104 protein-coding genes and 6 tRNA genes are annotated in these 114,502 nt (G+C 53.1%); 65 read left to right on the top strand and 45 right to left on the bottom strand.

Features of this window, described 5'->3' with window-relative positions:
- The first annotated feature begins 254 nt into the window (after positions 1-254).
- The 5 genes from ACVBEJ_RS00855 to ACVBEJ_RS00835 all read left to right on the top strand — a co-directional run bounded on the left by ACVBEJ_RS00855 (position 255) and on the right by ACVBEJ_RS00835 (position 5,615).
- A complete protein-coding gene (locus ACVBEJ_RS00855) occupies positions 255-1,718 on the top strand; it encodes an MATE family efflux transporter (protein ID WP_447127695.1) in 1,464 nt (487 codons plus the stop codon).
- 162 nt (positions 1,719-1,880) lie between these two features.
- Positions 1,881-2,429 (top strand): DUF2058 domain-containing protein, encoded by a 549-nt coding sequence (locus ACVBEJ_RS00850; protein WP_447127694.1) that lies wholly within the window; start codon positions 1,881-1,883, stop codon positions 2,427-2,429.
- 127 nt (positions 2,430-2,556) lie between these two features.
- Positions 2,557-3,096 (top strand): SprT family zinc-dependent metalloprotease, encoded by a 540-nt coding sequence (locus ACVBEJ_RS00845; protein WP_447127693.1) that lies wholly within the window; start codon positions 2,557-2,559, stop codon positions 3,094-3,096.
- A gap of 366 nt (positions 3,097-3,462) precedes the next feature.
- Positions 3,463-4,650 carry an NAD(P)/FAD-dependent oxidoreductase gene (locus ACVBEJ_RS00840; RefSeq protein WP_447127692.1) on the top strand — a complete coding sequence of 396 codons (1,188 nt, stop codon included), beginning with the start codon at positions 3,463-3,465 and terminating at the stop codon, positions 4,648-4,650.
- Positions 4,647-5,615 (top strand): DMT family transporter, encoded by a 969-nt coding sequence (locus ACVBEJ_RS00835; protein ID WP_447127691.1) that lies wholly within the window; start codon positions 4,647-4,649, stop codon positions 5,613-5,615. Before ACVBEJ_RS00840 ends, ACVBEJ_RS00835 begins: the two co-directional genes overlap by 4 nt.
- A gap of 3 nt (positions 5,616-5,618) precedes the next feature.
- Here ACVBEJ_RS00835 and ACVBEJ_RS00830 read toward each other — a convergent pair whose 3' ends face one another.
- Positions 5,619-6,827: a DUF1501 domain-containing protein gene (locus ACVBEJ_RS00830; RefSeq protein ID WP_447127690.1), complete on the bottom strand. Its 1,209-nt coding sequence runs from the start codon at positions 6,825-6,827 to the stop codon at positions 5,619-5,621.
- Between the two features lie 193 nt (positions 6,828-7,020).
- On the bottom strand, positions 7,021-8,373 hold the full coding sequence (locus ACVBEJ_RS00825) for a DUF1800 domain-containing protein (protein WP_447127689.1): 1,353 nt from the start codon (positions 8,371-8,373) through the stop codon (positions 7,021-7,023).
- 203 nt (positions 8,374-8,576) lie between these two features.
- On the opposite strand from ACVBEJ_RS00825, the gene ACVBEJ_RS00820 reads away from it, so the two are divergent.
- The 3 genes from ACVBEJ_RS00820 to ACVBEJ_RS00810 all read left to right on the top strand — a co-directional run bounded on the left by ACVBEJ_RS00820 (position 8,577) and on the right by ACVBEJ_RS00810 (position 11,639).
- On the top strand, positions 8,577-8,783 hold the full coding sequence (locus ACVBEJ_RS00820; protein ID WP_447127688.1) for a bacterioferritin-associated ferredoxin: 207 nt from the start codon (positions 8,577-8,579) through the stop codon (positions 8,781-8,783).
- Between the two features lie 243 nt (positions 8,784-9,026).
- The gene (bfr, locus tag ACVBEJ_RS00815; RefSeq protein ID WP_447127687.1) at positions 9,027-9,491 is read left to right on the top strand and encodes a bacterioferritin; all 465 of its coding nucleotides are present in this window, start codon (positions 9,027-9,029) and stop codon (positions 9,489-9,491) included.
- A gap of 189 nt (positions 9,492-9,680) precedes the next feature.
- Positions 9,681-11,639 carry an OPT family oligopeptide transporter gene (locus ACVBEJ_RS00810; RefSeq protein WP_447127895.1) on the top strand — a complete coding sequence of 653 codons (1,959 nt, stop codon included), beginning with the start codon at positions 9,681-9,683 and terminating at the stop codon, positions 11,637-11,639.
- Between the two features lie 53 nt (positions 11,640-11,692).
- Here the strand turns inward: ACVBEJ_RS00810 and ACVBEJ_RS00805 are convergent, their stop codons facing one another.
- Positions 11,693-13,132 carry an MFS transporter gene (locus tag ACVBEJ_RS00805; RefSeq protein WP_447127686.1) on the bottom strand — a complete coding sequence of 480 codons (1,440 nt, stop codon included), beginning with the start codon at positions 13,130-13,132 and terminating at the stop codon, positions 11,693-11,695.
- 453 nt (positions 13,133-13,585) lie between these two features.
- On the opposite strand from ACVBEJ_RS00805, the gene ACVBEJ_RS00800 reads away from it, so the two are divergent.
- On the top strand, positions 13,586-15,166 hold the full coding sequence (locus ACVBEJ_RS00800; protein WP_447127685.1) for a peptide MFS transporter: 1,581 nt from the start codon (positions 13,586-13,588) through the stop codon (positions 15,164-15,166).
- Between the two features lie 56 nt (positions 15,167-15,222).
- On the opposite strand, the gene mnmC is transcribed toward ACVBEJ_RS00800, so the two are convergent.
- The 5 genes from mnmC to ACVBEJ_RS00775 form a co-directional block, all read right to left on the bottom strand.
- Positions 15,223-17,268: a bifunctional tRNA (5-methylaminomethyl-2-thiouridine)(34)-methyltransferase MnmD/FAD-dependent 5-carboxymethylaminomethyl-2-thiouridine(34) oxidoreductase MnmC gene (gene mnmC / locus ACVBEJ_RS00795; RefSeq protein WP_447127684.1), complete on the bottom strand. Its 2,046-nt coding sequence runs from the start codon at positions 17,266-17,268 to the stop codon at positions 15,223-15,225.
- The gene (gene fldB, locus ACVBEJ_RS00790; RefSeq protein WP_447127683.1) at positions 17,268-17,786 is read right to left on the bottom strand and encodes a flavodoxin FldB; all 519 of its coding nucleotides are present in this window, start codon (positions 17,784-17,786) and stop codon (positions 17,268-17,270) included. The genes mnmC and fldB overlap by 1 nt, the downstream gene beginning before the upstream one ends.
- The gene (locus ACVBEJ_RS00785; protein WP_447127682.1) at positions 17,783-18,226 is read right to left on the bottom strand and encodes a flavodoxin domain-containing protein; all 444 of its coding nucleotides are present in this window, start codon (positions 18,224-18,226) and stop codon (positions 17,783-17,785) included. The genes fldB and ACVBEJ_RS00785 overlap by 4 nt, the downstream gene beginning before the upstream one ends.
- Positions 18,227-18,618: 392 nt before the next feature.
- Complete coding sequence (gene trmL, locus ACVBEJ_RS00780; protein ID WP_447127681.1) at positions 18,619-19,083, bottom strand: tRNA (uridine(34)/cytosine(34)/5-carboxymethylaminomethyluridine(34)-2'-O)-methyltransferase TrmL; 465 nt, start codon at positions 19,081-19,083, stop codon at positions 18,619-18,621.
- Entirely contained in the window at positions 19,084-19,617 is a 534-nt protein-coding gene (locus tag ACVBEJ_RS00775) for a glycine cleavage system protein R (RefSeq protein ID WP_447127680.1), read from the bottom strand.
- Between the two features lie 92 nt (positions 19,618-19,709).
- Between ACVBEJ_RS00775 and ACVBEJ_RS00770 the strand changes: the two genes are divergently transcribed.
- From ACVBEJ_RS00770 to rlmM, 3 genes are read left to right on the top strand one after another with little or no spacing between them, the layout of a single operon-like run.
- Positions 19,710-19,952 carry a YheU family protein gene (locus ACVBEJ_RS00770; RefSeq protein ID WP_447127679.1) on the top strand — a complete coding sequence of 81 codons (243 nt, stop codon included), beginning with the start codon at positions 19,710-19,712 and terminating at the stop codon, positions 19,950-19,952.
- Positions 19,945-20,604: an alpha/beta fold hydrolase gene (locus tag ACVBEJ_RS00765; RefSeq protein WP_447127678.1), complete on the top strand. Its 660-nt coding sequence runs from the start codon at positions 19,945-19,947 to the stop codon at positions 20,602-20,604. The genes ACVBEJ_RS00770 and ACVBEJ_RS00765 overlap by 8 nt, the downstream gene beginning before the upstream one ends.
- A 3-nt stretch (positions 20,605-20,607) precedes the next feature.
- On the top strand, positions 20,608-21,681 hold the full coding sequence (rlmM, locus tag ACVBEJ_RS00760) for a 23S rRNA (cytidine(2498)-2'-O)-methyltransferase RlmM (protein WP_447127677.1): 1,074 nt from the start codon (positions 20,608-20,610) through the stop codon (positions 21,679-21,681).
- Here rlmM and ACVBEJ_RS00755 read toward each other — a convergent pair.
- Positions 21,675-21,956 carry an antibiotic biosynthesis monooxygenase family protein gene (locus tag ACVBEJ_RS00755; RefSeq protein WP_447127676.1) on the bottom strand — a complete coding sequence of 94 codons (282 nt, stop codon included), beginning with the start codon at positions 21,954-21,956 and terminating at the stop codon, positions 21,675-21,677. The two genes, rlmM and ACVBEJ_RS00755, sit on opposite strands and share 7 nt — an antisense overlap.
- A 114-nt stretch (positions 21,957-22,070) precedes the next feature.
- Between ACVBEJ_RS00755 and tusA the strand changes: the two genes are divergently transcribed.
- Positions 22,071-22,304 carry a sulfurtransferase TusA gene (tusA, locus tag ACVBEJ_RS00750; RefSeq protein ID WP_447127675.1) on the top strand — a complete coding sequence of 78 codons (234 nt, stop codon included), beginning with the start codon at positions 22,071-22,073 and terminating at the stop codon, positions 22,302-22,304.
- A 163-nt stretch (positions 22,305-22,467) separates the two neighbouring features.
- On the opposite strand, the gene ACVBEJ_RS00745 is transcribed toward tusA, so the two are convergent.
- Complete coding sequence (locus ACVBEJ_RS00745; RefSeq protein WP_447127674.1) at positions 22,468-23,172, bottom strand: hypothetical protein; 705 nt, start codon at positions 23,170-23,172, stop codon at positions 22,468-22,470.
- 151 nt (positions 23,173-23,323) lie between these two features.
- Between ACVBEJ_RS00745 and ACVBEJ_RS00740 the strand changes: the two genes are divergently transcribed.
- From ACVBEJ_RS00740 to ACVBEJ_RS00730, 3 genes are all read left to right on the top strand, one after another.
- Entirely contained in the window at positions 23,324-23,851 is a 528-nt protein-coding gene (locus ACVBEJ_RS00740; protein WP_447127673.1) for an elongation factor P hydroxylase, read from the top strand.
- On the top strand, positions 23,848-24,747 hold the full coding sequence (locus ACVBEJ_RS00735) for a 5'-3' exonuclease (RefSeq protein ID WP_447127672.1): 900 nt from the start codon (positions 23,848-23,850) through the stop codon (positions 24,745-24,747). Before ACVBEJ_RS00740 ends, ACVBEJ_RS00735 begins: the two co-directional genes overlap by 4 nt.
- A 77-nt stretch (positions 24,748-24,824) precedes the next feature.
- Positions 24,825-25,931 (top strand): 4-phosphoerythronate dehydrogenase, encoded by a 1,107-nt coding sequence (locus ACVBEJ_RS00730; protein ID WP_447127671.1) that lies wholly within the window; start codon positions 24,825-24,827, stop codon positions 25,929-25,931.
- A 189-nt stretch (positions 25,932-26,120) separates the two neighbouring features.
- Here ACVBEJ_RS00730 and ACVBEJ_RS00725 read toward each other — a convergent pair whose 3' ends face one another.
- The 3 genes from ACVBEJ_RS00725 to ACVBEJ_RS00715 form a co-directional block, all read right to left on the bottom strand.
- Positions 26,121-26,279, bottom strand: a complete 159-nt coding sequence (locus tag ACVBEJ_RS00725) for a PA1571 family protein (RefSeq protein WP_447127670.1) — start codon at positions 26,277-26,279, stop codon at positions 26,121-26,123.
- Between the two features lie 64 nt (positions 26,280-26,343).
- Complete coding sequence (locus ACVBEJ_RS00720; protein WP_447127669.1) at positions 26,344-27,573, bottom strand: pyridoxal phosphate-dependent aminotransferase; 1,230 nt, start codon at positions 27,571-27,573, stop codon at positions 26,344-26,346.
- A gap of 40 nt (positions 27,574-27,613) precedes the next feature.
- Positions 27,614-27,775 carry a PA1571 family protein gene (locus ACVBEJ_RS00715; protein WP_447127668.1) on the bottom strand — a complete coding sequence of 54 codons (162 nt, stop codon included), beginning with the start codon at positions 27,773-27,775 and terminating at the stop codon, positions 27,614-27,616.
- 138 nt (positions 27,776-27,913) lie between these two features.
- Here ACVBEJ_RS00715 and ACVBEJ_RS00710 point away from each other — a divergent pair, with 138 nt between their 5' ends.
- The 8 genes from ACVBEJ_RS00710 to queF all read left to right on the top strand — a co-directional run bounded on the left by ACVBEJ_RS00710 (position 27,914) and on the right by queF (position 31,856).
- Complete coding sequence (locus ACVBEJ_RS00710; RefSeq protein ID WP_447127667.1) at positions 27,914-28,714, top strand: DUF1499 domain-containing protein; 801 nt, start codon at positions 27,914-27,916, stop codon at positions 28,712-28,714.
- A 64-nt stretch (positions 28,715-28,778) separates the two neighbouring features.
- Positions 28,779-28,854: transfer RNA gene (locus ACVBEJ_RS00705), tRNA-Glu, on the top strand.
- A 1-nt stretch (position 28,855) separates the two neighbouring features.
- Positions 28,856-28,931, top strand: a tRNA-Gly gene (locus ACVBEJ_RS00700).
- A 73-nt stretch (positions 28,932-29,004) separates the two neighbouring features.
- Positions 29,005-29,080 (top strand) — tRNA-Glu (locus ACVBEJ_RS00695).
- Position 29,081: 1 nt separating this feature from the next.
- Positions 29,082-29,157 (top strand) — tRNA-Gly (locus tag ACVBEJ_RS00690).
- 155 nt (positions 29,158-29,312) lie between these two features.
- Complete coding sequence (locus tag ACVBEJ_RS00685; protein ID WP_447127666.1) at positions 29,313-30,257, top strand: ABC transporter ATP-binding protein; 945 nt, start codon at positions 29,313-29,315, stop codon at positions 30,255-30,257.
- Positions 30,254-31,027, top strand: coding sequence for an ABC transporter permease (locus ACVBEJ_RS00680; RefSeq protein WP_447127665.1), 774 nt, complete (start codon positions 30,254-30,256; stop codon positions 31,025-31,027). Before ACVBEJ_RS00685 ends, ACVBEJ_RS00680 begins: the two co-directional genes overlap by 4 nt.
- Position 31,028: 1 nt before the next feature.
- Positions 31,029-31,856, top strand: coding sequence for an NADPH-dependent 7-cyano-7-deazaguanine reductase QueF (gene queF, locus ACVBEJ_RS00675; protein ID WP_447127664.1), 828 nt, complete (start codon positions 31,029-31,031; stop codon positions 31,854-31,856).
- A 69-nt stretch (positions 31,857-31,925) separates the two neighbouring features.
- Here the strand turns inward: queF and ACVBEJ_RS00670 are convergent, their stop codons facing one another.
- Positions 31,926-33,296 carry an adenylate/guanylate cyclase domain-containing protein gene (locus tag ACVBEJ_RS00670; RefSeq protein WP_447127663.1) on the bottom strand — a complete coding sequence of 457 codons (1,371 nt, stop codon included), beginning with the start codon at positions 33,294-33,296 and terminating at the stop codon, positions 31,926-31,928.
- A 257-nt stretch (positions 33,297-33,553) separates the two neighbouring features.
- Here ACVBEJ_RS00670 and ACVBEJ_RS00665 point away from each other — a divergent pair, with 257 nt between their 5' ends.
- Entirely contained in the window at positions 33,554-34,057 is a 504-nt protein-coding gene (locus tag ACVBEJ_RS00665; protein ID WP_447127662.1) for a cytochrome P460 family protein, read from the top strand.
- A gap of 409 nt (positions 34,058-34,466) precedes the next feature.
- Here the strand turns inward: ACVBEJ_RS00665 and ACVBEJ_RS00660 are convergent, their stop codons facing one another.
- The 4 genes from ACVBEJ_RS00660 to ACVBEJ_RS00645 form a co-directional block, all read right to left on the bottom strand.
- On the bottom strand, positions 34,467-35,324 hold the full coding sequence (locus ACVBEJ_RS00660; protein ID WP_447127661.1) for a phytanoyl-CoA dioxygenase family protein: 858 nt from the start codon (positions 35,322-35,324) through the stop codon (positions 34,467-34,469).
- A gap of 291 nt (positions 35,325-35,615) precedes the next feature.
- Positions 35,616-37,397 (bottom strand): arylsulfatase, encoded by a 1,782-nt coding sequence (locus tag ACVBEJ_RS00655; protein WP_447127660.1) that lies wholly within the window; start codon positions 37,395-37,397, stop codon positions 35,616-35,618.
- 3 nt (positions 37,398-37,400) lie between these two features.
- Entirely contained in the window at positions 37,401-38,666 is a 1,266-nt protein-coding gene (locus tag ACVBEJ_RS00650; RefSeq protein WP_447127659.1) for an NRAMP family divalent metal transporter, read from the bottom strand.
- A gap of 3 nt (positions 38,667-38,669) precedes the next feature.
- Positions 38,670-40,481 (bottom strand): FAD-dependent oxidoreductase, encoded by a 1,812-nt coding sequence (locus ACVBEJ_RS00645; protein ID WP_447127894.1) that lies wholly within the window; start codon positions 40,479-40,481, stop codon positions 38,670-38,672.
- Positions 40,482-40,662: 181 nt separating this feature from the next.
- Between ACVBEJ_RS00645 and ACVBEJ_RS00640 the strand changes: the two genes are divergently transcribed.
- From ACVBEJ_RS00640 to ACVBEJ_RS00625, 4 genes are all read left to right on the top strand, one after another.
- A complete protein-coding gene (locus tag ACVBEJ_RS00640; protein ID WP_447127658.1) occupies positions 40,663-41,889 on the top strand; it encodes an alpha-hydroxy acid oxidase in 1,227 nt (408 codons plus the stop codon).
- 43 nt (positions 41,890-41,932) lie between these two features.
- Positions 41,933-43,588, top strand: a complete 1,656-nt coding sequence (locus ACVBEJ_RS00635) for an arylsulfatase (protein ID WP_447127657.1) — start codon at positions 41,933-41,935, stop codon at positions 43,586-43,588.
- Positions 43,588-45,489, top strand: a complete 1,902-nt coding sequence (locus ACVBEJ_RS00630; RefSeq protein WP_447127656.1) for an NAD(P)-binding protein — start codon at positions 43,588-43,590, stop codon at positions 45,487-45,489. Before ACVBEJ_RS00635 ends, ACVBEJ_RS00630 begins: the two co-directional genes overlap by 1 nt.
- 357 nt (positions 45,490-45,846) lie before the next feature.
- A complete protein-coding gene (locus ACVBEJ_RS00625) occupies positions 45,847-48,177 on the top strand; it encodes a TonB-dependent receptor (RefSeq protein WP_447127655.1) in 2,331 nt (776 codons plus the stop codon).
- A gap of 488 nt (positions 48,178-48,665) precedes the next feature.
- Here the strand turns inward: ACVBEJ_RS00625 and ACVBEJ_RS00620 are convergent, their stop codons facing one another.
- From ACVBEJ_RS00620 to ACVBEJ_RS00600, 5 genes are read right to left on the bottom strand one after another with little or no spacing between them, the layout of a single operon-like run.
- A complete protein-coding gene (locus ACVBEJ_RS00620; RefSeq protein WP_447127654.1) occupies positions 48,666-50,162 on the bottom strand; it encodes an aldehyde dehydrogenase family protein in 1,497 nt (498 codons plus the stop codon).
- A gap of 15 nt (positions 50,163-50,177) precedes the next feature.
- Positions 50,178-50,885, bottom strand: a complete 708-nt coding sequence (locus ACVBEJ_RS00615) for an HAD-IA family hydrolase (protein ID WP_447127653.1) — start codon at positions 50,883-50,885, stop codon at positions 50,178-50,180.
- Entirely contained in the window at positions 50,875-51,750 is an 876-nt protein-coding gene (locus ACVBEJ_RS00610; protein ID WP_447127652.1) for a hypothetical protein, read from the bottom strand. The genes ACVBEJ_RS00615 and ACVBEJ_RS00610 overlap by 11 nt, the downstream gene beginning before the upstream one ends.
- 9 nt (positions 51,751-51,759) lie before the next feature.
- Positions 51,760-53,364 (bottom strand): thiamine pyrophosphate-dependent enzyme, encoded by a 1,605-nt coding sequence (locus ACVBEJ_RS00605; RefSeq protein ID WP_447127651.1) that lies wholly within the window; start codon positions 53,362-53,364, stop codon positions 51,760-51,762.
- Between the two features lie 36 nt (positions 53,365-53,400).
- On the bottom strand, positions 53,401-54,480 hold the full coding sequence (locus tag ACVBEJ_RS00600) for a pyridoxal phosphate-dependent aminotransferase (RefSeq protein ID WP_447127650.1): 1,080 nt from the start codon (positions 54,478-54,480) through the stop codon (positions 53,401-53,403).
- 350 nt (positions 54,481-54,830) lie between these two features.
- Here ACVBEJ_RS00600 and ACVBEJ_RS00595 point away from each other — a divergent pair, with 350 nt between their 5' ends.
- On the top strand, positions 54,831-55,352 hold the full coding sequence (locus ACVBEJ_RS00595) for a helix-turn-helix transcriptional regulator (protein ID WP_447127649.1): 522 nt from the start codon (positions 54,831-54,833) through the stop codon (positions 55,350-55,352).
- A gap of 281 nt (positions 55,353-55,633) precedes the next feature.
- Here ACVBEJ_RS00595 and ACVBEJ_RS00590 read toward each other — a convergent pair whose 3' ends face one another.
- Complete coding sequence (locus ACVBEJ_RS00590) at positions 55,634-56,920, bottom strand: amidohydrolase family protein (RefSeq protein ID WP_447127648.1); 1,287 nt, start codon at positions 56,918-56,920, stop codon at positions 55,634-55,636.
- A gap of 368 nt (positions 56,921-57,288) precedes the next feature.
- Here ACVBEJ_RS00590 and ACVBEJ_RS00585 point away from each other — a divergent pair, with 368 nt between their 5' ends.
- The 7 genes from ACVBEJ_RS00585 (at position 57,289) to ACVBEJ_RS00555 (ending at position 65,537) form a co-directional block, all read left to right on the top strand.
- A complete protein-coding gene (locus ACVBEJ_RS00585; RefSeq protein ID WP_447127647.1) occupies positions 57,289-58,989 on the top strand; it encodes an arylsulfatase in 1,701 nt (566 codons plus the stop codon).
- Positions 58,986-60,233, top strand: a complete 1,248-nt coding sequence (locus ACVBEJ_RS00580) for an aromatic amino acid transport family protein (protein WP_447127646.1) — start codon at positions 58,986-58,988, stop codon at positions 60,231-60,233. Before ACVBEJ_RS00585 ends, ACVBEJ_RS00580 begins: the two co-directional genes overlap by 4 nt.
- A gap of 16 nt (positions 60,234-60,249) precedes the next feature.
- Positions 60,250-61,284, top strand: coding sequence for an AraC family transcriptional regulator ligand-binding domain-containing protein (locus tag ACVBEJ_RS00575; RefSeq protein WP_447127645.1), 1,035 nt, complete (start codon positions 60,250-60,252; stop codon positions 61,282-61,284).
- 75 nt (positions 61,285-61,359) lie between these two features.
- Complete coding sequence (locus ACVBEJ_RS00570) at positions 61,360-62,580, top strand: aromatic amino acid transaminase (RefSeq protein WP_447127644.1); 1,221 nt, start codon at positions 61,360-61,362, stop codon at positions 62,578-62,580.
- 10 nt (positions 62,581-62,590) lie between these two features.
- Positions 62,591-64,231, top strand: coding sequence for a thiamine pyrophosphate-dependent enzyme (locus tag ACVBEJ_RS00565; RefSeq protein ID WP_447127643.1), 1,641 nt, complete (start codon positions 62,591-62,593; stop codon positions 64,229-64,231).
- 338 nt (positions 64,232-64,569) lie between these two features.
- A complete protein-coding gene (locus ACVBEJ_RS00560) occupies positions 64,570-65,364 on the top strand; it encodes an MFS transporter (protein ID WP_447127642.1) in 795 nt (264 codons plus the stop codon).
- A gap of 2 nt (positions 65,365-65,366) precedes the next feature.
- On the top strand, positions 65,367-65,537 hold the full coding sequence (locus ACVBEJ_RS00555; protein ID WP_447127641.1) for a hypothetical protein: 171 nt from the start codon (positions 65,367-65,369) through the stop codon (positions 65,535-65,537).
- A 36-nt stretch (positions 65,538-65,573) separates the two neighbouring features.
- Here the strand turns inward: ACVBEJ_RS00555 and ACVBEJ_RS00550 are convergent, their stop codons facing one another.
- Genes ACVBEJ_RS00550 through ACVBEJ_RS00530 form a run of 5 tightly spaced genes read right to left on the bottom strand, consistent with a single transcriptional unit; the run spans position 65,574 to position 70,619 of the window.
- Positions 65,574-66,773, bottom strand: coding sequence for a multidrug effflux MFS transporter (locus tag ACVBEJ_RS00550; protein ID WP_447127640.1), 1,200 nt, complete (start codon positions 66,771-66,773; stop codon positions 65,574-65,576).
- 29 nt (positions 66,774-66,802) lie between these two features.
- Complete coding sequence (locus ACVBEJ_RS00545) at positions 66,803-67,567, bottom strand: IclR family transcriptional regulator domain-containing protein (RefSeq protein ID WP_447127639.1); 765 nt, start codon at positions 67,565-67,567, stop codon at positions 66,803-66,805.
- A gap of 26 nt (positions 67,568-67,593) precedes the next feature.
- Entirely contained in the window at positions 67,594-69,249 is a 1,656-nt protein-coding gene (actP, locus tag ACVBEJ_RS00540; RefSeq protein ID WP_447127638.1) for a cation/acetate symporter ActP, read from the bottom strand.
- Positions 69,246-69,584 carry a DUF485 domain-containing protein gene (locus tag ACVBEJ_RS00535; RefSeq protein ID WP_447127637.1) on the bottom strand — a complete coding sequence of 113 codons (339 nt, stop codon included), beginning with the start codon at positions 69,582-69,584 and terminating at the stop codon, positions 69,246-69,248. Before ACVBEJ_RS00535 ends, actP begins: the two co-directional genes overlap by 4 nt.
- A gap of 30 nt (positions 69,585-69,614) precedes the next feature.
- Positions 69,615-70,619, bottom strand: coding sequence for a fumarylacetoacetate hydrolase family protein (locus tag ACVBEJ_RS00530; protein ID WP_447127636.1), 1,005 nt, complete (start codon positions 70,617-70,619; stop codon positions 69,615-69,617).
- A gap of 230 nt (positions 70,620-70,849) precedes the next feature.
- Here ACVBEJ_RS00530 and ACVBEJ_RS00525 point away from each other — a divergent pair, with 230 nt between their 5' ends.
- From ACVBEJ_RS00525 to ACVBEJ_RS00475, 11 genes are all read left to right on the top strand, one after another.
- Positions 70,850-71,629, top strand: coding sequence for a glutathione S-transferase family protein (locus ACVBEJ_RS00525; RefSeq protein WP_447127635.1), 780 nt, complete (start codon positions 70,850-70,852; stop codon positions 71,627-71,629).
- A 35-nt stretch (positions 71,630-71,664) separates the two neighbouring features.
- On the top strand, positions 71,665-72,531 hold the full coding sequence (locus ACVBEJ_RS00520) for a methylenetetrahydrofolate reductase (protein WP_447127634.1): 867 nt from the start codon (positions 71,665-71,667) through the stop codon (positions 72,529-72,531).
- 14 nt (positions 72,532-72,545) lie between these two features.
- A complete protein-coding gene (locus ACVBEJ_RS00515) occupies positions 72,546-72,923 on the top strand; it encodes a hypothetical protein (RefSeq protein ID WP_447127633.1) in 378 nt (125 codons plus the stop codon).
- Positions 72,923-73,765, top strand: a complete 843-nt coding sequence (locus ACVBEJ_RS00510) for a DODA-type extradiol aromatic ring-opening family dioxygenase (RefSeq protein WP_447127632.1) — start codon at positions 72,923-72,925, stop codon at positions 73,763-73,765. The genes ACVBEJ_RS00515 and ACVBEJ_RS00510 overlap by 1 nt, the downstream gene beginning before the upstream one ends.
- The gene (locus ACVBEJ_RS00505; RefSeq protein WP_447127631.1) at positions 73,758-74,462 is read left to right on the top strand and encodes an alpha/beta fold hydrolase; all 705 of its coding nucleotides are present in this window, start codon (positions 73,758-73,760) and stop codon (positions 74,460-74,462) included. Before ACVBEJ_RS00510 ends, ACVBEJ_RS00505 begins: the two co-directional genes overlap by 8 nt.
- A gap of 97 nt (positions 74,463-74,559) precedes the next feature.
- Entirely contained in the window at positions 74,560-75,900 is a 1,341-nt protein-coding gene (locus ACVBEJ_RS00500) for a hypothetical protein (RefSeq protein WP_447127630.1), read from the top strand.
- A gap of 79 nt (positions 75,901-75,979) precedes the next feature.
- Positions 75,980-76,843, top strand: a complete 864-nt coding sequence (purU, locus tag ACVBEJ_RS00495; protein WP_447127629.1) for a formyltetrahydrofolate deformylase — start codon at positions 75,980-75,982, stop codon at positions 76,841-76,843.
- Positions 76,844-76,979: 136 nt separating this feature from the next.
- Positions 76,980-77,798, top strand: a complete 819-nt coding sequence (locus tag ACVBEJ_RS00490) for a helix-turn-helix transcriptional regulator (RefSeq protein ID WP_447127628.1) — start codon at positions 76,980-76,982, stop codon at positions 77,796-77,798.
- A 166-nt stretch (positions 77,799-77,964) separates the two neighbouring features.
- On the top strand, positions 77,965-78,426 hold the full coding sequence (locus tag ACVBEJ_RS00485; protein WP_447127627.1) for a nuclear transport factor 2 family protein: 462 nt from the start codon (positions 77,965-77,967) through the stop codon (positions 78,424-78,426).
- Positions 78,427-78,443: 17 nt separating this feature from the next.
- On the top strand, positions 78,444-79,403 hold the full coding sequence (locus ACVBEJ_RS00480; protein WP_447127626.1) for a DODA-type extradiol aromatic ring-opening family dioxygenase: 960 nt from the start codon (positions 78,444-78,446) through the stop codon (positions 79,401-79,403).
- On the top strand, positions 79,393-80,217 hold the full coding sequence (locus tag ACVBEJ_RS00475; protein WP_447127625.1) for a 3-keto-5-aminohexanoate cleavage protein: 825 nt from the start codon (positions 79,393-79,395) through the stop codon (positions 80,215-80,217). Before ACVBEJ_RS00480 ends, ACVBEJ_RS00475 begins: the two co-directional genes overlap by 11 nt.
- Positions 80,218-80,417: 200 nt before the next feature.
- Here ACVBEJ_RS00475 and ACVBEJ_RS00470 read toward each other — a convergent pair.
- From ACVBEJ_RS00470 to argE, 4 genes are all read right to left on the bottom strand, one after another.
- Positions 80,418-80,505, bottom strand: a tRNA-Ser gene (locus ACVBEJ_RS00470).
- 192 nt (positions 80,506-80,697) lie between these two features.
- Positions 80,698-81,252 carry an NAD(P)H nitroreductase gene (locus ACVBEJ_RS00465; RefSeq protein ID WP_447127624.1) on the bottom strand — a complete coding sequence of 185 codons (555 nt, stop codon included), beginning with the start codon at positions 81,250-81,252 and terminating at the stop codon, positions 80,698-80,700.
- A gap of 23 nt (positions 81,253-81,275) precedes the next feature.
- A tRNA-Arg gene (locus ACVBEJ_RS00460) sits at positions 81,276-81,352 on the bottom strand.
- 132 nt (positions 81,353-81,484) lie between these two features.
- Positions 81,485-82,624: an acetylornithine deacetylase gene (gene argE / locus ACVBEJ_RS00455; RefSeq protein ID WP_447127623.1), complete on the bottom strand. Its 1,140-nt coding sequence runs from the start codon at positions 82,622-82,624 to the stop codon at positions 81,485-81,487.
- A 361-nt stretch (positions 82,625-82,985) separates the two neighbouring features.
- On the opposite strand from argE, the gene argC reads away from it, so the two are divergent.
- The 5 genes from argC (at position 82,986) to argA (ending at position 89,509) form a co-directional block, all read left to right on the top strand.
- Positions 82,986-84,011 (top strand): N-acetyl-gamma-glutamyl-phosphate reductase, encoded by a 1,026-nt coding sequence (gene argC, locus ACVBEJ_RS00450; protein ID WP_447127622.1) that lies wholly within the window; start codon positions 82,986-82,988, stop codon positions 84,009-84,011.
- Positions 84,008-84,769 carry an acetylglutamate kinase gene (gene argB, locus ACVBEJ_RS00445; protein WP_447127621.1) on the top strand — a complete coding sequence of 254 codons (762 nt, stop codon included), beginning with the start codon at positions 84,008-84,010 and terminating at the stop codon, positions 84,767-84,769. The genes argC and argB overlap by 4 nt, the downstream gene beginning before the upstream one ends.
- Before the next feature lie 129 nt (positions 84,770-84,898).
- Positions 84,899-86,113: an argininosuccinate synthase gene (locus tag ACVBEJ_RS00440; RefSeq protein ID WP_447127620.1), complete on the top strand. Its 1,215-nt coding sequence runs from the start codon at positions 84,899-84,901 to the stop codon at positions 86,111-86,113.
- Between the two features lie 124 nt (positions 86,114-86,237).
- Complete coding sequence (gene argH, locus ACVBEJ_RS00435) at positions 86,238-88,190, top strand: argininosuccinate lyase (protein ID WP_447127619.1); 1,953 nt, start codon at positions 86,238-86,240, stop codon at positions 88,188-88,190.
- 2 nt (positions 88,191-88,192) lie between these two features.
- Entirely contained in the window at positions 88,193-89,509 is a 1,317-nt protein-coding gene (gene argA, locus ACVBEJ_RS00430; protein ID WP_447127618.1) for an amino-acid N-acetyltransferase, read from the top strand.
- A gap of 86 nt (positions 89,510-89,595) precedes the next feature.
- Here argA and ACVBEJ_RS00425 read toward each other — a convergent pair whose 3' ends face one another.
- From ACVBEJ_RS00425 to mnmA, 4 genes are all read right to left on the bottom strand, one after another.
- The gene (locus tag ACVBEJ_RS00425) at positions 89,596-90,747 is read right to left on the bottom strand and encodes a JmjC domain-containing protein (protein WP_447127617.1); all 1,152 of its coding nucleotides are present in this window, start codon (positions 90,745-90,747) and stop codon (positions 89,596-89,598) included.
- Positions 90,748-90,849: 102 nt separating this feature from the next.
- Complete coding sequence (gene purB / locus ACVBEJ_RS00420) at positions 90,850-92,217, bottom strand: adenylosuccinate lyase (RefSeq protein ID WP_447127616.1); 1,368 nt, start codon at positions 92,215-92,217, stop codon at positions 90,850-90,852.
- Positions 92,218-92,409: 192 nt separating this feature from the next.
- The gene (hflD, locus tag ACVBEJ_RS00415) at positions 92,410-93,036 is read right to left on the bottom strand and encodes a high frequency lysogenization protein HflD (RefSeq protein WP_447127615.1); all 627 of its coding nucleotides are present in this window, start codon (positions 93,034-93,036) and stop codon (positions 92,410-92,412) included.
- Positions 93,037-93,060: 24 nt separating this feature from the next.
- Positions 93,061-94,164 carry a tRNA 2-thiouridine(34) synthase MnmA gene (mnmA, locus tag ACVBEJ_RS00410; protein ID WP_447127614.1) on the bottom strand — a complete coding sequence of 368 codons (1,104 nt, stop codon included), beginning with the start codon at positions 94,162-94,164 and terminating at the stop codon, positions 93,061-93,063.
- 165 nt (positions 94,165-94,329) lie between these two features.
- On the opposite strand from mnmA, the gene ACVBEJ_RS00405 reads away from it, so the two are divergent.
- Positions 94,330-94,560, top strand: a complete 231-nt coding sequence (locus ACVBEJ_RS00405; RefSeq protein WP_447127613.1) for a type II toxin-antitoxin system Phd/YefM family antitoxin — start codon at positions 94,330-94,332, stop codon at positions 94,558-94,560.
- On the top strand, positions 94,557-94,952 hold the full coding sequence (locus ACVBEJ_RS00400; RefSeq protein WP_447127612.1) for a type II toxin-antitoxin system VapC family toxin: 396 nt from the start codon (positions 94,557-94,559) through the stop codon (positions 94,950-94,952). Before ACVBEJ_RS00405 ends, ACVBEJ_RS00400 begins: the two co-directional genes overlap by 4 nt.
- Before the next feature lie 19 nt (positions 94,953-94,971).
- Here the strand turns inward: ACVBEJ_RS00400 and ACVBEJ_RS00395 are convergent, their stop codons facing one another.
- The 4 genes from ACVBEJ_RS00395 to cspD all read right to left on the bottom strand — a co-directional run bounded on the left by ACVBEJ_RS00395 (position 94,972) and on the right by cspD (position 98,685).
- A complete protein-coding gene (locus tag ACVBEJ_RS00395) occupies positions 94,972-95,430 on the bottom strand; it encodes an NUDIX hydrolase (protein WP_447127611.1) in 459 nt (152 codons plus the stop codon).
- Entirely contained in the window at positions 95,390-95,998 is a 609-nt protein-coding gene (locus tag ACVBEJ_RS00390) for a pseudouridine synthase (RefSeq protein WP_447127610.1), read from the bottom strand. The genes ACVBEJ_RS00395 and ACVBEJ_RS00390 overlap by 41 nt, the downstream gene beginning before the upstream one ends.
- A gap of 46 nt (positions 95,999-96,044) precedes the next feature.
- Positions 96,045-98,264, bottom strand: coding sequence for an NADP-dependent isocitrate dehydrogenase (locus tag ACVBEJ_RS00385; RefSeq protein ID WP_447127609.1), 2,220 nt, complete (start codon positions 98,262-98,264; stop codon positions 96,045-96,047).
- A 163-nt stretch (positions 98,265-98,427) separates the two neighbouring features.
- Positions 98,428-98,685 (bottom strand): cold shock domain-containing protein CspD, encoded by a 258-nt coding sequence (cspD, locus tag ACVBEJ_RS00380; protein WP_447127608.1) that lies wholly within the window; start codon positions 98,683-98,685, stop codon positions 98,428-98,430.
- A 264-nt stretch (positions 98,686-98,949) separates the two neighbouring features.
- On the opposite strand from cspD, the gene clpS reads away from it, so the two are divergent.
- Together clpS and clpA are read left to right on the top strand one after the other, a co-directional pair.
- Positions 98,950-99,315, top strand: a complete 366-nt coding sequence (gene clpS / locus ACVBEJ_RS00375) for an ATP-dependent Clp protease adapter ClpS (RefSeq protein ID WP_447127893.1) — start codon at positions 98,950-98,952, stop codon at positions 99,313-99,315.
- Positions 99,316-99,366: 51 nt separating this feature from the next.
- On the top strand, positions 99,367-101,655 hold the full coding sequence (clpA, locus tag ACVBEJ_RS00370) for an ATP-dependent Clp protease ATP-binding subunit ClpA (RefSeq protein WP_447127607.1): 2,289 nt from the start codon (positions 99,367-99,369) through the stop codon (positions 101,653-101,655).
- Positions 101,656-101,917: 262 nt separating this feature from the next.
- Here clpA and infA read toward each other — a convergent pair whose 3' ends face one another.
- The 4 genes from infA to trxB form a co-directional block, all read right to left on the bottom strand.
- A complete protein-coding gene (gene infA, locus ACVBEJ_RS00365; protein ID WP_447127606.1) occupies positions 101,918-102,136 on the bottom strand; it encodes a translation initiation factor IF-1 in 219 nt (72 codons plus the stop codon).
- A gap of 88 nt (positions 102,137-102,224) precedes the next feature.
- Positions 102,225-102,971: an arginyltransferase gene (locus tag ACVBEJ_RS00360; RefSeq protein ID WP_447127605.1), complete on the bottom strand. Its 747-nt coding sequence runs from the start codon at positions 102,969-102,971 to the stop codon at positions 102,225-102,227.
- A 103-nt stretch (positions 102,972-103,074) separates the two neighbouring features.
- The gene (aat, locus tag ACVBEJ_RS00355) at positions 103,075-103,758 is read right to left on the bottom strand and encodes a leucyl/phenylalanyl-tRNA--protein transferase (protein ID WP_447127604.1); all 684 of its coding nucleotides are present in this window, start codon (positions 103,756-103,758) and stop codon (positions 103,075-103,077) included.
- 99 nt (positions 103,759-103,857) lie between these two features.
- On the bottom strand, positions 103,858-104,802 hold the full coding sequence (trxB, locus tag ACVBEJ_RS00350) for a thioredoxin-disulfide reductase (protein ID WP_447127603.1): 945 nt from the start codon (positions 104,800-104,802) through the stop codon (positions 103,858-103,860).
- 322 nt (positions 104,803-105,124) lie between these two features.
- Between trxB and ACVBEJ_RS00345 the strand changes: the two genes are divergently transcribed.
- The 8 genes from ACVBEJ_RS00345 to ACVBEJ_RS00310 all read left to right on the top strand — a co-directional run bounded on the left by ACVBEJ_RS00345 (position 105,125) and on the right by ACVBEJ_RS00310 (position 114,254).
- Positions 105,125-107,419, top strand: coding sequence for a DNA translocase FtsK (locus ACVBEJ_RS00345; RefSeq protein ID WP_447127892.1), 2,295 nt, complete (start codon positions 105,125-105,127; stop codon positions 107,417-107,419).
- A 5-nt stretch (positions 107,420-107,424) separates the two neighbouring features.
- Positions 107,425-108,045 carry an outer membrane lipoprotein chaperone LolA gene (gene lolA / locus ACVBEJ_RS00340; RefSeq protein WP_447127602.1) on the top strand — a complete coding sequence of 207 codons (621 nt, stop codon included), beginning with the start codon at positions 107,425-107,427 and terminating at the stop codon, positions 108,043-108,045.
- A gap of 148 nt (positions 108,046-108,193) precedes the next feature.
- Positions 108,194-109,552, top strand: coding sequence for a replication-associated recombination protein A (locus tag ACVBEJ_RS00335; protein ID WP_447127601.1), 1,359 nt, complete (start codon positions 108,194-108,196; stop codon positions 109,550-109,552).
- A gap of 1 nt (position 109,553) precedes the next feature.
- On the top strand, positions 109,554-109,925 hold the full coding sequence (gene crcB / locus ACVBEJ_RS00330; RefSeq protein ID WP_447127600.1) for a fluoride efflux transporter CrcB: 372 nt from the start codon (positions 109,554-109,556) through the stop codon (positions 109,923-109,925).
- 29 nt (positions 109,926-109,954) lie between these two features.
- Positions 109,955-111,238 carry a serine--tRNA ligase gene (gene serS / locus ACVBEJ_RS00325; protein ID WP_447127599.1) on the top strand — a complete coding sequence of 428 codons (1,284 nt, stop codon included), beginning with the start codon at positions 109,955-109,957 and terminating at the stop codon, positions 111,236-111,238.
- 9 nt (positions 111,239-111,247) lie between these two features.
- Positions 111,248-111,982, top strand: coding sequence for a tRNA (N6-threonylcarbamoyladenosine(37)-N6)-methyltransferase TrmO (tsaA, locus tag ACVBEJ_RS00320; RefSeq protein WP_447127598.1), 735 nt, complete (start codon positions 111,248-111,250; stop codon positions 111,980-111,982).
- Positions 111,975-113,339 (top strand): glutathione-disulfide reductase, encoded by a 1,365-nt coding sequence (gene gorA, locus ACVBEJ_RS00315; protein ID WP_447127597.1) that lies wholly within the window; start codon positions 111,975-111,977, stop codon positions 113,337-113,339. Before tsaA ends, gorA begins: the two co-directional genes overlap by 8 nt.
- A gap of 33 nt (positions 113,340-113,372) precedes the next feature.
- Positions 113,373-114,254, top strand: a complete 882-nt coding sequence (locus ACVBEJ_RS00310) for a nuclease-related domain-containing protein (RefSeq protein WP_447127596.1) — start codon at positions 113,373-113,375, stop codon at positions 114,252-114,254.
- Positions 114,255-114,502: the final 248 nt, after the last annotated feature.

Below are 114,502 nucleotides of genomic sequence, written 5' to 3'. Positions count from 1 at the left end.
GCGCCAGCGACGGCACACCCCTGAAAGGCACTCTATAAGATTGCCGGTTTAATAAATGGTTGATATGAAGGTCAGGGGTTGATGGTGCTTTTCCAGACCGTATGCGACAAGGATGTCGCATCCGAGCCTACATGGATGTATTGACGGCGTGTCTGGGAAAGCACCATCAATCTCTGGCCGCCACCACAGGCAAACAAACACAGCTGTAAAGTTTAGTTAACCCACTCTGTTACCCAATAAACTGGAGTATGCTGTTGCGCTTTCGCAACACCCATGTCGCCATGTCCAAAACCGCTGTATTCACCCAAGGCTCTACTCTCCGGCACATTCTGGTAATGACCGGAGCCAGTACCGTTGGCCTGCTGACTTTGTTCCTGGTGGACCTGGTGGATATGTACTTCCTCAGCCTGCTGGGGCAGGAAGAACTGGCGGCGGCCATTGGCTTTTCGGGTACGGTGCTGTTTTTTCTCACCTCGGTGGGTATAGGCCTGCAGATCGCCATGGGTGCCTTGGTGTCCCGTGCCGAGGGCAATCACGACCGCAGTCTGGCCAATCGCTACTGCTCCAGCGTTTTGCTGTTCAGCTTTCTGTTGGCCAGCCTGGTTACTTTGCCAGCCTGGTATTGGTTGGAGGAATTGCTGGTATTTCTGGGTGCCAGCGGTCTGACCCTGCAATTGGCCATGGACTACAGCAATATCCTGCTGCCGAGCACGCCCATACTGGCCTGCGGAATGTGTTTTGCCGCGGCACTGCGGGCAGTAGGGGATGCGCGCCGGTCCATGTATACCACCATGGGGGCGGCTGTCGTCAACGCAGTGCTGGACCCCATTTTTATTTTTGCGCTGGGTATGGAAATAGAAGGGGCTGCCGTGGCTTCGGTGATTTCCCGGGTGGCATTGGTGGTGATTGGCTACTGGGCGGTTACCCGCAAACATCAGTTGGATTGCCAACCCAGCTGGAGTGCCATGAAAGGTGATTTAGGCATAATTATGCCCATCGCCGGCCCCGCCATGCTGACCAACCTGGCCACCCCCATTGGCAGCAGCTATGTGCTTAAAACCATGGCCAGTTTCGGCGACAGCGCCGTGGCCGGTGCCGCCATTCTGGGGCGCATCACTCCGGTGGCTTTTGCACTGGTGTTTGCGCTTTCCGGGGCTGTCGGCCCCATTATTGGCCAGAATGCCGGTGCCGCCAATTACCAACGGGTGCGACGCACACTGTTAAATGCCATGGCGGTGAATGTGGGTTATATCCTGCTGGTGTGGCTGGCGCTGTTTTTACTCAGCGACACCATTGTGGCCATGTTTGGCGCCCAGGGTGATGCAGCTTACCTGATTCATTTTTACAACACCTGGCTGGTGATCGGGTTTGCCTTTAACGGGGTGTTGTTTATTGCCAACGCCGCGTCCAATAATCTGCATCGCGCTGCCCAGGCGAGTGCCTTTAATTTTGCCCGCGCACTACTGGGTACCGTGCCTTTGGTGTATCTGGGTTCCCAGTGGTTTGGTGCGGTGGGGGTTATTGCCGGCGAAATGGCCGGCGGCCTGATATGGGGTTCGGTGGCATTTGCCATTGTGCTGTGGCAGGTTAATCGAATGGAGCGCGAACATCGGGGGGCAATCACTCAGGAATTGGTGGATAATAGCTGCCCGGCGCCGTTTAGCTCTCCGCGCACTCAACAGGCTATGGGGGCGGGCGTCGATACCGATACTCACTGATGGCACTTCTAAAAATGCACTATTTCCGCGATAGCGGCGTTGGCGCCGTACTCGACTCCTCATGTATGTTTTATACACTGCGGGTCTCCGTGCGTCGCCGCCTTGCTCTCACGAAAATATCACTATTTTTACAAGTGCCATAATTTTATAACAGGAACAACCGTGGCAAATTCACTTCAGGATCAGCTACTGAAAGCCGGTTTGGTAGACAATAAAAAAGCCAAACAGGTGCAACGCCAGAAAAAGAAACAAACCAAGCAGCAGCACAAAAGCGGCGTGCAGTTGGTTGACGAAACCAAATTGGCAGCGCAGCAGGCACAGCAAGAAAAAGCCGAAAAAGATCGCGAGCTGAACCGTCAACGTTTGGCCGAAGCGGAACAAAAAGCCATAGCCGCGCAAATCAAACAGCTGATTGAAAGTAATCGCCAGCCCAAAAACGGCGATATTGGTTACAGTTTTACCCACGAAGACAAAATCAAAAAACTCTACGTGGATGCCCGCCAGCAAAAACAACTGGAGCGGGGCATTCTTGCGGTGGTCATGCTGGGTGAACAGTTTGAACTGGTGGCTGCACCGGTAGCGGAAAAAATTGCCCAGCGGGATGCCGCTGTGGTGGCGCTGCTGAACAACCCCAAAGAATCGCAGCCAGAGTCGGACTCCGACGATGAATACTACGCCCAGTTTGAAATTCCCGATGACCTGATGTGGTAATTTTTTACTGCGTCATCAGTTGGTAAAGGACTTGAAAAATGTCATTGTGAGCGAAGCGCAGTGTTTAGAGTTCGCCGGACACTAATATCGCTACCCTCAGAATGACAGACTAATAACGGATACCTTGATGGGTGACCTCTCTCTACCTGTTTCTCCAATCAATGCCACACGACAGCGCCAGGTTATCACCGAAACCCGACGCTACATCCAGCTCGCCAATACCGAATTGACATGCCGGATTGAGGAAATCCCCGTGTTGTTCGACTTAAAAGGAAAGACGGCGGGAATGTACCGCATGGTGGGCCGTGGCAAACATGTAGATCGGGTGATTCGTTATAACCCCTGGCTGTTTGCCAAATATTGGCACGACAACTTCACCACCACCATTCCCCATGAAGTGGCACACTATGTGGCAGAGCAACTGTTTGGCAGGGTGCAGCCCCACGGTATCGAATGGAAGAACCTGATGGATTTGTTTGGCGCCGACGGCGCCCGAACCTGCGATTTTGATATGGCGGGCATTCCAGGTCGCAGGGTTAACACTGTGAGCTATCGCTGTCAGTGCCGGGAGCATCAGCTGTCCATGGTTCGACATAACCGGATTGCTCATAAAGGCGCGCGATACCTGTGTCGGTTTTGTAATGCTCCTTTGGTGCAGTATACGTAGGGCGGATTAGGGGGTGTTAACAATTAATGAGTCACTACTGTTGTCCCTGAAAAGGCGTCAGTCAAGGCATGAGGAGTGCGGTTTGGTCGCTCCCCTCTCTATAGTGGGGAGTAGCGACGAATAACGCAGGATGACGCCTTTTCAGGGACAACCCGAAGGGCTGGGCTCACTTACTTTTAAACGAAAGTCGCCCCAGCTGCGTTATCGGTCGCTTATGTAGAGTGACTACACGGCACTCCCTCTGCCTTGCTGGAGCAAAAAATGAACTCCAGCAGTAGCGGCTCATTAATTGTTAACACCCCCTAGCGCAGCGTAATCCGCCATTAAGTAGTGGACACCCTACGGAAACCATGCAGGCCATTTGATTTGAATAAATATGATGTCGTAATTATTGGCGCCGGCGCCGCCGGGTTGATGTGTGCGATGACTGCCGGGCAGCGTGGCCGTTCGGTGCTGGTGGTGGAGCGCGCCAACAAAGTGGGCAAAAAAATTCTGATGTCCGGCGGTGGGCGCTGCAACTTTACCAACCTGTATGTGCAGCCAGAAAATTACCTGTCCGCCAATCCGCATTTTTGCAAATCTGCACTCAGCCGCTATACCCAGTGGGATTTTATCGATTTGGTAAATAAGCACCATATCGCCCACCATGAAAAAACACTGGGTCAGTTGTTTTGTGATGGTTCGTCAAAACAAATTGTGCAACTGCTCTTGGATGAGTGCGGCCGGGCGGGTGTGACGGTGTTGACAGATTGTGACCTGCGGGCGGTGAGCACTGACGACAACGGCTTTGTGGTTCAAACCAGCCGGGGAGTATTTTCTGCCAGTTCCGTGGTTGTGGCCTCCGGTGGTTTATCCATTCCGACTCTGGGGGGCTCTGGTGTGGGTTACGACATTGCCCGCCAGTTTGGTCATCAGGTATTGCCCCTGCAGGCCGGGTTGGTGCCCTTTACCGTAACCGACAGTTTGAAGGAGTTGTGCGGCGCATTGTCCGGTGTGTCTGTCGATGCCACTGTCAGCTGCAGTGGGGAATATTTTCGCGAGAACATTCTGTTTACCCATCGGGGGCTTAGCGGCCCGGCGATTCTGCAAATATCGAGCTACTGGCAACCGGGCACTGCCCTTGTTATCAACCTGCTGCCGGATTGCGATGCCGGTGAATGGCTGCGGGATGAAAAACAAACACAACCCAAAACCCTGTTGCGCACTGTGTTGGCCAACCGTTTGCCGCGCAAACTGGTGCAGCAACTTGAGCGCTTGTGGTGGCAGGCGCAGGCGCAGTTGCCGTTGGCGGAAATAGCCGACTCGGTGTTGCAGGAACTGGGCACGCAGTTCAATAACTGGCTGCTGAAACCGGCGGGTACAGAAGGCTATCGCACCGCAGAGGTGACTCTGGGTGGTGTCAGTACCGATGGTCTGTCTTCCAAAACCATGGAAAGCCAGCATCAAACGGGGCTCTATTTTATCGGTGAAGTGGTGGATGTTACCGGGCACCTTGGCGGTTTTAATTTTCAGTGGGCCTGGGCCTCCGGCTACGTGGCGGGGCAGGTAGTGTGAATATTCAATCTCCGGCTAAGGCCGTTTGGCTATTGATATTTGTCTGCATGATCTGGGGTCTGATGTTTGTACTGGTGGACCAGACCATCGAACATTTGCCGGTACACAGTTTTCACGCCTTCCGTTTTGGCATCGCAGCCCTTTGTTTATTGCCGCTGTGGAAATTCGACTCGGAAGCTCAAGGAGTTCGTTTATCGAAATCGCTGTTATTGTCCGGGTTGGGTTTGGGCTTGATCATGTTCACCTGTTTTGCCAGCCAAACCCTGGGCATGCAGCACACCACAGTATCCAACACCGGTTTCATTACCGGGTTGTGTGTGCCCCTGGTGCCCATTGTTGGCTTGCTGTTGTATCGGGCAGAAGTAAAAGCGGCTGCCTGGCTGGGTGTGCTCTGTACTACGGTGGGTATTTATTTTCTGACCGTTGGCGACAGCCTGACATTCAATCGTGGTGACACTCTGGTACTGATTGCCGCGGTTTTCTTTGCGTTGCATATTGTGGTGACCGGTCGAGTAGCGCCGAATTTGCCATTAATTCCCCTGTGTACCATACAGATGGCGGCGGTCAGCCTGTACAGCGCAATCGCCGCAGTGGTCAGCGAGCCCATTGGGGAAAATACCCTGGCTGCTTTCCAGTATCCCATTGTCTGGATCACCATTATTACCTCCGGCGTATTGGCCACTGCGTTGGCGTTTTGGGCGCAAACCGCATCCCAGCGCTTGCTGGAACCCTACAAAGTGGGGCTGATATTTGCCACCGAGCCGCTGTTTACCCACATTGCTGCTGCTCTGATATTGGGGGAGCGCCTGGGCGCGGCAGGTTGGCTGGGAGCTGGGCTGATTGTTGGCGGCATGTTAGTGGCGGAACTGGCCGACCGCCGCTACCCACCGAAAATGGCAGCGGCAGACATGAGTGCCGCACCGGATATCCGCTGCCAGACAGACAGTAAAAATAGCCGGGTTTGAAGATCAGGAGGGTTTTATCAAACCACCCATGGCTTTGATGTTTTTGCTGTCGGGAAATATCTGATCGTGCAGCTTCCCTTCCGCCACGGCCAGGTGGTCGTGTAAAACGCCTTTGAGAATGGCGCGAGTGTCGGTCGCCGGGTAGAGGTCGCGGCCTTGATAAAGGTCATTGCTGCCAAGCCCTGGCCAGTCTCCAACAATACGCCCACCGTTCACAGCACCGCCGGCAAGAAACAGAGCTCCCCCGGTTCCGTGGTCGGTGCCGTTGGTGCCGTTTTCTTTGACGGTACGACCAAATTCACTGGTGATCACCACAACGATGTTATTCCACTGTGCAGCCAGCGTGTCTCGCAGAATGGCAATAGCATTGTCCAGTGCTGCCAGCTGGTTCGCCAGGCGCCCTCTGCCCGCGCCTTGCCCGGAGTGGGTGTCCCAGCCTCCGGCTTCCAGGGTCAGGATATTGGGGCCATCCGGAGCCGCCAGAAAACGTGCTGCCTGGCGCACCAGTTCTTTGGGAAGTACGCGGTTGCGGCGTATGCGGGCATTGGCGGCTTCACTGTCGACCATTCCTTCTGTTTCTGTGGCTTCCTGTAAACGCTTGCTGAGTTGCGTATCGTTACGGTAGAGCCACTCCAGACGTTTTAACAGGTCGTCGTTGGTGCCGGGTAGCCGGGAAGGACTCCAGTTGTTGACCCGGGCAGGGCCGCTGAGTACAAGGGGAACTGCCGGGCTGACCGCCAGTGCAGTGTTTGCCGCCGTGGAGCTGAGAGTGCGATTGAGCCAGCCCACAGGGGTGGAGGCCAAAGTGGTGCCATTTTCCAGGATTTTTTGACCATCAAAATGAGAGCGACCACGGTAGGGCGAGCCCACCGCCGGGGCGATGATCAATTCTTTGTCGCGATACAGGTCAGCGAAGGTGGGCAGCCTGTGATGCAACCCAAACAAGCCGTCGAGGGGAATCAGCGCGTCTTCGCCGGTGGTTTCCTGTGCCAAGGTTGGGCGCAAACGCTTCAGTCGCCCTTCGCCATATGGCGGTATCGCCCCCAAACCGTCCATGCCGCCACGCAGTTGCAGCCACACCAGTCTGGCAGGGTTGTCTTTACTCTGGGAAGGGGTGGCCATGGCTGGCAGTGCAGGCATAAACGGCAGTGAGGCGCCAGCCACTGATAGCAACCTCAATACCTCCCGGCGGTGCAACGCTTTGCGATTCATGGAGCCTCCAAGTAGTGCTACAGGTTAAGTTTGCCGGGTGCAGTGTTCACAGGCCTTTTCAGACCGTTGGCCGCAGGGATAGCGGCCACCGAGCGTACAAGGATGCTTACTTTGATTAAAGGAAGCACAGCGTGTCTGAAAAGGCCTGTGGGCACTGCGCCAGTATACTCGACAAAATTACATTGAAGATCTACTAGCGGCGTTGAAATTCAGGGCTGAGTAACAGCAGTGCCAAACTCTGGGACGCAGATTCTGCGCGCTTGACGGCACTGCGGGTGCGTTTACTGAGCTGCGGGCCGAGCAATCCTTCTGCCAGTGCTGAGGGATCAACAGAGCGGGATACCCGATCGCTCAGCGAATCTATCCATTCGATGCGCTTCATCAACAGACTGCCTCCGTCCCAATGACTGTTGCGCTCTGGCCATCCGGCGGGGGAGCCGGGTCGGAACAGTGGTTGCCCCAGTTGATCGATAAGCCCTACCAGCTGACGATCTTGCGGCGCAGACAGTTGCAGGCTGCGATAGGTGGAAATCACCAGTTCGTTGGGGGTTTTGAATTTGTGCGCAATCGGTTGCCAGGCCTGTTTGAGGTTCAGCAGCACCTGGTAAACCGCCATCAGGTCACCCTCGTTTTCAAGGAACGCCTGCTTGAGCTTTTCCACCGCTACCGGGTCCGGCTGTTCTGAAATAAAGTGCCTGTAGAGCTTTTCACCAATAAATTGTGCAGTGGCAGGATGGCGGGCAAGGTCTTCAAGAATGGTGACGCCCTGTTTTGCTCGGTGCTGGGCATAGGCTTTACCCAACACAGTGACTGCACCGGGTTGGTGGGCGTTGTTGAGAAAATGAAACTGGCCGGGTTTGCCGCCGGCCTGGGGGCGCACTCCGCCTACCGTCCAGCCTGTTAATGCCTTGGCCAGAGCGATGACATCGGCCTGCTGATAGCCGCCATCAACGCCCAGGGTATGCAGCTCAAGGATTTCTCTGGCCAGGTTCTCGTTAAGGCCTTTTTTGCGGCGCCGCCCCATTTGAGAGTTCGGTCCAATGGATGTCCAGTTGTCCAGATAAACCAGCATGGCCGGGTGGCTGACAACCGCAAGCAGCAGGTTTTTGAAGGAGCCCAGAATGTAGGGCCGAATGGCCTCGTTTTCATAACAGCCAGCAATGCTCAACACCTGGGGTTTGTCCACGGAAATGGCGAAGTGATTGCTCCAGAACTGTACAAGCCGTTCGAACAGCGGACGTTCGCTGACCATGGCCTGCCGGGTGCGGGCTGCGGCCTGCTGTATGTAGTGCTTGCGCAAAAGGTTGCCAAAGGGCTTGACCGCTTTGTTGGCTTTGCGATCCATGCGCCGCTGCTTGCGCATGGCGAAGTTTTCCATCAGCAGGGTGGCAGAATCCGGTATGCCTGCCAACTCTTTGGGGAGCGGATGAGGTTGAAGCTGTTGGCTGAGCCAGTCACCGTAATGAGTGCCAATTTCCTGCAAAGAGGAGGGCGGCTCACCAAATCCGAAACGGGTTGCGGCAATAAAGGTTTTGTCACTGATCATAAGGTCAACCTTGGCTTAGGCTGCCTAAATCTACCCCTTTCAGAATTTGATTTCATGTCGAGAACGGGGAATTTACATGCCTTTTACGCAATATTTACGCGTTTATGCAGGCTGCCGGAAATATTGAGAATGCAATTGACAATAATTCTTATTTGGATTTACAATCGCGACATCCAGTGAGAGAACCCATTAGAGCCACGTTCATGTACGTTTGTATTTGCCGAGCCGTTACCGACAACCAGATTCGCCAAGAGGTGAATCATGGTGCGTCCACCATGCGTGAAGTGGGTCAGCGTTTAGGTGTGGGCACCCAATGCGGCAAGTGCAGCAAACACGCCCGCAGCGTTATCCGCGAGGCCATCGCCAACCGCCCCATGGAAGACCCGGCTATTTGGGAGCCTTCAGCTTAATAAATAGCCCTCAGCTTAGTAGAGTGTCCTCAGTTTAGTTAGCCCACACCAATCCCATTCAAAAATCCGACATTTGCAAAAATGTCGGTTTTTTTCTGCCACCGCATTAATTATCTGCTATAGTTTCTTGCGCAAGTTATTGATATTTAATGATATTTTTTCTTATTTGTGGCTGATAATCAATGCCAATTGAGCCTGATATCAGTTCCGATACAACAACAGCTAAAGACTCAGGAGAACCTCATGAAAGGTGATGCAAAGGTCATCGACTATCTCAACAAGGCATTGACCAACGAGTTGACCGCCATCAATCAGTACTTTCTGCACGCCCGCATGTATAAAAACTGGGGGCTGGAAAAGCTCAACGAGAAGGAATACGAAGAATCCATCGACGAAATGAAACACGCCGATCAACTGATCGAGCGCATTCTGTTTCTTGAGGGGCTGCCCAACCTTCAGGACCTGGGCAAGTTGATGATCGGCGAAGACGTCAAGGAGATGATTGAGGGGGATATGAAAATCGAACAACTCGCCATTCCCTTGCTGCGCGAAGCCATCGCTTACTGCGAATCGGTGTCCGACTACGTATCCCGGGATTTGTTTTCCAGTATCCTCGACAGCGAAGAAGAACACCTGGATTGGCTGGAAACCCAACTGGAGTTGATTGACCGGGTTGGCTTGCAGAATTATCAGCAGTCGATGATGTAACTTGATACCCCTGTCATCCTGAGCGTAGCGAAGGATCTCTTTGCCTGATTACAGTACGAGATTTTTCGCTATGCTCAGAATGACAAGAGCCAGAAACTTGAACGCCACCTCCCGGTGGCGTTTTTGGTTCAATTGCCCTGTGCTAAAGTCTGGCAGATCAATCCTCAAAAATAATAACGAGACGCCGTGATGAGCGATAATGGCCTGAGCCCTAAAGCCTACACTGAGTTGTCAGAAGGGGACAGCTACCCACCTTATATTCCCGCCTCCGAATCCATTGCCGAGCTTACCTTTAAGTCACTGGGCCTGGGGATTCTGTTTGGGATTATTTTTGGCGCCGCCAACGCCTATCTAGGGCTCAGAGCGGGACTGACCATCAGTACCTCCATCCCCGTGGCGGTGATGTCGGTAGCGGTATTCCGCATTCTGGCCCGCTACGGCAAGCCCGGCACCATTCTGGAAACCAATATTGCCCAAACCACGGGCTCCGCTTCCAGCTCGGTAGCCAGCGGGGTGATTTTTACCTTGCCCGCACTGTTTATGTGGGGCGTGGAACCACAGTTGCTGCAAATGACTATCCTCGCCATGTGCGGTGGTTTGCTGGGCATTCTGTTTATGATCCCACTGCGCAAATTTCTCATTGAGCGTGAACACGGTAAATTGCCATATCCGGAGGGTACTGCCTGTGCGGAAGTGCTGGTGGCCAACGAAGCAGGGGGAGGTCGCGCCAAAAGCATTTTTGTGGGTATTGGCGTTGGCATGTTGTTTAAAACACTCACGTCCTGGATAAAGGTTATCCCCGGTCATATCAGCGCCACTATTCCATTTATTAACAAAGCTCAGTTGGGACTGGATTTATCGCCGGCCTTGTTTGGTGTGGGTTATATCCTCGGACTTCGAATTGCACTGATTATGGTGGGCGGTGGTTTATTGTCCTGGCTGGTCATTATTCCCGGCCTTGATCTTATTTGGGCGCGCGAATCAGCTCCGGTATTCCCGGAAACGGAAAAACTGGTAAGAGATATGGCCGCTGGAGAAATCTGGACCCGCTATGTGCGTTATATCGGTGCCGGTGCGGTGGCGACTGCAGGTATTATCACTTTAATACGCAATATCCCGGTGATGATCCAGAGCTTCAAGGTGGGCGGCGCAGAGCTGCGCCAGCGGGCCAGTGAAGGGCAGGGTGGTACAACAGAGGTAGAGCAGCCCCGTACCAAGCGAGATTTACCACTGAAACTTGTGGGTTTTGGTGTATTGGCTATTGTCCTGGTGCTGACATTGGTGCCCAATGCTTTTGGCGATATCGGCAATGTGGGGGCACGCCTGGCGGCGGCACTCTGTGTATCTCTGTTTGCGTTTTTCTTCGTCACCGTGGCATCGCGTATTGTTGGTATGGTGGGTGTTACTTCCAATCCCACCAGTGGTATGACCATCGCCGCATTGCTTGGTACGGCCTCTATTTTTCTGGCTTTTGGATGGACGGATACCAGTGGTAAGGCCGCCACACTGATCGTGGGTTGTGTGGTGGCCATCGCCGCTTCTATCGCCGGTGATACCTCCCAGGACCTGAAAAGTGGCTTCCTTCTTGGAGCAACTCCCAAGTATCAACAGCTGGCGGAGCTTATAGGCGTTCTTACGTCCGCGACCTTTGTCTGCCTGTCGGTATTGCTTCTGGCGGAGACATTTGGTTTCGGTTCTTCTGAACTGCCGGCGCCCCAAGCGACGTTGATGAAGTTGGTTATTGATGGCGTACTGGATCAAAATCTGCCCTGGACTCTGGTGCTGGCCGGGGTTGGAATTGCGGTGGTTTGCGAGCTGTTGCGTATTCCCTCACTGCCATTTGCGGTGGGCGTTTATCTGCCGGTATCCGTGATGACGCCAATTCTGGTGGGTGGTTTGATTCGCCACTATTTTGAACGCAACAAGAAAGATGAGGCATTGGAGGCCAGCCGCGAAAAAGGCATATTGCTAGGTTCTGGTTTTGTGGGTGGTGTTGGCTTGCTGGGTGTTGGCATTGCAGCCACGGCGTTTATTACCTCTAAAAAGCCTGAGGGAATTGGTGCCGACTGGTCAGGTTCTGAGTGGGCTGGATTATTGGCCTTTGTGTTGTTAGTGGTTTGGTTTTTCCGGTCGGTTAAACAGGGATAAAAAACGGAGCTACAGGAGCTCCGTTTTTGCCAGTAGCATTGATTGTCAGTCGGTCAGGCCGGTGCAGACTCGGCTTCCAGCTCTTTTTGTGAGTCTTTCGTGTCGATCCCTGCTGAGAACCAACCGCGGAATATCCAGGCGATCAGTACGCTCAGAGTGGCCCAAGATGCAAGTACCAGCCACATGGCTTCTGGAGAGTCCCAGAAACTGAGTGTGCCAGCTTCAATGGAGGTGTGTATGCCTTCCGGCACCCAGCGTAGCAACATATGACCGGCCAATACGCCAATAATGGTTTTGGCCAGGAACCAGGGGATCATGCCCATGCCAAGGTAGGAGCCCTCCTGCCCCTTGGGTGCAACAGTGGCGATGTAGTCGTAGAGTTTTGGGCTCCAGATGATCTCGCCAAGGCTCAGCAAAATCATCATCCACACAGTCATCCACAAATAGCCGCTGGATACACTGTCGCCAAACCACTGCCAGGGCATAACCAGCAGCCACAGTGCAGCGGTACTGATCAGGGTGCCGGCAAGCAGCATTTTGTACATGTTCCACTTGTTTGCCAGCGGTATAAACAAAAACACACCGGCAAAAATCATGATCGGGTTAATGCTTTGTACAAAACCCATATCCATCATTTCGCCGCTTGATGCTTCAATGGTGCGCTGCCAGTAGAGGGGCATCAATAAGAATGTGTACAGAAACACAGAGCGAACCCCCAGCAGAACACCCATGAGAGCGAGCATGCGTTTGAATGCTGGCTGCTTGAACAGGTTGAGAAAGTTTTGCCAGCCGCTGGTTTTCCTTTCTTCGGATGCGGGCTTGTCTTCAGAGCTGCTTTGTTCAGACTTTTTGACGATGAGGAAGCCCACAAAAATGGCCAGGATGCCGGTAACTGCATTAAGGCCATAAATGTAACTCAGGTCCAGTTCAAGGGTTTTACGTATCAAGTCTACAGACAGGCCACCCATGGCAAAGCCCAGGTTCATCAACAGGTACCAGACGTTATAGGACGCGGACTGGCTGCGTTTGCTGCTAAATAGCTTGGTGCCCGCCTGGAACACCGCTTGCATCATTGCCTGACCGGGGGCGCTGAGAATAATCAAAGCCACAATCATCCATTCCCGCCCTGGAATCTCTGGCGAAAGGCCAAGCACAAGAATCCCCACCCGGCACAGGGTTTGAAGCCCAATGCCAAGGAATGTGGCTTTTCGCATGCCAAATGAATCGGTCAGAAAGCCAGCTACAACCAGAGTCAGGGAAACGGCGATGCCATAGCCTGTCACCACATAACCACTGATGTCATCACCCAAACCCACATTGCCAGTCAGAAACAGGGTGATCGTGGTGATCATGGCGTAATAGGCAATGCAGTCTAAAATATTGACTGCTTGAACAGCCCAGTAAGAGCCTTTGTTGTCCTTAAGGACCGCGAAATCCCGGATGTAATTGGTGATCGCATTCCCGGAGCGATCAGCTTGAGTTGTGGCTGTCATAAAGTCCTACCTTTTCCTGAATTATGGAAACAAATGATCTTTAATATTGTTTATAGTTAGTATATTGTGTCTCATGGGCTGGCGGATTGTAACAGAAGACTTTTGTATAGCCTACTGGAGTCAGTATTCTGAGCAGCTGACCTTTATTAAACCGGCAACCTTATAGGTTGCGTTTAATAATGCGGCACAGGATGTGCCGCCGCTGGCGCAGCCAGCGCGAGCTCAATGAAATCAAGCACTTCCGCGCAAGTGCGTTACTTTCTTTTATGTGAAAGTTATTGAGCGAGCAATACAAAAGGCAGGACGCCTTTTGTATTGCAGGGTTAATAGTTGGCATTTGTTTGCCAATGCCAATCAGATGCCTACACTACGTGCCTTAATGCGTGAGTAGTTATTCAGAAGGCACTCTTTTTATATCAATAAACACAATATTCGGATGGAGTTCAGGTAGATATGTCTAATGGCGAAGCTGTAGCGACCCCGGGTGACGGGGCGCTTTCAAATTCAGTCGCGGGAATCCGCGAAGAAGTAATGAACCACCCGGCCGGGTTGTTTGTACTGTTCTTTACAGAAATGTGGGAGCGCTTCAGTTACTACGGAATGCGCGCTTTGTTGGTGCTGTTTCTGGTTGCTGGTATCAGCGATGGTGGCTGGGGCTGGGAGCGGGCAGATGCTCTGATTCTGTTTGGTTGGTACGGCTCTCTGGTTTACCTGACACCTCTGATTGGTGGCGTGATTGCCGATAAGCTGACTGGTTATCGAAATGCGGTGGTAATCGGTGCGTTGTTGATGACGTTGGGTCATGGCTCTCTGGCTCTTGAATCGGAATGGAGCTTTTACTTGGGGCTACTGTTGCTGATATTGGGTAATGGTATGTTCAAACCCAATATATCCACTATCGTCGGTGATCTTTATAAAGGGCAAGAAAACAAAAAAGATTCGGCTTACACCATTTTCTACATGGGCATTAACGCAGGTGCTTTCCTGGGTATCATGCTGTGTGGCTACGTGGGCGAGACAGTTGGCTGGCACTACGGTTTTGGTCTGGCCGGTATTTTTATGTTTTTCGGTCTTTTGCAGTTTTATTTCTCCAAAAAATTGTTTGGCCACATCGGTGAAAAGGGTGACCCCAGTCACTTGGACGAAGCATTGGATGAGGAAGGTCATGAGCCTGAGCCCAAAGTGGTTCGTGAAAGACTGTTCGTTGTCGGTATTTTTGCCTTTTTTACCATCTTTTTCTGGATGGCCTTTGAGCAAGCTGCCGGCTCCATGACGATTTTTGCCAGCGATTACACCCAGCGCACATTAACTGGCATTTGGGCGACTGTTTTCACATGGACCAACTTTTTGTTGACAGTGGTGCCAATTATTATCGTTACTGCTGTGCTCTATATGTTGTTTAAGCGCACGTTTAAATACATCCCTTTATCAAATGCGTTGCTGGCAACCAGTTTTGCGATTATTTGGGGCATTGTGATCTGGAAGGTCGCAAATGAATTAACAGCGGATACAACGGAAGTGCCTGCTTCTTGGTTCGGTATTCTCAACTCGTTTTTTATCATTGCACTGGCTCCGCTATTCTCAAAGTTCTGGGCTGGCAAGGGCAAAGGGATTTCCGGGCCCACAAAATTTGCTCTCGGTTTGATTTTGTTGGGCAGTGGTTTTGGCTTTTTGGCCTATGGCGCTGCATCTATCCCTGCAGGAGCTCAAACGGCAGCTGTTTCGATGGTTTGGTTGGTACTGGCTTACTTTATGCACACTGTAGGTGAGCTCTGCTTGTCACCGGTAGGGTTGTCTTATGTAAACAAATTGTCCCCGAAGCGACTGATGAGCACGATGTTTGGTATATGGTTCCTGTCCAGCTTCGTTGCTCATTTGCTGGCAGGTTACAGCGGCAGTGTGATAGACAGCTTCTCTGCTGAATACTCCATGTCCGGCTTCTTCCTGTTATTTACCGGAATACCCGTATTTGCTGGTATCGTTATGTATCTGTTGAAACCGAAACTGGTTAAATGGATGCACGGCGTTCACTAAAGCCATCAATCGGTTAATAAAAAACGCGCCCATCGAGGCGCGTTTTTTCTCTCTTTCTATCCCCTTTTTAAAGCCCGAATCAAAAACCGCGCAGGATTTAACGCTTGCGCCAATTCCCTGTCTATTGGTGCCGCCTCGCCACAAATCTGTGACGCCAGCAATTCGGCTGTCAGTGGCGCGTAGCTCAGCCCGCGTGACCCGTGACCGCAGCTGATATACAGCCCCGGGTGGTATTCCCCCGGCAGGGGAATGTGGGCTTTGGCGTTTTTTCTGAGCAGGGCAAAGCGTTCGTTCATTGCCTCTGCGACCGGCGCGGGGCCGGCGATGGGCAGGTAGTCCGGGGTGGTGCAGCGAAAACCCACACGGCCACTCAGGGATTCAACCGTATCGGGCAGTTGCTCGCCAATAGACGGGTCGGTGGTTGTGAGCTTTTGCAGGTTGGTTTGATGATCGCTGTCCCGCACCTGCAGGTCATCATCGTTCAGGTTGTAGGTGGCGCCGAGGGTGTAGTGGCCACGGTGTGTCGGGGCTATATAACCGGCACCGCAAAGAACGGTTTTCAGGGTGGAGCCTTTTGAAGGCACCTGAGTAATTTGGCCGCGAATGCGCTTCAGAGGCAAATGGGCGGTTTGTTGGAAATGTGCCACGCTGTGACTACAGGCCAGGATGACCGTTTCTGATTCTGAGACAGTGCATCCTTCCGTATCCAGCAGCTGCCAACAGCTGCCATTTCGAATCAGTTCGTTGACGTCAGTGGTTATTACGGTAATTGCCGGGTGTTGCGTCAACTGCTGGCATACTTTTGGTGGTATCACCCACCCCAGTTGAGAGCAGAACAAACCCTGCTCGCTGCTTAGCGGCAGCCCTGCCAGGTCAGCCGCTTGTTGACCATTTACCCAGCGCACCAATTCCGGGCTATTGGCAAAACGCTCGCCAATTTGCCGGAAATCGGCGGCCTGTTTGTCTGATTCCGGCAACAGCAATACGCCGCATTGTTCGCCAAAGCCGCCCCGTTGCCAAAGCGGTTGGTAATAGCGACTGGCGTAGGCGAGGGCACAAAGACCGAAGCGGGATAACGGTGAGTCTTGCTTGGAAAACTTGGGGTAGATAATGCCCTGCGGGTTGCCGGAGGCTTCCTGTGCCAGCTCACCGTGGCGCTCTATCAGGGTGACTTGCCAGCCCCGTTTTGCCAGCGCTAACGCGGCGCTGCAGCCAGCGATGCCACCGCCAACCACGGTTGCCTGCTTGCTCTGTGTTTTGGTGTTGATGTCGAGGTACCAGGGCGCTGCTGATGTTGCGTTATGGCTGGCGGGTTGCAGCGCGTCGGTGGATTGTTCGACAGTTGGTGCCGTAAGCATTTGCGCTCTGAGCATGTCTCGCTTGCGGCCAAAGCCGGGTACTTTGTCTACCTGAAAACCCACTTCTTGCAAGCCCCTTCGCACATGTCCGGCAGCGGTAAAGGTGGCTGCGGTGGTGCCGCTGTCGCTGAGGTCGGCAATGGTAGTAAACAGCCTGTCGCTCCACATATCCGGGTTTTTGGCCGGGGCAAAACCGTCGAGAAACCAGGCGTTCACAAGCGGATTGCCGTGGCGACGCCAAAGTGGGTGGTCGCTGCCTTTGAGTTGGTTAAACATGTCGGCAGCATCGCCAAACAGCAGCGTCAGTTGAATGCGCCCGTTTTGCAGCCACAAGGGATGAATCCCCGGAATCTGCGGCGGGTATTGCTCTTTTAATTCCTCTGCCAAAGTGTCGAGCTCGGGCCACAGTGCCAGAGCTTTTGCCAAATCGCCGTGGCTCAAGGGGAATTTTTCCACCGATACAAAGTGCAGTCGCCAGTTGACGGGGGCGGTACGCAGCCATAAGTCGGCGGCGCACAGAAAATTCAGGCCAGTGCCAAAACCGGTTTCAGCAATGGTAAAACAGCCGCCGCACTCGGGCAGTTGTTGCCAGCGTTGTTCAAGGTGGTTGTTGTGCAAAAAAACGTAGCGGGTTTCGTCGATGCCCGAGGCGCGGGAAAAATACACATCGTCGTATTGACTGGAAACAGGCTGGCCGTTTTCGCCCCATTGAATGTCAGCGTTATCTATATTGCTCGCCGTCATTAACTGAGGCCAAACTCTTTTATGATTTGCGTACACCAGTTTTCCAGCCGCTGCTGTGACAGATCAAATTGGTTTTCATCGTCCAGTGCCAGACCGACAAAATGACTTTTGTCGGCAGATAATGCTTTGGAATCTTCAAACTCAAAACCTTCCACGGGCCATTGGCCCACAACGGTAGCGCCCAAATTAACCAGCTTTGCCCACAGAAAGCCCATGGCATCGAGAAACCATTCCGCATAACCCACTTGGTCTCCCTGGCCGTAGATGGCAACTGTTTTGCCGCTGAAATCCACGGCGTCAATGTCGTCCCAGATATTTTCCCAGTCTTCCTGCAGCTCGCCAAAGTCCCAGGTGGGGATGCCAAAAATAAGCTGCTGATAGTCTTCGACCGTAGAGAAGGGCTCATCGGCAATATTGAACACATCCACCCGGTCGCTGCCGAGAATGTGCTGGATTTTTTCTGCGGTCATTTCGGTGTAACAGGTGGACGAGCCGTAAAAAAGGCCGATTTTGTTCAAAGCAGGGCAACCCACTGTGTGACCCAGGCAGCGGCGTCTTTATCCGGGGTAAAGGTTTCCATGGCGTCCAGAAACAGGGGGTCACCAATACGCAGTGCGCCAATATCCCCAAAGGCGCTGTCCAGCGTAGTGGCCGCTGCTGCGTAGGTGTTGAACGAGCTGTCTCCCAGGCTGATTACCCCGTAGCGGCGGCCAGCGATATTGGGCGGGCTGTTGTGCAATTCGGCAAAGAAGGGGCGAATATTGGTGGGCAATTCACCGGCTCCTGTGGATGAGGTGCAAATTAGCAGCACCTCGTCAGGATGTTGCAAGTCGTCCAGGCCCGGTTCCTCAGCCACGACAACATGACAGTTGTTGGCTGCCAGGGTTTCTTCCAGCGCATCGGCAACATCCAGGGCTGTGCCGGTTTCGCTGCCTACTAAAATTCGGATTTTGATCATGGTTTTTTGTGTTGGTGTTTTTGGCGGATGATTATACATGGTGGTTAGGGGGCGTTCTCAATTAGTGAGCTGTTGCTGCTGGAGCCCATTTTGGCTCTCAGCAAGGCGCCATGAGTGCTGTGTAGTCATTCTACATGAGCGAATGGCAACACCGCTGAGGGACAAAATGGGCCCAGCCCTTCGGGTTGCGCCTGAAATGGCGCCATACTGCGTTATTCGTCGCTCATTTGGAGCAACCAAACCACTCTCCTCATGCCTTGTCTGGCACCATTTCAGGCACAACAGCAATAGCTCACTAATTGAGAACGCCCCCTAGACGTTTGATGTTCGACGTTTGACGAGGAATCCCTTGATTCGGCAGTGATGCGAAGCATCATCACGCCGTCCAACGTTCAATTTCCACCTGCAAACCCCAGTTGCCGCCAGGCTTCATAAACAATTACCGAAACCGCGTTGGACAGATTCATGCTGCGGCTTTGGGGTTGCATGGGAATGCGTATGATTTGCTGCGGCGGCAGGGCGTCGAGAAATGCCTGGGGCAAGCCTCGGGTTTCCGGGCCAAACACCAGGGCATCGCCGGATTGGTAGCCGGGCTCGGCATGGCTGCGTTGGCCGCGAGTGCTGATGGCGAATACCCGCTGTGGTTTGATGGCTGCAACGAAGGCTTGCCAGTCCGAGTGAATCTGCGCCTGCTGCCACTCCCGATAATCCAGTCCGGCGCGACGCAGCTTTTTGTCGTCCATGGCAAAGCCCAGAGGTTCGATCAGGTGCAGGCGAAACCCGGTGTTGGCGCACAGGCGAATGATGTTGCCGGTGTTGGGAGGAATCTCCGGCTGGTAGAGCACAATATCGAGCATTTATTCGCTGTGTTCTTCGCCCAGGTCGAACAGCTCCACCATCAGATCGTCAGACAGGCTTTCCAGGTGCCTGCGGAAATCTTCATCGTCGAGGGAAGCGGGCAAGCCAACCACTGCGGAGGCTTCAAACAGATGTTCTGATGACATGGCGGCGGTGGTGCGGTTGGTTTGCATTGACTCTATGTTTACCTTGAGTGTTGACAGCAGGGCAGTCAATTCCCGAACAATACCGGTGCGGTCGTGGGCCACCACCTCTACCTCCAGCAGCCTTTGTTCTGGTTCCTCCGCAGTGTCGTAATTTTGCTCCACCAGTATTTGCAGGCCACTTTCTCTCAAGGCATTGAGGCTGTCGGTCAGTTGGCTCTGTTTGGCGGGGTCAATTTCAATCAGCACAACGCCGGCGAACTTGCCCGCCAGGTGGCTCATACTGCTTTCCAGCCAGTTGCCCCCCGCCTGGGAAACGGCCTCAGCTACCTGGTTGAGCAGGCCGGTTTGATCGCTTGCGGAAATGGTGAGGATCAGTTTTTTACCCATGGTTATGTCTCGATTGCAGTCAACAGGAAGGGTTATATGATGCACTGTAATCGTCGATAATGGCAGCCCTTTGTAAGGCTATAGAGACTCCCATGTTGGAAATACCACCAGAGCGTTTGTCGCCGGATGTACTGCAAGCGGTGCTGGAAGAATTTATTAACCGCGAGGGCACGGACTACGGCGTAGAAGAACGTTCCCTGGAAAGCAAAGTCAGTCAGTTGCGCACACAGCTGGCGCGGGGTGAGGTGGTGATTTGTTTTGACCAGGAGAGCCAAAGTTGCAGCCTGTTGACTCGCAGGGAGTTCGCCAGGTTGACGGAGCAGCAGGGTGACTGATCTGCTGTATTCCCCGGCAAAAGGGCAGGGCATTGGTACCTTGGTTCTGGCCCATGGTGCCGGAGCGCCCATGGACAGCCCCTTTATGGAGCAGTTGACCGCCGCGTTGAACGAGGCCGCTGTCCATGTGGTGCGCTTTGAATTCCCCTATATGCAACAGCGCCGCGCCACTGGCAACAAGCGACCGCCGGATCGCCAGCCATTGTTGCTGGATTGCTGGCAACAGGTTTGCCAACAAGTGATTGCTGATCACCCCAGACAACCGCTTTGTGTGGGTGGCAAATCCATGGGTGGCCGCATGGCCAGCCTGTTTGCTGCCACAGACAAATTTGCCACAGCAGAAAACGCGGTTGCCGGTGTCTGCTGTTTTGGCTATCCGTTCTTTCCCGGTGGCAAATACCGCAGCGAGCGCATTGCCCATTTGCTGACGGCGACAACACCTACCCTGATTGTGCAGGGCACTCGCGATCCGTTTGGCAAGCCGGATACGGTCGAGCCCTTGAACCTCAGCCCGGCGGTTCAACTGTGTTGGCTGGAAACGGGCGATCACGACCTGAAACCCACCGTGCGCTCCGGCATTGAGCATCGCCAACATATACACAAAGCTGCTCAGGCGGTGCAGAATTTCTTCCATTCTCTGACAGGGGCGTAACCGGTGTCGATCGATAACCCTTTGCATCAACTTGTTCTCTATTGCCGCGCCGGTTTCGAAAAGGAATGTGCGGCAGAAATCAGCGAATGGGCCGCTCAGGTTGGTGTCAACGGCTATGTGAAAGCCAAACCCGGAGATGGCTATATCACGTACGTTTGCCACCAGAACGGTGTGGTGTTGAAAGCCATGGAGCGCATTGTTTTCGACGAATTGGTGTTTGCCCGCCAGTGGTTTGCTGCACTGCCGTTAATGGCTGATTTGCCGCCAACTGACCGGGTTTCCGCACTGCTGGAACAGGCCCGCGCTTTAGGCACTTTCGATGATGTGTCGGTAGAACACCCCGATACCAACGGCGGCAAGGAAATGTCCCGCCTGTGTCGCAAAATCAGTCACCCGCTGCGAGCTGCTTTAAAGAAAGATGGGCTATTGAAAACCCCATCACGGCAACAATTGCATGTTCTTTTTCTGGATGGTAGCCGCGCCTTTGTGGGTGTCAGTAAACAGGGCAATCGCAGCCCCTGGGCCATGGGTGTACCGCGCCTGAAAATGCCCAGGGAAGCACCCAGCCGCGCCACTTTGAAACTGGATGAAGCGATTCTGTGGTTCCTGCAAGGGGATCGTCAGCAGCAACTGATGAAGGCGGGCACCCTGGCGGTAGACCTGGGGGCGGCTCCCGGTGGCTGGACATGGCAGCTGGTGCGCCGTGGTTTGTATGTGGATGCGGTGGACAACGGCCCCATGGACAAAGCCCTGATGGACAGCGGCATGGTGGCCCACGTGCGTGGCGATGCCTATACCTATCAGCCGAAAGGCAACGTCAGCTGGCTGGTGTGCGACATTGCCGACAAGCCTGCGCGCACGGCCAATATGGTAGCCCGCTGGGTGAATAAGGGCTGGTGTCGACGGGCGATCTTTAATCTTAAACTGCCCATGAAACAGCGTTACAACGCTGTACAGGAGTGCCGGGAGATTATTGAAAGTGGCTTGGCTGCCGCAGGGTTAACGGCAGAGCTGCGGTTTAAACAGCTCTACCACGACAGGGAAGAAGTGACCGGCTTTTTGTCGATAACTCAGTGACGGAGCAGAGTGACTTTTTCCGCTTCCAGCAGCATCGGGGCGATTTGAGCCAGGGCCTGATTGCGTTCCGGCGAGGCATGCCAGGCGTACCAGTCCAGCTCTGAGCGCATTTTCACCATCAGGTAACGCACATTGGGGTATTCCATATCGTGCATGGACTCGCCAGAGATAAAGCCCGGGACAGTAACTGCCGACTGCATAACGGAATTAATAACCTGGTCGTAACTGACTTCCATGCCCGGGGCCACAACCCGCTGGATTAAAACGCTGATCATAGTGCTGATGTAACCTTGATTCTGAACTGTTTGAGCGCCCTTTAAGAGCGGCGCGCAGGATACCACGGATAAAGATGCTTGTTCAGCAATTGTGAAATTTGCGAAAATGCGCCGATGACTGACGACCCCCCAACTGTTCTGGACACCAGCGGATTGTTTTGTCCGGAACCGGTGATGATGCTGCACAACGCCGTGCGGGATGTGGCCAGTGGTGAATTGATCAAAGTGCTGGCGACGGACCCATCCACCACCCGGGACATCCCCAAGTTTTGCAACTTTTTGGGGCATGAGCTGGTGTCCAGTGGGGAGGAGGGTGGCAAGTATCTGTTTTTGATTTGTAAAGGATAAGTATTGCTGTCATTGCGAGTCGCCGCAGCAATGCAATTACGGGAGAAAAGTAGTCCGTCATCGCGAGCGCAGCGCGGCGATCTTGCCCAGTGTGGCAGAGGGCTTTGCAAGTGAGGTAGTGACGGATGGAGATTACTCCGCTCCCTCGCGATGACGGGGGAATCTATCCATCCACAAGGAATGACATCGCCGCCATAGCCTCCGGGTCTTCCGCCTTGATCATATTGGCAATATGGTGCTGGAAGTAGTAGCGAAAGCCGTTTTCCCCGGTGGCTGGATACAGGCTTTTGTCGCCGGGTAATACCGGGGTGGTTTCCACTTTATTGTCGTCGATCAGCATGCCGTAAAGAGTGCCATCGGCGTGCAAACGCCAGCTCACCACTTCTTTCAACACCAGCGTGCGGGCGCTGTCACCGGTCAATACGGCGTGGGTGCCGATGGTATCTGGCAACTCCTGGATTATGTCGTGATTTGCCTCGGTCTCATTTTCTTCGCAACGGTAGTACTCGGCGGCGGTTTCCAGTTCGATGACCTTGTGCAATGGCGGCTCGGTAAATATGTCGTCCACGCTGGCGTCGTAATAACCCTGCCAGTGGCCGTTGAGTGGATCCTGAATATCCGGACAGGGCACAATGTCGTTGAGCCAGGGCACCATACCCACCACCTCGCCATCGGCACGCAGTCCCCAGCAGAGTATGCGCACACTGAACAGCTTTTCAGGGTGGGCGCTGTTGGCGTACAGCATTTCCAGGCCGTCGAATTCGGGAGAGAGTCGAATAATGCGCCGATTGAAGGCATCGGAGAAGGGCTTCCCTGAAAACAGGTCAACCACATTGTCCGTATTGTGGCCGGGGGTTGAGGTCGTCATAATACGCCTCCTCAGGGTGGGTGAATAATCATTAGAGTCATTGTTCACCACCTGCCTGTACTGTTAACAAACAGGCTTGCTTTACACTACTCCTCATTTTTACAAAGCACAACAGGTTTCCATGGGCAGTTACATACCTCCACGACAGGCCGTGACTTGCCACTGGCTGGAACAGTTGTTCTGTCGGCTGTTCCTGGAATCGGAGAACACCTGTCTGATTGGCGGTGCTAAAGAGCCGCTGTACTTGCCAGCCGATAAAGAAAACCCTCATCATCGCCTGTACTACCGGGAAGACTACCTGTCCAGCGCCCTGCATGAAATTGCCCACTGGTGCATTGCCGGCCACGATCGCCGCCAGCAAATCGACTTTGGCTATTGGTACAACCCGGATGGCCGCAGCGCGCAACAGCAACAGCAGTTCGAGCAGGTGGAGGTTAAACCCCAGGCGCTTGAGTGGCACATTTCTGTGGCCGCGGGTCAGCGCTTTCACCTCAGTGCCGATAACCTGCACGGCGAAGCGGGTGCGAGTGATGCTTTTGCCAGTGCCGTGTGTCAGCAGGCACAACGTTACTCTGTGCAGGGCCTGCCACAGCGGGCACAAATGTTGGTAACTGCCTTGCAACAACATCTGGGCACATCGGTACGTGAGCCCAATGGTTTTGGCAGAGAGTATTTGTGAGCCGCACAAGCCTCTATCTGATTGACGCCTCTATCTATATTTTTCGCAGCTATTTTGCCCTGCCGGATAACTGGCACAGTGAGCAGGGCTGGCCCAGTAACGCCGTACAGGGTTATGCCAACTGGTTGTTGACCTTGTTGCAGCGGCAGCATCCTCAATATTTGGTTGCGGCTCACGACGAAAGTTTGGGTACAGGCTTTCGTCATCAGCTTTTCCCGGATTACAAAGCCAACCGTGCACTGCCAGATGAGACCCTTGCATTCCAGCTCAATGCCTGCCGCGAATTAAATGATTTGCTGGGTATTACCCACTTGGCCAGCCACAGTCACGAAGCGGACGATATTATTGGTACTCTGGCAGAATTTGGTCGCCAGCAGGGTTTGCGCCCGATTATCCTCAGCCGCGATAAAGACCTGGCGCAACTGCTGCAAGCGGGCGAACAGTTGTGGGATTTCCCCAGTGGTGACGCCAAGGGCGTCCAGCAGTTAGAAGAGGGCTTTGGTGTGCGCCTGTCGCAGTTGCCCGACTACCTGGCACTGGTAGGCGACAGCATCGACAACATTCCCGGTGTGCCCGGTATTGGCCCCAAAACTGCCGTTGCCCTGTTGCAGCAGTTTGAGGACATTGAGGCCATATTTACCAATCTCGACACATTGGCAACAGTGCCAGTGCGAGGTGCCGCCTCACTGGGTGGCAAGCTGGAACACTGTAAAGCCCAATTGCAATTGACCCGCCAGCTAACCACTATTCGCTGTGATGCACCGCTGGAACTGGAGCCTGATATGCTCAATTGGCGCGGCATTGATTACCCGGCATTTGCAGGATTTTGCCAGCGGATGGGTTTGGATAAGCGGTTGTTGATACGTGCAAAAAAACTGGCAAAACTGTCATCCTGAGCACAGCGAAGGATCTCTATCGTTGAGACCTCGAGATCTTTCGCTATGCTCAGGATGACAAAAAGTAGAGTGTTTTAGTGAAAATAATCGCAGACGAAAATATGCCACTGGTACAGGAGTTATTTTCTCCATACGGAGAAGTCTTCACCTTGCCGGGTCGCCACCTCAACAGTACTGATGTGCGGGATGCGGACGTACTGTTGGTGCGTTCAATCACACCGGTGAATCGCCAACTGCTGGAGGGCAGCAAGGTGCGTTTTGTGGGCTCAGCGACCATTGGTGTCGACCATGTGGACCTGGATTATTTGCAACAAAACCACATCGCCTTTAGCGCGGCCCCCGGCTGTAACGCCAACGCCGTGGTGGATTATGTGTGTGCAGCGCTGTGCTCATTAAATATTGATTGGCAAGCACTGTGTGCCGGGGAGGTGGCCGTTGGCATTATCGGCTGCGGCAATGTAGGCGGCCACCTGTATCGTCGCCTTAAAGCCCTGGGTGCCAGGGTGCGCTGCTACGATCCGTTTTTGGATGCCAGCCAAAACGCCGATCTCGGATCGCTGCAAGCGGCGCTGGATAGCCGTATTGTTTGCCTGCATACCCCCCACACACGGGGTGGCCCATATCCCACCCATCACATGCTGTCCGCTACACAATTGTCCCGTTTACCCCAGGGCGCTACTTTGATTAACGCTGGTCGCGGTGCAGCTATTGATAACCGGGCGCTTTTGGATGTGTTGGCACGGCGCGACGACTTGCGCGTGGTGTTGGATGTGTGGGAAGACGAGCCGGATATTTCTCTGCCGCTGTTGCAGCAAGTGACCCTGGCAACACCACACATCGCCGGTTACAGCGTGCAGGGCAAAACCAATGGCACCACCATGGTGCGGGATGCTTTTTTGCGTTGGTGCGGTAAAGCTCCCGTACTTGAATCGGGGCAGGGCGATACCTTGGAAATTTCAGCAACTTCCATCGGTGATGCAGTGAGCCAGGTTTGCAATATTGATGCAGATGATCGACGCATGCGCGAACAGATTGCAGAGCCAAACCCTGTTGTGGCATTTGACCGCCTGCGCAAAGAATACCCGCAGCGCCATGAGTTTCACTGTTATCGATTGGCGGAGCAGGGATTGTCTGAACTGGACAGGCGGGTGCTGGGGGAGTTTGGTGTGACCCTGTCATCCTGAGCGCAGCGAAGGAGCTGCACGTCGAATCAACAGGAAGCCCCTTCGCTGCGCTCAGGGTGACGGGGGTGGCTAACAGGGTGACGGGGGTGGCTAACAGAGGCTAACAAAGTGACGGGGGTGGTTAAAATGTCAGCCAAAAAAAGCCGCTGTTTCAATGGAAACTGCGGCTTTCTCTTTCAATAGGTGAAATCAGCCGTTGGCGGCTTCCTGGTCGTCCGTCACTAATTCTTGGCAAGCGTCCTGTACCATTTCTTCAGTGATCGGCACTTCCTGGCCGTTCTGATCGAGGATGGCGGCGCCGTTAAAGTTGATGTTGGTCTCGTTGTTTTGAATACTAAGGTTGGTCACGCTTTGTTCTCCCCTTATCCTTGCCGTGCTGCCTGAGGCAGTCTATTTGGCAATACTTACCGTTTTATGACTCTTGATCCATGCGCCTGTATTGACGCAGGTGCGCGGCCAGTTTGTCAATGGCAATATTCAGATCTTTGACGTCCGGCAGAAAAACGATGCGGAAGTGATCCGGTTTTGGCCAGTTAAAGCCGGTGCCGTGCACCAGCAGAATGTGCTGTTGCTTCAACAGATTGAGGGCAAATTCGTCGTCTTTGTCAATCTGGTACACCTGCGGGTCGATACGGGGGAACAGGTAGAGTGCGCCCATGGGTTTGACGCAGCTGATACCCGGTATGTCGTTGAGTTTGCGCCAGGCCAGTTCCCGCTGCTCGTACAGGCGGCCACCGGGGGTGACCAGGTCTTCGATGCTCTGGTAGCCGCCGAGAGCGGTTTGAATACCGTGCTGGGCGGGCATGTTGGCGCACAGGCGCATGGAGGCAAGCATTTCGATGCCACGAAAGTATTCTTGTGCTTGATGTTTGGCGCCGCTGAGAATCAGCCAGCCGGCGCGAAAGCCCGCCATGCGGTGAGTTTTTGACAGGCCGTTAAAGGTAATGCAGGGAATGTCCGTAGCCAGTGAACCCAGAGGAATGTGCACAGCATCGTCGTAGATGATCTGGTCGTATATCTCATCCGCAAACAGCATAATGCCCTGTTGCCGGGCAATAGCCACCAGTTCGCGCAATATGCCTTCTGAATACACCGCACCAGTCGGGTTGTTGGGGTTGATTATCACCATGCCCCTGGTGCGCTCAGACAGTTTGCTGCGTATGTCGTCCAGATCCGGCTGCCAGCCGTTGTCTTCGTCGCACAGGTAGTGCACCGCCTTGCCGCCCGCCAGGGTGACAGCGGCGGTCCACAGGGGGTAATCCGGTGCCGGCACCAGAATTTCGTCGCCGTCATTGAGCAAGGCCTGCATAGCCATTACGATCATTTCGCTAACGCCATTGCCAATCACAATGTCGTCCACAGTAACGCCGGCAATGCCGGTAAGCTGGCAGCGCTGCATAATGGCTTTGCGTGCACTGTACAGGCCTTTGGCGTGGCCGTAGCCCTGGGCGTCGGGCAGGTTGACGATCACATCCTGGATGATTTCTTCCGGCGACAGCAAGTCAAATGCCGCCGGGTTGCCGATGTTGAGTTTCAGGATGCGATTGCCTTCTTCTTCCAGGCGGTTGGCGTGGTCGAGAATAGGGCCGCGAATGTCGTAGCAGACATTGTCCAGTTTGTTGGACTTCGGGATCGATTTCATGGTCAAGTTAGTGGTTTTTGGGACGATAAAAGGGGGTAAGTTACTCGCCGTCACACGCTTGGGTTTGGGGCTTGTCCATTTTCTCACAAGCAGACTCCACCATTTCTTCGGTGATGGGGATTTCCTTGCCATCTTCACCAATAATGGCGGCTCCGTGGAAGTCCGCCTCTGGGGGAAAGGGTAACTTGTCTTTTTGTGTCATAAGAAGGTGTTGTAATTTACTGACAGAACGGCAACATAGCACGCATCAGGCTGTGGCCAAAGCAATAATCTTGAATGGATTTGATATGTACCTCAAAAGTATAGAAATGGACCTGAATAACACCCAGAGTGCACGCCCATGAGAACTCTGTTAATTGCATTGCTGGTGGGTGGGGGCATATTGGTGATTGGCGGTATCGCCTGTAGTCGCTATGGCTTCACCTCCATGTTTACCGGCCTGGTGGCCACTGGCTGTGGAGTGTTGTTTATCACTCTGGCGGCGGTGCTGTCGGTGCTGACCATGCTGATGCTGTTCAAGATTCAGGGGGGCTTGCTGCTTTATCTGGTACTTGGCTGTTCACCGGCGATTGCCGCGTTGGTGGTGATGGGGCCGGCCAGTTTCAAGCTGCCGCTGATTCACGACATCACCACAGATACTGTCAATCCGCCGGAATTTGAATTTGCCCGTATTGGCCGTCAGCGCCAGGACAACAGCCTGAACTATGCCGGCAACGATGTGGCGCAGCAGCAACAACAGGCTTACCCGGATATCGCCCCGCAGGTGGTTGCCATGGCGCCGCTGCAACTGCTGTCACAGGTAGAGCAGGTGGCGGGGGAGCTGGGTTGGAAACTGATTGGCTCGGATGAATTGACGCTGCGAGTGGAGGCCCAGGATCGCACCACTCTGTTTGGCTTTGTGGATGATGTGGTTATTCGCCTGTCGGCGGAAGGGCAGGGCAGTCGCGTGGATGTGCGTTCGGTATCCCGTCTGGGGCGCGGCGATTTTGGGGCCAATGCCGCGCGTATCCGGCGTTTTTATCAGGCCCTTTGCGCCACTCCGGGGTTGTTATGCAGCCCATTGCAAGGTACTGAAAATCCTCGGGGAATAGCTCTCCAAAGCGCGCAGAAAAGTGTTGACAGTATTTCGCCGGATTCATAGAATGCGCGCCTCTTTGTTGATGATCAGGTTGTAAATGGCCAGGCTCATCAAACAAGTGTTCCGTGTCCCGTTCGTCTAGAGGCCTAGGACACCGCCCTTTCACGGCGGTAACAGGGGTTCGACTCCCCTACGGGATGCCATGCGGGAATAGCTCAGTTGGTAGAGCGCAACCTTGCCAAGGTTGAGGTCGCCGGTTCGAACCCGGTTTCCCGCTCCAATTTTCTTTCTCAGCAGAGAGTTGGTAGCAACACTTGCAAAGAGCGTATTGGCTGGCAACCGATACACACCGCGTCCCGTTCGTCTAGAGGCCTAGGACACCGCCCTTTCACGGCGGTAACAGGGGTTCGACTCCCCTACGGGATGCCACGCGGGAATAGCTCAGTTGGTAGAGCGCAACCTTGCCAAGGTTGAGGTCGCCGGTTCGAACCCGGTTTCCCGCTCCAATTATCTTAAAAAGCGCAGGCCATTGGTCTGCGCTTTTTTGTTGATGGCGTATACTGCGCTTTTTCAATCGTCTGTCATTCTGAGCGCAGTGAAGAATCTCGTTTTCTAACCAGTGGGATCCTTCGCTGCGCTCAGGATGACAATATGGATAGTTATGACCCCAGCACTAAAAATATCCGATCTCCACAAAGTCTACGACAACGGTTTTGAAGCCCTTAAAGGCATCAATCTGGAAGTGCAGCCCGGCGACTTTTTCGCGCTGCTCGGCCCTAACGGGGCGGGTAAGTCTACCTCCATTGGCATAATCTGCTCGCTGGTGCGAAAAAGCGGCGGTACCGTGGAAATCTTTGGGCGCGATATCGATTCCGATTTTTCCATTGCCAAGCAGGATTTGGGCGTGGTGCCCCAGGAATTCAATTTTAATCAGTTTGAAAAAGTACAGGATATTCTGATTACCCAGGCCGGCTATTTTGGTTTGCCGAAGAACCTGGCAACAGAGCGCGCGGAAAAATACCTGCGGCTATTGGGGTTGTGGGAAAAGCGCAACAGCGTATCGCGCATGCTCTCAGGTGGCATGAAACGCCGTCTGATGATCGCCCGTGCCATGGTGCACGAACCCAAACTGCTGATTCTGGACGAACCCACCGCCGGGGTAGATATTGAATTGCGCCGTTCCATGTGGGACTTTTTGCGGCAGATAAACGCTTCAGGCACTACCATCATTCTCACCACACACTATCTGGAAGAAGCAGAAAGCTTGTGCCGCAATATCGCCATTATCGACCATGGCGAAATTGTGCAGAACACCAGCATCCGTCAGCTGTTAACTCAGCTAAACAAAGAAGTATTTCTGCTGGATGTGGACGGTACCCTGGAGCAATGTCCGCAGATTGATGGCTTTCCCACTCGTCTGGTGGTGGAACAAGACGGCAACAGCCTGGAAGTGGAAGTGATGAAAGGGCAATCGCTCAACGATCTTTTTACTGAGCTGGGTAAACAAGGCATCAGCATTCAAAGCATGCGCAACAAAGCCAACCGCCTGGAAGAAATGTTTGTTTCCATGACCAACAACAATAAAGACGGGGAGGGTGAGCAATGACAGCGGCGCAAAAGTGGGTCGCCTTCCGCACCATTCTGTTTCGGGAAATTCGCCGCTTCACCCGCATTTGGCTGCAAACCCTGCTGCCACCGGCGATTACCATTTCCCTGTACTTTATTATTTTCGGTACGCTTATTGGCCCGCGCATTGGCGAAATGGCGGGCTTTAGCTATATGGAATTTGTGGTGCCCGGGCTGATTATGATGTCGGTTATCACCAACTCCTACTCCAATGTGGTGTCGTCTTTTTTCAGCACCAAATATCAGCGCAGTGTGGAAGAAATGCTGGTGTCGCCAGTGCCAAACTACATTATTTTGTTGGGCTTTTCTCTGGGTGGGGTGGCTCGCGGTTTGATGGTGGGGCTGATTGTTACACTACTGTCGTTGTTATTTACCAACCTGCAGGTGACTCATTTGGGTGTTACGGTGGGAATTGTGGTTTGTACGTCCATACTGTTCTCACTGGCGGGTTTTATTAACGCCGTGTTTGCCCGCAACTTTGATGATGTGTCCATTATCCCCACCTTTGTTCTGACACCACTGACGTACCTTGGCGGCGTGTTCTACTCCATCAGTTTGTTGCCGGAATTTTGGCAAGGGGTATCCATGGCCAATCCGGTACTGTACATGGTGAATGCCTTTCGCTACGGACTGTTGGGCGTATCCGACATCAATGTCACCTGGGCGTTCGCCATGGTGCTATTGTTTACAGTGGTGCTGTTTGCTGTGGCCCTGTACCAGTTGGAAAAAGGCTCGCGACTGAGAAGCTGATATGGAAGAGCTGCATTTAGGCAAACACAGTGAATACCCGGACCAATACGATGCCGGGTTGCTGACGCCAATCCCCCGCAGCCTGGGGCGCGAAGCGCTGGAACTGTCTGGCGAACTGCCCTTTGTCGGGGCCGATTTGTGGACAGGGTACGAGCTGTCCTGGCTCGATGCACAGGGCAAACCGCAAGTGGCGATAGCGGAGTTTACCGTGCCCGCCGATAGTGAAGCGTTGATTGAATCCAAATCCTTCAAACTGTATTTAAACTCCTACAACCAGTCTGCCTTTGAACGCTGGAGCGATGTCAGCCAACGCCTGGAAGGTGACCTCAGCCAGTGCGCCGGCGGCCCGGTGTTGGTGCAACTGTATACCTTGGCGAATTATCAAAAGCAGGGCGTTCAGGAATTGCCAGGGGAGTGCATCGATACGCTGGATGTAGCCATCGACTGCTACCACCCAGCCCCCGGATTACTGGACGTAACCAGCGGCGGCGAAACTAACGTTGGAAAAGTCAGTGAAACCTTGCACAGCCATTTGCTAAAAACCAACTGCCCGGTTACTGGCCAACCGGATTGGGCCAGCGTAATGATTCGCTACCGAGGGCGGCAGATTTCCCGTGAAGGCTTGCTGAAATACATTGTTTCCTTCCGTCAACATCAGGACTTTCACGAGCAGTGTGTGGAGCGGATATTCAGCGATATTCTCAGCCACTGTGGGCCGGAAGAACTGGATGTGTATGCTCGTTATACGCGCAGGGGCGGGCTGGACATTAACCCCTGGCGGAGTACCTCAACGGCTGTGCCGGGAAGTTTTCGGTTGGTCAGGCAGTAGAAGTAGCGACGAGCATTGGTAGGCTGTTGCCCTCCGGCGGCTCGTAGCCAGAGGTCCGCCGCCCGCAGCTTATAACCCCTCATTTTCCAACCGAGCCATCGCCTCTTTTAGCGATTTCATAATCCGACTTTTCTCATAATTATTAATCTTGTCGGTATCGATATACATGGAAAACCCATCGGCGGCGTGTTCGAAGTAGGCCTGGTCTTTGCCCAGATTTTTGCGGGTATCGATGGCGGAGTACACCTTCACCGGTTGTTGGTAGCCTTTGACGGTAATGTCGCCTTTGTCCTGGCACATCACCGTATCTTTTACCAGGGCATAGGTGGCGTGGCTGATTAAAATCTCTCCCGGTTGTGCGGAGGATTCCAGGCGGCTGGCCAGGTTCACTTCAGTGCCCAGCAGGGTGTAGTCCAAACGGTTTTCGGTGCCGAAATTACCCACAGTACAAAAGCCGGTGTTGATGCCCATGCGGATTTCCATGGGTTTTTGAATACCCTGGTTGGCCCAGCGCAGTTGCAGTTCGCGCATGTGTTTTTTCATGGCGATGGCCATGGAAACGCAAGCCAGGCAATCGTCTTTGGCGCCGCGGGTGCTGGGGTCGCCAAAAAACACCATCATGCCGTCGCCCATAAACTTGTCGATGGTGCCGCCAAATTTCAGGGCAATATCGGACATTTCTGTCAGGTAGTTGTTGAGCAGCCCGGTCAGGGCTTCCGGTTCCATTTCTTCCGCCAGTTCACTGAAGCCGCGAATATCGGAAAAGAACACGGTCAGCTTTTTGCGCTGGGTTTCCAGGCGCACTTCCTTGCCGGAAAGAATTTCTTTGCGCAGGGCAGGGGACAGGTATTTCGACAGCTTGTAGGAACGCAGTTTGTTTTGCAGCAACTCGTGTTCCACTTTTTTCAGGTGGCGCATTAACAGGCGGGATTCGGTGTGACTGTAGGTGCCGTAAATGCACAGATAAGTGCCCAGGGTTAGCAAGCTGGCAATACTTGTGGTGAAGGTGACTTCCGGGGAAAAACTGGCCTGTTGCACAATCAGCAGCAGGGCGGCACCAATCAACAAAGAGATAAAACTTTCCAGCATGCGCACCGCGCCGCCCAAAATGGCACTGTTGTGCAACGTCAGCAGGGCGAACAGGGCGCCGGGCAACAGGGAGAAATCGCTGTAGGAGATAAAGGCCCCCACAAGAATGGCGTCCACATAGCCCAGCAGATGAGAGCACTGGGGGCGCTTTTCTTCCTTTACTGCGCTGGTGACAAAATGAGCGACCAGAATGTACAACAGCACAGCAACAGCGACCAGACTGAACGCCACGCCGGTAAACAGCTTGGGCAATAGTAAAAAATGGCACACCGCAGACAGACCGATCAACACCCGAAAAATGCCCTGATGGTGGTTGTTGCTGATAAATTTTCGGCTGCCGGTTTCTGTCATTATTGGTATCCAAACCGTTGTGGGATAAGTTGCCTATTACAAGGCCTGATGGCCGAAAAGTCCATATGTAATAAGAACCTGTCAGTCATTCTGCGGAGCTGCACTGTTTGCGACGACTTTCTTCGTGCCGACACAACAGATGAATATAACCGTCAAGGCCGACAAAGGATTCGCGTGTAGAATGACTACACAAAACTTTTTGAACCTCTCAAGCTATAAAATATCTACGTACTCCAACTGCTAAGGAAGATAATACTATGAGATTACTTGTTGGATTTTTGTTCTTTACGTGTATTTCACCGCTCACACTGGCGGAGGGCCGCGTTGCCTTACCCGTTGATTATCAAAAAAACTTCACCGAATACCTGTCACTGGACAGGGTGCAAAATCCTGATCAAGTTATGCGCATCTATGCCAATGATATCGCTATGCAGGGAACCGATGAAAATGGTTTGTTAGCCAATGGGTCTGTTGTTATTGGCGAGGTCTACTCGGCCAAGAAAAACTCCGATGGCACTGTGAAAATCAGTTCATTAGGTCGCAGAATTGAAGATCAACTGCTTTTAGTCGCAGTTATGGAGAAGCAGGCGGAGTTCGGACAGAAGCCAGGTTCGGTGATTAAAACCGGCGATTGGGACTTCGCGGCATTTACTCCTGATGGAGATGTGGCAAAGAAAAACCTCAATGAATGCCGTGCTTGTCATGCACCATTGCAGTCTTTGGATTACCTTTTTTCCACAGAGCATTTGCCGGAGATGTAACAGGCGAGGGAGGAAGTAGGGCGGAGCCTGTAAGTCTTTGATATTTGTGCGCCCTGTGGATGTCGCTATATTCCGGTATTCCTTACAGATTGATTGGGTCTGGTATCGCTGGTGGATAATTACCAGAGATTATTAAACCGGCAACCTTATAGGTTGCGTTTAATAATGCGGCACAGGGATGTGCCGCCGCTGGCGCAGCCAGCGCGAGCTCAATAAAATCAAGCACTTCCGCGCAAGTGCGTTACTTTCTTTTATGTGAAAGTTATTGAGCGCGCAATACAAAAGGCAGGACGCCTTTTGTATTGCCGGGTTAATAATACGTTTCGCATGAACCGCCGTACACGGAACCGTACGTACGGTGGCTTGGGAGCACGGCGGGGGCAACCCCGCCTTCTACCCGATATGAATGTTAAGCGTAATCCATAGAACCGTTGGCTGAATAACGGGGCCAAATTTTCGGAAACACCTTATCGTCGTGGGCTAGTTGCCCGGGTTCTACGCTCACATCTTTTTGTTGAACCGTTGGGTCGGTTCCGGGAGAGGGCTGCCAGATGGCATCATCTCCCAGCCAACGTGTGGATATGGCTGCGCGCATGTGAGTATTGGACTGGTTGCCCTGGGCACCGTGTAGCGTCCAGGCGGAAAACAGCAGTGCGTCACCGGGTTTTACGTTCCAGCTAACAATGTCAAAAGCGGAGCGGTTTTTTTCAATGTCCGGGGTTTCTTCGCCATCGCCGGATTCCTGCCACTTGGAATTGGGATTGTTCTCGGAAGTGTTAAAAGACGTGGGTGCGAATACCTTGTTAGTGGCGTGGGAACCGCGTACAAACTCAAGGGCACTTTGCTCTACCGTGGTTTCCGTCAGCGCCACCCAAATGGAGCAAATCTGTTTGCCGTCGAATGGCCAGTAGGGTGCGTCCTGGTGCCAGGGTGTGCTGTTGGGGGTGTTGGGTTGTTTGACCAGTATGTGGTCGAAATAGAAGCGGGCGCTGGCGCTTTCCATCGCCTCCGCAGCAGCTTGTGCCAGCGGTGTTTCGTGGATGTAAGCGTTGATTTCCGGGTTTTTTTGCCATTGATAGCGGTCGGTAAACATGCGCCCCTCACCGCCATCGCGTCCACTGTCGTTGGCCCAGTTACTGGGCTTGTTCATTTGATGTTTCACTACAGCTAACATGCGTTCTACCCACTCTGAGCTTATCAGTCCGGGCAAAAATACAACGCCATTGTTTTTGTATTCGCTGATTTGACTTTGGTTCAGTATCGACATGCTGTATTACCTTGTTGGGGCCTGTTCACACTAATTGAATCGTCTCTGCTGGGAGCCATTTTTTCGCCCAGCACCTAAAGTAGGCGCTTGAATCCTAACTATTTCCTGAATCCGTGACTCCAGAGCGGCGCATAACGCAAGCTTTTGATTCCACAGCGTTTCAACTTTCTTAATCAAAAATGTATCCACTTAACCGATGGGTGAAGCTAAGATTTTTTAATTCCGCTATGAAACCAATATCTTACGCTCTGCATCCACTCTGAAATCACGGATTCAGGTATTTTAAATAGTTTATTCAGATTCTTTTAGCTGGGTATGCGCCTGACGTTGGTAGTAAAGGGTACTGTTGGTGAAACCAATTTTGACCTCATCAACCGGAATGACGCCGTTCGCCTCAACATAGTTGCGCCAGTGTTCCTGCATCTCCCGGGCGATCTCGGGGTGCTTTTCAATCAGGTTGTTTGCCTCTGCCGGGTCTTCGGCCAGATTAAACAGCTCCCATTCATTGCTGCCCCAGGGTGGGTTTTGCAGCAGCAGTTTCCAGTCCCCTTTGCGAACCGCGCGGCGGCCAAATAACTCCCAGCCCATGACATGGTCGGCAGGGTGAACGCCATCGCTTCTATTGGTCAGGAAGGCCAGCATGGATTCTCCCTGAAGCGGCAACACTTCGCGGCCTTTGTATTGTTCCCCCGGATGCGTGCTTTGGGCAAGTTCGAGCAAGGTCGGGGCGATATCAAGCACTGACGCAAACCGGGCTGATTGCTGGTTGGGTTTTATGTGGCCAGGGTAGACCGCAATGGCGGGGGTGGTAATACCGCCCTCTGCGACAAAACCCTTATAGATGCGGAAGGGCGTCGCGCTCACTCTGGCCCAGCCGGGGCCGTAGGCGACATAGGAACCCGGACGACCCATGTTGTCCAGGCTGTTATCGAAGTTTTCCGCTATCCAGGCAGCGTTGCCCTTGAGGTCGCGGGGGTCGTTACCTTCGGCGCCGTTATCGGACAGGAACAGGATAAAGGTGTTGTCGTACTGCCCGGTCTCTTTAAGGTAATCAATCAGTCGGCCAATATGGTGATCCATGGCATCAACCATGGCGGCGTACACCTGCATCTTGCGTGACTCGCTGGCTTTCATGGCTGCGGAAAGCCCGTCCCAGCCAGACCACACCGCTTCGCCGGGGTGCGGGGTGACCTGGTCGCTGAGAATGCCCAGTTGTTTCATGCGTTTGAGGCGCTGCTGTTGAATGGCATCGTAGCCCGCGTGGTAGACATCGGCGTATTTCTCAATGAATTCATCGGGCGCGTGCAGGGGCCAGTGGGGTGCAGTGTAGGCGGCGTAGGCAAAAAAGGGTTTGCCGTCAGCGCGGTTGCTTTCGATGTTGTCAATCAGGCGGTCAGTAAAGAAGGTGGATGAGTAATAGTCCTGCGGCAATTCAAAGGGTTCGCCGTTGTAGAGAAAATTGGACCTTGGTGATTTTACGATCACACCGGTATTGTCAAAGTGGCCGGAGCCGCCTTCGAGAATATAGAGCGCTTCATCAAAGCCGCGGTTTTCCGGCAGGCTGTCGCGCCAGGGCTTCAGTTCAGCGGCACTGTAGTCCGCCAGGCGATGAATGTTAGGGGGCGGTCGTTTGGCCAGATGCCATTTGCCCGCCATATAGGTGTGGTAGCCGCTGTCCTGCAGCAGGGAGGCAATGGTCACCACAGACTGGTTCAAATGAGTTTCGTAGCCGGGCTTGCCTTCCTGCTCGGGAGTGCCCAGGTTGAACATGGTACCGAATCCGGCGCGGTGGTTGTCGTTGCCGGAAAGCAGCATGGCGCGGGTGGGTGAGCAGGTGGGGGCGACGTGAAAGTTGGTCATCAATTTGCCCGCCCTGGCCAGGCTGTCCAGGTTGGGTGTGCTGATTTCGCTGCCCATGATGCCCAGGTCGGAGTAACCCAGGTCATCGGCCAGAATCAGCAGGATATTGGGGCGCTGGCTGACAGGCTGTTTGTTGTCTTCAGGTTGCTCGGAACTCTTTTGTTCACAGGCGCTGACCAGGGCAAGGATTATCAGGAAAGAGATTCTAAGCATGCATCACCTTATAAAAACAAGATAACAATAGGCCAGACCCGCCAGGGTCATCAGCATGATCCCCGCCTGGCTCCATAGCCTGATGCCAGTGCCAAGGGCCAGGCGGCCCTGGAGTTCCGGGTCAAACACGGCCTTGTGGTTCAGCCAGGCGATCAGGGGGCCAACAATAAACACTATAGCGGACACCAGGTCGATAAAGGTTTTGAAGGATTCCAGGAATGCCGCCAGTACCCCAATAGCGGCAATGGCCAATAGCACAATAACCAGATCATACACCCGTACCCCGGCGATTTTTTCCACCTGCTGTGAGGACAACTCCTTAACGATAGCCGCCGCGATTCTGGGCGAGCCATCGAGCAGGGTCAGCATGGTAGAGAGCATCACGGCTATGGCAGCGGCGGCGACAAAGGGGTAAACCCAGGCGCCGGTGGTTTCGGTAAAGAGGTTAATGACCTGGCTGGCAAACCCCTGTGCGCCCGCCGCAGGAGCCACGCCATTACTGTGCATGACAGCGCTACCCAAGAGCATAAAACACAGCGCCAACACCAGGGTGGTGAAGAAGCCGAGGTTAAAATCGAAGCGGGTTTGCCGGGGGTTGATGGGTTGCCCACTGTTGCGGTTCTTGGTTTCGGTCCAGAGCGATTGCAGCACGGATGAGTCCAGCGGTGCGGGCATAAAACCACCCATAATGACAATAAACATCAGGGTGGCGGCGTTTAATTCCGGCCAGGCAAAGGCGCCCCAGGACCACTGAATGCGACCAATAACCAGCAGCGAGGCGGCCAGAATCAGCAGGGTAAAAAGGGGTACCACCAGCTTGAGCAGTTTCTCCAGCAAGGCGTAACGGCCAGAAATCAATAGTCCAGTGCAGCCCGCCAGCAGCAGACTAACCATGCCGATGTCGCTGAGGCCAACCCCGAGCACCGATTTTGTCAGCCCCGCCGTGAGCAGACTGACAGCGGCGACCACGAAAACCATGGAGGTCGCCTGGGCCAGGATATAGAGCCAGATCGCCCAGCGCCCGGTTTTGCGATAGCTGTGGATCAGGCTCTTGCCGGTCGCGGCGGCATATTCACTGCCAAAACGAATGCCCGGGTATTTGATCAGGCAGGCGAGGATAATAATGCTGCCCATGGACAGCCCGTACAGGGCGCCGGCGCGGGTCGCCTGTACCAGGTGGGATACACCCACCGCAGCGGCGGCGAAAAGGATGCCCGGACCTATGGCGGCCAGCTTTTGCTGCAATGAAAGTGATGTATTCTTATTCACTGGTTAATCCCCTCCACCATGGCAAACGGCACAGGCCTGGATTTTCGATTGCTCACGCCATTGGTGGCCGTCTGCCCGGTAGGGGTACAGCTCTGCGTGGCATGCCTGGCACGGCAGGTTGCGTTGTTGCACCAGGGTATGTACATAGCCAAAGTGCTCATAACCCTGGTGATGAGCAGCCATCTGTTGGTCCAGCGCATGACAATCCAGGCACGCTCCTGACTGACTGGTTGTCGGGTGGATGGAGAAATGGCTAGCTGGGCGTTGCGGTTCCGGGACGGTACTGGTGAGAGTATTTGCAAGTGTTCTGCCTGCCACTCTGCCGGTGACGATAGAGGGGCCGAGAAAAGTGCCTTCCAGCCCGGCTTTGCCGTTTATACCGGCGAAGCCGGAAGCCTCACCAACCGCATACAAGCCGGGAATGGGCTGATCGTTATGATCCAGTACCCGGGTTTTGTCGTCCACCTTGACGCCACCCATACTTTTGCGGGACAGGGGGTAGAGGCGCACGGCGTAGTAAGGCGGTTTTTCCAGGCGCCTGGGTGTGCCACAGTTGCCGTCATTCCCCTGTTTGCCGGTTTTGCCAAAACGACCCTGGTCGGGGTCTACGCCACTGGCCACCAGATTGTTGTAATGGGCAACGGTTTGTACAAGTGAGTCGGCAGGTATCCGGGTCAGTTGTGCCAATTCTTCAAGGCTATCGGCAATCTTGACCAGTTCAGAGTTTCCGTAAATCTCGCTTTCCAGCCGTTCCGGTGTCCAGCCCGGACCGGAAATGGTCATATTGGGCTTGTTGGTGCTGTCGAACACCGACCAGTAGCGCTGCCCGGGTTGTTGCAGCAGGCGGGGCAGGCTGTGTTTGGCGCTCTGGCATTCATTGGCAAAACGCTCGCCATTGTCATTGACCCAGATATCGAAGCGGGGCTTTCCGGGCTTGGCAAAAAAGCTGAGCCCCCGGTCCGTTCCGGGAAAACCGGGGTTGGGCATACCGGTGACGTAATTCCATTGATGGTCCATACGGTGTAGTTTGGCGCCCACTTCGGTAGCCAGATCAAGGCCACTGCCCATGGAGTGCACACCGGACCCCGCCAGTATCCGCGTTGGCTTGGTAATCGCCCCTGGCCAGTTATCCAGCACCCGTTGCAGGTTGCTTTGAAATCCCCCGGTGGCAATCACCACGGCGCTGGCGCGCAGTTGCTGCTGATTTCCCGACCGGGTTTGAGTGGTGCTGATGCCGGTAATCCGGCCGTCTTCCACCAGTAATTGATCGGCTCGCGTGTTCCAGAGAAAGGCAATCTTTTCATGGCTGAGCGCCTCCTGGTAAATACGGGTGACCAGATTCAGGCCAAAACCTTCCGGTACATGAACCCTGGGTACAGAATTACCCGCTGGTTGCGCAACGGTGAAGAAGTTTACCCCCAGGCCCGTGACCCAATCGTAAATGTCGACTTTGGCATGGTTAACGTAATAGTCTACCCAGTGCTGGTCCGGGTCTTCGCCCCAGCGGATAAAGTCCTGGCGCGCCAGCTCTATGGAATCCTCGATGCCCCGCTCGGCCTGCATGGGACTGTTGGGGATATTCAGCACCCCGGCGGCAACCACCGCATGACCGCCAAACACCGAGCCCATGTCCGCGACCAACACGCTGAGATCGGCTTCAGCGGCTTCAATGGCGGCGCTTAAACCGGAGATGCCGGCGCCAATAACGATGACATCAGCCTGTTGGCTTGGGGGAGGGGGGGCAGGAGGTTTTGAACAGCCTGGCAGTATGACTGCGAGAAGTAGTGGAATTGAACGAATGGCGCGATGAACCAACAGCTTTATCCTCAATTGGATTTCCGGTAGACCCTGAGTATTGAGCGCTACTGTATATCGATTTGTCGGGATAGGGATAATATAAAAAAGTGTATTTCACAATACGAAACCGGGCTCTCGAATTATTTACAGCTTGGTGAGCAATGTGTATTGCATGGGCTCTTGTGTGGAGGAACGGAAAGTGAGCAACTCCGAGAAAAACAGGCAGGAGCAACGGCGTAAACTGCTGAAGTATTTTGCAGCTAGCCCACTGGCGCTTGCCGGTGTGTTGAGCCCCTGGTCTTCCAGACTGTTAGCGGACGATACACGCCTGGAGGCAATGAACTCATCCTATGGCGAGCTTGATAAATTGATCAAGTCGGTCAATGAGGCGGTCAATGTCTTCGACTTCGAAAAGGTGGCTAAGGCCACTTTGCCCCCCGCCCACTATGGCTATGTGGCAACCGGGGTAGATGACAACAGAACTTTGCAAGCCAATCGCGCGGCTTTTTCAACTATTCAGCTCAGAGCCCGGCGCATGGTCGATATTAGCCGATTCAACATGTCGGTTGAGTTGTTTGGAAAAAAGTGGCCTTCCCCAATAGCGCTCGCGCCTGTGAGTAGCCAGGCCAGTATGCATCCCCTGGGGGACATCGCGACCGGGCAAAGTTGCGGTAAAACCCAAACGCTGCAAATTCACTCCTCCTTTGCTTCCAAATCCATTGAACAGGTGTCTCAGGCCGCCGGAACGCCACCCTGGTTTCAGCTTTATGCGGCCGACAGCTGGGATACCACAATGAAAATGGTTCGCCGTGCGGAGGCAGCGGGGTGTGAGGTAATGGTGTTAACCATTGATATGTATGGGGGCTCTAACAGGGAAACGCTTAAACGGTTTATCAACGCAGACAACCGGGATTGTCAGGCTTGTCACACCAAAGGGCATTTCGAAAAGCCGATGACAGCGGGAATGAATTATCAGATCGCAAATAGCTTGACCTGGGCCTATGTCAGACGGCTGAAAGATTCGACGAAGATGAAGCTGATCCTGAAGGGCGTGGTAACAGGTGAAGATGCGTTACTGGCTATTAAAAACGGCGCCGACGGTATTATCGTGTCAAACCATGGTGGGCGTGCCGCGGAAACCGGGCGGGCGACCATTGATTCCCTGCCCGAAGTCATTGCTGCAGTAAAAGGAAAAGTCCCCGTCTTGATCGACAGCGGATTTCGGCGCGGAACAGATATTTTTAAAGCGCTGGCACTGGGGGCGGACGCGGTCTGTATCGGCCGGCCCTATTTGTGGGGCTTGGCCGCCTTTGGCGCAGAGGGTGTAGAAGGCGTTATAGGATTATTACGAAAAGAACTGGAATTGATTATGAAGAAAACCGGGGCGGTAACCCTGGATCAAATTGACTCAGATTGCCTGGTTTGAATAATTTTCCAGAACTGTAGTAATACAGAAAGGGCTGTTGGTTATGAAAAACAGATTTACCATCACTTTGTTTTTTCTTTTCGTCGCTGCCTGCACGGGCGGTACTCCTGATGTGCAGGAGCAGGAAGACAAGCGCCCAAATATTCTGCTTATAGTCGCCGATGATCTGGGCTACAGCGATCTGGGCGCTTATGGCAGCGAAATAGACACGTCGAACCTGGACCAGCTGGCGCAGCGGGGCGTGCGTTTAACCCAGTTTTACGCGACTCCGGCCTGCTCGACCACTCGGGCTTCTTTGTTAACGGGTACCGACTATCACCTGACCGGGTTGGGCTCCCTGGCCTCAGTATTGGCCCCAAATCAGAAGAATCAACCTGGCTATGAAGGCTATTTAAACGACGGCGTGGTAACGCTGCCGGAGTTGATGCGGGAAGCGGGTTATTCAACCTATATGTCAGGCAAGTGGCATCTGGGCAAGGCCGAGTCATCAGTTCCCGCCAGTCGAGGTTTTGATACATCCTTTGCCATGATCACGGGCACGGGTAACCATTTTGATATATCCAGCGCTCTCGGTCCCGGGAAAAACCATTTTCAGGAAAACGGCAAAATTCTTGAGGAGTTGCCAGCGGGCTATTACTCAACGCGAACCTTTACCGACAAACTGATACAGCAAATTGATGCGGGCAAGGCAGCAGGCAAACCCTTTTTTGCCTACCTGACTTACTCCGCACCGCACTGGCCCCTGCAGGCGCCGGAAAGTTCCATTGCCAAATATCGGGGTCGCTACGACCAGGGTTTTGCCAGCATTCAGGCCGAGCGTTTTTCACGGCAAAAACAGTTGGGACTTATCTCCGAAGAAGTGGAGTATTTTCCATCAGCAACAGCCCGTGAAACCTGGGCGGGCCTGAACGCGGAAGAACGCAAGGTGGAAACCCGCAGGATGGAAATCTATGCGGCCATGGTGGATGACATCGACAAACAGGTCGGTCGCTTGATCGCCCACCTGAAAGAGATTGGCCAGTATGACAACACCTATATTGTTTTCATGTCGGATAATGGCCCGGAAGGTCGTGATATTGGCCGCATCAGAATCAAAGGGGAAACCCTCGACGAATGGATCACCAGCACCCGCGATAACAGCTATGACAATATGGGTAAGGCGGATTCTTACCTGTGGACCGGGCCGCACTGGGCCTGGGCGAGTGCGGCGCCGCTGCATGGTATAAAGGTGCATACCCACGAGGGTGGCATCAGAGTGCCGGCTTTCGTCAGCCACCCCGGGCTACCCCGAGATACCATTACCGCCCTTGCCACCATCAAGGATATTGTGCCGACCTTTCTTGAACTTGCCGACGCCAGCCATCCCGGGCAGTACTATCAGGGCAGGGAGATTCATCCACTACAGGGGCGCTCGTTGCTGCCCCTGCTGCGGGGCGAAGCAGAATCCGTACACGACTCCGACCATGTCACCGGCTGGGAGTTTTTAGGCCGGCGCGCATTGCGCAAAGGCGACTGGAAACTGGTATCGCCACAACGTTCCGGTGATCCAAAATGGCAGTTGTTCAATATTGCCAATGACCCCACCGAACTCAATGATCTGGCCAAAGAACAACCTCAGATACTTCAGAAAATGGTCGTTGCCTGGGAAAAATACGCAATGGACAACAATATCATTCTGCCTGAGATGGAGAAGCCCTGATGAAGTTTACCCGAAGAGATTTTATCAATGGTGTTGTGGCCGGTTCTGGCGCTGCCCTGTTGTCAGCCCGGGCACCTCGCGTCATGGCGGAGTCGTTGTCAGACAAAAGGAGCAATGACTGGTACGGTTATGGCGGTGTTGGTGACTACGCTGATTCCCATGGTAATACCCCGGAGGTTGTCAATGCCGCACATGATATAAGGGATGGCAAGTACTTGGGGCTGCCGGAAAATATCCCCGCCACGGAAGAACATGATCTGGTTATTGTCGGCGGAGGAATGGCCGGGCTGGGTGCGGCATGGCATTTTAAAAAGCACGCCAGGGCTGGCCAGACCTGTCTGATGCTGGAAAACCATCCGATATTTGGTGGCGAGTCGAAAGAAAACGAGTTTGATATGGATGGTCTGCGCCTGATTGCGCCGCAAGGCGCCAATGGCTTTTTTGTTCCTCCGCCAGCAAGTGACCCGGAAAAGGCAAGTGGGGATTCCCGCTATTACGCCGAGTTTAACATTCCTCGTGATTTGCCTTATCGCAAGATGGGCGCTGACCTGAAGCATTTGAAATTTTGTCAGGACAATTTTGATTTTATTCACCCCGGCTCAGAGGAAAATTTCAGCATGGGGTATTTTTTCGCTGCGGATGCTGGAGCGCGCTGGGCTAATAATATCTGGCAGAATGATTTAATAAATGCCCCTATGTTGGACCCGCGCCGCAAAGATCTGCTGTCCTGGAAGCGAAGTCGAGCTGATATTGCATCGGATGACGAAACCAGAGCATGGCTGGATAGCATGTCCTATCAGCAGTATCTTGAGAAAGAGTTTAATCTGGGGCCTGAAGGTGCCAGATATTCTGACGCATTTATGAGTGCAGCCTTTGGCCTGGGCAGCGACTCGGTTTCCGCCTATGTCGCCAGGATGGTTCGCATGCCTGGCATGATTTCGGAGCAGGAATATAAAGAGGGCGTAGCAGGGGCCAAGACCCGTAAACGCAATTCTTTCCCCGGAGGGAATTCAGGTTTTGCCCGATATTTTATAAAAAACATAAAGCCCGAGGTTATTGCCGGAAGCTACAATTTTGATGACATCATTACCGGTGCCATCAATTTCGACGCTCTGGACAAGGCTGGAGACGCCATAAGAATTCGCTGTCACTCCACGGTGGTCAGCGTGAAGCACGAGGGTGCGCCCGGTGAGGCTTCTAGTGTCAAGGTGGTTTATACCCGTCATGGAAAACTCCATTGCGCTCGCGCCAAAGGCGTTGTTATGGCGTCGGGCGGCTGGGTTAACAGGCATATCGTTAAAGATTTACCTGATCGTTTCAGTGCGGCCTACAGCCAGTTTCACCACGCGCCCATGTTGATTGCGAACGTGGCGCTGACGAATTGGCGTTTTCTTTACAAATTGGGAATAACGGGTGCCCGCTGGGAGGAAGGGTTCGGCGATGCCTGCAATATCCGGCCACCCATGCTGGTGGGCCGTCATCAGCCACCCCTGGACCCGGATAAGCCAATCGTCCTGACCTTCTATGTTCATTTTGGCTCTCCCGGTTTGTCGGTACAGGCTCAGTGTCTCAAAGGCAGGATGTCCCTGTTCTTTACCAGCTATGCCGACTATGAACGCCAGATTCTTGATCAGATGACCAGGTTGTTTGGTGCACACGGATTTAACGCGAAAAAGGATGTGCGTGGCATTATTCTCAATCGCTGGGGGCATGCCTATGTCGTGCCAACCCCCGGCTTTTTCTTCGATACGGCACAAGGCAAGGCGCCTAGACATATCATCAAGGAAGGCTATGGGCGGATCGCATTCGGACATTCTGAACTGGAAGGTTTTCAGCATTGGGGGCCAGCCGCGGATCAAGGCAGGCGGGCGGTTGAGCAGTTGTTGGCAAGGGTGCTATAAAGCGTGAAAAAAGCGGCTCGACACCCTCTGGGAGATGAGAGCTGTCTGGCAAAAATACGCGGGGACAACAATATCATTTTACCTGAGATGGTGAAGCCCTGATGAAGTTTACCCGAAGGTGTTTTATTCCCGGTGTAGTGGCGATGGCAAGCGTCAAATAGGGTATGGCTTATAACCCTGTCGTTTAGAGATAACTTTTTGGCGCAAAATGTCATGTCTCTTTGATTATTATCTTGTGCTTAATAATAAAAAAATCATTTGAAGCAGGGGCGTAAAGTTGTTGCATTGTGTGTGAGATTACGCCAACTAATTATCAAGCTGTTCTACATAAATGAAGCCAAAGAGAGGGTAGTCACCATGAGATTGAAAAAGAAAAAATTGTCACCGCTGTTTACTGCAATGGCCGCTTCAGGATTGATAGCGCAACCGGTAATAGGTGCTGAAGTTTTGGAAGAAATTACCGTTACTGCATCCAAACGTGCAGAAAGCGTGCAGAGCATTCCAGAGGCAATTTCAGCGGTATCCCAGGATTCTTTGCGTAACGCTGGCATCAATAATTTGTCTGATTACGCATTTAAAGTTCCTGGTTTGGCAATTTCCAATCAGGGTAACGGTCGCAGCCAGTTAAATATTCGCGGCATCAACTCAGGGGAAGTGCGTCGGGATAATATTCGCGCCTCTGAAACAGTTGGTGTGTACTTCGATGAAATTCCGATTTCTGCGGTTCTGTATAATCCGGATCTGGAACCATTTGACTTGCAGCGCCTGGAAGTTTTGCGCGGCCCACAGGGTACGCTCTACGGTTCCGGTTCCCTGGCGGGGACCATACGTCTGATTTCAAACGCACCGGATATGGAAAACCTCGAAGGCCTGATAGATGTCGGTTCTTCCACAGTAAGTCACGGGGATACCGGCCACTCATTACGAGGCATGATCAATATTCCTCTGGTGGAGGACAAGCTGGCCGCCCGAATTGTTGCCTACGATACGGAACAAGCGGGCTGGATTGACAACCTTGCGCCGGGACCGGGGCAGGGTGAAGATGTGAACTATACTGAAAGAGATGGTTTTCGCGTTGCCTTGTCGTGGCAGCCAACGGACGAATTAAATGCCAAGCTCACCTACATCAGCCAATCGACTTTTTCCGATGGTACGCCCAACGACAACCTGGAAGCAGTGGGTACCCAACGCCTGGTAACAGTGGGTGCTTTGCAACCGGACCAAACATTTGACTCCAGCGGTGAGTATGAACAGTGGAAGTTTCTCGATCAGTTCTACAACGACGATGTGGATATTTACAACGTTACCGTAAACTACGATTTTGAGAACTTCCAACTGACATCTTCCACTAGCTACATCGACCGCGACATTCGCGTTTTTGTGGATATTTCCAGCAATAACCTGGGGGGAGGTTTCTTCCCTGGTGGTCAAGGTACGCCAGTTCTGGGTATTGGTCTGGACGACAACAAAGCGGTGACCAATTTCAGCCAGGAATTACGCTTCACTTCCACCGACGACAGTGATTTGCAATGGATTGGTGGAATTTACTACAGCAAGCAGGAAGTAGACTATTTTCAGATTCTGCCGGTTTTTGACCCGGCTGGTTTGGCGCTTACAGATTTATTCCAGTTTGGCGCCAACCCGGGCAACCTTTTACAAACTGAGGCTCAGTCTGACGTTGATCAGGTTGCACTGTTCGGTGAAACGAAATACCAGTTTACCGACAAACTTTCTGCCACAGTGGGCATACGCTATTTCGATACCGATCAGAGTTTCGCTGTACGCTCCTCTGGTCGACTCAACGGCGGTGTTAGCCTACCTCCAGTACGGGAGCCGTCGGAAGACGGTATCAACCCGAAATTTCTGGTGAGTTACGAAGCCAATGAAGATGTGTTGATCTCCCTGCAAGCTGCCCGTGGCTTCCGTCTTGGCGGTGGTCAAAGTAATGTGCCCCTGGTGACAGCTGGTCCGGATAACGACTGTCCAGGAGATTTGGCTCGGCTTGGTGTGCCATTTAATCCAGAAGGTTTCGATTCCGAAAGCCTGTGGAATTATGAACTGGGTTTAAAATCCAGCTGGGCTGAAAACAGAGTTGTTTTTAACGCCTCCCTGTTCTACATCGATTATCAGGATTTGCAAATTACCACCCGTCTTGGTTGTGGCTCCAGCTTTACAACCAATGCCGGCGGTGCTGAAAGCAAAGGTGTTGAGTTTGAGTTCCGTGCACTGGCAACAGATACACTGCAAGTCAGTTTCGGTGGTTCTTATACCGATGCGGAATTCACCGAGGATTTGCCGTCTCAGGAAGCGGTAAGTGGTGACAGATTGATCTTTGTTCCCGAATGGAAGCTCAATGCCGCACTGGATTATAACCAGCCATTGAGCGAGGCAATGAATTTGTATGGCAACCTGAGCGTGCAATACACCGACGAAATCGAGTCTTATTTTGACGGCAACCAAAATCACCCGGCGCGTATCGACAGTGTGCTGGATTCTTACAGCACAACCAACTTGCGTATTGGGGTACAAACAGACAAATGGGATGTGGCGCTGTTTGCAAATAACCTGTTTGACAAGTTTGCGCTGGTTCGCCTGGATTCCATCAACCCCAACGGTCCTGGTGGTTGGGTGACCGGCGCTACCATTCGCCCGAGAACAGTTGGCTTAAACGCCCGTTATAAGTTTTAAATACATGGCTTGTTGACAGCCATTAAGGGCGGCAGAGTTTTAGAGGCTCTGCCGCCTTTTTTGTTTGAGCTTCCAATAGCGTATGCGAATACCCATGCCTGCGCGCACTGTTATCAGGACAACCACCCAAACTGTCATTGCAAGCGAAGCCGTAGGGTGGATTAGTCGCGAAGCGGCGTAATCCACCAATCATCGGTCAGAATTAGCAGCCAAACTATTAACCCGGCAATACAGAAGGCGTCCTGCCTTTTGTATTGCGCGCTCAATAACTTTTACATAAAAGAAAGTAACGCACTTGCGCGGAAGTGATTGATTTTATTGAGCTTGCGCTGGCTTCGCCAGCGGCGGCACATCCCTGTGCCGCATTATTAAACGCAACCTATAAGGTTGCCGGTTTAATATCATGTGGTGGATTACGCTTTCAGCTAATCCACCCTACGGTTTATTCAAGATCATTGATATCCGCAACTCATTAAATCTTTGAGTATTCAGGCTTTGATATTAATCCAGGCCGATTTGTAGTTTATGTACTTGTCAAAGGCATGCAGGGAGCGGTCGTAGCCGTTGCCGGATTGCTTGACACCACCTAAAGGCATGGTGGTATCTGCACCGGTGTGGCAGTTGACTTGAACAATGCCGGTATGAATCGCGGCGATGGCGCGGTGAGCGCGGGACAGATTAGACGTCCACACAGCACCGGACAGGCCGTAATCGGTTTCGTTGGCGTAGGCAAACACTTCTTTTTCGCTGTTGAACGAGCGGGCCGCCAATACAGGGCCAAAGATTTCCTGTTGCACCACATCCATTTCGCTGTTGACGTCAGCAAACAGGGTTGGCTGGTGGTAAAAACCGCCGCTTTCAACGTGTATTTGTTGGCCGCCAGTGACCAGGCGCGCGCCCTGTTGCTGGGCTTTGACCACAGCCCCCTTGGTTTTTGCCAGTTGCGCGCGGTTGGCCAGAGAGCCTGTGGTATTGCTGACATCCAGTGGGTCACCCACTCGCAGAGCCTCGGTGTGCCTGGCAACGGCTTTGATAAAGTCATCATAGACAGGTTGCTCCACAAACAGGCGGGAAGCGGATACGCACACTTGGCCGGAGTTGCGGAAGATGGACTGCACCGCGCCTTTGGCGGCAGCATCCAGGTCGGGGGCGTCGGCAAAAACGATGTTGGGGCTTTTACCACCCAATTCCAAATACACGCGTTTCATGTTGGAACGGGCGGCGTACTCCAGCAACTTGCGGCCAACAATACCGGAACCGGTAAAGGCCATTACATCCACATCCATGTGCAGGCCCAGGGCCTCGCCCACCACGGCACCTTCGCCAGTGACCACGTTCAGTACGCCGGGAGGCATTCCTGCATCTACCGCTAACCGGGCCACTGCCAATAGCGACAGAGAGGCATCTTCCGAGGGTTTGAGCACTACGCTGTTGCCCGCTGCCAGTGCCGGTGCCAGCTTCCAGGCGCCGATCATCACCGGGAAGTTCCAGGGTACGATCACCCCGACAACGCCAACGGGTTCGTGATGTATCAGCGACAGCACATCGCTGGGCGTGGTGGTGATTTCGCCACACATTTTGTCGATGGCTTCGGCGTAAAAGCGAATCACATCGGCGGCGGTTTTCGGCTCGCCTTTTAACGCCATAGCGATTTCGGTGCCGTTATCGCGCACTCCCAGAACTGCCAGCTTCAAGGCGTTGGCATCTATCAGCTCGGCCCATTTGAGCATGATTTTCTTGCGTTCCACCGGTGCCATTTTTGACCAGACACCGGAATCAAAGGCATTGCGAGCGGCTTTTACGGCATCATCGATGTCCGCACTGTCAGAGGCGGCTATGGTGGTCAGCACCTGGCCGTCAATGGGGCTGACAGTATCCATCTGGCGTCCGGATCGCGCCGCTACCTCGCGGTTGTTGATCAGGTTGTGTTGTGCCGGCACCTGTCGGGCGCGCAGGGCATCAATCTCTGCTTGATTCAAGCTCATGGTAATTCCTTGTGCTCAACGGCGAACAACCGGTTCGCGTTCTTCAAATGCATGGTCAATGCCCAATCTTTGCAGGGCGTCGTTGAATGCCTGTTGCGGGCTGCGTACGTCCAGGTGTATCGACGGCATGCCTACCTTGTTGCCACCGACAACATTACGCATCTGGTCATCGATAAATACACAATCAGCGGCCTCCAGGCCCAGTTGCTCTATACAGGCATGGTAGGCTCTCGGATCGGGCTTGAGGATACGGGTGTAGGTGGCGTCTACAATGACGTCAAAGTCCTGTAAAAAGGTCAGGTTTTCACGCAGGTCGGCGCCAAAAAACAGGTCCAGTTCATTGGAGAGAATGGCGAGCTTTTTACCGGCGTCTTTTACCGCTTTGATTAATGCGGGAATTTCCGGGCGAATGATGTCGTTGACAATTTTCCCCCGGGCGCGAGACACAAACTGTTGCATCTCGGTCCAGGTTTCACCCACCAGTGCACCCACTTCTTTGGTGCGGGTGAGCCAGTAATCGCGTTCGCTAATTTCGTCCCGCTGCATGGACGACCAGAGTTCGTCAGCATCCGGGTCGAATGGCCCCAGCCAGTTCAGTGACCGTGGCGGCAGCCCCAGCTCGCGCTCGCTGAGTTCGTGGGTTTCAAACATGGTCAGTGTTACCACGCTGCCAAAGTCCAGCACCAGTGCTTGCGCCGGTTTTTGAGAGTTATCAGACGTCATACCAACGCTCCACAGATTGATTCAGGCTTTCCGCAGTGTAGCGGGCTTCCAGGGCAGCAAAAACGTCAACAACCTCATCGAGGCTGGCAGCAATTTCATGGGTTTCAACGCCGATGTCGTATACCGAACCGTTTGCTGGGTAAATTTCGTCCACGTCCAGCACATCACAGTTGCGGTGTTGCAGTAAATGGCTGAACACATCGGCGTAGATTTTTGCGCTGTAGGGTACGGGGCTTTCGTTACACGGCTCGGCAATACCTAAATCCACGGCCAACTGCCGTGCCGTCTCCCAGTTTTCCTGCACCACATTGATGGGTGCATCGCGTGCTTCTTTTTCGTGTTTCGGTTTGGCGATGGACGCTGCACGGGCGCTTTCTATGCGCTCGCGCACCTGAGCTGAAGGCACGGGCACAAAAAAAGTGACCTGTGGCCCGGCCAGCAGAGATTCCACTGCATCGTCGCCACTCTGTACCAACTCTACAAAGCGGTTGCCAACGATGGGCACCTCGCCAATCAACAGGTCGTTGTTGCCGGGGTGTGCAGTGTGCCAGCGGGCTATGCCGTCCCGCGCCCAAAGCCCCACGGCTTTGCGAATGCCGGCGTGAGTAAAGCCATCAATTTCCGGGTACTTCTGCAGGGATTCGGGAGTTTCGAAGGCTTCTCGTGATATATCCCACTGCATCAGGTGAACGCGGCGACCGGCGTTGGCGGCCATTAAGGTTTGTTGTTGCAAAAACAGGGATTTTCCCACCCCCGGCAAGCCGGAAAAGAAAATGCAGCGCTGGGTTTTGGCGGCCTGCGCCATGCGCTGGCCGATGCCCCTGCCTGTGGGGATGATGGCTTTATCATCCAGGTTGGTGTTCATTTGGTCTCCTTAGCGGAATTGGTCAACGCTGGGCATGTCGCCCACGGGTACTTCGATGACGGTGGGAACGTCCACTTCTTTACCGCGCTGAACGGCGTTGCGCAGCTCGTCAAAATTGTTGGCACGTATTGCCTGAGCACCGAAGGAGTCTGCCATTTTAACAAAGTCCGGATTGTGCAGGTCAGTAGCAATCACTCGCCCATCGTAGTCATTTTTTTGCATCTGCTGAACATTGCCGTACATGTTGTTGTTAAACAGAATGGTAATTAATGGAATTTTGTGCTGAACCGCAGTCGCCAACTCCTGTACGCCGAACATAAAGCCGCCGTCGCCGGTAACAGAAATCACCGGCACATCCGGGCGGCCTACCTTCACACCCAGGGCCGTGGGGAATCCGTAGCCCAGGGTGCCCATATAGCCGGTGGATATGTAGGTTCGGGGTTTATACACCGGGTAGGCGATGCGGCTGGCAAAGCCCACTTGAGTGAGCTCATCGACAAAAATACCGTCTTCACCCAATTCCTCGCGAATTAATTTCAGGTAACTCATCTGTGGTTCCAGCACCGCTGAGCGTTCTCGCCAGGCATGGCGTACGGCTTCCAATTCATCGCGGCGGGACTCGCGCTTGCGGTTGTGGCTTTGCAATTGGTTGCGCAGTACTGGCAGAGCGTCTTCAGCTCGGGCGGTAATGGCAATTTCCGGGGCGGAAAATTTCTCGTGGGAAACAGGGTCCACATCAATACGGTAAACCGGTGGTTGGTATTTTTTCGACCATTTGCCCATGGGTACGCGCATATTGGTGCCAATGGCCAGCACAGCGTCCGCTTTCATCCACAGTTCTTTGGCTGCGGGCTGGTGCAGGGACAGATAACTGCGGGCATCCATAACCCCCATGCCAGTGCGGTAGCCAACCACTGGCGCTTGCAGCATTTCGGCAATGGCTCGCACTTGCTCAGAGGCATCCTGGGCGCCGCTGCCAACAAAAATCATCGGTGCCGATGCGTTGCCCAGTTTTTTGGCCATTGCCAGCAGGCTTTCTTCGTCCACCGGCGGGCGGTAGGCGCTGCCTGCACCCTGTTCAAGATCAACCAACTGTTTGGCGGCCAACACATCCATGGGAATTTCCAGACCCACCGGGCGCGGGCGGCCAGATTCCATTTGCAGCCACGCCTGGCGCAATTTGCCTGGCACATCGGCAGGACTGTTGGCGCGGCCTACCCATTTGGTCAGTGCGCCGATAATTTCCTGCTGGTTGTTGATCTCGTGCAATACGCCGAGGTCGCGACCAATGGCTTTGGTGGGAATTTGCCCGGTCAGGCACAACAGTTTGGCATTGAGGCCATAGGCGGTTGCCATGGCAGCGGTGGCATTGAGCAAGCCAGGGCCGGGCACTACGTTGAATACGGTGCGCTCGCCAGTGGCCAGAGCATGGCCAAGGCCCATGTAAGCGGCGCCTTGTTCGTGACGGGTGTGGATAATGCGAAAGTCATCCTGGTGGTCATAGAACGCGTTGTACAGCCAGTCATTTTGTACGCCTGGCAGACCAAAAATCGTTTTTACTCCAAGGGATTTAAGGGTTTTTACAGTGGCTTCGCCACCTGTTAACTGTTGCATTGCGTTATCCTGCAGGTTGGTATTCAGTAAGGTGTTTTAAACCAGTTCGGCCAGTACAGAAAGGAACCTGGCATTCTCTTGTGGGGTACCAATGGATACGCGGATGTGGTTTGGCAGGAAAAAAGCCGGCCGTACCATCACCCCCTTTGTCACCAGCTTGGCGGCCATTTCGTCTGCTGTCGTCCCTGCGGGGCATTCGTACATCACAAGATTTGCCTGGCTTGGCGCCACTTTCAAGCCGAGAGCTTCAATGCCTTCGGTCAGTTTCGGTCGCTCTGCAGTATTGTTTTCGACGGTTTTGCGAATGTGGGCCTCGTCTTTCAGAGCGGCGATGGCTGCTTCCATGCTGGCGGCATTGAGATGGAAACTACGCTTTTTGGCGTCTATTTTCTCTACCAGCTCCGGTGCTCCGTAGCCGTAGCCAATGCGCAGCCCGGCAAGGCCATAGGCTTTGGAAAAGCTGTGAATCACCACCAGATTGCGGCCATCAAGTACGCGCTGTTTTACATTGGGTAATTCAAAATCAGTGGCGTACTGGAAATACACTTCGTCGTACAGCACTGTGACATGTTCCGGCAGACCATCAAGTACGGCGTCCAATACATCATCACCAAAATAGGTGCCGGTGGGATTGTTGGGGTTGCACAGGTACACCAGGCGAGTGTCGTCTGTTACCGCTTTCAGAATGCCATCCACATCCACATCGAAGTCGTCACCAATCAGGGGGACCCGGTCTATATTGGCACCTTTTTTATTCAGTGAGGAAATATAGGCCCCAAAACACGGGGGCGTGACAATGGCGCGTTGGCCAGATTGAATCAGGGTATCTTCTACCATACTGATAGCTTCTACACCGCCGTTACCGGAAAAGAAATGCTCTGGGGTAAGGCCATTGCCGTGAAATTCTGCCAGCGCCTTTTTGAGTTTTTTGTCGTTGCGCGGCGGGTAGATGTTGCCGGCATCCACTGCCTTGCGTGCGGCTTCAACAGCCAGCGGTGAGGGGCCGAAAGGATTTTCGTTTGACGACAGCTTAACAATGGGTTGGTCTCCCGCCAGATTGCGGACCTCCTCTTTGGACAACCCGGGCTTATATTCACTAGCACTCGTTTTTGCCATTATTTCTGTTCCTCAGGTTGAGTTGGCATCAAATTTGTTAAACAGTAGTATGTGTGGCCAGTATAGTTGCAGTCTTTTCTTTGTATGCCCCCTATTACAGGTGACAAAAATATATGTCGTTGGAAAAACAGTTGACCGAGGAGGGGTCTGCCCGCTTTCTCGATAGCCTTGCTACCTGTATGTGGCACGCAGGAAAAGAGGACTTTAATGAGCAGTTTTTGTCCGTTATTGAAGAGGTCATACACGCAGACCAGTGTATGATTTATTCGTACAGAAACGGCACGCCATGCTGTTACTTGTCGTACAACGCCCGAAACAGCAATCGGATTCGCGTGTTGGCCGGGGAATATATGCAGTCTGGTTACAAGCAAGACCCCATACTGCCCTACATAAAAAAAGCCTCTGACAACAATGGTTTTTATATTCTCGACCATAGAAAGCTGGAAGCCGATATGGACAGGGATTACCGCAAAAAATATTTTATTGAACCGGGCCTTGTGGACAGTATTTCTCTGGTTGCCAAAAACCACAACGAGCTATTGTTGGTCAGCTTTTACCGTTTTTCTGAAAGCGGATTATTTTCCCGAAGTGACAAAGACTTGCGAAGCGCTTTTTGGAAGATTATTGCTGAAGTCCTGTTGCTGCACTATACCCACAGAGACAGCCAGAATCTGAAAACTCCTTTGGGTTCTTTGTCTGCCCGGGAACGGGACGTTTGTGAAGGCATTTTGCAGGGGCTGACTACAGAGGCCATCGCGTGCAAGTTGGATATTGCCGCATCCAGTGTGACCACCTATCGAAGGCGCTCCTACCAAAAGCTGGGCATCAACTCAAAAACAGCGCTGTTCACCCTGTGTCAACAGGCTTGCTGAATATCGGGTACTTCTAAAAATAGTGTACTGCTGTCCCATAAACTTTAAGTTTTCATCCCTGAATCACAGGAAAAATAAGGCCGTCAAAGAGTTTGGGTTCGCAGCAGACATGAATTGGGTATTGCTTGCTGTGACGCGCCGTAAACCCATCCATGGGGGCTCGAGGTCAGCATCCTTGCTGACCACGGTCACATCAAGCAATACCCAATTCATGTTGTTCGAGTTTGTGGGACAGCAATGAAAATAGTGCATTTTTAGAAGTGCCCTATCGGGATTTCCCTCTACTCACTGGAAGTACGTTGCAGTTCAACGCCCGCTCGCCAGACCCTGGCAATGTCGCGTGTTGCGCGAATGTCTGTTATCGGGTCACCTCGCACCAACACCAGATCGGCCACAAGCCCTTTTTTAATGCGCCCGCGGTCTGTCAGAGCAAAAGTATCGGCAGCGTCTGCGGTGGCTGCCTGCAATACTTGCTCTGGGGTCAAGCCGGTGAACGTGAAAAGCTCCAACAATCGATGAAAACTGGCACCGTGAACAATGCGGGGGTTGTAGACAAATGCATCGCTGCCCATAAGCAGTTTTACGTCAGCTTCCATCAGGCTGCGTACGCCGGCAAACCCCCGCTCGCTACTCAGCCCCCTGGGTGGGGTAAAAGAGATGATTTTTCCGAGTTGCTTGCGTGAAAGCTCGGAGAGATAAGGGTACACCGCAGGATCGGCCAGCAATTGTTTCGGCCCCTCGCCAAGTATGCCGTCGACAACGGCCAGGCTTGGCATTACAAAAACACCTGCATCGGCAATTTTACGCGCCAGCTCTGGTCTGGCTCCGGCGTCGCGCCAGTGGTGCACCAGGCCGTCTACGCCGGCCTCTAGCGCAAGTAGCACATCGGTATCATTTTCGATATGTGCCAATATCAGCAAATTTCTGTTTTTGCCCGCCTTCACAACAGCCCTGACGCGCTGCTCATCCAGAGTCGGAGTGTTTTTTGCCTGATGACGGACACCGTTGATGACCAGCTTAAGGTAATCGGCGCCATTATCTACAAGGCTTTGGACGAGCTCATCCGCCTGTTCGGGGTGCTCCAAAGTTGGAATCGTTATACCGTACTCGGTCCCATGGCCCCCTGGAGCAGTAATAAAAGCACCAGAAGATCGAAAATCGGCCAGGTTTTTTTGCTCCATCGCTGCATGGCGCAAAGCGGATTCGTGCTCTGGAAAAGTGCCCATGTCCAAAATCGTGGTAACACCAAACATCAGTGCATCAGCCAATTGCTGAACGGACTCTGTGTGTGTATGAGCATCAATAAAACCGGGCAGTAATGTATGTCCCTGACCGTCTATAATGGCTAATCCCTGCCCGAGCCACTTTTGCTCTGAAATGGATGGGCTCAGCTCTGTGATATAACCATCCCGTACGACAACATCCATTGCCCCCAGGCTGGATTCACCGTCAAATACCTGCGCACCTGAAACAACAAATGAACTGTGGGTTTTCTGGCTAGGAGGTTGCTCACTACATGCTGCCAGAAAAATCAACAGCAATAATGCAGGGTAAACTGTCTTCAACATAATCCATACAATCCAGTGATTTCGTGTTTCCAGAATAATGGGAAATCTTGGCTGCAGTTACCCGATCATCTGACCTGTTGGTTAATTGGGTCAAGCAGGTATAGCGTGAACGGAGAACGGCGTCTGGCGAATCTTAACCTACAGCCAGTCATTAGCGGCTATAGTTTGAGAGGGTGGCGCCTAATGACATTTTTTTGTCGTAAAAAGACTACCGTGTTTCACTAGTATCTCTGTTTACCCTTCACGGGGGAAAGGGCATTTTTAGAGGTGCCCATAAATAATTGCCAGGTTAATACGAGGTACCTTCCATCTGGGTGTGCGCAACAAATGCATCCAAAATTTCAAAAAACTAAAAACAAAGGCCAAAAATGAAAAGCATCTGTTTTTTGTCCATAGTGCTGTTGTTGCTCTCTTCTTGTAGCGATGTGGCCGATACGGTTAAACCTGTTGACCAACCCGTTGCCGATAAAAAGCCCAATATTTTACTGATTGTGGCGGACGATATGGTTGCCAGCGATATCGGTGTTTACGGTGGCGAGATTGAAACCCCTGTGCTGGACAGCCTTGCTGCAGAGGGTGCCCGTTTTACTTCTTTCTACACTCAGGCCACTTGTTCTCCCACTCGTGCCATGTTGTTGTCTGGTGTTGACAACCATCGCAACGGCATGGGCACTATGGCGGAGGATTTGTTGCCTCATCATCAAGGATTGCCGGGTTACGTGGGCCACCTTAACCAGAATGTGGTAACAGTAGCTCGGTTGTTACAGGACGCGGGTTACTACACCACCATGGCCGGTAAATGGCATCTGGGTTATGGCGAAGGATTGGACCCGGCTTATCGTGGCTTTGGGGATACCTTTGCTCTGGTGGATGGTGGCGGTAACCACTTTAACAGCGCGGGGATGAATAGCTTCAAGCCGGATTCGCAATACACCAGGAACGGCAAACAGATTGAGCGCCCGGCGGGTTACTCCAGTGATTTATTTACTGACAAACTTATCGAACAAATTGATGCCAGCCGTAAAACCGGCCAACCGTTTTTTTCCTTTTTGGCATACACCGCCCCCCATTGGCCGCTGCAAGCTCCACGGGAAACCATTGAAAAGTACCAGGGTGTCTATGCTCAGGGGTGGCAGGCTTTGCGCAAGGCGCGATTCCAGCGCCAGCAGCAACTTGGCTACATCGGCAAAGAGATCGAGCTGCCGCCCATGGATGACGTGCCGGAATGGGCTGGTCTCTCTCCTGAAGAACAAGCTGTTGCGGCCCGCAAAATGGCAGTGTACGCCGCCATGGTGGATAACCTGGACAAGAATATTGGCCGAGTTGTGCAGCACTTGAAAGATATTGACCAATACGAAAACACTGTAATTTTGTTTATGTCCGACAATGGCGCAGAACCTTACGACCGCAGCGAACGCAAAGCCTACAAAGCCTGGATGCAGGAGAACTACGACAACAGTCTTGCAAATATCGGCAACGAAAATTCCTACGTGTTCTATGGCCCGGGCTGGGCGCAGGCGGGTTCTGTATTGGGCAAATACTACAAATTTGTGCCTACCCAAGGCGGTATTCATGGACCGTTGATTGCTCGTATTCCAGGCGTTTTGGAGCAGGGGGGGCGGATTGACGGTTTTTCCTCTGTGCTGGATATTGCCCCGACCTTGCTGGAACTTGCCGGAGCACAGCATCCTGGTTCGCAGTATCGGGGCAGGGCAGTTGAATCCTTGAGTGGCCGTTCCATGCTGCCTTATTTAAAAGGCGCAGCAGAGCATGTGTACGGGCCCCAAGAGGCCGTGAGCTTTGAACTGTTTGGCCATGCCAGTGTGTTTATGGGCCCCTGGAAAGCAGTCAAGATACGCGCCCCCTGGTCAGATAGCCGCTGGGCACTGTATCGCCTGGACAACGACCCCGGAGAACAAAATGATTTGAGCGCCCGGGAGCCAGAACAACTGGCGCTGATGTTGGCTGCGTTTGAACATTATAAAAAGGCGAATGGGGTTATTGAAGAACCTGAAGATGCCACTGCCTACCCGGTGAAACCCTTTTATTTGAGGCCCCAAGAGTTATGAGTGAGCAGAATAAAACACCAACCTCCATGATTGGAGGGATTATGATCACCGCAGGTACGGCGGTTGGCGCGGGTATGTTTTCATTACCCACTGTTGCTTCCGGTATGTGGTTCGGCTGGTCTTTGGTCTGTATGGCTCTGTCCTGGTTCTGTATGTACAAATGTTGTTTGCTGATTTTGGAAGTGAATATTCATTACCCCAGAGGCGCCAGCTTTGACACCATGGTGAAAGGTACCCTGGGCAGGTTTTCCAACATTATCAACGGTTTTCTGTTTGCCTTTGTGCTTTATATTCTGGACTACGCGTATATCAGTGGCGGCGGCTCCATTGTCAATCACACGCTCAATGCACTGTTCGGTGTGGCGCCCCCGCAAATGATTTCCGGTGTGCTGTTTGCGGTCGTGTTTTCCACCATTATCTGGATTAGCACGCGGGCAGTGGACCGGGTCGTCACAGTACTCGTTATCGGAATGTTGATCAGCTTTGGATTGACAGCGGCAGACTTGAGTTTGACGGCTGAAATCGGGCGTTTGTTCATGACTGCCGGGGCTGACAATGAACCATTTGTGGTGTTTACCTTTGCGGCCTTGCCTTACTTTTTAACCGCCTTTGGTTTTTACAGCATAGTGCCGAGCCTGTATCGCTACTATGGCAAACAGCCGCAGTTAATCGGGCGGAGCATTTTTATTGGCTCTTTGTTCCCAATGCTGATTTATCTGGTATGGATGATGTCGACTATGGGTAACCTGCCCCGTGAGGCGTTTGCCACGGTTGTAGAGCAGGGGGGCAATATTGGAGTTTTGCTCGGTGCCATGAACCAAGGGGAGGGTAGCGAACGCTTGTCGGGACTGTTGACGGTTTTTGCAAATATGGCGGTGGTATCTTCATTTCTTGGGGTTAGCCTGTCGCTATTTGATTTTATTGCCGATCGATTCAAGTTTCCTGATACACACATCGGACGACTGAAAACCGCTCTGGTGGCCTTTGTGCCGCCGTCAATCGGCGGTCTTTTTTTTCCAAATGGCTTTCTCTATGCCATTGGCTTTGCTGGTTTGGCATCGGCCATAAATGCATTGATTTTCCCGCCTTTGATGCTGAAAAAAGCCAGGGAAAAATTTCCCGATTCAGATGTATCCATTGGCGGCTCCATGAGATTGAGTTATTTCCTGCTGGCAATGGGAGTGATTTATGCCGTTTGTCATGTGCTGGCGATGCTGGGCTGGTTGCCGGTTTATGGCAAATAAGATGATTGTGTAAGCCATGTTTGCATCGGTCCCAGATTCTGTCGGTTTACAGGCTACCCTGTTGTCCAACTGGGTGCAGGTGGCCTATCGTGCCATGCGCCTGTATCACCTGGATGCGGAGCAGATATTTGCCGATGCGGGTATCGATATTGCACAACTCTATATTCCAGGGGATCGAATCCTTTCCCACAAAGTACGCAATGCCTGGCGTATGGGGGCCGAAGCCTACGGCAGTCAGGCTTTTGGCATCAAAGCGGCAGAGGCGGCTTATCCAGGTATGTATCATTCTCTGAGCGTAATGCTGACCAGCTGTCACAACCTGCGGGAAATGCTCAACAAGCTCATGCGCTACCGGCGGGTTGTAGATACCATTTCCGTGAACAACTATGAAGAAAATTCAGAGTACGCCAAATTTACCTGGACTCCTATTGTTGACTATGAATCCCAGGTAGGTGCAGAAGCCTGGATTTCCTGTTTTATTTGTCTCTACCGTTGGGCGGCGGGTGAGAACCTGTCACCGGCAAGGGTGACCTTGCAACGTTCGAATGTAGACACCCCGGATATCTATCGCGATTTTTTTGCATCCCCCGTGGACTTTGGTGTTGAGGAAAATGCGTTATATTTTTCCGTTGATACCCTCGACACCCCATTGCTGTCGGCAAACAGCTCATTGATGGCCAAAAACGAACAGGTGACTACTGAATATCTTGCCCGCTTGCTGCGGGGGGACCTGGTAAACAGCGTCTATTCACAAATACTTTCAGCCATGGGAATCCATGAAGTCTCACTCGATAAGGTTGCCGAAAAGCTTAATATGAGCACCAGAACACTCCAGAGGAAATTAAAAGGATGCAATACCTCTTTTGAGAGCCTGGTGGAAGAAGTCTTCAGGGAGAGGGCATTGCAGTATATGGAAAACCCGGATTTTTCCATCCAGGAGGTTGGCCGGGTAATGGGCTTTAACGACCTGAGCAACTTTAGCCGAGCGTTTAAACGCTGGACCTCAATGTCGCCAACGGAATATCGCAAGCTGTCACCTGGTGATCGTTGAATGGCGCAAAATGAATAATTTGCTTCGGTATACTTCATTAAGCATCCACCTGTTTATACTACTGATGGAGTATTCGTGTTTAGTCAAATTACCCAATACCAGGACGACCCCATTGAAGGCTTTCAAACCCGGTTGCGGACCAACTCAGACGCTTCCAGCCTGGATCTTGGCCTCGGTATCTATCGCAACGAACAGGGCGAAGTTGTTGTGTTTGATGCCGTGCTACAGGCGGAGAAAAGATTGGTCGCGCAGGCCGGGCATAAAGGTTACCGCAGTCCTTTGGGCAACCAGCTTTACATTGAGCAAATGGAACGCATGCTGTTTGGTGAGTTGCTTGATGGTGGCGCTATCCAAGGGGTTGCCTCTGCCCAGACACCGGGCGCGGGAGCTGCATGTCGGTTAGCGGCTGAATATATCAAGAGCCTGTCTCCGAACAGTCGGGTTTGGGCGTCTTTGCCTAACTGGGGGCACCAGATTGATTTTTTTGGCAATTCCGGGCTGGACGTCAAGTACTTCCCTTACTACGACATAATCAACGCAGAGCTCGTCTTTGACCAAATGCTGGCCACTTTGCGAGAGGCGGCGAGGCCTGGTGATGTGTTGCTGTTGCACGGTTGCTGTCACAACCCCACTGGCGCCGACCCCAGCCTGGAGCAGTGGAGCCAGCTGGCTGACCTGTGTTGTGAAAGAGGGCTGCTGCCCTTTGTGGATGTTGCCTATCAAGGCTTTGGTGACGGCATTGAGGAAGACCTCAAAGGCATGCAAGTCATGGCCGCGAAGGTACCGGAGATGATGGTGGGGCTATCGTCGTCCAAGTCGTTCACCGTCTACCGCGAACGTGCCGGATTACTTTCCCTGATATTCAACGAGTCTGCCAAATACAAAGGCAATGCTTATCGCAAACTTCGTGACATTGCCCGCGGCCTTTATTTTATGGCACCTGACCATGGCGCAGAAATGGTGGCTACAATTCTCGCAGATGATCAGCTGAGGCAGTCATGGCGCGATGAACTGGATGCGGTGCGGCTGCGTATTTATGGCTTGCGCACTTTGTTGCGAAGCACCATCGAAGATCGCGCCCCGGATTTTAACGGTGCTTTTCTGGAGCAACAGAAGGGCATGTTCAGTTGCCTGCCGGTATCGCCAGATCAACAGGCGCACATGGAAACGGAACACGGTATTTATATGCTGCCCAACGCCCGCATCAATTTTGCCGCATTAGCCCAATCCAACGTCAACAGAGTGGCTCAGGCATTTTTGGATGCCAAAACTCTACAGCCAGAATCCGCAGCATAGAGAGAAATAAATGGTGAAAAGAATCGCTGACATTATGGTGGATGGTCTGCTGGCAGACGGTATTGATACCCTTTTCGGTATTCCCGGTGCCCAGACCTACCCGATATTTGATGCCTGCCACAATACCGCCGGCAAGATCAATGTTATCGCCCCGCGCCATGAACAGGGTGCGGCTTATATGGCCATGGGTTACGCCCGTTCTACCGGGCGCGCCAGCGCCTGTTCTGTAGTGCCGGGCCCCGGCCTGCTTAATGCCTCGGCAGGTCTGGTGACGGCGGCGGGTGTTAACGCGCCTGTGATTTGTCTGACCGGGGAAGTGCCGGCAGAATTTGTCGGTTCAGGCCGGGGCCACCTGCACGAACTGAAAGATCAGTTATCCACTTTGCGAAGTGTCGTGAAATGGGCAGGGCATATCGCCGAGCCGGATCAGGCACCCGCTCTGGTGGCCGAAGCCTTTACCCATATGCACAGTGGTCGCAAGGGGCCGGTGACTATTCAGGCCAGTTGGGACGTGCTGCCGCAAACCACGGAAAAGACCTACGTCAAACCGGATATTCCGTCTGTAGAAGTTGATCATGATGCCGTAGATCGAGCTGTTGCGATTCTGGCAGAAAGCAAAAATCCCATGATTATGGTGGGCGGTGGTGCCCTGGATGCCAGTGCGGAGGTCACCCGTCTGGCGGAGTACCTGGAAGCGCCGGTTACCGCATTTCGCAGCGGTAAGGGTGTGGTTTCCGACGAGTCGGATTTCAGTGTCTGCGCGCCTGCTGGCTATGCATTATGGCAAGACACCGATGTGCTGATTGTCATCGGCAGCCGCGCTGAACTTCAGTTGATGCGCTGGGGCGACATGATGACGCGGATTACCTCGATTGAGAGTAAGAAGATCATTCGTATCGACATCGACCCGACAGAATTTGGCCGGATCAGGGCTGACGTCAATGTGCTGGGCGATGCGGCCAGTGCAACCACAGCACTGCTGAATAAGCTGGCAGCTGCCAATGTGTCTTCATCCGGCAATCACGAACGTATTAAAGAAGTGCAGGCGAAATTACTGGCGGATATCCAGGAAGTGCAGCCGCAAATGGACTATCTGAACCTGATTCGGGATGTACTGCCCCGCGATGGCTTTTTTGTTGAAGAACTCTGTCAGATGGGTTTTACCTCCAATTTCGGCTTTCCGGTCTATGAACCCAGAACCTATGTTACCCCGGGGTACCAGGGGACTTTAGGCTTTGGTTTTAACACCGCGCTGGGCGTCAAAGTGGCCAACCCTGATAAAGCTGTGTTGAGCGTAACCGGTGATGGCGGATTTATGTTTGGTATGCAGGAGCTGGCAACAGCCGCGCAGCACAATATTGGTGTGGTGACCCTGGTGTTTAACAACGGGGTCTATGGCAATGTGCTGCGGGATCAGCAAACCCGGTTTGATGGTCATGTGATTGGCGCAGACATGGCTGCAGGCAACCCGGACTACGTCAGGCTGGCGGAATCCTTTGGTGTTGCCGGTTATCGCGTGACCTCCCCGGCGGAGCTAAAACCTGTACTTGAGCGCGCCATCAGTGACAACAAGCCGGCATTGATTGATGTAGTGGTGCCCACAGGTTCCGAAACATCGCCATGGAAGTTTATCCATCCGCAAATGGCATAGTTTTGCCGCCAGATGAATAGCTGAGAGACTCAAAAGTTCCGCCATTTCCGCGCAGGCGGAAATGGCGCTGACGATAAACCTCGGAGTGATTCTTGCCAGTATGTGAATGTTTACCCGGGGCTGGAAAAAATGAGTCGAGCGAAGGGCCGACCGATCCGGTTTTTAAACCGTAACCTCAAGCTACAGGCTTTAGCCGGTGGAGGATTCACATTGAGATAGGTTGATTCAAAATGGCAATCTATCGATCGAAAAAGATAAAACATCACCGTTTATTAGCAGTATTCTTGAACCCTTTAATTAGCCAAGTGAAGCAAAAAAACTAAACCATAAGGGTTTCCATGGCCACGTCAGATATCAATTCCTCGCGCTCTATTACTTCTTTTGTTCTGCTGTCGGTGATTGGCGTCTGCGTTTTTATCCTCCAGCCGGGCTATGTTCAGGGGCTGGTAGAGTACCTTGGGTTTAGTCAGGAAGAAGCGGGTTACATTGCTTCTATTGAAATGTTTGGTGTCGCCGCGAGCACAGTGCTGATGGTGTTTCTGTCCTCTCGCTTTAGCTGGCGTCTACTGACGTCGGTTTTTCTCGGCGTAGCGGTAGCTGGCAACCTGGCCTCTTTTTCTGTCACGGATTTTAATACCCTTTCTGTTATCCGCTTTATCACTGGCATGGGTTTTGGCGGCATTATTTCGCTGGCCTTTACCATGATGGGGCTCACCCGCTTAGCGGATCGCAATTTTGGTTATGTGATTACCTGGGTGTTGATCTATGGCGCGCTGGGTTTGCTGGTCATGCCCACGGCTTTCCGACTGGTTGGCATGAACGGTGTGTTACTGTTCTTTGCACTTTTCTCCGCCTGCGGATTTTTTACCCTCAAACATTTGCCCGCCAGGGCCAGTGAACACGTCGATGCCGAACAACTGGCCGGGACGGGGTTCAAGTGGCCGGTAAAAGGCCTGTTTCTGATCGCTATCCTGTGGGTTTTTGTGCGATTCTGGTGGCTCTGTTATTGCTGCTGGGCAGCGTGCAAAGTGCAGGCTATCTGCTGGCGGCGTCGCTGTTCAAGTACGCCTGGACCTTTGTCTTGCCCTTTATGCTGGCCGCTTTATCGGCGCTTGACGCGTCCGGGCGGGTGATTGTGACCACCAACATTTTTATTGGCGGTGGCGTGGCGACCGGACCGGCAGTGGCTGCCAGTCTGCTCAGTGGTGAGAGCTACGGGATTATTGTCTGGTTTGGTATCTTTGTCATGGCGCTTAGCTTTGCGCTTATTTTGTCTTTGTTGCTAAACAGGCATCCGTCTTCCTGACTACAGCCCTTTTGTATTGTGCGCCCAATAAAACGGTTAATGCTGTTTCACCATAGGCAAAACCAGTCTGGCAACAATGGCGCAACCCAGCATAACTGTCAGCAGCGGCCATACGGCTTGTGCGGACAGCAGAGCGGATAGCGATGCTATCACAGGCCCCACAATATAATGCAGTGTTGAGAAGAGCGAAGCTGCGGTGCCCGTGTGTTCGCTAAACAGAGAGATATAATAGCCGGATGCTACCGGGCCAATCATGCCAAAAGCCACCATTAACGACGAGAAGGTGAGCAGGTTGAACAAAAGTTGTTCACCGTATATGGCATTTGCAGCCAGACCCAGGCCGATCAAAACCACTTGAGTACTGCTGGCCAAGGATAAAATTTTCTGGTTTGAGTGGTGGTTTAGCAGTCGATGGGACAAGCGATTACCGGCCATAATCAAAATGGCGTTCGTGGCAAAAATCCCACTGAACTGCCATTTACTTAGCCCAAATTGGCTAATGAATACCGTTGCCACATTGGTCAGATAGCACATAAATATGCCACCACTCAATGCAGCAAAGAGCGCGTAACGCAGGGCGATGTAACGACCGTTGGTGGTATGGAGTAAAACTGTTTTGTAATTGGCCAGTATGGGAGGATTGTCAGAAGTTTGCGTGGTTGGCGGACAGGTTTCTGGTATGAACTTCCAGTTGACCAGTACTATGGTCAGGCCGATAACGGTCAACAGCACAAAAATAAACTGCCACCCCAAATGCGTTAGCAGGGTGCCAATAATCGGTGCGATTAAAGGAGCTATCAGCATTACAAGCATGACGTTGGCCATCTTTTTGCTGACCTCGTCAGGGCTATACACATCCCGCAACACCGCCATACTGAGCACACCGGCAAAGCCGCCGCCGATGGCTTGAGTAACGCGCAATAATTGCACGGCCTCGATGGTTGGGGCAAAAACTATCAGCAGAGACGACAGCGTGAATAATGTCAGACCGGCAAGGGCTATCGGCCTCCTGCCGAACCGGTCCGACAGTGGGCCGCCGAGAAACTGCCCCACCGAAACCCCCAACAGGTAGAAGCTGATAGTCAGGTTGACGGCAACCCTGTCTGCGCCAAAAAAAATACTCATTTCACCCATAGCCGGCATATAGGTGTCTACTGAAAAAGGCCCAAGGGCAACCAAACCTGCGAGAAAAATCAGAAAGCCACGATTCTGGCGGAGTTGGTTAACCGAAAGCATGATGGTGTTTGCCGTAAGGGGTGAGAGGGTTAGCTATCGTGTAGTCGTTCAAACTGCACACTGATATCTTTGGCAGCTTGCTCTAGCAACTGAAAATATTCCTGGTGAGTATCTTCGTTGTAGCAAGAGGAGAACAGGGAAATGCCAATAACGCCGATAATGTTCTGCTGGCTCATAACCGGCACCGATAAGTGGGACGACTCACCTGTATTGCCAATACGCAGTCCATAACCCTGTCGGGCAATTTTGTTCAGCAAGGTGCGAAGGTGATAACGGCTATGAATCAAAGCGCTTTTGTCGCTCTCCAGGTTCCTCAATGTAGACAATATCTGCCGCCGCTCCTGCCCTGAACAGGCACCCAGATATGCCTGCCCCATGGCACTTGCCAACATGGGGAAGCGCTGGTTGACAGTGGTATTGCGCATAGTCAGAGAAGAATGACTGCGGGTGGAATAACGCACCACCATGGCATCCACATCGTAGTTGCCAACTGCCACCGGCCACTTTACCTTCCGTGTGATTTTTTCGGCAATGGGGGCTGCGGCTTCTACAAAAAAAGAGTTGTCATGGAAACCGTCAGAGAGGGACAGCACTTCGGAGGTTAAAGAGTAAATCCCCATATCCTCATTTTTTTGGACATAGCCCCCTTGAATCAAGGTTCCCAGCAGCCGGTGGATGGTGGGCTTGGGGAGCTGTGTATCCTGCTGCAATTCACCCAGGGTGGACATCTGCCGACGATTCATCGACTGCAAAATACTGAGTGCTCGCAAAATAGGTTGAATGGCTTTGGTCATGTCGCCGGATTATATACCAGACGCCATCAATGGTTTGATGCTTCGGCAATTCCAATACCGGTTTCAGAACGCACCAATTGTTCCGTGTAGGCATCCCTTTCCGTTTGCGCTTGTGCACTTTTGTCTGTCACTGAGAAAAACCAGATGGCGATAAAAGCCAAGGGCATGGAAACCACAGTTGGATATTGATACGGGAAAATAGCCTGTTCATTGCCCAGCACAGCCGTCCATACATTGGGACCGAGAATAATTAACACAATGGATGATGCCAAACCAATAGCGCCCCCCCAGACAGCGCCGCGACTGGTCAGTCCACGCCAGTACATTACCGCGATCAGCAGGGGAGCGTTAACGGAACCGGCTACGGCCAATGACAGCGTGGCGATGAAAATGACATTTTGATGTTCAAAGGCTATGGCCAGCAGGATGGAGGTGAGCCCCAGCACCCAGACGGCAACCTTGGTGATTTTAAGCTCCACCTCGACATTTGATCGGCCTTTTTTGATAACACTGCTGTATAGATCATGGGAGACAGTGGCGGCGCCAGCCAGGGCCAGCCCCGCAACCACAGCAAGAATGGTGGCGAAAGCCACCGCAGACATAAAGCCCAATAGCAGATCGCCGCCGAGAATATGAGTCACATGCAGGGCGACCATATTTTGGCCACCAATGAGATTCCCGGCACTGTCAAAATATTCGGGGCTGTTTAGTAGCAGGTAGATGGCACCAAAGCCGAACAGAATAATCAGCAGGTAGAAATAACACATGATGCCAATGGCGTAGAACGATGATTTTCGCGCATCGCCAGCATCTTTTACCGTAAACATACGCATCAGGATATGAGGCAGGCCAATAAAGCCAAACAAAGACGTCAGCGCCAGGGAGATAACCGCCATTGGGTCGGTGATCCAGTTGCCGGGACTCAGAAGCTTCGCACCCAGATGATGAGTTTCGGTGGCTGACTGCAAAATACGATCAATGCTGAAGTCAAAGGCCGCCAATAACAGCAGCACCATGATGGTGCCGCCAGTCACCAGCAGCACCGCCTTGATAAACTGAACCCAGGTGGTGGCCAGCATCCCACCGATGCTGACATAGATGATCATCAGCACATTCACCGAGATAACGGCGTAAATATAATCAAGACCAAATAGCAGTTGCACCAGCTTGCCAGCACCGACAACTTGCGCAATCAGGTAAAAAACAACCACACTCAGTGACCCCAGAGCAGATATCACCCGCACCCCGGTACTGGATAAACGGTAGGTCAATACGTCCACAAAGGTAAAACGGCCGAGATTGCGCAAACGCTCGGAAATGAGAAACAGGATAATTGGCCAGGTGCAAACCACACCGATAGCAAGGAGCAGGGCATCAAAACCAAAACCGTAAAGGGCACCGGTAAAGCCGAGCAGAGTGGCTGCTGACAGAAAGTCGCCGGAGATGGCAACGCCATTCTGCCAGGCGGGAATGCCACCGCCTGCGGTGTAAAAATCCTGACGTGATCTGGAGCGGCTGCTGGCCCATTTGGTGATTCCCAAAGTGCCTAATACGAAGGTAAAGAACAGTGCAATGGCCGTTATATTCAGGGGTTGTTTGTCTACAGCTCCCTGGATGGTATCCGCCGGCAGAGTCGGTGTTATGGCGAGTAATACAGAGCACAGAAGAATGCGTATTCTCATTGTTCGTCACCCGGTGATTCAGCGTATATGCCCATTTCTTTAAGTATGCGATCTTTCTGGGGATCAAAGCGGGTATTGGCCCAAAATGTATAAATGCTGGATGCGATGACCATCAGTACAATGATGACCAGAGTGGCGAGAACGCCTGAAGTCATATGGCTTTCACCGACTTTCAGGGTCATGGTATCGGGCAGATAAGCGGCTAACAGGTTATAAGCCAGATAGATGACTAATACTGAAGAACTCAACAGATAACTTACTCGTTGTCGGCGCTTTATCAATTTTTGAAAACGAGGATTCTGGAAAATGTCTTGTGCGGATTGGTTTGTGGACATGGTTAGTGCTCCATCAAGGCAATAGTGAGATTAGCTCAAACGCCAGTTACCAATCGGGCGATCTTCGACAATTACCGGGTTTTTCTGGGTGCCTAACCCTTGAATGCTCACTGACACAGGCCCTGGCACTTTCTGGAAGTTGGCATTGTGGATGGATTTGCGGTTGGCGGATGGCTTGAAGGCCGTGCCGCAGGAAACCACATCGCCCGGATTCAGGGTGTGGAACTGACTGATAAAGCTCAGCACTTCCGCGACCTTGTAGTTGTAGTAACGGGTACTGTCCTCGGCAATGGTGTCGCCGCCCACTGCACAGTGTACGTCAAGATCGTCCGGGTTCGATATCTCATCTTTTGTTACCAGCCAGGGCCCCAAAACACCGAAGGTATCAGTGCCCTTATAGCGGCCGGCGTAAGACAGGTGCTGTTCGACGCGCTGGGTCTCGTCCGGGTTGTCTGCCCTGGCATAGATAGCCCAGTACTGAAACAGGTCTTCGGCGCGCATGCCATTGCCGGTAATGTCATTAAAAATCGAGTAACCGGCCACATAGTCGAGAGCATCAGTCGCATCCACGTCACGCATTGGCTTGCCGATTACTACAGCCAATTCGGGCTCCGGGTGGACGCTGCCGTAATAAGAGCGGATTTGGACAGGTTGTTCATGCCCTACCAGGCAAGAGGGTGGCTTAAGGAAAAAAGCCGGGTGTTCCGGTGCGCTGATTTTGCGATTGTTGCTGGCGGAATTGTTCATCGCCACGCCGCAAATTTTTCCCGGCCGGGTAACCGGTGGTAACCACTCCACCTCTTTTTTGGGGATCAGATTGAATGTGTTTGTGTTGTCTTTGGCGAACGCCAGAGCCTTTTCAGCCTGGTCGATACCCGCCTGCCCCTGTTGCAACAGGCCTTCCATACTCGTTGGAGTTGGTGCGCCAGATTCGCAACAAAATTCAATGGCCTGTTGCAAATGCAGCAGATGATTGTCATCCCATTCCACAACTAACTTGATCGTGTCATCGTGGAGAACCGTTGCAAGCCTCATGGTAAATTCTCTAATGGTTACATGTTTAACAGAGACTATAGCGACAGGTGATGCTGTCGCAAAAGTTTAGCGTTGGCTATTCCATATGGTGAAACAGGGGCTTATTTTAGTTTGAGAGTAATCGCTCTTTGTCCATAGTGGAGCAGGGTGTTTAGAACACTTGTTAACCCAGTACCAATTGCCGCCAGGTTAATGATTGTGTTTCCATTTTTTACAGAAGTATAAACATTATGCTGGAACTCTATCATTTTTACGGTGCCACCTGTGGTCTGAAAGCGCGCTTGGCGCTGGCAGAAAAGGGCGTGGAATACCATGAGCGAGCGCTGAGCCGTGCCGATCTGTCCACGCCGGCGTACCGCACTTTAAACCCCAACGGGGTGGTGCCCACCCTGGTTCATGACGGGCAGGTGCTTACCGAAAGCACGGTCATTATCAACTACATCGATGATGCCTTTTCGGGCCCTTCATTAAAACCGGCTGCGGCCATGGGTGCCGCCCGCGCCCTGTGGTGGATGAAGAAGGCCGATGAGTACCTTTCGATTATCGGCATGCTTACTTACACTGTATCCATGCGCCCCGGAATACTGGAAAAGTCGCCACAGGAGTTGGAGGCCTACATCAACAATGTGGTGGACCCGGTAAAGCGGGAACGGCGACGCAGCATTCTCGAACTGGGTTTTGACAATCCCGCCTTTGCGATAGATGTCGCCGGGATGCAAGGCATGTTGACACTGATGGAAGCTACTTTGACGGAACGCCAGTGGTTGGCGGGTGACACCTATTCCCTGGCTGACACGGCAATGACCCCTTTGATAGAACGTCTCGACGAGTTGCAGTTTCAGGAAGCCTGGTTGTCCATGCCAAAAGTCAATGATTGGTGGCAACGAGTCAAGTCCAGGCCCTCCTATCAGCTCTGTGTTGTCGACAAGCCCAATCCTGACCGGCAGCAGCATGGGGAGTGGGGTGGCAAGGCCTGGCCCGGAGTCAGGCAGTTGCTGGAATCTTCCTGAATGCATTATCAAAAATTGAATCGCGCGGTGACGAAATGAGTTATGCCTCTATACATCCGGCCTGGGACCGGGACCCGGAGCACATTCTGGAAGGCTATTCACTGGAAATTACGGCAAGAGAACAACAGGCACTTAGAGATGTTTCCCCACTGTTGAAGCAAGGCGCAGCTGTCTCTATTCCCTATTTGCCGACAGACGATGCGGATGCCCGAATCGGCGCCGCTTGCACTGTTCGTTCCTTGGGCTTTGAACCCATGCCGCATTTGTCAGCGCGCCGTATTTCCAGTGTTGAAGAACTGCAGCAAACGGTGCAGCGTTGCGTTGCAGAAGCGCAAGTGGATCGAGTATTGATCATCGCAGGCGACCCGCCCAAGGCGCAAGGGCCTTTTGAAGACACCATGCAGTTGTTGCAAACCGGAATCTTTGAACAGTCCGGTATCAAGGTGGTTGGCATCGGTGGCCACCCGGACGGCCACCCGGAAATAAATGATGATGTGTTATGGAAATTTCTTAAAATAAAAATTTCAGAAATTGAAAAACGTGGCATGACGCCTTTTATTGTTACCCAATTTGTCTTTGATCCTGAGTCGTTGTTGAGGTGGTTGTGCGAACTGCGTGAGCGAGGTATCGAAGTGCCAGTGCGGGTTGGTGTGCCGGGGCCGGCAAATATAAAACGCTTGATGAAATTTGCAAAAATTTGTGGAGTGGGGGCATCCATGTCCGTTTTAAAGAAATACGGTATTTCTTTGGGTCGCCTTATGAACGTCGCCGGCCCGGAAAAACTTGTGGATGCACTGGCGGAGCGCTTTTCCTCCGAACACGGTCGTGTTCGACTCCATTTTTATCCATTTGGCGGGATAGAAGAAACCATTCGCTGGATCGAGAAATATAAAAACAAATAAAGGTAAGTGATACTGTGAGTTCATCGGTCGATTTAAGTTTGGAGCCACCGTCTACCTATATTTTTACCATTGAGCAGTGTACCCAAAATTACAAGCTCAATGCCTTTGCCAAAGCCATGAAATCCCCGCAGCTGCGGGAGCGTTTTAAAGCAGATGGCCGTGCAGTGATGCAGGAATACGGATTAACGGAAGAAGAAATTGACCGTATAGAGCGTCGGGATTGGTGCTCGCTGGTGGACAATGGTGGTCATTTGTTTGCCATGACCACCATTGCCAATGCCGTAGGGCAAAGCCACCTGAATATTGGTGCGGACATGTGCGGGGAAGACTGGCGCAGCTTCGAGCAATCACTGCCCAGAGATATCGATCTGCTGCCGGGGGATATTGACTGATGGCCAGGCTGATTGCAGGGCTGGGGGTATCTCATACGCCGTCAATGAGCTATCACTACGACAAAGGCATGGCCACAGGGTGGGACTTGAAATGGAAAAAGTGGTACGACGGTGTGCAGCCGGTAAAAGCGTGGTTCAAGCAACATAAGCCAGACAAAATGGTGGTGATATACAACGACCATCACAACTACTTTGACTACTCTAAAGTCCCCACAATGGCCATAGGTTTGGGTGATCGCTTTCCCTTCGCGGATGAGGGCTTTGGAAAGCGGGATTTTCCCGATATTCCGGGCGACAGCGCGTTTTCCAGCTACATAGCCCGCAGCCTGATGAGCCGGGATTTCGATCTGACCTTTTGTCAGGAGCTGGAAGTGGACCACGGGGTCAACTCCTGGTACCCCTATCTGTTTGATGTCCCCTGGACATTGCCCATTGTGCCCATTGCCATTAACTTTACCATCGACCCCATTGTACGCGCGGAGCGTATGAAATATTTGGGGGAGTGCCTGAGAGATGCCATTGCTGCCTACGACAGCGACGAACGCATTGTGATTTTGTCCACCGGTGGCATGTCCCACCAACTACATGGCAGCCGCTTTGGTTTGACCAATCAACGCTTTGATCGCTACTTCCTGGACACTCTGGAAACCGGGTTGGACGAACTGATGGCCACCCCGGTGGAAAAAATTCAAAAAGTGGCGGGCACGGAAGCGGGGGAGCTGTTGATGTGGTATGCCATGCGTGCAGCACTTGGTAGCAGGGCCAAAACCCACTACAGCTATTACACCCTGCCCGGTGTGACTGGCTGCGGCATCATTTTGTTGGAGCAGCCCGATGGCTGATCAAAAACCTTCCCTGATATTGGTGCCTGGCATTCTCTGTGATGAGTGGGTTTGGCAACACCAGGTAAAAGCGCTGGCGAATGTAGTGGATATTGCCGTGGCCGATCTGCGTGGCCACAACTGTTTGTCGTCAATGGCGGAAGCTATCTTGCAGCAGGCGCCGGATCAATTTGCTCTGGCGGGGCACTCCATGGGTGGGCGTGTTGCGCTGGAAATGATGCGCCTGGCACCGCAGCGGATTACCCGGCTGGCGCTGCTGGATACTGGCGTTCACTCAACCACAGAGGCGGAATACAGTAAACGTTCAGCACAGAACCAAACAGCGCGCCAGCAAGGTATGGGTACTATTGTCGACTCCTGGATAGCGGGAATGGTGCATTCGGATCGAGTGACGGATACCGCGTTAATTTCGGGTATTCGCGATATGCTGTTGCGCATGACCCCGCAAGACCTGGCAAATATGAACACTGCCATGTTGTCGCGGTCAGATGCGACACCATTACTTGCCCAGATTTCCTGCCCAACCTTGTTTCTGTGTGGCCGCCAGGACAGCTATTCTCCCTTGGTGCGCCACCGGCAAATGGCCGCCATGGTGCCCGGCGCACGTTTGGCAGTTATCGAAGGCTGTGGCCATATGACTACTCTGGAACGGCCCCATGAGGTAACTGCCTGCTTGAGAAACTGGCTGTCAGAGTGATGAACACTTCTGTCCCCCTTAATGGGGATGTTGTTCCGGCCGGGCTATGAAAAGATTGACGTGTTTTAACAATCCACAGGAATTGAGAGGAAAGATCATGGCACAACAAAGTCTGGAGCAAAAATTTGCTGGTGTGAGCAACATGCGCGATGCTCTGAGAAATTCGCCCACTGGGTTTTACGTATTTCCGGTTCCTTCCGAGCACACCAACTGGCGCGATGAGCAGTGGGCCTGGGCCAATACAGCGGTGCTGTTCGATCAGTCTTACCACATGACCGACCTGTACATCAGTGGGCCAGACAAAGTTAAGCTGTTGTCCGATCTTTCCATCAATGACTACACCAACTTTGAACCGTTGACAGCGGCACAATTTGTAGCTTGCAATGAACAGGGTTTCATTATTGGTGATGCCATTGTGTTCCACTTGCAGGATGGTCGATTTAATCTGGTAGGCAAGCCCGCGGCGGCTAACTGGGTGAGGTTTAAGGCGGAGACTGGCGACTACGATGTTGAGTTGGAAGTGGATATCCGGGTTGTGGAGGGCGACAGCCAGCGTCAAACCTACCGCTTGCAGGTTCAAGGGCCAAATGCCTATAAAATTCTGGAAAAAACCCACGGTGGCCCACTGCCGGAAACCCGCTTTTTCGGTATGTGCGAATTCACCATTGCCGGCCATAAAGTCACCGCGCTGCGTCACGGCATGGCCGGTGCACCGGGTATGGAATTTTGGGGCCCCTACGAGGAGCGTGAAGCCGTGCGCGCTGCACTGATGGAAGCGGGTGAAGAATTTGGTCTGAAAGCCGGTGGTGGTCGTGTGTACTCCACCGCTGGCCCGGAATCCGGTTGGGTGGGCTCTGTAATGCCTGCCATTTACGAAGGCGATGAGATGAAAGCCTACCGGGAATGGCTGCCCGCTGGTGGGTTTGAAGGTATGTTGTCCATCGGCGGCAGCCTGATGAGCGACAACCTGGAAGACTACTATCTGGACCCATGGGACGTAGGTTACCACCGCCTGATTCACTGGGATCACGAATTTGTCGGGCGCGCAGCATTGCTGGCGAAAAAAGATGACAAGCACCGTCGCAAAATCTGGCTGCGTTGGGATCAGAAAGACGTAGAGAAAATCTATGGCTCCTGGTACAACGGCTACGGTGAAGGTTACAAATATCTGGAAGCGCCAGCCGCCCACTACGCCACCATTCCTTACGACGAAGTGACCATCGACGGCAAAAAAGTCGGCCTCTCCGTTTATGCCGCTTTCACTGTTAATGCGGGTAGCTGGTTCTCCATCGGCATTATCGATGAAGATGCCGTGGAATTCGGCAAAGAGGTTTCCATTACCTGGGGTGAGCCGGAAGGTGTTACCGGCAAGCTCACAGTGGAGCCGCACAAGCAAACCACCATCAATGCGGTTATGTGCAAGACAGCTCTGGGTTAATCCGGAATCACTGTTTTATGGAAGGCACTGCCGGGCAGTGCTTTCCAGTCCCTCCCATTCCTGTCTTTGAAAAATAATTATGCAAGAACGTTATATCCTGACCGCGAGTTGCGCTTCTGGTGTTGGTATTGTGGCTGCCATATCCGGATGCCTGGCAAGTTGTGAATGTGACATTAGCGCGTTAGAACAGTTTGACGACGATTCCACACAGCGCTTTTTTACCAGAGTAGTGTTCCGTTGTTTGAACGATGGTGTTTCCCTTGAAAATATTCAGAAGGCTTTTTCCCAGGTAGCTGACAGGTTTTCAATGGAGTGGGCAGTCAGGCCGGAATCCAGGCCTGTGAAAGTACTGATAATGGTATCCCAGTACGACCACTGCCTGAATGATCTTCTATATCGTTGTCACAAGGGCGACCTGAATATGGCGGTGACGGCGATTGTATCCAATCATCTTGATTTCCGTAACACTGCGGAGCGTGAAGGAATTCGCTTTGTTCACTTGCCAATAACGCCCGAAAATAAAACGCAGCAGGAAGCCCGGCTGCTGGAAATAATGGCGGAAACTGGATCGGAGTTGGTGGTGTTGGCCCGCTATATGCAGATACTTTCCGACGATCTTTGTCAGCAGTTGTCTGGCCGCTGTATCAATATTCACCATTCATTCCTGCCTGGCTTTAAAGGAGCCAGACCTTATCACCAGGCCTACGAACGAGGCGTTAAAGTGATCGGTGCTACCGCTCATTATGTCACCTCTGATCTTGACGAAGGGCCGATTATTGAACAGGTTCTGACCCGGGTGAACCATAACTTTAAACCGGAAAACCTGGTTCGCATCGGGCGCGATAATGAGTGCCGCGCTTTGGCCAGAGCGGTGAAATACCATATCGAAGGACGGGTATTTCTCGATGGCAATAATAAAACAGTGGTGTTTTCGGGTAGCTAAAAATTATTTGCCAAATGTAGTGCCCGATAGTGTTTCCTGCAATATCGGTTTTGTGGGACAGCGGTGATTTTCAGTCTGTTCTTTTGCCAGGGTTGTGAGCAATAATATGCTTGCTCCCCTGAACAAATATTGGACTATGACAGACCTGAAAAAGCACATCCATGTTATGGGTGAAATATCATCGGTGATTAATAAAAGTGGAAGCGAAGCTTTTACTGACCAGCTATGGCGCTTTCTCAACCGCTATGTGAAGGTGGATCATTGCGTGGTTTCTACCTACCAGCGAGGAGTGGGAGTTTATACCATCTTTACCGTTGGTGTGGTGCCCGAGAAGAAGGCGTCTGATCTGGCCAAAAAGTATGAAAAGGAATACTACCGAGACCCGAATTTCCCGATGCTCAAAAGCCCTGGTTCAGGGGGCGAGCAATTAATTCCTTTTAATATTAATGACATATCTGATGACGATTACGTCGACTTCTTTTATACCAAGGCCGGTGTGGTGGATAAGGTGTCCACCATTGCCAGTGTTGACAAATTGCGGGTGTTGAGTTCGTTTTACCGGGTTTTACCGTCGCCTGTCTATAGTCAGGAGGATTTGAAAATACTCAGCTATCTGTTGCCGCTAACCACAGAGTTGATCGTCAATCATTATCGCTTGCAGGAAAGTATTCAAGCGACCGGCAGCCAGAACGCAAAAGTGGTTCCAATTACCCAACTGATACACACTCTGATCAGTGGCGAAGCCGGGCCATTCAACAAATTAACCCAGCGAGAGCGGGATATCTGCGAGCACACCCTGTTGGGTAAAACCGCCAAGGAAATTGCCACTGACCTCCACATTGCTGAGTCCACGGTTATTACCCATCGCAAGCGGTCATACCTCAAGCTGGACATCAGAACCCACAAAGAGCTGTTCACGCTCTTTCTTGGCGGTGGAGGTGAAAACACCGTATAAGCAATTCCGCGATAAGAAACGCCGGGTGCCCAAACTGGCATCTACCTGTATATCAGACTAGCCTCCAAACGATGACGAAATTTTCTGTTCCACCCCCATGTATGAGGATGTTGGGAGAGGAAAAAAAGAGCAAAATTGGCCATGAAATCTATCTAAAGGGGGAGCTATGAACAATCTGGATCGGTTGGCTGAACTGGAAACCCGGCTTGCATTGACCGAACTGAATAATGCCTTTACCCATTACCTGGACAACAACCTGGTGGATCAATTTGGCAGCTTGTTTACTGAAGATGCGCTCTACACCCACGGTACTCGTCGCAGCGAGGGGCGGGAGGCCATCGTTGAGCAAATACGCAAACGCACCGCAGCGGGCCCCCGCACAGCGCGGCATATGGCTACCGGGCTGCAATTGACTTTGGAGAGCTCAACATCTGCCCGCGGACACAGCGTATGTATGACCTTCGCCCGGGATGGCGAACCACCTATTGATGGTGCAGAGCCTTTTTTGGTGGCCGATTTTGATGATGTGTACCGCTGGGAGGATGGTCGCTGGTTGATACAGGAGCGCCACATCACTCGCATTTTTGTCGGGGCGGGAAACACGGGTCCGATTGGTCAAAATAAATAACTGTAGGGGGTAAACCAATGTCTACACAGCTAATTTGTGCGTCACACTCACCATTACTGTACTGCTATGAAAAAGAGCCTCAGGATTGGGAGGGACTGCAGAAATCTTTCAAGGCCAGAGCTGAAGCCATTGAAGCCTTTGATCCCGAGCTGATTATTGCTTTTGGGGCGGATCACTTTAACGGCTTTTTCTTGAAAACCATGCCGGCATTTTGTGTTGGTTTGCAAGCAGAAGCGGCAGGGGATATCGGTGGTTTTGCCGGCCCGCTTGATGTGCCTGAAACGCTAGCCACCCAATGTGTGGAATCCTTGCGTGATCAGGATGTTGATGCCGCTGTGTCATACAAAATGGTTGTCGACCATGCCTTTTCCCAAACCCTGCATGTAATGTCAGGCAGTTTGATGGCTCGCCCAACGATTCCTGTTTTTATCAACTGCATCACCACGCCTTTTGTACCTTTCCGGCGTTCTCGTATGCTGGGCGCCGCTGTGGGACGCTTTGTCAAGGGTTTGAACAAGCGCGTACTTTTACTGGCCTCTGGTGGCATGTCTCACCATCCAACACGCTATTATCCTGAACATGGCACCGGTGAAGAAGCGGTGGAAGCCTGGAAACTGTCGGGCGGTGACGACCCCAAATCCCTGACTCCCAGCCAGTGGATAGAGCGCCTTGACGTGATGCACCACGAAGGTGCTGCCATGATTGCCCGCGGAGAGCGTGGCCCTAAAGACATGCGTTTGAATGCGGAGTCCGACCAACGCTTTTTGGACGTTTTAAGCCGCAATACGTTGGAAGAATATGATCACTGGGATCAATACAAGCTGGTCGAAGAGGGTGGTATCGGCTCCATGGAATTGCATACCTGGATTGCCGCCGCCGCTGCGCACCGAGAAGCAGGTGGCAATGCACCGGTGACAGATTTTTACACTGTGGCACCAGAGATTGGCATCGCCGCAGGTATTGTGTATGCCAACTGATGCCAGCCGGTCGCCGGTTCTGATTGCGGTGGCACCAAACGGCGCTCGCCGCACCCAGTCTGACCACTCGGCGTTGCCGATCACACCCACAGAAATTGCAGATACTGCTGAGGCTTGTGTCAATGCGGGGGCGGCCATGCTGCACTTGCATGTCCGCGATGATGAAGGCAAACACTCCCTCGATCCCTGGCGCTATGAAAAGGCGATAGCTGCAGTACGGAGCCGAGTTGGTGACCAGTTGTTGATACAGGTGAGTTCCGAAGCGGCAGGGGTTTTTAACGTACAGCAGCAAATAGCGGCTGTGGAAGCTCTGATTCCGGAATATGTATCGCTGGGGCTGCGTGAATATATTGCCGACGAAACGGCCATTGATACTGGTGGGAAATTTCTCGCACGGCTACAGAAAAATCAGGTTCATGTACAGTATATTCTCTATAGCCCGGAGGATATCCAGTGGTATGAACAACTGTGTCAGCAAGGCGTGATCCCCGGTGACAGGCATTTGTTGTTGTTAGTACTTGGCCGCTATGGACAGCAGCCCGCCCAAGTTGAACAGCTGCCAGCCTATCTGTCCGCCCTCAAGCGCCCCTCGCCCTGGATGGTTTGCGCCTTTGGCCCCAATGAACTGGCGATAATGGACGAAGTGATCAAACAGGGTGGACACTGTCGGGTTGGCTTTGAGAATAATCTGGAGCTGAAGCCGGGTGTTAAGGTAACAGGTAATGAGGACCTGGTGGCAGCTACCGCTGAACTTGTCCGGCAGCGGGCTTCAACTGTGGCGGATGTTCGCTGTGCGGAGGGTATCTACCTTTAAGCCCATTCCCTGCCAATTAGCCGGTTGCCCATTATTATTCTTAATTTAAGCGTTGTAAGGGAGAAATTGGCTGAAAAGTGCCGGTTTTTACGATGGGTATTTGGGAAATAACAGTAAGAAACCAGTCTGTCGGTTTCCTTGTCTGTTCAAGAATAAGTGAGCAATAGAATTTTTTTAAACAAAGACTTAGATAGGAATATTGGCGGTGAGGGAGGGATTCGAACCCTCGATACGTTTCCGTATACACACTTTCCAGGCGTGCTCCTTCGGCCACTCGGACACCTCACCGTGTAAAACTAAATTGTGCTTTCAAACAACTACGAATGAGCACGTTGTGCTCGTTATTCAGGCTAACGCCTTCGCCCTGCGGGTCGTCGGCGCTACGCTTGACGCTCTCTCCGCTTTCGCTTCGAGTCGGCCACGTGAACACCTCACCGTGAAGGTCGCGCACTTTACACAAGGGCGGTTTTAAAATCAACGTTACCAGTTGCTGAAAAATTGCTCAGTATCGATTTCCGGAGCTGGCTTCTGGCGGCCTTCGGGGGTACCCAGGTAGAGGTAGCCGACGATTTTTTCATGTTCATCAATACCCAAACCACTGCGCACTGTGGAATGGTAGGCAAAGTCACCAGTGCGCCACACGGCGCCTACACCTTGGGCGTAGGCGGCATTCAGCATGTTTTGTACGCAGCAGCCAGCGGAAATGATTTGTTCAATTTCCGGCACTTTGTCGTCCTCTTTGCAGCTGGCAATGGCGACGATAATCATTGGGGCTCTATGGGCTTTGTTGGCCCAGTTAGCGGCTTCTTCAGCAGATATGGGGCCGTTATCTGCGGCTTTGGCTTCTGCAAACAGCTTTCCCAATTTATTTCTACTGCCACCTTCAACAACCAGAAAACGCCATGGGCGCAACATGCGGTGGTCTGCAGCGCGCATGGCGGCCTGTTTGATATTTGCCAGAACCTCGCCTGCGGGGGCGGGTGCGGTCAAGCGAGGTGTAGATACACGGTTTTTCAGGGTTTCTAGTGCGTTCATCGGAGATTTTGCCGTTGGGGAAATGGCGCCCCGATCAGGATTCGAACCTGAGACCTGCCCCTTAGGAGGGGGCCGCGCTATCCAGCTGTGCCATCGGGGCATTGAGGCCGGTATTCTAGCGAGTGGTGGTAAAACTACAAGGAGGTTGTGGCACGACCAGGATTGACTCGGGCCGTCCGGGCCCTCGGTCTGCGACCGCCTTTCTAGCTGTAAAGGGTAAAACTACAAGAGCTTATGTACCACAGCACTCTGCAATCAACTGCCGTAACTTTTCTGTTGTCGGTTTTATCTCGCTCATATCCAGATATTCATCCGGCTGGTGGGCTTGGGCGATAGAGCCCGGGCCCATGACGATGGTTTCGCAACCCAATTCGCTGATAAAGGGCGCTTCGGTGCAGTAGTTCACCGCCACTGCTGGTTGGCCGGAAACTTTTTCAGCGAGTTTGACCAGGCTGCTGTCCGGGCTGCCGGCGAAGGCGGGGGTAGTGCCGTCCAAATGCTCAAGTTTAATAGCCCCTGGGTATTGCTTTAGAAGCGGGTCTAACGCATTTTTGAGCAATCCATAAACGTCTGATATTTCCATTCCTGGCAGTGGGCGTATGTCGAGTTGCAGCTCGCAGCATCCACAGATACGGTTGGGGTTGTCTCCACCATGTATGTGACCGAGATTGAGGGTGGGGTAGGGCACATCAAAAGCATCCTGCCGAAAATGTTCTTTTAGATGCTGTTGTGTTTGCAGCAGATTTGTTATCACTTTGTGCATTACCTCCATAGCATTCAGTCCATATTCCGGATTGGAACTATGGCCACTGCGACCGGTAATAGTAATGCGCTCCAAAAGGTGTCCCTTGTGGCAGTACACCGCCTGCATGGAGGTGGGCTCGCCAATAATGGCGTAGTCCGGGCGAATGCTTTTTTGCGCGGCCAGCTGGCGGGCGCCCGCCATGGTGGTTTCTTCGTCGGCGGTGGCCAGCACGCGCAGAGGTTTTTGCAACTTGTTCAAATCCATGCCGTTGATGGCATCCAGTACAAAGGCGAAAAAGCCTTTCATGTCGATGCTGCCCAGACCGTAGAGTTTGTTGTCTGACTCGGTCAATTTGAAGGGGTCGAAATTCCAGCGGCTTTCGTCGTAGGGCACGGTATCGGTATGGCCCGCCAACAGCAGGCCGCCATCGCCACTGCCATAACTGGCCACCAGGTTGAACTTGCCGGGAACGGCTTCCAGCTCGGTAATTTCCACGGCAAAACCTCGGTCGCTGAGCCAGCCTTCCAGGTGTTGAACCACCTCCCGGTTGGAGTGATCCCAGTGCGGATTGCCACTGGATATGCTGGGTGTGGCAATCAGGGTTTTGTAGTGTTCGAGAAATGACATAATCAGTATCTGGATTACTGTCATCCTGAGGAGGCGTAGCCGACGTGAGAATCTCAGAGTTTGATAGCTGTGAGATCCTCACGGTCGCTTTACTCCCTCAGGATGACGGGCGTTAGGGTGCAGTGAACTATTGCATAAAACCCGCCAAAACGGTATCTTGCCGCATCTTTTCGCTAATTGCGTTTTTACCATGATATTTTGCATGCTCAACGGCATCAACAAAGCACCACTCCTCCCGGCTATCCGACGACGTTAAGCCGCTTTTTTTCGCGCTTGCTGCTTGCATATCAAGTAAACTGCGCGTAACTCTTTCTGCTATTTCATAGCACATATTTAACAATTTGTTCGCTAAGAGGCGACTGTGAAAAATTTAGCCCTGATTGGTGCCAGTGGTTACGCTGGCCTGGAATTTTGTCGTTGGGTCAGCCAGCACCCCAAGCTGGAAATTGTGTCTCTGATGGTATCTCCGCAGAGCGTTTACCTGGGCCAAACGCCGGGCCAGTTTTGCCCGGAGCTGGCCCATCTGCCACTGCCTGCCCTGGAAGCCAGCAGCGATGAAAATATCGCGTCTATGGCGGCCAAAGTGGATGCGGTGGTATTGGCCACGGAACATGAAGTTAGCGCCAATGTGATTGGCAAGATTGTCGATACCGGCGTTGCCATCTTTGACCTTTCCGGCGGCTACCGCCTGAAAGACCCGGCGCTCTATGACAAGTACTACGGCTTTACCCACCCGCGCCCCGACCTGCTGGGAAAAGCGGTATACGGTCTGGCAGAGTGGAACGGCGATGCCATTGCCAACGCGCAACTGGTGGCGGTGCCCGGTTGTTACCCCACTGCGGCGCAACTGGCGCTGAAACCGCTGCTGAGCTTTTGCCAGCAAACCGGCAACCAGGTTGTGCAGGCACCGGTCATCAATGCCACAAGCGGCGTCAGCGGGGCTGGCCGCAAGGCCAAGCCGGGTTCGCATTTTTGCGAGGTAAGCCTGCACCCATACGGCATTTTCAGCCACCGCCATACCCCGGAAATTGTGCAGGGCGTGGAACGGGATGTGATCTTTACACCTCACTTGGGTGCGTTTAAGCGGGGAATCCTGGAAACCATCAATGTGACTCTGGAACAACCGGTAGACGAAGCCGACCTGCGCGGCCACTTTGCTGACACCTACCAGCATGCACCACTGGTGCGGCTGTCTCATCAGCCTGTGCCGTCTATCCAGGCCGTAGAGAAAACCCCGTTTTGTGATATCGGCGTATACACCCAGGGCAATCAGGTGATTCTGGTGGCCGCTATCGACAACCTGGTGAAAGGCGCGGCAGGCCAGGCGTTGCAGTGCGTCAATCTTCACTTTGGCTGGCCTCAGCAAATGGGAATGGTGCCCCTATGAGCAAGCCACTGGTTATCAAGGTGGGCGGTGCGCTGTTGAATAACAACAGCGCGCAACAAGCGTTGTTTGCCGAGCTTGCACAGCTCGCGCGCCCCTGGGTATTGGTACACGGCGGTGGCGCACTGGTGGATGAATGGCTGTCCCGGCTCGGTTTTCAGGTAGAGCGTCGTCGCGGTTTGCGGGTAAGCCCGGCAGCACAGATGCCCTTTATTACCGGTGCCCTGGCTGGCTGTGCCAATACAGAACTGGTTGCCGGCGCCATAGCAGCGGGCACACAGGCCATTGGCCTGAGCCTGGTGGATGCCGGTTGCAAAGCCTCGCTGTTGGCGGATGATTTGGGGCAGGTTGGTGAGGTGATCAATACCGATGCGGCCCCGCTGAAAAAATTGCTGGCGGCTGATTTCTGCCCACTGATATGCAGTATCGCCTGTGATACAGCCAATGGAGCGCTGCTCAATATCAACGCGGATGATGCGGCGTTAGCCATTGCCAAAGCCATTAACGGCGACCTGCTGCTGCTGAGCGATGTGCCGGCGGTGCTGGATGGCGACCGCCAACCCATTGCCAAACTGAATGAGCAACAAATTGAACAATTGATTGCCGCCGGGGTGATTATCGACGGCATGGCGGTAAAAGTACGTGCGGCGCTGGCGGCAGCCAAAGCCACCGGCGGCAAGGTGTTAATCGCCTCCTGGCAACAGCCTCAGGCCATTGTGCAATGGTGTAGGGGTGAGCCGGTAGGCACAGAAATTAGTTAGCGCACGCGGTCATTGCGAGGGAGCGCAGCGACCGCGGCAATCTATTCAATTTGGCAGAGGAGTGTAGGTGACGAGATTGCTTCGTCGTTCCACTCCTCGCAATGACGAATTATGAATGAGGAATTTAAAATGACCATGAACAAAAAAACCGTAAAAAAAGTCGTACTGGCCTACTCCGGTGGCCTGGATACCTCCGCCATTATTCCCTGGCTGAAGGAAAACTACGGCTGCGAAGTAGTGGCCTTTGCCGCCAACGTGGGGCAGGGGGATGAAGAACTGGAAGGTCTGGAAGAAAAAGCCATCGCCTCCGGCGCCAGCAGCTGCTATATCGTCGACCTGAAAGACGAGTTTGTCGCCGACTATGTGTATCCCACCTTTAAAACCGGTGCCATCTACGAGAGCGATTATCTGCTGGGTACCAGTATTGCGCGCCCCATTATCGCCAAGGCCCAGGTGGAAGTGGCCCGCAAAGTGGGTGCCGATGCGCTGTCCCACGGCTGTACCGGCAAGGGCAACGATCAGGTGCGCTTTGAATCCTGCTTTGCGGCTCTGGCGCCAGACCTGCACGTAATTGCCCCCTGGCGGGAGTGGGATTTAACCTCGCGGGAAAGCCTGCTGGAGTACCTGGAGGAACGCAACATTCCCTGTAGCGCCTCGCTCACCAAAATCTACAGCCGCGATGCCAATGCGCTGCATATCTCCCATGAAGGCGGTGAACTGGAAGACCCCTGGAACGCCCCCAGCGATGGTGTGTGGACCATGACCGTTTCCCCGGAGCAGGCGCCGGACGAAGCGGAGCTGGTGACTCTGGATATAGAAAAGGGTGAAATTACTGCCGTTGATGGCGTTGCCATGTCGCCTTTCCAGGTGCTGGAAGCTCTTAATGAAAAAGGCGCACGTCATGGCATTGGCCGCATCGATATTGTCGAAAACCGTTTGGTGGGCATGAAGTCTCGCGGCTGTTACGAAACCCCCGGGGGCACGCTGCTGGTCAGTGCGCTGCGGGCCATCGATGAACTGATACTGGATAAAACCTGCCGCAGCTGGAAAACCACCGTGGCGGAACAGTTTGCCCACCTGGTATACGATGGCCGCTGGTTTACCCCGCTCAAGGATTCCCTGTACGCCGCCGCTGAAGCATTAAATGAAGATGCTACCGGCAGCGTGGTATTGAAACTGTACAAAGGTCAGGTAACGGCGATTCAGAAGAAATCCCCCAACAGCCTGTACCGGGAGTCTTTTGCCACCTTCGGCGAAGATGACGTCTACGACCAGTCCCACGCAGAAGGCTTTATTCGCCTGTTCTCACTGTCCAGCCGCATCAAGGCAATGGGCGGGGAGTGACACATTACGCGCCTTGTCATTCTGAGCGTAGCGAAGAATCTCGCACTTCAAATGAACAATGAGATCCTTCGCTTTGCTCAGGATGACAGGCGACGGGTTAATTTAAAAACACCGGAGACACACCATGGCACTATGGGGCGGCCGCTTTAAAGAAAAGGCCAGCGTGCAGTTTAAAAAATTCAATGACTCACTGCCGGTGGACTACCGCATGGCAGTGCAGGATATTGTCGGCTCTATTGCCTGGGCCGGAGCCATTCATAAAGTCGGTGTGCTCAGTGATGAAGAGCTGGTCAACCTGCAAGATGCACTCAATGAACTGAAGCTGTCCGTTGAACAAAACCCCAGCCAAATACTGGCTTCCGACGCCGAAGATATTCACAGTTGGGTGGAAACACAACTGATTGAAAAAACCGGCGACCTGGGCAAAAAACTGCACACCGGCCGCAGCCGCAACGACCAGGTGGCCACCGACTTGAAACTCTGGTGCAAGGAAACCGGCGGTGACTTGCTGTTTGCTCTGGTGAATTTGCAGCAGGCCATGATGAATCTGGCGGAACGGGAAAAGGGCACGGTGCTGCCCGGTTACACTCACCTGCAGCGGGCTCAGCCGGTGACCTTTGGCCACTGGTGTCTGGCCTATGTGGAAATGTTTAACCGGGATATTGGCCGTTTGAAAGATGCCCTCTACCGGTTGGATGTGTCGCCATTGGGCTCCGGGGCGCTGGCGGGTACCGCGTACCCCATCGACCGCAAAATTCTGGCGCACAATCTGGGCTTTCGCGATGCCACCATGAACAGCCTGGACGCAGTGTCTGACCGCGACCACGTGATCGAGCTACTGGCCACTGCCAGTATCTCCATGATGCACTTGTCCCGGTTTGCGGAAGATTTGATTTTCTACAACTCCGGGGAAGCGGGGTTTGTGGAGATGAGCGACCTGGTGAGTTCCGGCTCCTCGCTGATGCCACAGAAGAAAAACCCCGATGCCTGCGAACTGATTCGCGGCAAAACCGGTCGTGTAGTGGGCTCTCTGGCGGGCATGCTGACCACCATGAAGGCCCTGTCTCTGGCCTACAACAAAGACATGCAGGAAGACAAAGAGGGCCTGTTCGACGCCCTGGATACCTGGTTGGAATGCATGGAAATGGCAGTGCTGGTGGCGGATGGTTTGAAGGTAAATCGCTCCCGTACTCTGGCGGCGGCCCAACAGGGCTACGCCAATGCCACTGAGCTGGCGGATTACCTGGTGAGCAAGGACATTCCCTTCCGCGAAGCCCACCACATTGTCGGCGAAGTGGTACTGGCGGCCATTGAGAAAGGCTGCCCACTGGAAGATTTAACTCTGACCCAGTTACAGACCTTCAGCGATAAAATTGGCCAGGACGTGTACCAACATCTGTCTATTGAATCCACCCTGGACAAGCGCGAAGCCCTGGGTGGCACCTCCCGCGCCCAGGTGGAACAGGCTATTGCTGCTATTCAGTCTGGAAAACAATCCGGCAACGAAGAAATTCTCAACGAACAGGTGGTGGGTGCGCCGGGCAAGCATCAGGTCAGTACCGCGCTGATGCAGGTAAAACAGCGTCTGGACGCCCAGCGCGCAGCGGCCATGTCGGTGCGCCGGGCACGCATGTCCGATGTGGAAAAAATTCACCGGCTGGTAGATTATTGGGCCGGGCAGGGGGAAATTCTGCCTCGTAGCCAGGAAAATATTATCCATGATGTGCAAAACTTTGTGGTTGCCGAAATCAATGGCGAAGTGGTGGGTTGCGCCTCCCTCTATATTTACCAGAAAGGGCTGGCGGAGATTCGCTCGGTGGTGGTGGACAAGGAATTTCACCGCCAGGGGCAGGGCAAAGCACTGGTGCAATACCTGCTGGAATTTGCCAATCAGATGGAACTGAAAACCGTGATTGTGCTGACTTACATTCCCAGCTACTTCTCAGCACTGGGTTTTGGGCTGATTGATAAAAGCTCACTGGCGGATAATATTATTGAGGACAGCGACCCCGGTTCCGATAAAAATCCAGACGATGAAGTGGCCATGAAATACATTGTGGATCGCTCAAAAGGTTAAGTATGAACAAGCAAAGCTCCGACCAGGATCGGGTAAAGTGGTTCAGAAACGCCGCGCCTTACATTAACGCACACCGGGGTAAAACCTTTGTGCTGATGTTTGATGGCGACGCGGTGCAGCACGAAAACTTTGCCAATGTGATTCACGACATCGCCCTGCTGCGCAGCCTTGGGGTGAGGCTGGTGCTGGTACACGGTGCCCGCACGCAAATCAGCCAACGCCTGGCGGAGCTGGATATAGAACAATATATCGAAAACGACATCCGGGTGACCGATGCCTCCACGCTGGCTGCGGTAAAAGACGCCACCGGCTCGCTGCGCATTCACATCGAGGCTTTGCTTACCATGGGCCTGGCCAACTCGCCCATGCACGGCTCGGAAATTCGGGTGACGGCGGGCAACTTTGTGATCGCCAAACCCATGGGTGTGCGCGATGGGGTGGACTACAAGTACACCGGCCTGATTCGCCGCATCGATACCGAGGGCATCAACAAACAGCTGGATGATGGTTCGATAGTGCTGCTGTCCCCGGTGGGTTATTCCACCACAGGGGAGGTGTTCAACCTGACTCTGGAAGATGTCGCCACCCGTGCGGCAATTTCGCTGCGCGCCGAAAAGCTGATTGCGCTTACCAGGCACGAAGGTCTGCTGGATGAAGGTGGCCAGCTGATTCGCAGCTGTAGCCTGAGAACGGTCAACAAACTTCTGGATAGCAGCCCCTTCAACAACGAACGTCTGTTGGTGCAAGCCATCGTCAACAGTGCCGAAAACGGCGTTGAGCGCTGCCACTGTGTTTCTTACCAAACTGATGGCGCACTGCTGCAGGAGCTGTTTACCCGCGATGGTGCAGGCACGCTGATTGCCAAGGACCATAAAGAACAACTGCTGTCTGCCAGCATCGATGATGTGGGCGGCATTCTGGAATTGATTGAGCCACTGGAAAAAGAGGGCACACTGGTTAAGCGTTCGCGGGAATTATTGGAAGTCGAGATAGGCCGTTTCTGTGTGATCAAAAAAGAAGACGTCATTATCGCCTGCGGCGCTCTGTACCCCTATCAGGAAGCCCATACCGGTGAGGTAGCCTGCCTGGTTATCCACCCGGATTACCGGGGCGGCAACCGCGGTGCACGATTGATTGAGTTTCTGGAGGAAAAGGCCAGGGAGCAACAGCTGAATTCCATTTTTGTGCTGACCACAGTCAGCGCCCACTGGTTTCTGGATCAGGGCTTTGTGGAACAATCCATCGACAAACTGCCCGCCAGCAAGCAGCAAATGTATAACTTTCAGCGCAACTCGAAGGTGTTTGTGAAGCGGATATAGTTGGTCGTCGCTGTCATCCGAGATCCTTCGCTTCGCTCAGGATGACAATGCATATTAATCGAGGTACAACTTAATCGAGGTACAACTTAATCGAAGTACAACGCCCCATATTCCACCAACTGTTTAAGCACACTGCGACTGGCTTTGTCGGCCAGGTGAGGCTGCAAGCACTGCCAACTCAGTTGTTGATTACCGCACAACAGCTCTGCCAGCGACAGGCTGGCCGTAACAGCTTCCCCATCCACAAATAACTCGGCGCGATTATCGCCAAGCTCTGAACAGGCAAACCGGGAATAGGCAAACCGGGATGCCGGGTGACGCTCCAGACAAGCGCCGCTGTGCAGCTGATTCGCCCAATCCGCCCCTGTATCCTGCCCAATATCCAGTTCCGGATATTTGCGTTTGGTCATAAAACGCCCCAGCCAGTTGCGCAGTAAATCGTCATTTAGCAACGCCTGTTGCAATGTGGCTTTTAACGTGGCGATGGCCGCAGGGGAAATTTCACCGCTGTTGGCCAACTGTTCGCCGGGGTCGGTGTAGCGCTGGTGATCCTTGTGGTGGGAAATGGCGTCTGTGGCCAGGTCGTCGATAATCTCGCCAATACTGGGGGCGCGAAAGCCGATGGAGTAGGTCAGGCAGTCGTTCAACGCCACACCGTTATGGCTGTACTGGGGCGGCAGGTAGAGCATATCCCCGGGTTCCAGTACCCAGTCGTGCTCCACGGTAAAGTCTTTGAGAATACGCAGTTTGGTATTGGCAACACGGGGGCTGTTATCGTCTGCTTTGGGGCCAACCTGCCAGCGCCGTTGGCCGTAACCTTGAATCAGAAACACATCGTAGTAATCAAAATGCGGCCCTACGCTACCGCCCTCAGGGGCGTAGCTCACCATCAAATCATCCAGCCGCCAGCTGGGTAGAAAACGAAATTGCTCCAGCAATGCCTGAGCTTCCGGCACCCATTGATCCACGGCCTGCACCAGCAGCGTCCAGTTGTTTTCCGGCAGTTGGGCAAAGGTGGTTTCATTGAATGGCCCGTTGAGCAGCTGCCACGGGCCATCGCTGCCGTTTTCCAGCACAAGGCGGGATTCCACGTCCTGTTCCAGTGACAAGCCCGCCAGTTCGTCCGGCGTTAACGGCGATTCAAAATCGGCAAAAGCATTGCGTACCAACAGCGGTTTTTGCTGCCAGTAATCGCGCAAAAAAATTTCGATGGAAATGGTGCCGAGGTGGGTGAGCATGATGTGTCCAGTGGCTTGTCATCCTGAGCGCAGCGAAGGATCCCATAGGTAAATCTGGCTTTGAGATTCTTCGCTGGGCTCAGAATGACGGGTATAAACCCGTCAAATATTCTGCGCTTGCGCCACCGCATTGCCGATATAGCTGGCCGGGGTCATGGCGCGCAGCTCGGCTTTGGCGTCTTCCGGCAGCTCCAGTGACTCGATAAATTGCGCCATGGATTCCTGGTTCATGGCGTTGCCGCGGGTAAAGGCTTTGAGTTTTTCGTAGGGCTCCTCAATGGCGTAACGGCGCATCACAGTCTGGATGGGCTCCGCCAGCACTTCCCAGGCGTTATCCAGGTCTTCTGCCAGGCGCTGTTCGTTCAGTTGCAGTTTACTCAGGCCTTTGGCGGTGGCGGCGTAGGCAATCAGGGAGTAGCCAAAGCCAACGCCCATATTGCGCAATACGGTGGAATCCGTCAGGTCACGCTGCCAGCGAGAGATGGGCAGTTTGGCCGCCAGGTGATTGAATACCGCGTTGGCAATACCCAGGTTGCCCTCGGAATTTTCAAAGTCGATGGGGTTAACCTTGTGGGGCATGGTGGATGAACCCACTTCGCCGGCGATGACTTTCTGCTTGAAGTAACCCAGGGAGATGTAGCCCCATACGTCCCGGTCAAAGTCGATCAGAATGGTGTTGAAACGGGCAATGGCATCGAACAGTTCAGCAATATAGTCGTGGGGTTCGATCTGGGTGGTGTAGGGGTTCCAGGTAAGCCCCAGGCCTTCGATAAAGTCTTGGGCGTTCAGTGCCCAGTCAACCTGTGGGTAAGCGGAAATGTGGGCGTTGTAGTTGCCCACGGCGCCGTTGATTTTCCCCAGCAGCTCAACCTTTTTGATCTGCTCAATCTGGCGAAACAGGCGCGCCGCTACGTTGGCAAACTCCTTGCCCACGGTGGTGGGGGAGGCGGTTTGTCCGTGAGTGCGAGACAGCATGGGCACTGCTGCGTATTCGTGGGCCATATCTGCAATGGTGTCGGCAATCTGTTGTAACATGGGCACCAGCACCTGATCGCGACCGGAACGCAGCATCAGGGCATGGGACAGGTTGTTGATGTCTTCTGAGGTGCAGGCGAAGTGCACAAATTCTGTTACTGCATTCAGCTCGGCGTTGTCGGCAATGCGCTCTTTGATAAAGTATTCCACCGCTTTGACGTCGTGGTTGGTGGTGCTTTCGATGTCTTTGATGCGGGCGGCATCTGCTTCGCCAAAATTGTCGACGATGTTGTCAAGTAAGGCGTTGGCGTGCTCTGAGAAGGGTTCAACCTCGGCAATCTCAGAGTGGTTGGCCAGTTGTTGCAGCCAGCGAATTTCAACCTCAACCCGGGCCTTTATCAGCCCGAATTCACTGAAAACAGTGCGCAGTGCAGCGGTTTTGCCAGCGTAGCGGCCATCGATGGGGGTTACGGCAGAGAGCGGGGAGAGGTCCATGGTGTGCTGTCTCACGGGTAGTCATTGGAAAGGCGCGCATAATAGCTGAAATGGCGTCTGATTGCAGCGTGGATCAATGGCGTAGGGCGGATTAGCAAAGCGTAATCCGCCGTTTATTTACTTTGCGTATTTCAGCGGCGGATTGGGCTGCGCTAATCCGCCCTACAGGAACCAAAAAAACCAACAAAACACTTAAAGTTTACTTTGTATCTTATTGATAATCTTAATTATATCTTTGCGGTATAAAATCAAATGCCAGCGTGATCCGCCTAATTGCTTCCACAATACTGCGCTGCGAACCCCTGCAAGCAGCAGGGCTCGTACCCGGCTGGCGATGTTGTTTTGCTGCAAGTGGTTGGCGAAGCCGTTTACCTGAATGCGATAGCGAAAGGTGCTCAGGGTGTTTTGATACAGATCCGCCAGGTTAGCAATAACATTGTCGTGGGTTTGCGAAAAGTGTTCCGCCTGATTTTTTGCCCGCTCAATGCCGTCGCTGAGCTTTTTCAGCATTCTGCTGTCGCGCATCAAACGACCCTGCAGGTGGGCCACGCCAACGGCGTAGCGCAGTGCATCGGATGCCTTGCTGGTGCGCTGCAGGGTCAGTTGTTCGTGCAGGGTTTCGATGCCCAGACGCAATTTGCCAGCGCCGCCGTACACCGCTTCGGTGTTGTCCGGGTTTTGTTCAAAGATGGAATGAATGCAGGTGGCGAAATCGTCGCTGGTGGCGCGGCCATGACGGGCCAACTGTTCTACCAAATGGCAGGCCTGGAACAGTCCGGCCAAGGCAATGACTTGTTCTGCGGTAGGTTTTTTAAACATTGGCTCTTGACTCACCCTCTTGCATCACTTCTCTTCTATTACCTCTCTTGTATCGATAATGCCACCACCCAGGCACTGCTCGCCGCGATACAGCACCAGAGACTGCCCCGGCGTCACCGCCCGCTGAGGTTCGTCAAACAGCACCTGACAACCGCTCTCTGTAAGGGTGACAGTGCAGGCCTGATCCGGTTGCCGGTAGCGGGTTTTGGCGTGACAGCGGAATTGCCGTTCGCCGGGCTCGCCATTGATCCAGTTAAGCTGGCTGGCGGTTAGTGTGTTGTGAAACAACAGTGGGTGGTCGCCGCCCTGTACGGCCACCAACACATTGCGCTCAAGGTCTTTCCGGGCGACGTACCAGGGGTCTTCCGTGCCGTCTTTGGTGCCGCCAATGCCCAGGCCCTGACGCTGACCCATGGTGTGATACATCAGGCCGCTGTGTTTGCCAATGATTTTGCCATCCGGGTCTTCGATATTGCCAGGCTGGGCGGGCAGGTACTGCTCCAGAAAATCCTTGAAGCGGCGCTCGCCGATAAAGCAGATGCCGGTGCTGTCTTTTTTGTTGTGGGTGATCAGGTTGTGCTGCTCCGCCAGGGCGCGCACTTCCGGCTTGTCCAGTTCGCCCACCGGAAACAGGGTTTTGGCGAAGGCGTCTTCGCCCACTGCGTAGAGGAAGTAACTCTGATCCTTGTTGTTATCCAGGCCTTTGAGCAATTGGGTGTGATCATCAATGTCAGCGCGGCGTACATAGTGACCAGTGGCGATCAGGTCGGCGCCGAGAATCTGGGCGTATTCCAAAAATACTTTAAATTTTATTTCCCTGTTGCAGAGAATGTCCGGGTTGGGGGTTCGGCCCGCCTTGTACTCCGCCAGGAAATATTCAAACACGTTGTCCCAATACTCCGCTGCAAAGTTCACTGTGTTCAGCGGGATACCCAGCCGATCGCACACCGCCTGGGCGTCTGCCATATCCACTTTGGCCGTGCAGTATTCGGTGCCGTCGTCTTCATCCCAGTTTTTCATAAAGAGCCCCTCCACCTCATAACCTTGCTGTTGCAACAGCAGGGCAGAGACAGAGGAATCGACACCGCCGGACATTCCGACAATGACTTTGGGCTTGGATAACGGCATAACGAGCGGTGATTGTGACAAAGGCGGGGATTCTAACAGGCGCTCCGTCTCAGGGGAATTGCCTAAGGTGGGCAGGGAGGAACAGCGAAGTTACAGGTTGTCTTTGCACACAATCATGAGTACTCTGTACAATAATTTTGTACAGAGTACATCAGGGCAATCAACATGCAGACTGTGAATATCAGCGATTTTAGAGCTAATCTTTTGAAATACTTGGAGATGGCCAATTCCGGCAAGCAAATCTCAGTCACTTCAAACGGTAAGTTGCTGGCGACTATTTCTCCGCCCAAAAACCAACAGGAGAAGGCAAAAAAGCAGTTGAAAATCATTGCCGAGAAAGCTGCGATTTACGATGTGACTGCGCCAATTGATAGTGAATGGGATGCACAAGTATGATTTTGATGGATACTTGCGCAATTATTTGGGATGCACTGGAACCGAAAAAACTTTCTCGTAAAGCGGCAAATGCGATTGGTAGTGCAGACAAGCAAAACGCGCTGATAATTTCTGATATATCCCTTTGGGAAATATCCATGCTGATCAAAAAGGGCAGGTTGCAAATAGAAACTTCCGGTGCACACTTTTTGAATCTGTTCCTTCAGTCCCGAAACATTTCCGTACAGCCGATTACTCCGGAAATTGCTGATCTTTCAGTCAGTTTTGGAGCACAAATCAATAACGACCCCGCTGACCGTATTATTGCGGCAACCTCCATTATTCATAATTCCCGTCTGGTGACGGCGGATAAAAATCTGGAAAGTTGTGAGTTGTTGGATGTTGTTTGGTGACATCTTGGAATTCAGGCGTTCAGGAATTCTTCAAATCAAAAGCCTCCACCAGCGATAGCGAATAAATCAAATTATCCCTGTAATTCTCCACCGCCTTTAACACCAACGGGCTGCGCATAGATTCATGTCGTTCCTGTAATTCTTCGTAGCTTAGCCAAAGCGCTTCTTCAATATCGGAGTCCCGTTCATATTCCGGATCAAAACCCGCGGATTTGGCTGCAAAACAGACTCGGTAGTAAGTTATTCCATTGCTGGGTGCCTGGTAAGTGGTGATACCCATAAACCCGGTCAGCTCAACATGCCAGCCGGTTTCTTCTAATGTTTCCCGCAGTGCGGCTGCTTTGATTTCTTCGCCGGGCTCCACATGCCCGGCGGGTTGGTTGTAAACCAGCTTGCCGTTATCGTATTCGCTGACACACAGGTATTTGCCGCCTTGCTCAACGACGGTGGCGACGGTGAGGTGTATTTGTTTTTCCATTGCGGGCTCGATTTGGTTTATTGGCCAAGTGTACGGTTTCAGTGCGCCACTGGCCCGGTTGCAGATCGCCCAATGTCCAGTTGCCGATAGCAGCACGTACCAGGCGTAGGGTAGGGAAGCCCGCCGCTGCGGTCATACGGCGCACTTGCCGGTTGCGGCCTTCCGTAATGGTTAATTCAATCCAGCTGGTAGGAATATTTTTGCGAAAGCGCACCGGCGGATTGCGGGGCCATAGCTCCGGTTCGTTCATTATTTTGACTTTTGCCGGTTTGGTAACGCCATCGTTAAGGTCAATGCCATTGCGCAACTTATCAAGAGCTTCCTGGTTAATTTTTCCTTCCACCTGAACCCAATAAGTTTTTGGTAGCTTGTACCTGGGGTGAGCAATGCGCGTTTGCAGCTGGCCGTCGTCGGTCAACAGCAGTAAGCCTTCCGAATCGTGGTCAAGTCGACCGGCGGGATAGATATCAGGGGTTTTTATAAAGTCACTGAGAGTGGGGCGCTCGTCGATAGCTTTGAACTGGCAGAGTACGCCGTAGGGTTTATTGAGAAGGTAAACGATAGACATACAAAAAACCGGGGCTACAGAATCCAGTAGCCCCGGCCAACTGTTGTTAGGCCAAAGCAGCCAGTGCCGCATTGAAAGTGGCGCTGGGGCGCATGGCCTCTGATGCCAGCTGCGGGTTGGGCTGATAGTAGCCACCGATTTTCATTGCCGGCCCCTGGGCGTCGTTTAGCTCAGTCACAATAGCTGCCTCGTTGTCGCTCAGGGCTTGTGCCAGTGGTGCAAACAGGGCTTGCAGCGCCTGATCGTCACTCTGTGCTGCCAGTGCTTCCGCCCAGTACATGGCCAGGTAGAAGTGGCTGCCGCGGTTATCCAGTTCGCCCACTTTGCGGGATGGGGATTTGTTGGTGTCCAGGAATTTGCCGTTGGCTACGTCCAGTGCTGCAGCCAGTACCTTGGCTTGGTTGTTGTCGGTTTTAAAGGCCAGGTCTTCCAGCGAAACCGCCAGGGCCAGAAATTCCCCCAGGGAGTCCCAGCGCAGGTGGTTCTCTTTCTCGAACTGCTGAACGTGTTTGGGGGCAGAGCCACCGGCACCGGTTTCAAACAGGCCGCCGCCCGCCAGCAATGGCACGATAGAGAGCATTTTGGCGCTGGTGCCCAATTCCAGAATGGGGAACAGGTCGGTGAGGTAATCACGCAATACGTTGCCGGTGACAGAGATGGTGTCTTTGCCCTCTTTAATGCGTTGCAGAGCGTGGCGGGTTGCTTCAACCGGGGACAGAATCTGGATGTCCAGGCCATTGGTGTCGTGTTCCAGCAGGTAGGCATTGACCTTTTCGATCAGACTGCGGTCGTGGGCGCGTTCGTTGCTGAGCCAGAAAACAGCGGGGTTGCCGGTGGCGCGAGCGCGATTTACGGCCAGTTTTACCCAGTCTTTTATGGGGGCGTCTTTGGTTTGGCACATGCGCCAGATGTCGCCCGCTTCCACATCGTGAGACATCAGCACTTGTCCGGCGGCATCAACTACGCGAATAACGCCCTTGCCTGCGGCTTTGAAGGTTTTGTCATGAGAACCGTACTCTTCCGCTTTCTGTGCCATCAGGCCGACGTTGGAAACGTTGCCCATGGTGGTAACGTCGAATGCGCCGTTGTCTTTACAGAACTGGATGGTTTCCTGGTAAACACCAGCGTAGCAGCGGTCGGGGATGACTGCCTTGGTGTCGTGCAGCTGGCCATCCGGTCCCCACATCTGACCAGAGGAGCGAATCATGGCGGGCATGGAGGCGTCGATAATAACATCGCTGGGCACGTGCAAATTGGTGATGCCGCGGTCGGAATCCACCATCGCCATGGCCGGCCGGTCGGCGTACAGCGCCTGAATGTCGGCTTCCACAACGGCTTTTTGTTCGGCGGGCAAATCGGCGATTTTCGCGTATACATCCCCCAGGCCGTTGCTGGGGTCGACGCCAATTTCTTCAAACAGGGCGGCGTGCTTGTCGAACACTTCTTTGTAGAATACGGTGACGCATTCGCCAAACATAATGGGGTCAGACACCTTCATCATGGTGGCTTTCAGGTGCAGAGAAAACAGTACATTGTCGGCTTTGGCGGCGTTGATCTCGGCGGCAAAAAACTCACGCAGAGCCTTGCTGCTCATGCGGGCGGAATCAATCACTTCGCCAGCCTGCAGGCTGACCTTGTCTTTGAGTACGGTTACCGCGCCATCGGCGGCAACAAATTCAATTTTAACGTCTCCCGCTTCAGCCACAGTGACGGATTGCTCGCTGGAGTAGAAATCTCCGTCGCTCATGTGGGCAACGTGAGATTTGGAGCCGCTGTTCCAGGCGCCCATGGAGTGAGGGTTTTTCCTGGCGTACTCTTTTACCGGTGCCGCCACGCGGCGGTCAGAATTTCCTTCACGCAACACCGGGTTTACCGCGCTGCCCAACACTTTGGCGTAGCGGTCACGGATGGCTTGCTCGGCGTCGTTCTGTGGTTCTTCCGGGAAGTCGGGCAGGTCGTAGCCGTGCTGTTGAAGCTCTTTGATGGCGGCCACCAACTGTGGAATAGAGGCACTGATGTTGGGTAGCTTGATAATGTTGGCGTCCGGGGTTTTCGCCAGCTCGCCCAGCTCCGCCAGGGCATCGGCCTGACGTTGCTGTTCCGTCAGGTTTTCAGGAAAGTTGGCAATAATACGACCAGCCAGAGAAATATCCCGGGTTTCCACCGCAATCCCGGCAGGCTTGGTGAACGCTTGAACAATAGGCAACAGTGAGTAAGTTGCCAGGGCCGGGGCTTCATCAGTTTGGGTATAAATAATCTTCGACATGCGCTGTGCTTTCCTGTTTGTATCGGCGGGTGATGACGGTAACTTTTCGGGCGCGGAGTATACCAGTACAGGACGTTTCGGAATAGCGCAGTAAAAGCTTCAAGGCAGGAATTTACCGGGCTTGGACAAACCCGAAGACTGAGTCAGAGGTAGGGTAGTGGTGTCAGAACTGTTGCAGTTCTGCTTCGGGTTCCGGGGCAGCTGTCTGGCTGCCATCATCAGCAGAGCGAATATTGGCAGCGTGTAAGCCTTTGCTGCCTTCGGTGACATCAAAGCTGACACGCTGGCCCGCCTTCAGCGTTTTGTAGCCATCCATCTCAATGGCAGAGTAGTGGGCGAAGATATCCCCTTCACCTTCTTCCGGCAGAATAAAGCCGTAACCTTTGGCGTTGTTAAACCACTTGACAGTACCTACAGGCATAACAGGAACCCCCCTTTGGACCTGTTTTTGGCGTGGTGAGACCCTTGTTTCAGGGTCGTTTATAACGACTCTAACCTCATCCACGTGTATAAAAAATATACAACCTTAATTTGTATAGGGATTACAGCCCCAAGTCAAGGTGGAAAAAAGCCTGAAATTGGCTTTAAAAGTGATGATTTAGCGTTAAACTACCGTTTGCTGACCCTTTTTATTTATACATCGCCAAACGCTGTACAAATGGCCACGAGTGAACCAGATTTTGCCATGAAAGAGATTGTTAAAGCATCCGCTGACGATGAGTTCCACACCGGCAATAACAGTCACGCGGTGGTTGAGCAGGTGCGGCCAAAGTTGCGTAAACCGCCCATGTACCGGGTCGTTATGCTCAATGATGACTTCACGCCGATGGAATTTGTCGTCGAGGTGCTGGAAAGTTACTTCGCCATGAACCGCGAGCAGGCCACGCGGGTTATGTTGCGGGTACATACCGAGGGAAAGGCAGTTTGTGGCCTTTATACCCGTGATATTGCGGAAACTAAAACCACCCAAGTGAATCAATATGCTAGAGAGTGTGATCATCCGCTGCTGTGTGAGGTGGAACCCTCAGAGGGGGATGATGACCGCTATTAATTGGTGTAACGGCACATTTGTTATGCCCCTGTTTACTGAGGAGGCCTTGCCATGCTGAGTCGAGACCTGGAAGTAACTTTAAATCTGGCGTTTAAAGGCGCCAGCTCCAGACGGCATGAGTTCATGACCGTCGAACACCTGCTATTGGCGCTGCTGGATAACGAATCTGCCGCCACCGTGCTCAAAGCCTGCGGTGCCGAGCTCAATGACCTGCGCCGTGACCTGGACGAATTTATCGAGTCCACCACTCCCCTGATTCCCGTTGCCGATGCCGAACGCGACACCCAGCCGACACTGGGGTTTCAGCGCGTGCTGCAACGGGCGGTATTTCACGTGCAGTCATCCGGCAAAAAAGAGGTAAAAGGTGAAAACGTGCTGGTGGCCATTTTCAGCGAGCAGGAAAGCCAGGCGGTCTACTTTCTGAGGCTGCAAAATATTGCCAGGGTAGATGTGGTGAATTACATCTCCCACGGTATCTCCAAAGTGGCGGAACAACCGGAACATCCGGACAGTGAACCCCAGGAAGGCGAAGAAACCACCGAGGCAGAATCACCCGGCAAAAGCCTGTTGGAGCAATTTGCCACCAACCTCAATCGCGAGGCAGAGCAAGGCCAAATCGACCCCTTGGTAGGTCGGGAATTTGAAGTGGAGCGGGTCTGTCAGATATTGGCGCGGCGGCGCAAAAACAACCCTCTGCTGGTGGGTGAGTCCGGTGTGGGTAAAACCGCTATCGCCGAAGGTCTGGCCAAGCACATTGTGGAAGGCAATGTGCCGGAAGTGTTGGAAGACAGCACCGTCTATTCCCTGGATTTGGGCGCACTGTTGGCGGGCACCAAGTACCGGGGCGATTTTGAAAAGCGCTTTAAAGGTGTACTGGCGGAGCTGGACAAACTGCCTCACTCAGTACTGTTTATTGACGAAATTCACACCATTATTGGTGCCGGCGCCGCTTCTGGTGGCGTGATGGATGCCTCCAATCTGCTCAAGCCGCTGCTCGGTTCCGGCAAGATTCGCTGCATAGGCTCTACCACCTTCCAGGAATATCGCGGCATTTTTGAAAAAGACCGCGCCCTGGCGCGTCGCTTCCAGAAAATTGACGTGCCCGAACCCAGCGTTGAGGAGACTTTTGACATTCTCAAAGGCCTGAAAGAGCGCTTTGAAGAACACCACAGCCTGCGCTTTACCCAGGGCGCCCTGCGTACCGCTGCGGAGCTGTCTGCCCGCCATATCACAGACCGTTTTTTGCCGGACAAGGCCATTGATGTGATCGATGAGGCCGGTGCCTACCAACGCTTGCAGCCGCTTAACAAGCGCAAGAAAGTGGTGGGGGTTGTGGATGTAGAGCGCATTGTCGCCAAAATTGCCCGCATTCCCGCCAAAAGTGTTACCGCCAGCGACAAGGAGCGCCTGCGCAGCTTGTCGGAACAACTCAAGCTGGTGGTGTTTGGCCAGGATCCGGCCATCGATGCTCTGTCCACTTCCATCAAGCTGGCCCGCGCTGGCTTGCGGGATGGTGACAAACCCATTGGCTCTTTCCTGTTTGCCGGACCCACCGGTGTGGGTAAAACCGAAGTCAGCAAACAGCTGGCTGAAGTTATGGGTATCGAGCTGATCCGTTTTGATATGTCGGAATATATGGAGCGCCACACGGTGTCCCGCTTGATCGGCGCGCCTCCCGGGTATGTGGGTTTTGATCAGGGCGGTTTGCTTACCGATGCGGTGACCAAACACCCACACTCTGTGGTACTGCTGGATGAAATCGAAAAAGCCCACCCGGATGTGTTCAATATCCTGTTACAGGTGATGGACCACGGCACCCTTACTGACAACAATGGCCGCAAGGCGGATTTCCGCAATGTGATTTTGATTATGACCACCAACGCCGGTGCTGAAGAAATGAGCCGCGCGTCCATTGGTTTTACCAATCAGGATCACAGCAGCGACGGCATGGAGGTGATCAAGAAGGGCTTTACTCCGGAATTTCGCAACCGTTTGGATGCCATCATCCAGTTCCAGGCATTGCAGCTGGACGTGGTCAAAGTAGTGGTGGATAAATTCCTTACCGAACTGCAGGCGCAACTGGACGACAAGAAAGTGGTTCTCGATGTAGAGCCGGGAGTGGTTACCTGGCTGGCAGAGAATGGCTACGATGAGCGCATGGGTGCACGGCCAATGGCCAGGCTGATTCAGGAAAAGCTGAAAAAACCACTGGCCGAAGAAGTGCTGTTTGGTGAGTTGTCTGATAAGGGCGGTACAGTGAGTGTTGCCGTTAAAGACAACGAGCTGAAGTTTGAATTTGCCAGTACCGCCGATCGGCAAAAAGTGGCGGAAGTGGATTAAAAACCTTCATCGCGAGCGCAGCGCGGCGATCTCCATCAAATCGCCTCATACTGGACGAAATTGCCACGTCACTTTCCTTCCTTGAAAAAAGGTAACTATTCAGCATGCCCTGTAACTGTTCAGATTGCGTGCCAAATCGAGCAGGCAAGGCGAAAATTTTGGCGCGTGAGCTGAATAGTTACGAAAAAAGCTCCTCGCTATGGCGAGATACAAAAAAGGCCAGCCTCATAAGAGGCTGGCCTTTTGCTGTCTGCTGTCCAGATCACCGGGCGCGGTAAGTAATGCGCCCCTTGGTCAAATCGTAAGGGGTCAGCTCAACTTTCACCTTGTCGCCAGTCAGAATACGAATGTAGTGTTTGCGCATTTTGCCGGAAATATGGGCAATAACTACATGGCCGTTTTCCAGTTTTACCCGGAAGGTAGTGTTGGGAAGGGTGTCGATAATTTCGCCTTCCAGCTCAATGACATCTTCTTTTGCCATAACCTGTGCTGTACTCCAGTACGTTGCTGCCGCCTGCGGACGGGGTGTTCATTTTGAAAGGCGGCAATTCTGCCTGAAAAGCGACCGCTTAGCCACCACTTTTCGTGTTTTTGTCGCTGTGTGGCTGCCAGTTTCCCTCTGACAGTATTTCCACCGGTTTAAAGCGGGTTTTGTAACGCATTTTCTGACAGTCGGCTATCCAGTAACCCAGGTAGACATAAGGTAAATTGCGGCGGCGGGATTCCTCAACCGCTGTCAGAATGGCCATAGTACCCAAACTGCGGCGCTCTGCTTTAGGGTCGTAGTAGGTGTAAATGGCGGAAATGCCACGATCCAGAATGTCCACCAGGCTGCAGGCGACTAATTTTCCTTGGTAGCGAAATTCCAGATATCGGGTAAAGGCAAATGGCGAGGCAATAAAATCGTCATACTGGCTGCGAGTGGGCGGGTACATATCTCCGTCGGCGTGGCGCAGGCAGATATAATCGCTGTAAAGCATGAAGTGTTCGTCGTGGTCGACGCTGGATGCCAGGGTAATTTCCAAGTCGGCATTGTCGCGGATGCAGCGTCGTTGCTGGCGGTTAGGTTTGAATGCCGCAACGGGAATCCGCGAGGGCTGACAGGCGCTGCAGCTCTGGCAGTGGGGGATATACAGGTATTTGCCACTGCGCCGAAAGCCACTGTCGGTAAGGCGATCATACACCGGGGCAGTCAAGGGCAGAGATGGGTCGACAAAGGCGGTAGTGGCGCTGCGGTTTTTCAGGTAGCTGCAGGGGTGTGGTTCGGTTAGAAATAACCGAATAGTGGATACATCTGGTGAAATATCACGGGACATAAAAGCCTCTTTGCTGTCACCCTGAGCTCGGCGAGTGATTTCTATGCTGGGTAGCAATGAGATTCTTCGCTACGCTCAGAATGACCAATCTGCAGCAATAGTACTACAAGTCAGACGGCAAGCTGAGCACCTCGGTTCCGTATTTTTGCAGCTGGGCGAGAAACTGCTGGCGGGGAATTTCCACCGCACCTAATGAGGAAAGGTGAGGGTTGGGCAATTGGCAGTCCACCAGTTTAAGTTTTGGCACCTGTTTACACAGTGCCAACAGCGCCAGCTTGGACGCATTGCTGACGGCACTGAACATGGATTCCCCACAAAATACCGAGCCCACCGCTATTCCATACAGGCCGCCCACCAAACACCCGTCACTCCAGACTTCCACAGAGTGAGCGTGCCCTTGTTGGTGTAGCTGACAGTACGCGCTCAGCATTTCATCCGTGATCCAGGTGCCACCGCCATCGTTGCGAGGCGTATTCTGGCAATGGCCGATTACCCCGGCAAAATCCCGGTTAAAGGTAATTTGATAGCGCTGTTGGCGATAGAGTTTTGCCAGGGTTTTGGATGTATGTAATTCACCGGGGTAAATCACCGCCCGTGGTTCCGGGCTCCACCACAACAGCGGCTCGCCCTCGCTGTACCAGGGGAATACTCCCTGGCGATAGGCGGTCATCAGGGTTTGTGGTTGCAGATTGCCGCCAACGGCCAACAGGCCATTGGGGTTGGTCAGCGCATTCTGTGGGGAAGGGAATACGGGTTGATGGCTGTCGAGTAGTGTCAGTTCAGTCATGGTGAACTACTCCGGTCATCTTGGGCGTAGCGAAGAATCTCAATGTACTTGATGCAAAGAGATTCTTCACTGCGTTCAGAATGACAAGAAGGCGGAGCTTTACAGGGAAAGAAACTTCTCCGCGTCCAGTGCCGCCATACAGCCGGAACCGGCGGAGGTAACCGCCTGACGGTAGATATGGTCGGCCACATCGCCAGCGGCAAAAATACCGGGAATGGTGGTTTGAGTGGCATTGCCTTCAGAGCCGCCCTGTACTTTCAGGTAGCCATCTTTCATATCCAGTTGATCCACAAACAAGTCGGTATTGGGCTTGTGGCCAATAGCGATAAATACACCACTCACATCCAGCTCTTTGGTGGTGCCGTCCTGGGTGCTTTTCAGGCGCAGGCCGGTAACACCGGCGTCATCACCCAGCACTTCGTCCAGGGTGTGATTCCACTCGATGTTGATATTGCCGCTTTCCACTTTTTCAAACAGGTGGTCCTGGAGGATTTTTTCGGAACGCAGCTCGTCGCGGCGGTGTACCAGGGTTACTTCACTGCAGATGTTGGACAGGTACATGGCTTCTTCAACCGCGGTATTGCCGCCGCCGATGACCGCCACTTTCTGATCCCGGTAGAAAAAACCGTCGCAGGTAGCACAGGCGCTAACGCCTTTGCCCATATAGGCTTCTTCCGAGGGTAGGCCCAGATACTGAGCTGAAGCACCGGTGCAGATAATTACCGAGTCGCAGGTGTAAGTTTCGTTGCCCACCAGTTTGAACGGGCGCTGGTTAAAATCCACGCTTTCAATGTGGTCAAAAATAACCTGGGTGTTAAAGCGTTCCGCGTGTTGTTGCATGCGCACCATCAGGTCTGGCCCCTGAACACCTTCCGGGTCGCCGGGCCAGTTATCCACATCTGTGGTGGTGGTGAGTTGGCCACCTTGCTGGATGCCGGTAATAACTACCGGGTTCAGGTTGGCGCGTGCGGCGTATACCGCTGCGGTGTAACCTGCAGGGCCAGAGCCGAGAATGATCAGGCGGTGGTGTTGAGGTTCAGACATCAATTTCTTCCTATATCTATTGGATTCTTGCTAACGGAGAGCCAGTTTGAGGCGCTTTATTTGAAAAAATTCCCTCAGGCAGTCATGCAGGCGGGTTATGATACTTAATACTGTAAACAGAACCAATACAATTGCCTGACAGCCACTATTTTGACCGTCAATGAAGCCTTACAATTGGCCCACTGTTCGTAGATAATCAAAAGCAGCTTTTATAACAACGACAATAGCTTGCAAAGGGAAGTTAAATAACTTGAGTAAGTCCAGCAGTTCCAGAAAAACCCCCGCAAACGAGGCTGCCAATAGCGGCCGCTTTGAGCTGATTATGCGTGAAGGAGCGCTGATTGGCTGGTTGGTAGTGTGTATCTACCTGCTGATTGCGCTGTTCAGCTTTTCCGCCAGTGATCCCGGGTTCTCCCACACCGGCAGTCGCGATATGGTCAGCAACGCCGCTGGCCCCACCGGTGCATGGCTGGCAGACGTATTGTTCTGGCTGTTTGGCATTATGGCTTACATGTTCCCGCTATTGCTGATTTGGCGCGCCTGGCGGGTGTTTCGCAGTAAACGTGACGATCAGCAACCACCGCTCGACTGGCTCACCTTTGCTCAACGCTGTTTGGGGCTGCTACTGGTAATGCTCAGCACTACCGCACTCACCGACCTGCATTACGGTACGGTCAGCTCAACATTACCGGAAGGTCTGGGTGGTGTTATGGGAGCGGGGGTGGCTCAGGTGGCAGTATCCGCCTTTAGCGTGGTTGGCAGCACTCTGGTATTGCTGGCAGTAGCGCTGTTTGGCCTGACCATTTTTGCGGATATTTCCTGGCTGGCGCTGATCGACGGGCTCGGGCGCATCAGCCTGTTCAGCTACGACTGGTTGCGCAGTCGGGTGGTCGCCATACGCAGCAATCGACAAGAAGCGCGCCAGGCATCAGAAGCTCAACAGGCCCGCAAAGAAAAAGTCGCCAAAAAGGTCAAGGCGGCGGAAAAACGCATTCCCCCCAGCATCCAGATGCCCACTGCACCTGCCAAAGCCGCTCCCAGCAAGCGGGCGGTAAAAGAAAAACAAACCACCCTGTTTGAAGAGCCGCTTACTGGCACGCTGCCCGCCATTGGATTGCTGGATGCGGCAGACGGCGATTCCGGCAAAGGGTTTTCCAAAGAATCTCTTGAAGCCATGTCTCGCCTGTTGGAGTTAAAGCTGCAAGACTTTGGTATCTCCGCAGAAGTTGTCGAAGTTATGCCGGGGCCGGTTATTACCCGCTTTGAAATCCAGCCCGCCCCCGGCGTAAAAGCCAGCCGCATTACCAACCTGGCCAAAGACCTGGCCCGCTCCCTGGCGGTAGTGAGTGTGCGGGTAGTAGAGGTAATCCCGGGCAAGTCGGTCATGGGTATCGAAATTCCCAATGAACACCGTGAAATGGTGCGCCTGTCAGAAGTGGTGTCATCCGACGTATATGAAAGCGCCTACTCGCCGCTGACCCTGGCTTTGGGTAACGATATTTCCGGCATCCCCACGGTAGCCGACCTTGCCAAAATGCCCCATTTGTTAGTCGCAGGCACCACTGGCTCCGGTAAGTCCGTGGGCATTAACGCCATGCTGTTGAGTCTGCTGTTTAAATCGTCGCCGGAAGAAGTGCGGTTAATTCTGGTGGACCCCAAAATGCTGGAATTGTCGGTGTACGATGGCATTCCCCATTTGCTCACCCCGGTCATCACCGATATGAAAGACGCCGCCAACGGGCTGCGCTGGTGTGTGGGGGAGATGGAGCGCCGTTACAAACTGATGGCGGCCATGGGTGTGCGTAACATTTCCGGATTTAACCGCAAGGTAAAAGACGCCATCGCTGCAGGAGAACCCATTCCGGACCCACTGTGGCAGCCCGACCCCCATGCTGCCGTGTTCGAGGAGGACATTCCGCAACAGCCCCCGACCCTGGAAGCACTGCCTTACATCGTTGTGGTGATCGACGAATTTGCCGACATGATGATGATTGTCGGCAAAAAAGTGGAACAACTGATTGCCCGTATTGCCCAGAAAGCGCGGGCGGCGGGTATTCATCTGATTCTCGCCACTCAGCGCCCCTCGGTAGATGTGATTACCGGCCTGATCAAAGCCAACGTTCCCAGCCGTATTGCGTTCCAGGTGTCGTCGAAAATTGATTCCCGCACCATTCTTGACCAGGGTGGCGCCGAACAACTGCTGGGCCACGGCGACATGCTCTACCTGCCCCCAGGCAGCGGCGTGCCGGTGCGGGTACACGGTGCTTTTGTGGACGACCACGAAGTGCACAAAGTGGTGGCCGACTGGAAGCGCCGCGGCGAGCCGGAATACCTGGATGAGATTCTCGATGAGGGCGTGACCAACACCATCGCCGTTCCCGGCTTTGCCGCCGAGGGCGAAGGCGATGGTAACGACGAGTCCGATGCGCTCTACGACGAAGCGGTGAATTTTGTATTGGAAAGTCGCAAAGCCTCCATTTCAGCGGTACAGCGCAAGCTGCGTATCGGCTACAACCGCGCCGCGCGCCTGATCGAAACCATGGAGGCCGCCGGTGTGGTCAGCCCCATGGGAAGCAACGGCAGCCGGGAAGTGTTGGCACCTGGCGGACGGGATTAAGGAACATGATGAAATTACAGTGTGTTGTTTGTTGTGTATTTTTTGCACTGGCTGCACAAGCGGGTGGCCAGCCTGCAGCCGAGCGACTGCAAGCATTGCTGACGCCCATCGAAAGTCTCGGCGGCAAGTTCCAACAGAATCAATACGACCAGGCAGGAGAGCACCTGGCAGAACTTCAGCAACAAGGTGATATGCAGGTAACACGCAGTGGCAAAGTTCGCTGGATCGTGGCCGGTGAATACGGCCAACAGCTGATCAGCGATAGCAACACCCTTTGGTTGTACGACCCGGATCTGGAGCAGGTTACCATTCAATCGGTTAGCGAAGATGATAGCGCTGCTCCAGCGTTGTTATTGATGGGTGATTTTGAAAAACTCCAGGCTAACTACCGTATTCAGCAAGGTGAAGGTAAAGACAGCTTCACGCTTTACCCGCGCCAGCCAGCCAGCCTCTATCAGCACATTATTATCCGCTTTAGCGAAGGGGTTCCGGAAGCTCTTGCCATAACAGACAACCTGGGAGAGCGCACCGAAATCATATTCCAGCAAATAACAGTCAACCCAACTTTGGACGACAGTCAATTTGTGTTTGATATACCCGATGGGGTGGATGTGATATATAACTAATAGCTCTCGTCATCCCCGCACTCGCTGTCATTGCGAGGAGCCGAAGGCGACGCGGCAACCTCCTTCTACGAAGTGCTTGTCTGGAGATCGCCGCAGTCGCTTCGCTCCTTCGCGATGACGAAAAATATTATTCGCCGCTAGATCGTCAATGACCCCATCCATCTTCCAGCAAACTGTTTACCGCCCATTGGCAGCCCGTATGCGCCCGCAAACTCTGGGGGAGTACGTTGGCCAGTCGCACATTCTTGGCGATGGCAAACCCCTGCGGGATGCCATTGAAGCGGGGCTGCTGCATTCCATGGTGTTCTGGGGGCCACCGGGTGTGGGCAAAACCACCCTGGCAAGAATTATCGCCCAGAGCGCAGACGCCCACTTTGAAACCCTTTCTGCGGTGTTGTCCGGGGTTAAAGATATTCGCGCTGCCATCGACCGCGCCAAAGAGGAGCGCGATATCCGTGGGCGCAAAACCATCCTGTTTGTGGACGAGGTGCACCGTTTTAACAAATCCCAGCAAGACGCCTTTTTGCCATTTGTGGAAGATGGCACTGTAGTATTGATTGGCGCCACCACCGAAAACCCGTCTTTCGAACTCAACAATGCTCTGCTGTCCCGTTGCCGTGTTTATGTGCTGCGCAGCCTCAGCGAAGATGAAGTAAAAGCCGTAGTCAACGGTGCCCTGAGTTCCGAACGAGCGCAACTGCCCGATGATATGAGTTTGTCCGCCGATGCCATGAACGCACTGGTGGCTGCCGCCGATGGCGATGCCCGTACCGCCCTCAACCTGCTAGAGATCGCCAGTGACCTGGTGGGGGAGAGCGGTTGCATCGAGCTGGAAAGCGTGCAGGAAGTGCTGGTGGCAGACACTCGCCGCTTTGACAAAGGTGGCGAGAACTTTTACGACCAGATTTCCGCCATGCACAAATCCGTGCGCGGCTCATCGCCAGACGCCGCGCTCTATTGGCTGGCGCGCATGCTCGACGGAGGCTGCGACCCGTTGTATATCGCCCGCCGGGTGGTGCGTATGGCCAGCGAAGATATTGGCAATGCCGACCCAAGAGCGTTGCGCTTGTCCCTGGACGCCTGGGAAACCCAGGAGCGTTTAGGTAGCCCGGAAGGGGAGTTGGCTATTGCTCAAGCATTGGTGTATCTGGCAGCGGCCCCAAAAAGTAACGCCGTGTACACAGCATTCAAACAGGCGATGCGGGACGTGAAACAGCAACCCAGCTACGAGGTGCCAATGCACTTGCGCAATGCTCCTACCAAACTGATGAAAGAGTTGGACTACGGCCGCGAATACCGCTACGCCCACGACGAGCCCAATGGTTATGCCGCCGGTGAATGTTATTTCCCGGAAGACATTCAAAACACAGGCTACTACCATCCAGTACCCCGCGGTCTGGAGCAAAAAATAGCTGACAAACTTCAACACCTGAGAGCTCTGGATAAAGACAGTGGCGAGCAACGCTACTCACCATCCAGTCCGAAATCGAATGGGGAGGGGCACTGACATGCAGTGGTTGGCTGTAGCTTTTGGCGGTGCTCTGGGGGCAGTTTGTCGCTTTGGTGTAAATACCCTGGTGTTCCCGCTGTTGGGTGAACGCTTCCCGTTGGGAACGTTGCTGGTCAACCTTGTCGGCTCCTTTCTGATGGGGTTTTTGTATGTGCTTGTCGCGGATAAAGGTGTGCTCCCCGGGGAATGGCGCAACCTGCTGATGGTGGGTTTTCTCGGCGCCTTCACCACATTTTCGGCGTTCTCGCTTGACGCCCTGGCTTTGTGGCAGAATGGCCACCCTGTATTGTCCGTTAGCTATATTATAGTCAGCGTGGTGGGTTGCTTGTTGGCAACCCTGTTGGCAATCTGGTTGACGCGACTCATTTAAGACTTACTGACCAATAAAGATACCTGTTTATGCTCGATCCCAAATTTATCCGCTCAGATATGGATGCGGTTACCGCTGCGCTTGCAAAGCGCAATTACCAGTTCGATAGTGAAAAATTCGAAACCCTGGAAACCAAAAGCCGGGAACTGCAAGCCGGCTCTCAGGCGCTACAGGCAGAGCGCAAAACCCTGTCCAAATCCATCGGTCAGGCCATGAAGGAGGGCGGCGATGTCGATACCCTGAAAGCCCGGGTTGCCGAGTTGGGAGAGCAATTTGATGCCGCCAAGCAAGAGCTGGACAAGGTTCAGGCGGAATTTCACGACATGATGTTGAGCATCCCCAACACACCTCACGACTCTGTGCCTGCCGGAACCAGCGAAGACGACAATGTGGAACTGCGCCGCTGGGGGTCACCCAAAACATTCGACTTTAAAGTAAAAGATCACGTTGACCTGGGCGCTGATCTCGGTGGTATGGATTTTGAGACCGCCGTAAAGCTCACCGGCTCGCGCTTTGTGGTCATGCAGGGTGATATCGCCAGGCTGCATCGGGCACTGATTCAATTTATGCTGGATACCCACACCGCTGAACACGGTTACCGGGAAATGTACGTGCCCTATATCGTCAACAGCGACTCGCTGTACGGCACCGGTCAGCTGCCCAAGTTTGCCGAAGACCAATTCAAGCTCGAAGGTCAGCATGAGTTTTACCTGATTCCAACCGCCGAGGTGCCTGTCACCAACACCTTGCGTGGCGAGATTGTGGAAGCAGAGCAGCTGCCACTTAAATACACTGCCCATACGCCTTGTTTCCGCAGTGAAGCGGGCAGCTATGGACGCGACACCCGCGGCATGATTCGCCAGCACCAGTTTGAAAAAGTGGAAATGGTGCAGTTCGTCAAACCCGGTGATTCCTGGCAGGCGTTGGACGAGTTAACTCGATGTGCGGAAGTGATTCTGGAAAAGCTCAATCTGCCTTATCGCACCATGGTATTGTGCGGTGGTGATACTGGCTTTTCCGCTGCCAAAACCTACGATATTGAAGTGTGGTTGCCCTCGCAGAATACGTACCGGGAAATTTCCTCCTGCAGTAACTTTTGCGATTTTCAGGCGCGCCGCATGAAAGCTCGCTGGCGCAACCCGGAAACCGGCAAGCCGGAATTGCTGCATACCCTGAACGGTTCTGGCCTTGCGGTGGGTCGCACCCTGGTGGCAGTGCTGGAAAACAACCAACAGGCAGACGGCAGCGTTGTGGTACCAGAGGCATTGCGCGGGTATATGGGGGGTGTGGATACACTACGGCCTGCGAAGTAGTGTGGTATTTTGAACACTCAGTCTTTTGACATCATCGGTACCGTTCACTCCCCTTACAAGGAGAAGTTTGCGGTGCCGCGCCAGCCGGGGTTGGTGCCAGCGGCCAGGGGGCGAATTGAACTGCTGCCTCCGTTCAACCACCCAGACAGCGTCCGCGACCTCAACCAATTCAGCCATTTGTGGGTGTTGTTTGTATTCCACGGTACTCAGCAACAAGGCTGGAAACCTCTGGTCAGACCACCGCGCCTGGGTGGTAACCAGAAAACCGGCGTGTTTGCCAGCCGTTCGACATTTCGCCCCAACCCCATCGGTATGTCTGTAGTGACTCTGGATGCAGTGAAAGAGGAGGGCGGGCAGAGTTGGCTTGAGATCAGCGGTTTCGACCTACTGGACCAAACACCGGTTATCGATATCAAGCCCTATCTGCCTTATTGCGACAGTCTTGGCAACGCCAGTGCGGGATTTGCTCACCACAAGCCGGAAGCCAAAGCTCGTGTGACGTTCTCCCGGCAGGCAGAGCAACAAATTCGATTTGCCATTGAAAAAATCCCCGACTTGAAGGAATTTATCGGCCAGGTATTGTCTCAAGACCCTCGCCCAGCCTATCGGCGCAATGATTGGAGCGACAGCAATCAATATGGCGTCAAACTGTATGAATTTAATATTATCTGGATGGTGGAAGGCCACCATCACTTTCAGGTAGTGCGCATAGAAAAGGAAAATCAAAGGACATCTTATGAGTAATAGCGATTACGACTACGATTTATTTGTTATTGGCGCCGGTTCCGGCGGTGTACGCGCCGCACGCATGTCGGCCCAATACGGCGCCAAAGTTGCCGTTGCCGAGCAGCAGCATTTGGGTGGAACCTGCGTCAACGTAGGCTGTGTCCCCAAAAAACTGTTTGTCTACGCTTCAGAATTTGCAGAAGAATTCCATGCCGCCAAGGGCTTTGGCTGGGATATTGAGCAACCACCAACACACCAGTGGCAACGCTTGATCGCCAACAAAAACGCTGAGATAAGGCGTTTAAACGGTATTTACGGCAACCTGTTGGACGGTTCAGGGGTGGACCTGTTCGAAAGCAAGGCCACCATTACTGGCCCCAACCAACTATCAGTTGGGGGGCAGACAATCACCGCAGAGCGAATACTGATCGCCACCGGTGGCTACCCCTTCGTGCCTCAATTTCCCGGCAATGAATTGGCCATTACCTCCAACGAAGCCTTCTACCTGGATAACCTGCCAGAGAAAATTATCGTTGTTGGCGGGGGATACATTGCTGTGGAATTTGCTGGAATATTCAATGGTTTAGGTGTGGAAACTCATCTAATTTATAGGGGTCCGATGTTTTTAAGAGGCTTTGATAATGATGTTCGCGAAGCTCTGGCCACCGAGATGAAAAACAAAGGTGTTCACCTGCACTTTGATACCAATATCGAGTCCCTGGAAAGCATCGAAAAAGGCCAAATCAAAGCCACACTTACCGATAACTCTACATTGTCCGTAGGCCAGGTGATGTACGCCACAGGACGCAAAGCGAACCTGGAAGGGCTGGGCCTGGAAAACACAGCGGTAGAAGTGCGCAAAAACGGCTCCATTGTGGTGGACGACAACTTCCAGACAGCCGAAGCTGGCGTATACGCTATTGGCGATGTGATCGACCGAGTGGCCCTGACGCCAGTGGCCATCACAGAAGCCATGTCATTGTCTGCGGCACTCTACAAAAACGAGCACGCCCCAGTGGACTACAGCAATATTCCCACAGCCGTATTCAGCCAACCGAATATCGGTACCGTGGGACTCAGCGAAGAACAGGCCAGAGAGCAGTACGGCGATATTCGCGTCTATAAAAGCCAGTTCCGCGCCATGAAACAAACCCTGGGTGGCGGCAACGACAAAATACTGATGAAACTGATCGTCGACAACGCCACAGACAAAGTAATCGGCTGCCACATGCTGGGAGATCACGCTGGAGAAATTATCCAGGGCATCGGCATCGCCATCAAAGCGGGCGCCACCAAAGCGGACTTCGACAATACCGTGGGTATTCACCCAACAGCGGCGGAGGAGTTTGTGACGATGAGAGAGCCAGTAAGTTAACAGGCCAGTAACTCAGAAGAGGGGGGGCGAATCATGGAAAGAATGCTTATCAATGCGGCAATAATGCTGCTGCCTCTGTTCTTCTCTTTAGCAGTGTTGCATTACCTGTCATTCAAACAAAGGAATTATCTCAACCCACTATCAAAATCCATACGCCGGCCAGCAGGAACACAGCTGGCTCGGCAGCTGGGAGGAGAGCAGTTATCCATAGGCTTTTCTCTGGCGTTTGTGTTCTGTGGGTTTTTCTTTATTCCCTTCAATTCTTTTCAATCTACAACATCTGAGACCATTATCTTTGCAGTCACGGGTGTCCTTTTTGCTATAGGTGGACTTTGTGATTTGGCCAGGCGTTTTAAGCGCATCCAGGTTCTTCGTCTTGGCTACGAGTGTGAGCTTGCCGTTGGTCAGGAGCTGGACCAACTTATGCTAAAAGGCTTTAGGGTTTTTCACGATATACCGGCAGAGGGATTCAATATCGACCATTTGGTTGTTAGTCCGGCAGGGGTATTTGTTGTAGAGACCAAAGGGCGTTCCAAGCGGAAGTCTTCTCGCAAAAATCCGAAAACTGAGTTTAAGGTTGTGTACAAAAATGGAGTTTTAAAATTTCCAGGCTGGCAAGAGGTTCTTCCAATAAAACAAGCGCAGTCACAAGCGAAATGGGTTCGCAATTGGCTCACCAAAGCAACCGGCTTTGAAGTTTTATCCCTTCCGGTAATCGTCCTTCCTGGCTGGTATGTGCAACAGGCGTCCAAGCCTGACATACCCGTACTTGCATTGGGGTTTGTTGAAAGATTTTTCACAAAATTTAACCCTGGCACAAGGCCGCTGTCTGAGCAAAAAATCCAGCAAATTAGCTACCAGGTTGAGCAGAGGGTCAGGGATCTGGCACCAGGCGAAATAGTTAGACCTTTGTAAGTTTAAACGTGGAAAGTCTATAGGGATAGCGCCAATTTAAACCCAGGGCTGCGCATAATGTATATTATGTTAAATTAAGCTTTAATAAATCGTCACTCAATCCTTTCATCTGCACCCAGCTAACCTTGTAGCCCTCTCCTTAAAACCTGATAGTCGCCTACCACCTCCCCGTAAACAGGCATAAATTATCAGTAAGCAAGCTACTTATTAGTTTATTATCAAAAGCTTATAGAAATATATTAATGTAA

This window comes from Porticoccus sp. GXU_MW_L64, from assembly GCF_052983295.1.
Note: the sequence above shows the minus strand (reverse complement) of the source record. Positions and strands in the feature narration are given on the sequence as shown.

Excerpts from the sequence above, each read along its gene's own strand:
- ACVBEJ_RS00845 (WP_447127693.1), top strand. The coding sequence starts at position 2,557 with ATGGGTGACCTCTCTCTACCTGTTTCTCCAATCAATGCCACACGACAG.
- ACVBEJ_RS00830 (WP_447127690.1), bottom strand. The coding sequence starts at position 6,827 with ATGAATCGCAAAGCGTTGCACCGCCGGGAGGTATTGAGGTTGCTATCA.
- ACVBEJ_RS00825 (WP_447127689.1), bottom strand. The coding sequence starts at position 8,373 with ATGATCAGTGACAAAACCTTTATTGCCGCAACCCGTTTCGGATTTGGT.
- ACVBEJ_RS00820 (WP_447127688.1), top strand. The coding sequence starts at position 8,577 with ATGTACGTTTGTATTTGCCGAGCCGTTACCGACAACCAGATTCGCCAA.
- bfr (WP_447127687.1), top strand. The coding sequence starts at position 9,027 with ATGAAAGGTGATGCAAAGGTCATCGACTATCTCAACAAGGCATTGACC.
- ACVBEJ_RS00810 (WP_447127895.1), top strand. The coding sequence starts at position 9,681 with ATGAGCGATAATGGCCTGAGCCCTAAAGCCTACACTGAGTTGTCAGAA.
- ACVBEJ_RS00805 (WP_447127686.1), bottom strand. The coding sequence starts at position 13,132 with ATGACAGCCACAACTCAAGCTGATCGCTCCGGGAATGCGATCACCAAT.
- ACVBEJ_RS00800 (WP_447127685.1), top strand. The coding sequence starts at position 13,586 with ATGTCTAATGGCGAAGCTGTAGCGACCCCGGGTGACGGGGCGCTTTCA.
- mnmC (WP_447127684.1), bottom strand. The coding sequence starts at position 17,268 with ATGACGGCGAGCAATATAGATAACGCTGACATTCAATGGGGCGAAAAC.
- ACVBEJ_RS00785 (WP_447127682.1), bottom strand. The coding sequence starts at position 18,226 with ATGATCAAAATCCGAATTTTAGTAGGCAGCGAAACCGGCACAGCCCTG.
- trmL (WP_447127681.1), bottom strand. The coding sequence starts at position 19,083 with ATGCTCGATATTGTGCTCTACCAGCCGGAGATTCCTCCCAACACCGGC.
- ACVBEJ_RS00775 (WP_447127680.1), bottom strand. The coding sequence starts at position 19,617 with ATGGGTAAAAAACTGATCCTCACCATTTCCGCAAGCGATCAAACCGGC.
- ACVBEJ_RS00770 (WP_447127679.1), top strand. The coding sequence starts at position 19,710 with ATGTTGGAAATACCACCAGAGCGTTTGTCGCCGGATGTACTGCAAGCG.
- ACVBEJ_RS00755 (WP_447127676.1), bottom strand. The coding sequence starts at position 21,956 with ATGATCAGCGTTTTAATCCAGCGGGTTGTGGCCCCGGGCATGGAAGTC.
- tusA (WP_447127675.1), top strand. The coding sequence starts at position 22,071 with ATGACTGACGACCCCCCAACTGTTCTGGACACCAGCGGATTGTTTTGT.
- ACVBEJ_RS00745 (WP_447127674.1), bottom strand. The coding sequence starts at position 23,172 with ATGACGACCTCAACCCCCGGCCACAATACGGACAATGTGGTTGACCTG.
- ACVBEJ_RS00720 (WP_447127669.1), bottom strand. The coding sequence starts at position 27,573 with ATGAAATCGATCCCGAAGTCCAACAAACTGGACAATGTCTGCTACGAC.
- ACVBEJ_RS00715 (WP_447127668.1), bottom strand. The coding sequence starts at position 27,775 with ATGACACAAAAAGACAAGTTACCCTTTCCCCCAGAGGCGGACTTCCAC.
- ACVBEJ_RS00710 (WP_447127667.1), top strand. The coding sequence starts at position 27,914 with ATGAGAACTCTGTTAATTGCATTGCTGGTGGGTGGGGGCATATTGGTG.
- ACVBEJ_RS00685 (WP_447127666.1), top strand. The coding sequence starts at position 29,313 with ATGACCCCAGCACTAAAAATATCCGATCTCCACAAAGTCTACGACAAC.
- ACVBEJ_RS00680 (WP_447127665.1), top strand. The coding sequence starts at position 30,254 with ATGACAGCGGCGCAAAAGTGGGTCGCCTTCCGCACCATTCTGTTTCGG.
- queF (WP_447127664.1), top strand. The coding sequence starts at position 31,029 with ATGGAAGAGCTGCATTTAGGCAAACACAGTGAATACCCGGACCAATAC.
- ACVBEJ_RS00670 (WP_447127663.1), bottom strand. The coding sequence starts at position 33,296 with ATGACAGAAACCGGCAGCCGAAAATTTATCAGCAACAACCACCATCAG.
- ACVBEJ_RS00665 (WP_447127662.1), top strand. The coding sequence starts at position 33,554 with ATGAGATTACTTGTTGGATTTTTGTTCTTTACGTGTATTTCACCGCTC.
- ACVBEJ_RS00660 (WP_447127661.1), bottom strand. The coding sequence starts at position 35,324 with ATGTCGATACTGAACCAAAGTCAAATCAGCGAATACAAAAACAATGGC.
- ACVBEJ_RS00655 (WP_447127660.1), bottom strand. The coding sequence starts at position 37,397 with ATGCTTAGAATCTCTTTCCTGATAATCCTTGCCCTGGTCAGCGCCTGT.
- ACVBEJ_RS00635 (WP_447127657.1), top strand. The coding sequence starts at position 41,933 with ATGAAAAACAGATTTACCATCACTTTGTTTTTTCTTTTCGTCGCTGCC.
- ACVBEJ_RS00630 (WP_447127656.1), top strand. The coding sequence starts at position 43,588 with ATGAAGTTTACCCGAAGAGATTTTATCAATGGTGTTGTGGCCGGTTCT.
- ACVBEJ_RS00625 (WP_447127655.1), top strand. The coding sequence starts at position 45,847 with ATGAGATTGAAAAAGAAAAAATTGTCACCGCTGTTTACTGCAATGGCC.
- ACVBEJ_RS00620 (WP_447127654.1), bottom strand. The coding sequence starts at position 50,162 with ATGAGCTTGAATCAAGCAGAGATTGATGCCCTGCGCGCCCGACAGGTG.
- ACVBEJ_RS00615 (WP_447127653.1), bottom strand. The coding sequence starts at position 50,885 with ATGACGTCTGATAACTCTCAAAAACCGGCGCAAGCACTGGTGCTGGAC.
- ACVBEJ_RS00610 (WP_447127652.1), bottom strand. The coding sequence starts at position 51,750 with ATGAACACCAACCTGGATGATAAAGCCATCATCCCCACAGGCAGGGGC.
- ACVBEJ_RS00605 (WP_447127651.1), bottom strand. The coding sequence starts at position 53,364 with ATGCAACAGTTAACAGGTGGCGAAGCCACTGTAAAAACCCTTAAATCC.
- ACVBEJ_RS00600 (WP_447127650.1), bottom strand. The coding sequence starts at position 54,480 with ATGGCAAAAACGAGTGCTAGTGAATATAAGCCCGGGTTGTCCAAAGAG.
- ACVBEJ_RS00595 (WP_447127649.1), top strand. The coding sequence starts at position 54,831 with ATGCAGTCTGGTTACAAGCAAGACCCCATACTGCCCTACATAAAAAAA.
- ACVBEJ_RS00590 (WP_447127648.1), bottom strand. The coding sequence starts at position 56,920 with ATGTTGAAGACAGTTTACCCTGCATTATTGCTGTTGATTTTTCTGGCA.
- ACVBEJ_RS00585 (WP_447127647.1), top strand. The coding sequence starts at position 57,289 with ATGAAAAGCATCTGTTTTTTGTCCATAGTGCTGTTGTTGCTCTCTTCT.
- ACVBEJ_RS00580 (WP_447127646.1), top strand. The coding sequence starts at position 58,986 with ATGAGTGAGCAGAATAAAACACCAACCTCCATGATTGGAGGGATTATG.
- ACVBEJ_RS00575 (WP_447127645.1), top strand. The coding sequence starts at position 60,250 with ATGTTTGCATCGGTCCCAGATTCTGTCGGTTTACAGGCTACCCTGTTG.
- ACVBEJ_RS00565 (WP_447127643.1), top strand. The coding sequence starts at position 62,591 with ATGGTGAAAAGAATCGCTGACATTATGGTGGATGGTCTGCTGGCAGAC.
- ACVBEJ_RS00560 (WP_447127642.1), top strand. The coding sequence starts at position 64,570 with ATGGCCACGTCAGATATCAATTCCTCGCGCTCTATTACTTCTTTTGTT.
- ACVBEJ_RS00550 (WP_447127640.1), bottom strand. The coding sequence starts at position 66,773 with ATGCTTTCGGTTAACCAACTCCGCCAGAATCGTGGCTTTCTGATTTTT.
- ACVBEJ_RS00545 (WP_447127639.1), bottom strand. The coding sequence starts at position 67,567 with ATGACCAAAGCCATTCAACCTATTTTGCGAGCACTCAGTATTTTGCAG.
- actP (WP_447127638.1), bottom strand. The coding sequence starts at position 69,249 with ATGAGAATACGCATTCTTCTGTGCTCTGTATTACTCGCCATAACACCG.
- ACVBEJ_RS00535 (WP_447127637.1), bottom strand. The coding sequence starts at position 69,584 with ATGTCCACAAACCAATCCGCACAAGACATTTTCCAGAATCCTCGTTTT.
- ACVBEJ_RS00530 (WP_447127636.1), bottom strand. The coding sequence starts at position 70,619 with ATGAGGCTTGCAACGGTTCTCCACGATGACACGATCAAGTTAGTTGTG.
- ACVBEJ_RS00525 (WP_447127635.1), top strand. The coding sequence starts at position 70,850 with ATGCTGGAACTCTATCATTTTTACGGTGCCACCTGTGGTCTGAAAGCG.
- ACVBEJ_RS00520 (WP_447127634.1), top strand. The coding sequence starts at position 71,665 with ATGAGTTATGCCTCTATACATCCGGCCTGGGACCGGGACCCGGAGCAC.
- ACVBEJ_RS00510 (WP_447127632.1), top strand. The coding sequence starts at position 72,923 with ATGGCCAGGCTGATTGCAGGGCTGGGGGTATCTCATACGCCGTCAATG.
- ACVBEJ_RS00505 (WP_447127631.1), top strand. The coding sequence starts at position 73,758 with ATGGCTGATCAAAAACCTTCCCTGATATTGGTGCCTGGCATTCTCTGT.
- ACVBEJ_RS00500 (WP_447127630.1), top strand. The coding sequence starts at position 74,560 with ATGGCACAACAAAGTCTGGAGCAAAAATTTGCTGGTGTGAGCAACATG.
- purU (WP_447127629.1), top strand. The coding sequence starts at position 75,980 with ATGCAAGAACGTTATATCCTGACCGCGAGTTGCGCTTCTGGTGTTGGT.
- ACVBEJ_RS00490 (WP_447127628.1), top strand. The coding sequence starts at position 76,980 with ATGACAGACCTGAAAAAGCACATCCATGTTATGGGTGAAATATCATCG.
- ACVBEJ_RS00485 (WP_447127627.1), top strand. The coding sequence starts at position 77,965 with ATGAACAATCTGGATCGGTTGGCTGAACTGGAAACCCGGCTTGCATTG.
- ACVBEJ_RS00480 (WP_447127626.1), top strand. The coding sequence starts at position 78,444 with ATGTCTACACAGCTAATTTGTGCGTCACACTCACCATTACTGTACTGC.
- ACVBEJ_RS00475 (WP_447127625.1), top strand. The coding sequence starts at position 79,393 with ATGCCAACTGATGCCAGCCGGTCGCCGGTTCTGATTGCGGTGGCACCA.
- ACVBEJ_RS00465 (WP_447127624.1), bottom strand. The coding sequence starts at position 81,252 with ATGAACGCACTAGAAACCCTGAAAAACCGTGTATCTACACCTCGCTTG.
- argE (WP_447127623.1), bottom strand. The coding sequence starts at position 82,624 with ATGTCATTTCTCGAACACTACAAAACCCTGATTGCCACACCCAGCATA.
- argB (WP_447127621.1), top strand. The coding sequence starts at position 84,008 with ATGAGCAAGCCACTGGTTATCAAGGTGGGCGGTGCGCTGTTGAATAAC.
- ACVBEJ_RS00440 (WP_447127620.1), top strand. The coding sequence starts at position 84,899 with ATGACCATGAACAAAAAAACCGTAAAAAAAGTCGTACTGGCCTACTCC.
- argH (WP_447127619.1), top strand. The coding sequence starts at position 86,238 with ATGGCACTATGGGGCGGCCGCTTTAAAGAAAAGGCCAGCGTGCAGTTT.
- argA (WP_447127618.1), top strand. The coding sequence starts at position 88,193 with ATGAACAAGCAAAGCTCCGACCAGGATCGGGTAAAGTGGTTCAGAAAC.
- ACVBEJ_RS00425 (WP_447127617.1), bottom strand. The coding sequence starts at position 90,747 with ATGCTCACCCACCTCGGCACCATTTCCATCGAAATTTTTTTGCGCGAT.
- purB (WP_447127616.1), bottom strand. The coding sequence starts at position 92,217 with ATGGACCTCTCCCCGCTCTCTGCCGTAACCCCCATCGATGGCCGCTAC.
- hflD (WP_447127615.1), bottom strand. The coding sequence starts at position 93,036 with ATGTTTAAAAAACCTACCGCAGAACAAGTCATTGCCTTGGCCGGACTG.
- mnmA (WP_447127614.1), bottom strand. The coding sequence starts at position 94,164 with ATGCCGTTATCCAAGCCCAAAGTCATTGTCGGAATGTCCGGCGGTGTC.
- ACVBEJ_RS00405 (WP_447127613.1), top strand. The coding sequence starts at position 94,330 with ATGCAGACTGTGAATATCAGCGATTTTAGAGCTAATCTTTTGAAATAC.
- ACVBEJ_RS00400 (WP_447127612.1), top strand. The coding sequence starts at position 94,557 with ATGATTTTGATGGATACTTGCGCAATTATTTGGGATGCACTGGAACCG.
- ACVBEJ_RS00395 (WP_447127611.1), bottom strand. The coding sequence starts at position 95,430 with ATGGAAAAACAAATACACCTCACCGTCGCCACCGTCGTTGAGCAAGGC.
- ACVBEJ_RS00390 (WP_447127610.1), bottom strand. The coding sequence starts at position 95,998 with ATGTCTATCGTTTACCTTCTCAATAAACCCTACGGCGTACTCTGCCAG.
- ACVBEJ_RS00385 (WP_447127609.1), bottom strand. The coding sequence starts at position 98,264 with ATGTCGAAGATTATTTATACCCAAACTGATGAAGCCCCGGCCCTGGCA.
- cspD (WP_447127608.1), bottom strand. The coding sequence starts at position 98,685 with ATGCCTGTAGGTACTGTCAAGTGGTTTAACAACGCCAAAGGTTACGGC.
- clpS (WP_447127893.1), top strand. The coding sequence starts at position 98,950 with ATGAAAGAGATTGTTAAAGCATCCGCTGACGATGAGTTCCACACCGGC.
- clpA (WP_447127607.1), top strand. The coding sequence starts at position 99,367 with ATGCTGAGTCGAGACCTGGAAGTAACTTTAAATCTGGCGTTTAAAGGC.
- infA (WP_447127606.1), bottom strand. The coding sequence starts at position 102,136 with ATGGCAAAAGAAGATGTCATTGAGCTGGAAGGCGAAATTATCGACACC.
- ACVBEJ_RS00360 (WP_447127605.1), bottom strand. The coding sequence starts at position 102,971 with ATGTCCCGTGATATTTCACCAGATGTATCCACTATTCGGTTATTTCTA.
- aat (WP_447127604.1), bottom strand. The coding sequence starts at position 103,758 with ATGACTGAACTGACACTACTCGACAGCCATCAACCCGTATTCCCTTCC.
- trxB (WP_447127603.1), bottom strand. The coding sequence starts at position 104,802 with ATGTCTGAACCTCAACACCACCGCCTGATCATTCTCGGCTCTGGCCCT.
- ACVBEJ_RS00345 (WP_447127892.1), top strand. The coding sequence starts at position 105,125 with ATGCGTGAAGGAGCGCTGATTGGCTGGTTGGTAGTGTGTATCTACCTG.
- lolA (WP_447127602.1), top strand. The coding sequence starts at position 107,425 with ATGATGAAATTACAGTGTGTTGTTTGTTGTGTATTTTTTGCACTGGCT.
- ACVBEJ_RS00335 (WP_447127601.1), top strand. The coding sequence starts at position 108,194 with ATGACCCCATCCATCTTCCAGCAAACTGTTTACCGCCCATTGGCAGCC.
- crcB (WP_447127600.1), top strand. The coding sequence starts at position 109,554 with ATGCAGTGGTTGGCTGTAGCTTTTGGCGGTGCTCTGGGGGCAGTTTGT.
- serS (WP_447127599.1), top strand. The coding sequence starts at position 109,955 with ATGCTCGATCCCAAATTTATCCGCTCAGATATGGATGCGGTTACCGCT.
- gorA (WP_447127597.1), top strand. The coding sequence starts at position 111,975 with ATGAGTAATAGCGATTACGACTACGATTTATTTGTTATTGGCGCCGGT.
- ACVBEJ_RS00310 (WP_447127596.1), top strand. The coding sequence starts at position 113,373 with ATGGAAAGAATGCTTATCAATGCGGCAATAATGCTGCTGCCTCTGTTC.